This window comes from Nocardioides sp. BE266, assembly GCF_031457855.1.
Lineage (GTDB): Bacteria > Actinomycetota > Actinomycetes > Propionibacteriales > Nocardioidaceae > Nocardioides.
The window spans coordinates 504,575-618,408 of the sequence record NZ_JAURTI010000001.1 but is presented as its reverse complement, the minus strand read 5'-3'; the positions used below and the strand labels follow the sequence as shown (position 1 = coordinate 618,408).

Annotated in this window: 100 protein-coding genes (2 of these 100 running past the window's edge); 44 read left to right on the top strand and 56 right to left on the bottom strand. The window is 71.5% G+C overall.

All coding sequences use genetic code 11. The features are described 5' to 3' along the window. Positions 1 to 877: the 3' portion of a succinate--CoA ligase subunit alpha gene (sucD, locus tag J2X46_RS02995; protein ID WP_310246703.1), read on the top strand. It extends 5 nt beyond the left edge of the window; the window shows 877 of its 882 coding nt (coding positions 6-882); its start codon lies beyond the left edge, outside the window; its stop codon occupies positions 875 to 877. Between the two features lie 4 nt (positions 878 to 881). On the opposite strand, the gene J2X46_RS02990 is transcribed toward sucD, so the two are convergent. Genes J2X46_RS02990 through J2X46_RS02980 form a run of 3 tightly spaced genes read right to left on the bottom strand, consistent with a single transcriptional unit; the run spans position 882 to position 4,366 of the window. Next, the gene (locus J2X46_RS02990) at positions 882 to 1,121 is read right to left on the bottom strand and encodes a hypothetical protein (RefSeq protein ID WP_310246701.1); all 240 of its coding nucleotides are present in this window, start codon (positions 1,119 to 1,121) and stop codon (positions 882 to 884) included. A 2-nt stretch (positions 1,122 to 1,123) separates the two neighbouring features. Next, positions 1,124 to 2,431, bottom strand: coding sequence for a hypothetical protein (locus J2X46_RS02985; protein ID WP_310246700.1), 1,308 nt, complete (start codon positions 2,429 to 2,431; stop codon positions 1,124 to 1,126). A gap of 36 nt (positions 2,432 to 2,467) precedes the next feature. Continuing rightward, entirely contained in the window at positions 2,468 to 4,366 is a 1,899-nt protein-coding gene (locus J2X46_RS02980; RefSeq protein ID WP_310246699.1) for a hypothetical protein, read from the bottom strand. 113 nt (positions 4,367 to 4,479) lie between these two features. Here J2X46_RS02980 and J2X46_RS02975 point away from each other — a divergent pair, with 113 nt between their 5' ends. The 7 genes from J2X46_RS02975 to J2X46_RS02945 all read left to right on the top strand — a co-directional run bounded on the left by J2X46_RS02975 (position 4,480) and on the right by J2X46_RS02945 (position 12,121). Continuing rightward, positions 4,480 to 5,769, top strand: a complete 1,290-nt coding sequence (locus tag J2X46_RS02975; RefSeq protein ID WP_310246698.1) for a DUF6350 family protein — start codon at positions 4,480 to 4,482, stop codon at positions 5,767 to 5,769. A gap of 2 nt (positions 5,770 to 5,771) precedes the next feature. Then, a complete protein-coding gene (locus J2X46_RS02970; protein WP_310246696.1) occupies positions 5,772 to 6,968 on the top strand; it encodes a YibE/F family protein in 1,197 nt (398 codons plus the stop codon). 9 nt (positions 6,969 to 6,977) lie between these two features. Further along, positions 6,978 to 7,604 (top strand): phosphoribosylglycinamide formyltransferase, encoded by a 627-nt coding sequence (gene purN / locus J2X46_RS02965; RefSeq protein ID WP_310246694.1) that lies wholly within the window; start codon positions 6,978 to 6,980, stop codon positions 7,602 to 7,604. 104 nt (positions 7,605 to 7,708) lie between these two features. After that, entirely contained in the window at positions 7,709 to 9,286 is a 1,578-nt protein-coding gene (purH, locus tag J2X46_RS02960; RefSeq protein WP_310246692.1) for a bifunctional phosphoribosylaminoimidazolecarboxamide formyltransferase/IMP cyclohydrolase, read from the top strand. 189 nt (positions 9,287 to 9,475) lie between these two features. Beyond that, positions 9,476 to 10,720: an MFS transporter gene (locus J2X46_RS02955; protein ID WP_310246690.1), complete on the top strand. Its 1,245-nt coding sequence runs from the start codon at positions 9,476 to 9,478 to the stop codon at positions 10,718 to 10,720. A gap of 172 nt (positions 10,721 to 10,892) precedes the next feature. Further along, positions 10,893 to 11,741 carry a bifunctional methylenetetrahydrofolate dehydrogenase/methenyltetrahydrofolate cyclohydrolase gene (locus tag J2X46_RS02950; protein WP_310246689.1) on the top strand — a complete coding sequence of 283 codons (849 nt, stop codon included), beginning with the start codon at positions 10,893 to 10,895 and terminating at the stop codon, positions 11,739 to 11,741. Then, the gene (locus J2X46_RS02945) at positions 11,741 to 12,121 is read left to right on the top strand and encodes a DUF3017 domain-containing protein (RefSeq protein WP_310246688.1); all 381 of its coding nucleotides are present in this window, start codon (positions 11,741 to 11,743) and stop codon (positions 12,119 to 12,121) included. Before J2X46_RS02950 ends, J2X46_RS02945 begins: the two co-directional genes overlap by 1 nt. 175 nt (positions 12,122 to 12,296) lie before the next feature. On the opposite strand, the gene J2X46_RS02940 is transcribed toward J2X46_RS02945, so the two are convergent. Beyond that, positions 12,297 to 13,298: a malate dehydrogenase gene (locus tag J2X46_RS02940; RefSeq protein ID WP_310246684.1), complete on the bottom strand. Its 1,002-nt coding sequence runs from the start codon at positions 13,296 to 13,298 to the stop codon at positions 12,297 to 12,299. Positions 13,299 to 13,384: 86 nt separating this feature from the next. Between J2X46_RS02940 and J2X46_RS02935 the strand changes: the two genes are divergently transcribed. After that, positions 13,385 to 14,047, top strand: a complete 663-nt coding sequence (locus tag J2X46_RS02935; protein ID WP_310246681.1) for a hypothetical protein — start codon at positions 13,385 to 13,387, stop codon at positions 14,045 to 14,047. An 8-nt stretch (positions 14,048 to 14,055) separates the two neighbouring features. Here the strand turns inward: J2X46_RS02935 and J2X46_RS02930 are convergent, their stop codons facing one another. Then, on the bottom strand, positions 14,056 to 15,177 hold the full coding sequence (locus tag J2X46_RS02930; protein WP_310246679.1) for an aquaporin: 1,122 nt from the start codon (positions 15,175 to 15,177) through the stop codon (positions 14,056 to 14,058). A gap of 171 nt (positions 15,178 to 15,348) precedes the next feature. Between J2X46_RS02930 and J2X46_RS02925 the strand changes: the two genes are divergently transcribed. The 3 genes from J2X46_RS02925 to J2X46_RS02915 all read left to right on the top strand — a co-directional run bounded on the left by J2X46_RS02925 (position 15,349) and on the right by J2X46_RS02915 (position 19,177). Then, positions 15,349 to 17,559 carry an NADP-dependent isocitrate dehydrogenase gene (locus J2X46_RS02925; RefSeq protein WP_310246677.1) on the top strand — a complete coding sequence of 737 codons (2,211 nt, stop codon included), beginning with the start codon at positions 15,349 to 15,351 and terminating at the stop codon, positions 17,557 to 17,559. A 75-nt stretch (positions 17,560 to 17,634) separates the two neighbouring features. Then, the gene (locus tag J2X46_RS02920; protein ID WP_310246675.1) at positions 17,635 to 18,867 is read left to right on the top strand and encodes an MFS transporter; all 1,233 of its coding nucleotides are present in this window, start codon (positions 17,635 to 17,637) and stop codon (positions 18,865 to 18,867) included. A 151-nt stretch (positions 18,868 to 19,018) separates the two neighbouring features. Beyond that, complete coding sequence (locus tag J2X46_RS02915; protein WP_310246672.1) at positions 19,019 to 19,177, top strand: hypothetical protein; 159 nt, start codon at positions 19,019 to 19,021, stop codon at positions 19,175 to 19,177. A 4-nt stretch (positions 19,178 to 19,181) separates the two neighbouring features. On the opposite strand, the gene J2X46_RS02910 is transcribed toward J2X46_RS02915, so the two are convergent. The 3 genes from J2X46_RS02910 to J2X46_RS02900 form a co-directional block, all read right to left on the bottom strand. Further along, positions 19,182 to 20,381 (bottom strand): hypothetical protein, encoded by a 1,200-nt coding sequence (locus J2X46_RS02910; protein WP_310246670.1) that lies wholly within the window; start codon positions 20,379 to 20,381, stop codon positions 19,182 to 19,184. Continuing rightward, positions 20,378 to 20,920, bottom strand: coding sequence for a sigma-70 family RNA polymerase sigma factor (locus J2X46_RS02905; RefSeq protein WP_310246668.1), 543 nt, complete (start codon positions 20,918 to 20,920; stop codon positions 20,378 to 20,380). Before J2X46_RS02905 ends, J2X46_RS02910 begins: the two co-directional genes overlap by 4 nt. Positions 20,921 to 20,996: 76 nt before the next feature. Further along, positions 20,997 to 23,054: a glycogen debranching N-terminal domain-containing protein gene (locus J2X46_RS02900; RefSeq protein ID WP_310246667.1), complete on the bottom strand. Its 2,058-nt coding sequence runs from the start codon at positions 23,052 to 23,054 to the stop codon at positions 20,997 to 20,999. A 190-nt stretch (positions 23,055 to 23,244) separates the two neighbouring features. Here J2X46_RS02900 and J2X46_RS02895 point away from each other — a divergent pair, with 190 nt between their 5' ends. The 4 genes from J2X46_RS02895 to J2X46_RS02880 are packed head-to-tail and all read left to right on the top strand — an operon-like array spanning position 23,245 to position 27,519. Further along, positions 23,245 to 24,255 (top strand): LacI family DNA-binding transcriptional regulator, encoded by a 1,011-nt coding sequence (locus tag J2X46_RS02895; RefSeq protein ID WP_310246664.1) that lies wholly within the window; start codon positions 23,245 to 23,247, stop codon positions 24,253 to 24,255. A gap of 59 nt (positions 24,256 to 24,314) precedes the next feature. After that, the gene (locus J2X46_RS02890; protein ID WP_310246662.1) at positions 24,315 to 25,571 is read left to right on the top strand and encodes an extracellular solute-binding protein; all 1,257 of its coding nucleotides are present in this window, start codon (positions 24,315 to 24,317) and stop codon (positions 25,569 to 25,571) included. Further along, positions 25,568 to 26,671, top strand: a complete 1,104-nt coding sequence (locus tag J2X46_RS02885; RefSeq protein ID WP_310246659.1) for a sugar ABC transporter permease — start codon at positions 25,568 to 25,570, stop codon at positions 26,669 to 26,671. The genes J2X46_RS02890 and J2X46_RS02885 overlap by 4 nt, the downstream gene beginning before the upstream one ends. After that, positions 26,668 to 27,519, top strand: coding sequence for a carbohydrate ABC transporter permease (locus J2X46_RS02880; RefSeq protein ID WP_310246656.1), 852 nt, complete (start codon positions 26,668 to 26,670; stop codon positions 27,517 to 27,519). Before J2X46_RS02885 ends, J2X46_RS02880 begins: the two co-directional genes overlap by 4 nt. Positions 27,520 to 27,585: 66 nt before the next feature. Here J2X46_RS02880 and J2X46_RS02875 read toward each other — a convergent pair whose 3' ends face one another. Further along, positions 27,586 to 28,815, bottom strand: a complete 1,230-nt coding sequence (locus J2X46_RS02875; RefSeq protein WP_310246653.1) for a lipase family protein — start codon at positions 28,813 to 28,815, stop codon at positions 27,586 to 27,588. 171 nt (positions 28,816 to 28,986) lie between these two features. Next, positions 28,987 to 30,045 (bottom strand): tryptophan--tRNA ligase, encoded by a 1,059-nt coding sequence (gene trpS / locus J2X46_RS02870; RefSeq protein ID WP_397212856.1) that lies wholly within the window; start codon positions 30,043 to 30,045, stop codon positions 28,987 to 28,989. Between the two features lie 51 nt (positions 30,046 to 30,096). On the opposite strand from trpS, the gene J2X46_RS02865 reads away from it, so the two are divergent. The 3 genes from J2X46_RS02865 (at position 30,097) to J2X46_RS02855 (ending at position 32,878) form a co-directional block, all read left to right on the top strand. Beyond that, complete coding sequence (locus tag J2X46_RS02865; protein ID WP_310246648.1) at positions 30,097 to 30,606, top strand: 2'-5' RNA ligase family protein; 510 nt, start codon at positions 30,097 to 30,099, stop codon at positions 30,604 to 30,606. Next, positions 30,606 to 31,652 (top strand): YhjD/YihY/BrkB family envelope integrity protein, encoded by a 1,047-nt coding sequence (locus tag J2X46_RS02860; protein WP_310246646.1) that lies wholly within the window; start codon positions 30,606 to 30,608, stop codon positions 31,650 to 31,652. Before J2X46_RS02865 ends, J2X46_RS02860 begins: the two co-directional genes overlap by 1 nt. 422 nt (positions 31,653 to 32,074) lie before the next feature. Further along, the gene (locus tag J2X46_RS02855) at positions 32,075 to 32,878 is read left to right on the top strand and encodes a hypothetical protein (protein ID WP_310246643.1); all 804 of its coding nucleotides are present in this window, start codon (positions 32,075 to 32,077) and stop codon (positions 32,876 to 32,878) included. Between the two features lie 201 nt (positions 32,879 to 33,079). Here the strand turns inward: J2X46_RS02855 and J2X46_RS02850 are convergent, their stop codons facing one another. Genes J2X46_RS02850 through J2X46_RS02840 form a run of 3 tightly spaced genes read right to left on the bottom strand, consistent with a single transcriptional unit; the run spans position 33,080 to position 36,592 of the window. Next, positions 33,080 to 33,823, bottom strand: a complete 744-nt coding sequence (locus J2X46_RS02850) for a succinate dehydrogenase/fumarate reductase iron-sulfur subunit (RefSeq protein ID WP_310246641.1) — start codon at positions 33,821 to 33,823, stop codon at positions 33,080 to 33,082. Between the two features lie 2 nt (positions 33,824 to 33,825). Next, the gene (locus tag J2X46_RS02845; RefSeq protein ID WP_310247325.1) at positions 33,826 to 35,847 is read right to left on the bottom strand and encodes a fumarate reductase/succinate dehydrogenase flavoprotein subunit; all 2,022 of its coding nucleotides are present in this window, start codon (positions 35,845 to 35,847) and stop codon (positions 33,826 to 33,828) included. A gap of 31 nt (positions 35,848 to 35,878) precedes the next feature. Next, a complete protein-coding gene (locus tag J2X46_RS02840) occupies positions 35,879 to 36,592 on the bottom strand; it encodes a succinate dehydrogenase cytochrome b subunit (protein WP_310246639.1) in 714 nt (237 codons plus the stop codon). Between the two features lie 145 nt (positions 36,593 to 36,737). Between J2X46_RS02840 and J2X46_RS02835 the strand changes: the two genes are divergently transcribed. The 3 genes from J2X46_RS02835 to J2X46_RS02825 all read left to right on the top strand — a co-directional run bounded on the left by J2X46_RS02835 (position 36,738) and on the right by J2X46_RS02825 (position 40,286). Then, entirely contained in the window at positions 36,738 to 37,559 is an 822-nt protein-coding gene (locus J2X46_RS02835; RefSeq protein WP_310246637.1) for a hypothetical protein, read from the top strand. A gap of 100 nt (positions 37,560 to 37,659) precedes the next feature. Then, complete coding sequence (locus J2X46_RS02830) at positions 37,660 to 39,510, top strand: fumarate reductase/succinate dehydrogenase flavoprotein subunit (protein WP_310246634.1); 1,851 nt, start codon at positions 37,660 to 37,662, stop codon at positions 39,508 to 39,510. Beyond that, positions 39,510 to 40,286, top strand: coding sequence for a succinate dehydrogenase/fumarate reductase iron-sulfur subunit (locus tag J2X46_RS02825; protein WP_310246632.1), 777 nt, complete (start codon positions 39,510 to 39,512; stop codon positions 40,284 to 40,286). The genes J2X46_RS02830 and J2X46_RS02825 overlap by 1 nt, the downstream gene beginning before the upstream one ends. 39 nt (positions 40,287 to 40,325) lie before the next feature. On the opposite strand, the gene J2X46_RS02820 is transcribed toward J2X46_RS02825, so the two are convergent. Beyond that, a complete protein-coding gene (locus tag J2X46_RS02820) occupies positions 40,326 to 41,537 on the bottom strand; it encodes a hypothetical protein (RefSeq protein WP_310246629.1) in 1,212 nt (403 codons plus the stop codon). A gap of 144 nt (positions 41,538 to 41,681) precedes the next feature. Between J2X46_RS02820 and J2X46_RS02815 the strand changes: the two genes are divergently transcribed. The 5 genes from J2X46_RS02815 to J2X46_RS02795 are packed head-to-tail and all read left to right on the top strand — an operon-like array spanning position 41,682 to position 48,487. Then, positions 41,682 to 43,481, top strand: a complete 1,800-nt coding sequence (locus J2X46_RS02815; RefSeq protein WP_310246627.1) for a methylmalonyl-CoA mutase family protein — start codon at positions 41,682 to 41,684, stop codon at positions 43,479 to 43,481. After that, complete coding sequence (gene scpA / locus J2X46_RS02810; RefSeq protein ID WP_310246624.1) at positions 43,478 to 45,688, top strand: methylmalonyl-CoA mutase; 2,211 nt, start codon at positions 43,478 to 43,480, stop codon at positions 45,686 to 45,688. Before J2X46_RS02815 ends, scpA begins: the two co-directional genes overlap by 4 nt. Continuing rightward, complete coding sequence (meaB, locus tag J2X46_RS02805; protein ID WP_310246621.1) at positions 45,681 to 46,703, top strand: methylmalonyl Co-A mutase-associated GTPase MeaB; 1,023 nt, start codon at positions 45,681 to 45,683, stop codon at positions 46,701 to 46,703. The genes scpA and meaB overlap by 8 nt, the downstream gene beginning before the upstream one ends. A 12-nt stretch (positions 46,704 to 46,715) precedes the next feature. Next, entirely contained in the window at positions 46,716 to 47,906 is a 1,191-nt protein-coding gene (locus J2X46_RS02800; RefSeq protein WP_310246618.1) for an amidohydrolase, read from the top strand. Between the two features lie 14 nt (positions 47,907 to 47,920). Continuing rightward, positions 47,921 to 48,487, top strand: coding sequence for a TerD family protein (locus J2X46_RS02795; protein ID WP_310246615.1), 567 nt, complete (start codon positions 47,921 to 47,923; stop codon positions 48,485 to 48,487). Positions 48,488 to 48,508: 21 nt separating this feature from the next. On the opposite strand, the gene J2X46_RS02790 is transcribed toward J2X46_RS02795, so the two are convergent. The 7 genes from J2X46_RS02790 to J2X46_RS02760 form a co-directional block, all read right to left on the bottom strand. Beyond that, positions 48,509 to 49,432: a hypothetical protein gene (locus J2X46_RS02790; protein ID WP_310246614.1), complete on the bottom strand. Its 924-nt coding sequence runs from the start codon at positions 49,430 to 49,432 to the stop codon at positions 48,509 to 48,511. 83 nt (positions 49,433 to 49,515) lie between these two features. Further along, entirely contained in the window at positions 49,516 to 50,631 is a 1,116-nt protein-coding gene (locus tag J2X46_RS02785; RefSeq protein WP_310246613.1) for an ATP-binding protein, read from the bottom strand. Positions 50,632 to 50,720: 89 nt separating this feature from the next. Further along, positions 50,721 to 51,212, bottom strand: coding sequence for a nucleoside deaminase (locus tag J2X46_RS02780; RefSeq protein ID WP_310246611.1), 492 nt, complete (start codon positions 51,210 to 51,212; stop codon positions 50,721 to 50,723). A 10-nt stretch (positions 51,213 to 51,222) separates the two neighbouring features. Beyond that, positions 51,223 to 52,524: an ABC transporter permease gene (locus J2X46_RS02775; protein WP_310246609.1), complete on the bottom strand. Its 1,302-nt coding sequence runs from the start codon at positions 52,522 to 52,524 to the stop codon at positions 51,223 to 51,225. Continuing rightward, the gene (locus J2X46_RS02770; RefSeq protein ID WP_310246608.1) at positions 52,521 to 53,804 is read right to left on the bottom strand and encodes an ABC transporter permease; all 1,284 of its coding nucleotides are present in this window, start codon (positions 53,802 to 53,804) and stop codon (positions 52,521 to 52,523) included. Before J2X46_RS02770 ends, J2X46_RS02775 begins: the two co-directional genes overlap by 4 nt. Next, a complete protein-coding gene (locus J2X46_RS02765; RefSeq protein ID WP_310246606.1) occupies positions 53,801 to 55,324 on the bottom strand; it encodes an ABC transporter ATP-binding protein in 1,524 nt (507 codons plus the stop codon). Before J2X46_RS02765 ends, J2X46_RS02770 begins: the two co-directional genes overlap by 4 nt. Before the next feature lie 223 nt (positions 55,325 to 55,547). Next, the gene (locus J2X46_RS02760) at positions 55,548 to 56,657 is read right to left on the bottom strand and encodes a BMP family ABC transporter substrate-binding protein (RefSeq protein WP_310246604.1); all 1,110 of its coding nucleotides are present in this window, start codon (positions 56,655 to 56,657) and stop codon (positions 55,548 to 55,550) included. 185 nt (positions 56,658 to 56,842) lie between these two features. Here J2X46_RS02760 and J2X46_RS02755 point away from each other — a divergent pair, with 185 nt between their 5' ends. The 3 genes from J2X46_RS02755 (at position 56,843) to J2X46_RS02745 (ending at position 60,287) form a co-directional block, all read left to right on the top strand. Then, on the top strand, positions 56,843 to 57,283 hold the full coding sequence (locus tag J2X46_RS02755; protein WP_310246601.1) for a cytidine deaminase: 441 nt from the start codon (positions 56,843 to 56,845) through the stop codon (positions 57,281 to 57,283). Next, positions 57,283 to 58,566 (top strand): thymidine phosphorylase, encoded by a 1,284-nt coding sequence (locus tag J2X46_RS02750; RefSeq protein ID WP_310246599.1) that lies wholly within the window; start codon positions 57,283 to 57,285, stop codon positions 58,564 to 58,566. The genes J2X46_RS02755 and J2X46_RS02750 overlap by 1 nt, the downstream gene beginning before the upstream one ends. Before the next feature lie 113 nt (positions 58,567 to 58,679). Next, entirely contained in the window at positions 58,680 to 60,287 is a 1,608-nt protein-coding gene (locus tag J2X46_RS02745) for a substrate-binding domain-containing protein (RefSeq protein ID WP_310246597.1), read from the top strand. Positions 60,288 to 60,303: 16 nt separating this feature from the next. Here the strand turns inward: J2X46_RS02745 and J2X46_RS02740 are convergent, their stop codons facing one another. After that, on the bottom strand, positions 60,304 to 60,756 hold the full coding sequence (locus J2X46_RS02740; RefSeq protein ID WP_310246596.1) for a MaoC family dehydratase: 453 nt from the start codon (positions 60,754 to 60,756) through the stop codon (positions 60,304 to 60,306). Between the two features lie 35 nt (positions 60,757 to 60,791). On the opposite strand from J2X46_RS02740, the gene J2X46_RS02735 reads away from it, so the two are divergent. Continuing rightward, complete coding sequence (locus tag J2X46_RS02735; protein ID WP_310246595.1) at positions 60,792 to 61,868, top strand: adenosine deaminase; 1,077 nt, start codon at positions 60,792 to 60,794, stop codon at positions 61,866 to 61,868. Here the strand turns inward: J2X46_RS02735 and J2X46_RS02730 are convergent. Next, on the bottom strand, positions 61,834 to 62,370 hold the full coding sequence (locus J2X46_RS02730; protein WP_310246593.1) for a hypothetical protein: 537 nt from the start codon (positions 62,368 to 62,370) through the stop codon (positions 61,834 to 61,836). The two genes, J2X46_RS02735 and J2X46_RS02730, sit on opposite strands and share 35 nt — an antisense overlap. A 10-nt stretch (positions 62,371 to 62,380) precedes the next feature. Next, on the bottom strand, positions 62,381 to 62,974 hold the full coding sequence (locus J2X46_RS02725) for an ATP-binding protein (protein WP_310246591.1): 594 nt from the start codon (positions 62,972 to 62,974) through the stop codon (positions 62,381 to 62,383). Between the two features lie 97 nt (positions 62,975 to 63,071). On the opposite strand from J2X46_RS02725, the gene J2X46_RS02720 reads away from it, so the two are divergent. Beyond that, positions 63,072 to 64,748, top strand: a complete 1,677-nt coding sequence (locus tag J2X46_RS02720) for a substrate-binding domain-containing protein (RefSeq protein ID WP_310246589.1) — start codon at positions 63,072 to 63,074, stop codon at positions 64,746 to 64,748. Between the two features lie 155 nt (positions 64,749 to 64,903). On the opposite strand, the gene J2X46_RS02715 is transcribed toward J2X46_RS02720, so the two are convergent. The 3 genes from J2X46_RS02715 to deoC all read right to left on the bottom strand — a co-directional run bounded on the left by J2X46_RS02715 (position 64,904) and on the right by deoC (position 68,258). Further along, entirely contained in the window at positions 64,904 to 65,764 is an 861-nt protein-coding gene (locus J2X46_RS02715; RefSeq protein ID WP_310246587.1) for an aldehyde dehydrogenase family protein, read from the bottom strand. Next, complete coding sequence (locus J2X46_RS02710) at positions 65,761 to 67,194, bottom strand: aldehyde dehydrogenase family protein (RefSeq protein ID WP_310246584.1); 1,434 nt, start codon at positions 67,192 to 67,194, stop codon at positions 65,761 to 65,763. The genes J2X46_RS02715 and J2X46_RS02710 overlap by 4 nt, the downstream gene beginning before the upstream one ends. 86 nt (positions 67,195 to 67,280) lie before the next feature. Then, entirely contained in the window at positions 67,281 to 68,258 is a 978-nt protein-coding gene (deoC, locus tag J2X46_RS02705) for a deoxyribose-phosphate aldolase (protein ID WP_310246580.1), read from the bottom strand. Positions 68,259 to 68,336: 78 nt separating this feature from the next. On the opposite strand from deoC, the gene J2X46_RS02700 reads away from it, so the two are divergent. Next, positions 68,337 to 68,945, top strand: a complete 609-nt coding sequence (locus J2X46_RS02700) for a hypothetical protein (RefSeq protein WP_310246577.1) — start codon at positions 68,337 to 68,339, stop codon at positions 68,943 to 68,945. A gap of 22 nt (positions 68,946 to 68,967) precedes the next feature. On the opposite strand, the gene J2X46_RS02695 is transcribed toward J2X46_RS02700, so the two are convergent. Next, positions 68,968 to 69,615, bottom strand: coding sequence for a TetR/AcrR family transcriptional regulator (locus tag J2X46_RS02695; protein WP_310246575.1), 648 nt, complete (start codon positions 69,613 to 69,615; stop codon positions 68,968 to 68,970). Positions 69,616 to 69,695: 80 nt separating this feature from the next. Between J2X46_RS02695 and J2X46_RS02690 the strand changes: the two genes are divergently transcribed. After that, entirely contained in the window at positions 69,696 to 70,637 is a 942-nt protein-coding gene (locus J2X46_RS02690; RefSeq protein WP_310246573.1) for an NAD(P)-dependent alcohol dehydrogenase, read from the top strand. On the opposite strand, the gene yidC is transcribed toward J2X46_RS02690, so the two are convergent. From yidC to J2X46_RS02645, 9 genes are all read right to left on the bottom strand, one after another. Further along, positions 70,627 to 71,427, bottom strand: a complete 801-nt coding sequence (gene yidC, locus J2X46_RS02685; RefSeq protein ID WP_310246572.1) for a membrane protein insertase YidC — start codon at positions 71,425 to 71,427, stop codon at positions 70,627 to 70,629. The genes J2X46_RS02690 and yidC overlap by 11 nt on opposite strands. A 68-nt stretch (positions 71,428 to 71,495) precedes the next feature. Beyond that, positions 71,496 to 71,786: a hypothetical protein gene (locus J2X46_RS02680; RefSeq protein ID WP_310246571.1), complete on the bottom strand. Its 291-nt coding sequence runs from the start codon at positions 71,784 to 71,786 to the stop codon at positions 71,496 to 71,498. A 31-nt stretch (positions 71,787 to 71,817) separates the two neighbouring features. Further along, a complete protein-coding gene (locus J2X46_RS02675; RefSeq protein WP_310246569.1) occupies positions 71,818 to 72,951 on the bottom strand; it encodes a right-handed parallel beta-helix repeat-containing protein in 1,134 nt (377 codons plus the stop codon). A 1-nt stretch (position 72,952) separates the two neighbouring features. After that, positions 72,953 to 74,602, bottom strand: a complete 1,650-nt coding sequence (locus J2X46_RS02670; RefSeq protein WP_310246567.1) for a phospho-sugar mutase — start codon at positions 74,600 to 74,602, stop codon at positions 72,953 to 72,955. Further along, complete coding sequence (gene glpK, locus J2X46_RS02665; protein ID WP_310246564.1) at positions 74,599 to 76,107, bottom strand: glycerol kinase GlpK; 1,509 nt, start codon at positions 76,105 to 76,107, stop codon at positions 74,599 to 74,601. Before glpK (J2X46_RS02665) ends, J2X46_RS02670 begins: the two co-directional genes overlap by 4 nt. After that, on the bottom strand, positions 76,104 to 76,856 hold the full coding sequence (locus J2X46_RS02660) for an IclR family transcriptional regulator (protein ID WP_310246562.1): 753 nt from the start codon (positions 76,854 to 76,856) through the stop codon (positions 76,104 to 76,106). The genes glpK (J2X46_RS02665) and J2X46_RS02660 overlap by 4 nt, the downstream gene beginning before the upstream one ends. A gap of 38 nt (positions 76,857 to 76,894) precedes the next feature. Beyond that, complete coding sequence (locus J2X46_RS02655) at positions 76,895 to 78,613, bottom strand: glycerol-3-phosphate dehydrogenase/oxidase (RefSeq protein WP_310246560.1); 1,719 nt, start codon at positions 78,611 to 78,613, stop codon at positions 76,895 to 76,897. A gap of 45 nt (positions 78,614 to 78,658) precedes the next feature. Next, on the bottom strand, positions 78,659 to 80,179 hold the full coding sequence (gene glpK, locus J2X46_RS02650) for a glycerol kinase GlpK (RefSeq protein ID WP_310246559.1): 1,521 nt from the start codon (positions 80,177 to 80,179) through the stop codon (positions 78,659 to 78,661). A gap of 51 nt (positions 80,180 to 80,230) precedes the next feature. After that, positions 80,231 to 80,944 (bottom strand): MIP/aquaporin family protein, encoded by a 714-nt coding sequence (locus tag J2X46_RS02645; protein WP_310246557.1) that lies wholly within the window; start codon positions 80,942 to 80,944, stop codon positions 80,231 to 80,233. Positions 80,945 to 81,101: 157 nt separating this feature from the next. On the opposite strand from J2X46_RS02645, the gene J2X46_RS02640 reads away from it, so the two are divergent. Continuing rightward, positions 81,102 to 81,473 (top strand): VOC family protein, encoded by a 372-nt coding sequence (locus J2X46_RS02640; RefSeq protein ID WP_310246556.1) that lies wholly within the window; start codon positions 81,102 to 81,104, stop codon positions 81,471 to 81,473. A 16-nt stretch (positions 81,474 to 81,489) separates the two neighbouring features. On the opposite strand, the gene J2X46_RS02635 is transcribed toward J2X46_RS02640, so the two are convergent. Then, complete coding sequence (locus J2X46_RS02635) at positions 81,490 to 82,395, bottom strand: NYN domain-containing protein (protein ID WP_310246555.1); 906 nt, start codon at positions 82,393 to 82,395, stop codon at positions 81,490 to 81,492. A gap of 144 nt (positions 82,396 to 82,539) precedes the next feature. On the opposite strand from J2X46_RS02635, the gene J2X46_RS02630 reads away from it, so the two are divergent. Both J2X46_RS02630 and J2X46_RS02625 read left to right on the top strand, forming a co-directional pair. Continuing rightward, positions 82,540 to 83,184, top strand: coding sequence for an MOSC domain-containing protein (locus J2X46_RS02630; protein ID WP_310246553.1), 645 nt, complete (start codon positions 82,540 to 82,542; stop codon positions 83,182 to 83,184). Then, positions 83,181 to 83,609, top strand: a complete 429-nt coding sequence (locus J2X46_RS02625; protein WP_310246551.1) for a polyketide cyclase — start codon at positions 83,181 to 83,183, stop codon at positions 83,607 to 83,609. Before J2X46_RS02630 ends, J2X46_RS02625 begins: the two co-directional genes overlap by 4 nt. 4 nt (positions 83,610 to 83,613) lie before the next feature. Here the strand turns inward: J2X46_RS02625 and tpx are convergent, their stop codons facing one another. Next, on the bottom strand, positions 83,614 to 84,111 hold the full coding sequence (tpx, locus tag J2X46_RS02620) for a thiol peroxidase (protein WP_310246550.1): 498 nt from the start codon (positions 84,109 to 84,111) through the stop codon (positions 83,614 to 83,616). A gap of 40 nt (positions 84,112 to 84,151) precedes the next feature. On the opposite strand from tpx, the gene J2X46_RS02615 reads away from it, so the two are divergent. Further along, positions 84,152 to 85,456 (top strand): DUF2252 domain-containing protein, encoded by a 1,305-nt coding sequence (locus J2X46_RS02615; RefSeq protein ID WP_310246548.1) that lies wholly within the window; start codon positions 84,152 to 84,154, stop codon positions 85,454 to 85,456. A 33-nt stretch (positions 85,457 to 85,489) separates the two neighbouring features. On the opposite strand, the gene J2X46_RS02610 is transcribed toward J2X46_RS02615, so the two are convergent. The 5 genes from J2X46_RS02610 to J2X46_RS02590 form a co-directional block, all read right to left on the bottom strand. Further along, on the bottom strand, positions 85,490 to 86,491 hold the full coding sequence (locus J2X46_RS02610) for an aldo/keto reductase (RefSeq protein ID WP_310246546.1): 1,002 nt from the start codon (positions 86,489 to 86,491) through the stop codon (positions 85,490 to 85,492). Positions 86,492 to 86,535: 44 nt separating this feature from the next. Further along, positions 86,536 to 86,910, bottom strand: a complete 375-nt coding sequence (locus tag J2X46_RS02605) for a MerR family transcriptional regulator (RefSeq protein WP_310246544.1) — start codon at positions 86,908 to 86,910, stop codon at positions 86,536 to 86,538. 47 nt (positions 86,911 to 86,957) lie between these two features. Further along, the gene (locus J2X46_RS02600; RefSeq protein WP_310246541.1) at positions 86,958 to 87,767 is read right to left on the bottom strand and encodes an NAD(P)-dependent oxidoreductase; all 810 of its coding nucleotides are present in this window, start codon (positions 87,765 to 87,767) and stop codon (positions 86,958 to 86,960) included. Between the two features lie 16 nt (positions 87,768 to 87,783). Continuing rightward, on the bottom strand, positions 87,784 to 88,587 hold the full coding sequence (locus tag J2X46_RS02595; RefSeq protein WP_310246539.1) for a purine-nucleoside phosphorylase: 804 nt from the start codon (positions 88,585 to 88,587) through the stop codon (positions 87,784 to 87,786). 164 nt (positions 88,588 to 88,751) lie between these two features. Beyond that, entirely contained in the window at positions 88,752 to 89,204 is a 453-nt protein-coding gene (locus J2X46_RS02590) for a gamma-glutamylcyclotransferase (RefSeq protein WP_310246538.1), read from the bottom strand. A 67-nt stretch (positions 89,205 to 89,271) separates the two neighbouring features. Between J2X46_RS02590 and lpdA the strand changes: the two genes are divergently transcribed. After that, entirely contained in the window at positions 89,272 to 90,687 is a 1,416-nt protein-coding gene (lpdA, locus tag J2X46_RS02585; RefSeq protein WP_310246535.1) for a dihydrolipoyl dehydrogenase, read from the top strand. Between the two features lie 104 nt (positions 90,688 to 90,791). Continuing rightward, positions 90,792 to 92,180: an NAD(P)H-quinone dehydrogenase gene (locus tag J2X46_RS02580; protein ID WP_310246533.1), complete on the top strand. Its 1,389-nt coding sequence runs from the start codon at positions 90,792 to 90,794 to the stop codon at positions 92,178 to 92,180. 9 nt (positions 92,181 to 92,189) lie between these two features. Here J2X46_RS02580 and J2X46_RS02575 read toward each other — a convergent pair whose 3' ends face one another. Further along, the gene (locus J2X46_RS02575; protein WP_310246531.1) at positions 92,190 to 92,840 is read right to left on the bottom strand and encodes a hypothetical protein; all 651 of its coding nucleotides are present in this window, start codon (positions 92,838 to 92,840) and stop codon (positions 92,190 to 92,192) included. Positions 92,841 to 92,962: 122 nt separating this feature from the next. Here J2X46_RS02575 and J2X46_RS02570 point away from each other — a divergent pair, with 122 nt between their 5' ends. The 3 genes from J2X46_RS02570 to J2X46_RS02560 are packed head-to-tail and all read left to right on the top strand — an operon-like array spanning position 92,963 to position 95,994. Further along, positions 92,963 to 94,183, top strand: a complete 1,221-nt coding sequence (locus tag J2X46_RS02570; protein WP_310246529.1) for a SpoIID/LytB domain-containing protein — start codon at positions 92,963 to 92,965, stop codon at positions 94,181 to 94,183. Further along, entirely contained in the window at positions 94,180 to 95,106 is a 927-nt protein-coding gene (locus tag J2X46_RS02565; RefSeq protein WP_310246527.1) for an SGNH/GDSL hydrolase family protein, read from the top strand. The genes J2X46_RS02570 and J2X46_RS02565 overlap by 4 nt, the downstream gene beginning before the upstream one ends. A gap of 18 nt (positions 95,107 to 95,124) precedes the next feature. Continuing rightward, a complete protein-coding gene (locus J2X46_RS02560; protein WP_310246524.1) occupies positions 95,125 to 95,994 on the top strand; it encodes an alpha/beta hydrolase in 870 nt (289 codons plus the stop codon). 4 nt (positions 95,995 to 95,998) lie between these two features. Here J2X46_RS02560 and J2X46_RS02555 read toward each other — a convergent pair whose 3' ends face one another. Next, positions 95,999 to 99,403, bottom strand: a complete 3,405-nt coding sequence (locus J2X46_RS02555; protein WP_310246520.1) for a pyruvate carboxylase — start codon at positions 99,401 to 99,403, stop codon at positions 95,999 to 96,001. A 55-nt stretch (positions 99,404 to 99,458) separates the two neighbouring features. Next, the gene (locus J2X46_RS02550) at positions 99,459 to 100,400 is read right to left on the bottom strand and encodes an NAD-dependent epimerase/dehydratase family protein (protein WP_310246517.1); all 942 of its coding nucleotides are present in this window, start codon (positions 100,398 to 100,400) and stop codon (positions 99,459 to 99,461) included. A 125-nt stretch (positions 100,401 to 100,525) separates the two neighbouring features. On the opposite strand from J2X46_RS02550, the gene J2X46_RS02545 reads away from it, so the two are divergent. Beyond that, a complete protein-coding gene (locus tag J2X46_RS02545; protein ID WP_310246515.1) occupies positions 100,526 to 101,227 on the top strand; it encodes a TetR-like C-terminal domain-containing protein in 702 nt (233 codons plus the stop codon). On the opposite strand, the gene J2X46_RS02540 is transcribed toward J2X46_RS02545, so the two are convergent. The 9 genes from J2X46_RS02540 to J2X46_RS02500 all read right to left on the bottom strand — a co-directional run. Next, positions 101,224 to 102,918 (bottom strand): FAD-binding dehydrogenase, encoded by a 1,695-nt coding sequence (locus J2X46_RS02540; protein WP_310246512.1) that lies wholly within the window; start codon positions 102,916 to 102,918, stop codon positions 101,224 to 101,226. The genes J2X46_RS02545 and J2X46_RS02540 overlap by 4 nt on opposite strands. Further along, positions 102,915 to 103,541: a helix-turn-helix domain-containing protein gene (locus tag J2X46_RS02535; protein ID WP_310246509.1), complete on the bottom strand. Its 627-nt coding sequence runs from the start codon at positions 103,539 to 103,541 to the stop codon at positions 102,915 to 102,917. Before J2X46_RS02535 ends, J2X46_RS02540 begins: the two co-directional genes overlap by 4 nt. Positions 103,542 to 103,735: 194 nt before the next feature. Beyond that, entirely contained in the window at positions 103,736 to 105,508 is a 1,773-nt protein-coding gene (locus J2X46_RS02530) for an acetyl/propionyl/methylcrotonyl-CoA carboxylase subunit alpha (RefSeq protein ID WP_397212853.1), read from the bottom strand. Positions 105,509 to 105,581: 73 nt separating this feature from the next. Beyond that, a complete protein-coding gene (locus J2X46_RS02525; protein WP_310246504.1) occupies positions 105,582 to 108,128 on the bottom strand; it encodes an AMP-binding protein in 2,547 nt (848 codons plus the stop codon). Further along, positions 108,125 to 109,177, bottom strand: a complete 1,053-nt coding sequence (locus J2X46_RS02520; RefSeq protein WP_310246502.1) for an ABC transporter ATP-binding protein — start codon at positions 109,175 to 109,177, stop codon at positions 108,125 to 108,127. The genes J2X46_RS02525 and J2X46_RS02520 overlap by 4 nt, the downstream gene beginning before the upstream one ends. A 64-nt stretch (positions 109,178 to 109,241) precedes the next feature. Further along, entirely contained in the window at positions 109,242 to 110,789 is a 1,548-nt protein-coding gene (locus J2X46_RS02515; RefSeq protein ID WP_310246500.1) for an iron ABC transporter permease, read from the bottom strand. 31 nt (positions 110,790 to 110,820) lie between these two features. Further along, positions 110,821 to 111,846: an iron ABC transporter substrate-binding protein gene (locus J2X46_RS02510; RefSeq protein ID WP_310246498.1), complete on the bottom strand. Its 1,026-nt coding sequence runs from the start codon at positions 111,844 to 111,846 to the stop codon at positions 110,821 to 110,823. A gap of 154 nt (positions 111,847 to 112,000) precedes the next feature. Next, the gene (locus J2X46_RS02505; RefSeq protein WP_310246496.1) at positions 112,001 to 113,713 is read right to left on the bottom strand and encodes an alkaline phosphatase; all 1,713 of its coding nucleotides are present in this window, start codon (positions 113,711 to 113,713) and stop codon (positions 112,001 to 112,003) included. Positions 113,714 to 113,830: 117 nt separating this feature from the next. Next, a protein-coding gene (locus J2X46_RS02500) for an LLM class flavin-dependent oxidoreductase (RefSeq protein WP_310246495.1) crosses the window boundary here: on the bottom strand, positions 113,831 to 113,834 show its 3' end. It continues 920 nt past the right edge of the window; the window shows 4 of its 924 coding nt (coding positions 921-924); the start codon falls outside the window, past its right edge — the gene reads right to left on this strand; it ends in the stop codon at positions 113,831 to 113,833.

Genomic DNA, 113,834 nt, shown 5'->3' with positions numbered 1-113,834 from the left:
TATCTACCTGAACTCCGACTCCAAGATCATCGTCCAGGGCATGACGGGCGGGATGGGTGCCAAGCACACCACCCTCATGGTCGAGTCCGGCGCCAACATCGTCGGCGGCGTCAACGCCCGCAAGGCCGGTACGACGGTCGAGCTCGGCGGCAAGGAGCTGCCGGTCTTCGGCACCGTCGAGGAGGCCATGAAGGAGACCGGCGCCAACGTGTCCGTCGCCTTCGTCCCGCCGGCCTTCACCAAGGACGCCTGCCTCGAGGCGATCGACGCCGAGATCCCGCTCCTCGTGGTGATCACCGAGGGCGTCCCGGTCCTCGACACCGCCGAGGTCGTGCAGTACCTCGAGGGCAAGTCCACCCGGATGATCGGCCCCAACTGCCCGGGCATCATCACGCCCGAGGAGTCGCTGGCCGGCATCACGCCGCACACCATCGCCGGCAAGGGCCCGGTCGGCCTCGTGTCGAAGTCGGGCACGCTGACCTACCAGATGATGTACGAGCTCAAGGACTACGGCTTCACCACCGCCATCGGCATCGGCGGTGACCCGATCATCGGCACCACCCACATCGACGCCCTCGAGGCCTTCGAGAACGACCCGGAGACCAAGGCGATCGTGATGATCGGCGAGATCGGCGGCGACGCCGAGGAGCGCGCCGCGGCCTACATCAAGGAGCACGTGACCAAGCCGGTCGTCGGCTACGTCGCGGGATTCACCGCCCCCGAGGGCAAGACCATGGGCCACGCCGGCGCTATCGTGTCGGGCTCCTCGGGCACCGCGCAGGCCAAGAAGGAGGCCCTTGAGGCCGCCGGGGTCAAGGTCGGCAAGACGCCGTCGGAGACCGCTGCGCTGATGCGGGAGATCCTGCAGAACCTCTGAGTGATCAGTCGCGGTCGAGCTCGAGGCTCGACACCGGCTCCGAACGGCCTCGCAGGTCCACCTGCGGGGCCGTTCTGGCTCTCGGCACCGCGACCGGGTGCTTCACCGGGTTGCGGGCCGTCCACAACACCTGCCACACCACCTGGGCGCCGAGGAGGCGCACCGGCGCGGTGACCGACAGGCGGCGGCGCGGTGAGGGCAGCGTGGGACAGGCTGCGCTGGACAGCGTGGCTGGAATGGACATCTCTAACACCCCGTTTTCGTGAACACACACATCGCCGGAAGGATCTGCTCGGTGGTCTGGGTGACCCCGTCGGCCTGCTCGTCCAGCGATGCGAGCGAACCTTCACCATAAGTTCCGACCAGCAGCCGCGCCGAACCGACCCGCGTGACCTGGAAGACCGAGCTCCCCAGCCCGTCGTCGTACGTCAGGCCGACGGTCACCGTGTCGTAGCCGGTGTCGCGCTCGAGCACCGTCCAGACCTGGTTGCCCTGGCCGTGGCACTCGGCGGCCGACTGCCGGAGCACGTCCATCGGTGCGACGGCCTTGTCGGCGTCGTCGTGGACGAACAGCTCGCGCCACTCGTGGTACTCCGGGCCGGACGCGGCCGTGACGAGCCGCCGCAGCCCGGCGGTTGTCTCGCGCTGCGGCCACACGACCCGCCCGCACATCTCGAGCTCGCCGAGGCCGTCGCCGTCGGCAGAGGGCTCGGACACCTTCGTCTCGCCGTCCTCCTCGGGCAGGCCGACCGCCAGCGGGAAGTCGTCCGGGATCGCCGCACCCTGCGGCTCGGCGGTGGCCGACCCGGTGGGCTCGGGGGACGACGTGTCCGTCTCCGTGTCCGTCTCGGTGTCGTCGAACATCTGGAGCGCCTCGACGGTCGCGCGCAGCGGTTTCACGGTCTGGTCGACGGCCCGCTGGGCGTCGATCGTCGCCGCGTCGCCGTCGGGCGCCCACTGGCTGTACGTCGACGTGACCAGCAGTGCGGCGCCGACCGGTACGACATGGATGACGGTCGCACCGGAGCCGGCCTTGCCGTCGAAGGTGTAGGTCTGCACGAGCGTGGTGGCGGGTGTCGGGCCGAACGGCGAGTCGCGGACCTCGGTGAGGGTCTCCTGGTCGCCATCGGCCGTCACGGTCGGGCAGGTCCGGGGGAGGTCGGCGAACGACTGGGACAGCTGCGCCGCGTCGTCGGCGTCGCCGAGCAGCACCAGCTCCCGGGTGTTGGCGGACTCGCCGCCGCTGTTGTCGGCGACGAGGCGGTCGCGGATGCCGAGGCCGCGCAGGGGAGCGGTGCCGCAGAGCGTCAGGTCCCGCAGGCCGGTGCCGGTGCGCGAGGTCGGGATGGTGTCCTGCGGCCCGCCCATCCCGGCGGACAGCGGGAAGTCGTCGGGGATCGCGGTGCCCGCGGGCTCCGGGGTCGCGCCCGTGCTGTCGGACGCCCCAGTCGCCTCACCCGCGGACGGGGCGTCGGCCGACGGCTCCTCGCCACAGCCGGCCAGCGCCAGCGTGGTGGCGAGGGCAGCGGTCAGGAGCGCGGAGCGGAACCTCATGCCCCGTGAGACTCCACAGGTGGCGAAAAGGTTGCGTCAACCTCGCGAGCTGAGCGTGCCGAGCCTCTCGAGCACGCGGCGCGACAGGGCGACGAAGTCGTCGCGCGCCATCGTCATGTTGCGCTGGGGGGTGAAACCGAGCTGCGAGACGGCGGTGCCGTCGCGCACGATCGCCATCAGGAACGGGAACGACTGCTTGTCGTTGAGCTCGGTCGAGAGGGCCCAGACCTGGAGCTCGCGGCCCTTCGACGACGAGGACGCCAGCGGGGTCACGGACGTGCCGAGGTTGGCCTGGCCGCACTGCCGGATGCGGGTGCGGACCTGCTCGACGAACTTCTTCGCCGCGGTCTCGCTCATCGAGCCGACCACCTGGGTGAGGCCCAGCTGGTCGACGTTGCGCGTCTCGGGGAACAGGAACGTGCGGGTCTTCGCCATGCTGATGCCCTTGCCCGTGAAGGTGGTGCGGTCGCACCGGGTCGAGGCGAAGTTGGTGTTGCTGGCCCGCTCGGGGTCGGTGCCCACCCAGGGCCCGCGCACCGCGGAGACGGGTGGCAGGTCGACGACCGACAGCAGGCCCGGCGGGGCGCCGATGTCGAGGGGAGCCGTCGTGGTGCTGCGGGCGCGGCCGGCGCAGGCGGCGGCGCCCGGGGAGCCACAGAGGGCGTTGACGGCCGCGGAGAGCCCGCCGAGCGAGGCCTTGTCGCCGACCGCGGCACCGATCGAGCGGACCGCGGTGGTCACCACGAGGCTGCCCGTGCGGGCTATGCCGATCGTGAGCGTGGCGGGTGTCCTGCCCCAGGTGCGCAGCCGGAACTGGCGGGCGTCGTCGCCCACGCGCTTCACGTCGCTGGTGGTCAGGAGCTGGGTGCGGGGGTCGGCGCAACCGGCGTACCAGAGCGAGGCCGCCTCGAACGTCGCCGCCGCCTTGTCCTCGTCGCGGGAGCGCTCGACCACCTGGACGGCGGTGGACTCGACCGCGGTGACGCGCTCCTTCCGAGTGCGGCGCGCGTCGCCCTTGCCAGTGGTCCTCTTGACGACCTTGGTGGCCGAGCCCTCCCAGGTGCGGGTGAGGGCGGCGAGGCCGTCGGGGTCGGCGAAGCGCTCGCGCTGGCAGGGCACGACGAGGCCGTCACCGTCGAGGTTGTCGCCGGTGCCGGTCTCCTCCCACGCGAGCTTCGTGCCGAAGCGCTCGACCTGCGAGGACGCGAGCAGCGTCTGCTCGTCGATCACCGCGGAGCCGACGGTGGAGTCGGGGTCGTGGACGTCGAGCCCGTGGCCGGCCTTCTCCTCGCTGAGGCTGGTCGGCTGGGCGCCGGAGCCGGTGGCCACGAGCGAGCCCGAGACGAGCAGCGCCGCGGTCGCCACGGCGGCGCCGATCACGGTGTGCGTACGACGTCGCGCGGCGCCCGCGCGGCGGATGACGCTCGCCCGGGGCCAGCGGGTCGACGCGACGGGCTCGGCGAGCTCCTGCAGGAGACGTCGTACGTCCGTCGTGGGCACGTCGCGGTGCAGCGAGAACTGCGAGCCCGCGGTCTGGAGCTCGCGCTCGGCGTCGGCGCGCGGCAGCCCGACCTCGCGGGCGAGCTCGGACAGGGTGAGCGCGGACAGCCCGTTGAGCACGAGCAGCTCGCGCTGGCGCGTGGAGAGCTTCGACAGGGCCTCGAGCGTGGCACGCGCCTCGGGGGCGAGGGTCTTGTCGCGGTGCCAGATGCGAGCGGTGTGGCGCCGCTTCGCGCGGCGGAGCGTGAGCGGGCGGACGTAGGAGTCGCGGTCCTCGAGCGCGTTGACCTTGCGCCAGTGGTGCCAGGCGACGACGAAGGCGTCCCGCACGGCAGCGCGCGCCGCCGGTGCGTCACCGGTCAGGGCGTAGGCCTCGTGCAGGAGTCGCGTGCGGGTCTCGACGTAGTAGGCGTCGAAGGTCTCGGGGCTCCTCATGACCGCTCCACGGTACGGGAGAGCCACACACGGCGCACAACTTCCCCCGAGCCCGCCGCGCGGCGGCGTGGGAGCGCGATCCCGGCACGGGGCCGGGTGATGATGGCTCGGCCATGACGTCGCTCCTGACCCGACCGGACGCTGCCCGGGCCGATGCTGCCCGGCCGCGCCCGCTGGTGCTGATCGCGACCCTCGGCGGCGTCCTCGCCGCGCTCGGCCCCCTGGTCGTGCTGATGGCCGTCGGGATCATCGGCTGGTTCGCCACCGACGCAGGCGTGCACGGCGCACCCCGCGACGGGATGCGGGTCGGTGCCCTGGTCTGGCTGGCCGGCCACGGCTCCGGCGTCACCGTGATGGGCGCGCGGGTCACGATCGTGCCGCTCGCGATCACCGGGATCGCCGCGTGGTCGATGTGGCGGCTCGGCCACCGCGTCGGCGACTCCGTCTCCGGGCACGGGCCCGACGCGGACCGGATCTCCGACGGCGAGCGTGACTTCACCGTGCCGACGTCGATCCTCCTCTTCTTCGCCGGCTACGCCGTCGTGGCCGTGGTCGTGGCGACCCTGGCTGCCGGCTCGACCGCCGACCCGTCCGTGCCCCACGTGATGGGCTGGACGATCCTGATGACCGCGCTCGTCGCGGCGCCCGCGATCGCGGTGGGCTCGGGGCGCGCCGCCATCTGGGCGGCCTTCACCCCGCCGACCGTGCGGGCGGGTGCTGCTGTCGCCGGGGCGGTCCTGCGGGCCTTCGTCGTGGTCTCGGCCCTGGTGTTCCTGGTCGCGCTGGCTGTCTCCTTCGGCGATGCCGCGACGATGACCTCGCGCCTGCACCCGAGCCCCGCCGAGGCCGGCCTCTACGCCCTGGTCAACGCCGCCTTCGTGCCCAACGCCTCGCTCTTCACCGGGTCGTGGCTGCTCGGTCCCGGGTTCGCCGTCGGCGGCGCCACCCTCGTCTCGCCGGGTGCCGTCGTGCTCGGCCCGCTGCCTGTCTTCCCGCTGCTCGCTGCGCTCCCCGCCGTCGGCACTCCGGCCGGCTGGGTGGGCGCCCTGATGGCGCTGCCGCCGCTGGTGGCCGCGGTCTCCGCCTTCCGGGCGCTGCGCGGCCGGGCGCTCCCGTGGGACCAGCTCGCCCTGGCCGGGTGCGGTGGCGGCCTCGTCGCCGGCTTCGCCTTCGCGGTGCTGGCCGGGCTGTCCGGCGGTGCCGCCGGGCCGGGGCGGATGCGCTTCATCGGGCCGTTCGTCCCCGACGTGTACTTCCACGCGATGACCGCGTGCGGCGTCGGCGCCCTGCTCGGCGCCGTCGGCGTGGTGCTCCTCAACCGGCGCGCGAACAAGGTCTGGGGTCTCCCCGACGAGGACGACGCAGCCGCCACCGAGCCCGCTCGCGACCCCGCCGGGGACTGAGCGTGGGCGCAGGTCATGCGCACGGCTCCGAGCCCGCCTCGCTCGGACCGGCGCCCGCTCCGCTGCGGCTCCTGGTCGCGCTGCTCGTCGGCCCGCTCGTCCTGGCCACGGTCGTCGGGCTCGCGGTGCTCTGGCCCGACGGCGACCTCGAGATCACCACGCCCGGGGCCGACGTGCAGCGTGGGACGGCGACGGTGCAGGAGATCGGCCCCTGCCGTCGTGATGTCGGCGGCTGCCGGTCCGCGACGGTCGAGCTGCACAGCGGACCCGGCGCACCCGGACAGGCCGAGGCGCTGCTGCCCTACGGCGATGCCGCACCCGACGTCGAGGTCGGCGACCGGATCGTGGTGACCTACGTCGCCGACGGCGAGGAGGGCGAGCAGTACGCCTTCCAGGACTTCGACCGCGGCCCACCGCTGCTCACCCTCACCGTCCTCTTCGTGCTCGGGGTGCTGGCCCTCTCGCGCTGGCGGGGGATCGGCTCGCTGGTCAGCCTGGCCTTCTCGCTCGTGCTGATCGCGGTCTTCACGCTGCCGGCGATCATGGAAGGGTCCGCACCGCTCGCCGTCGCCGTCGTCACCGCGGCGGCCATCATGGTCGTCACGCTCTACCTCTCCCACGGGTTCACGGTCCGCTCCACCGTCGCGATGCTCGGCACGCTGGCGTCGCTGGTGCTGATCGCGGTGCTCGGCTGGGTGTTCACCACGGTCGGCCACTTCACCGGCGTGGTCGACGAGGGCAGCCAGTACATCTCCACCGTCGCCGCCCAGGTCGACCTGCACGGCCTGCTGCTCGCCGGCCTGGTCATCGGAGCGCTCGGCGTGCTCGACGACGTCACCGTGACCCAGACCTGGGCAGTGTGGGAGCTCGCCGACCTCGACCCCGAGGCCAGCACCCGCTCGCTGTTCGTGCGGGCGATGCGGATCGGCCGTTCGCACGTCGCCTCGACCGTCAACACTCTCGTGCTGGCCTACGTCGGCGCCACGCTGCCACTGATGCTGGTCTTCTCCGCGCTCGAGCTGCCGTTCGGGATCGCGGTGAGCCAGGAGGTCGTGGCGCAGGAGGTGGTGCGCGGGCTGGTCGGCGGGCTGGGCATCATCGCCGCCGTCCCGGTCACGACCGCGATCGCGTCCCTCGTCGCCGCGCGGCTGGTGCGCGAACGCCGGACAGCGAACGCCGCGCCCTCCCACCGCGCCTAGAATCCAGCCGTGCCCGAGCTGTCCTCGCCTGCCCGCATCGTCGTCCTCGTGTCGGGGTCCGGCACCAACCTGCAGGCCCTGCTCGACGCCTGTGCCGAGTCGTCGTACGGAGCTCGGGTGGTGGCGGTCGGCGCCGACCGTGACGGCATCGAGGGCCTGGCACGTGCCGACCGTGCCGGCATCCCGACGTTCGTGGCCCGGGTCGAGGACTACTCCTCGCGCGACCACTGGAACCGCGCGCTCTCTGACAAGGTCGCGGCGTTCGAGCCTGACCTCGTCGTGTCCGCGGGCTTCATGAAGCTGGTCTCGGCCGACTTCCTCGAGCAGTTCCTGACCCTCAACACGCACCCGGCGCTCTGCCCGTCGTTCCCCGGCATGCACGGCCCGCGCGACGCGCTCGAGCACGGCGTCAAGGTCACCGGCGCGACGCTCTTCGTCGTCGACGCCGGTGTCGACACCGGCCCGATCGTGGCGCAGGTGCCGGTCGAGGTGCGCGAGGACGACGACGTCGAGGCGCTGCACGAGCGGATCAAGACCGCCGAGCGCGCGATGCTCGTCGACGCCGTCGGCCGGATCGCGCGAGGCGGGATCTCGGTCGAGGGTCGCCGGGTTCGCATCGGGGCCGGCGCCCGGTAGATTGCGGGCACACGACTGGCGCAGGTGGGCCACCACCAGGGAGTGACGCGCGAGGTGCATCGAACGCCTGGGTGCCCTCGACTCGAGAGCAACCGAGGAGTCCCGTGTCCGACCCCACCCCTGACCGCATCGCCATCAAGCGCGCGCTCGTCTCCGTCTACGACAAGGCCGGTCTCGACGACCTGGTCCGCGGCCTGCATGACGCCGGCGTCGAGCTCGTCTCCACCGGCGGCTCGGCCGCGCTCATCGAGTCCCTCGGGCTGCCGGTCACCAAGGTCGAGGACCTCACCGGCTTCCCCGAGTGCCTCGACGGCCGCGTGAAGACGCTGCACCCGCGCGTGCACGCCGGCATCCTCGCCGACCGCCGCCTCGACTCCCACGTGCAGCAGCTCGCCGACCTCGGCGTCGAGCCGTTCGACCTCGTCGTCAGCAACCTCTACCCCTTCACGCAGACCGTCGCCTCCGGCGCGAGCCACGACGAGTGCGTCGAGCAGATCGACATCGGCGGCCCGTCGATGGTGCGCGCCGCCGCCAAGAACCACCCGAGCGTCGCCATCGTGACCTCGCCCGCGGCGTACGGCGCCGTGCTGGCCGCCGTGGCCGCCGGCGGCTTCACGCTGGCCGAGCGGCAGCGCCTCGCCGCGGAGGCCTTCGTGCACACCGCGACGTACGACGTCCACGTGGCGTCGTGGATGGGCAACGTGCTCACCGACACCAGCGAGGGCAGCGGCTTCCCCGCGTGGATGGGCGCGACGTGGGACAAGTCGGCGGTGCTGCGCTACGGCGAGAACCCGCACCAGAGCGCCGCGCTCTACACCAACGGCTTCCTGCCGGGCGGCCCCGGGCTCGCCCAGGCGACGCAGCACCACGGCAAGGAGATGTCCTACAACAACTACGTCGATGCCGACGCGGCCCGCCGGGCGGCGTACGACTTCGACGAGCCCGCCGTGGCGATCATCAAGCACGCCAACCCGTGCGGCATCGCCGTCGCGTCCGACGTCGCCGAGGCCCACCGCAAGGCGCACGAGTGCGACCCGGTCAGCGCCTTCGGCGGCGTGATCGCGACCAACGTGCCGATCTCGGTCGCGATGGCCGAGCAGGTGGCGGAGATCTTCACGGAGGTCATCGTCGCGCCCGCTTACGAGGACGGCGCGATCGAGGCGCTCCAGGCCAAGAAGAACATCCGGATCCTCGAGTGCCCGCCGCTCGCGCGCGGTGGCGGCGAGACCCGGGCGATCTCCGGCGGCCTGCTGCTGCAGGACCGCGACGTGATCTCGGCCGAGGGCGACGACCCGTCGACGTGGACCCTGGCCACCGGCTCGGCAGCGTCGCCGGAGGTGCTCGCCGACCTCGCCTTCGCCTGGCGCGCCTGCCGTGCGGTGAAGTCCAACGCCATCCTGCTCGCCGCCGACGGCGCCTCGGTCGGCGTGGGCATGGGCCAGGTCAACCGCGTCGACTCGTGCCGCCTCGCGGTCGAGCGCGCGGGGGAGCGGGTGACGTCCGCTGTCGCCGCCTCTGACGCGTTCTTCCCCTTCGCCGACGGCCCGCAGATCCTCATCGACGCGGGCGTGAAGGCGATCGTCCAGCCCGGCGGTTCGGTCCGCGACGCCGAGGTCATCGCCGCCTGCGAGGCCGCCGGCGTGACGATGTACCTCACCGGGACGCGTCACTTCTTCCACTGATCCGTCGAGCGGGCGGTGCGTGAGGGGGATTCGCCCACCTCGGAATGCCCCTCACGCACCGCTCGCCCGCGCGTCGGCGTACGCCACGTGCATGGGCGGTGTCCCACGAGGATTCGGGCGGCCGAAAATCCCCCGCACGCACCGCCCATCGGTGATATCTTGACGTCAAGATAACTCTCGGAGGTGCATGTGCGCTGGTGGCAGCGGATCCTCCCGCCGACCAAGCTCGAGCGGGACCTGGTGTGGCAGTGCGTGCTGTCGGCCTTCGCGACGGGGACGTTCCTCACCGGGACGGCCGTCTACTTCACCAAGGTCGTCGGGCTGTCCGGCGCCGAGGTCGGCCTCGGCATGTCGATCGCGGCGGGGGTCACGCTGGTGCTCCAGCTGCCGATGGGCCGCCTCGCGGACCGGGTGGGCGCCAAGCCGCTGTGGGCACTGGCGAGCGCGGTCGAGGCGGCGCTCTACTTCGCCTGGCCGCTGATCGGCGGCATGGTCACCTTCGTCCTGATGCTCAGCGTGCTGGCGATCGCCGAGACTGCCGGCCGCAACGCGCGCAATGTCTACCGGATCGCGGTCTTCCCGCGTGAGGTCCGGGTGCGGGCGCTGGCCTACATGCGTGCCGCCCGCAACGTCGGCTACACGCTCGGCGCCGGCGCGAGCGGTGTCGCGCTGGGCCTCGGCCTCGACGCCGTACGTCTCATCCCGCTCGTCACGGGCGGACTGCTCGTGCTCAACGCACTGCTGATCGCGTCCGTGCTGCCGGTGATCGCCCGCCAGGTGCCGACCGCGGACGGCGACGACCCGACGACCGCCGCGCCGCCGGCCTGGCGCAACCCGGGCTACGTGGTGCTGAGCATCTGCAACGGCGTGCTGTCGTCCAACCAGGTGCTGCTGAACGTCGTCGTACCTCTGTGGCTCGTGGAGCGCACCGACGCGCCGCCGGCGCTGCTGGCCTGGCTGTTCGGCACCAACACCGTGCTGGCCGTGCTGCTGCAGGTGCGGGCCAGCCGGGTCGCCGACTCCGTCGACGGGTCGCTGCGCGCGGTGCGGTGGTCGGGGTGGGCGTTCATCGTCTCGTGCGGCCTCATCGCCTGGACCCACGAGACCGTCGGCTGGGTCTCGATCGTGCTGATCTGGATCGGCCACGTGACGATCACCGGCGCCGAGCTGTGGCAGTCGGCGGCCGACTGGTCCTTCACCAGCGAGCTGTCCGACCACCGGCGCCTCGGCGACTACCAGGGCGTGTGGGGCCTCGGCTACCAGATCGAGCCGATCATCTTCCCCGCGCTCTACACCTGGCTGGCCCTCCAGGTGGGCACGCCGGGCTGGATCGTGATCGCCCTGATCGGCGTCACGGCCGCCGCTGTTGCGCATCCCGCAGCGCGCGCCGCCGAGCGTCACCTCGTGCGGATCGGCGCCCCGATCGGTGTGTAGGGGGCGGCTCTCAGCTCCATGGCCTGCTGCGCGCCGTCCTGCGGGCGCCTCGCTGCGTTGTCGTCAGTCATCGATGCTGGCGCATCGCCTCCCTCCTCTGCCTTGCGATGCATCCCGCAGTACGACGCTCGCGACGGCCGAGAGCTGAGAGACACCCCCTAGACTCGCCCGCGTGACGGCACAGACCCTGGACGGCGCAGCCACCCTCAAGACGATCAAGGCCGAGCTCGCCCAGCGCGTGTCGGTCCTCAAGGAGCAGGGCGTGACGCCCGGCCTCGGCACGGTGCTCGTCGGCGACGACCCCGGCTCGCACTGGTACGTCGGTGCCAAGCACAAGGACTGCGCGGAGATCGGCATCACCTCGATCCGCCGCGACCTCCCGGCGACGGCCACCCAGGCCGAGGTGGAGGCCGTCATCGACGAGCTGAACGCCGACGACGCCTGCACCGGCTTCATCGTCCAGCAGCCGACCGGGCTCGACGAGTTCGCCCTGCTGTCGCGCGTCGACCCCGACAAGGACGTCGACGGACTGCACCCGACCAACCTCGGCAAGCTGGTCCTCGGCGAGGCCGGCCCGCTGCCGTGCACGCCGGTCGGCTCGATCGAGCTGCTGCGCCGCCACGGCGTCGAGATCGCCGGTGCGGAGGTCGTGGTCGTCGGTCGCGGCATCACCGTCGGCCGCCCGCTCGGCCTGCTGCTGACCCGCCGCTCGGAGAACGCGACCGTCACGCTCTGCCACACCGGCACCCGCGACCTGGCCGCCCACGTGCGCAACGCCGACATCGTCGTCGCCGCCGCGGGCGTGCCGGCGATCATCACCGCCGACATGGTCAAGCCCGGTGCCGCCGTGCTCGACGTGGGTGTCTCGCGCGTCGACGGCAAGGTCACCGGCGACGTGGCCGACGACGTGTGGGACGTCGCCGGCTGGGTGTCGCCCAACCCCAAGGGCGTCGGCCCGATGACCCGCGCGATGCTGCTCACCAACATCGTCGAGATCGCCGAGAAGGCCGCCCGGTCCTGATGACCGAACCCGAGCGCAGCGACCTCCCCGAGCCCCGGGAGATCGAGCCACCCGAGTCGGTCGAGCCGGTCTCGGCGGAGCCCGTCGACCCCGACGAGCCGCGCCGCTACCCCTCCACCATCGGGGGAGCGTTCTACCTGCTCGTGCTCGGCGTCGTCGCGGTCGCGATGGTGATCGTGTTCCTCGGCGAGTGGCGCACCGGCATCCGGGTGATGGGCGGGTCGCTGATCTTCGCCGCCCTCGTGCGGCTCGTCCTGCGGACCCGCGACGCCGGCATGCTCGCCGTACGCCACAAGGTGCTGGACGCCGTCATCCTCATCGCGCTCGGCGGGGCGCTGATCTTCCTGGCGACCTCGATCCCGGACCAGCCCGGCTTCTAGGCAGGACGCGCCAGCGGACTGCCTGATGGTGGTTGAGCGAGGCGCACGGCTGAGGAACGAAGCCGTGACCGCCGTGTCGAAACCTGCTCGAAAATGCGCGTGAGCGGTGCGTGAAGCAGGTTCTCTGAGGTCAGAGCCTGTCTCACGCACCGCTCGGTGCGTCATTTCTGCCGGCTCAGATGAGGCCGAGCTCCGTCACCGCGGCGCGCTCGTCGGCGAGCTCCGCGGTGGAGGCGTCGATGCGGGCACGGGAGAAGCCGTCGATCTCGAGGCCCTCGACGATCGACCAGTCGCCACCGGAGGTGGTGACCGGGAACGAGGAGATCAGGCCCTCGGGCACGCCGTACTCACCCTGCGAGGCGACGGCCATGGAGACCCAGTCGCCCTCGGCCGAGCCGAAGAGCCAGTCGCGGGCGGCGTCGATCGTGGCGGACGCGGCCGACGCGGCCGAGGAGGAGCCCCGGGCGTCGATGATCGCGGCGCCGCGCTTGGCGACGGTCGGGATGAAGTCGTTCTCCAGCCAGGCCTGGTCGCCCACGAGCTCGGCGGCGTTCTGGCCCTTGACCTCGGCGTGGAAGAGGTCGGGGTACTGGGTGGCGGAGTGGTTGCCCCAGATCGTCATCTTCTTGATGTCGGTCACGGCCGCACCGGTCTTGGTGGCGAGCTGCGAGATCGCGCGGTTGTGGTCGAGGCGGGTCAGCGCGGAGAAGCGCTCGCGCGGGATGTCGGGCGCGTTGCTCATCGCGATGAGGGCGTTGGTGTTGGCCGGGTTGCCGGTCACGCCGATGCGTACGTCGCCGGCGGCCACCGCGTTGAGGGCCTTGCCCTGCGCGGTGAAGATGGCGCCGTTGGCGGAGAGCAGGTCGCCGCGCTCCATGCCGGGGCCGCGCGGGCGGGCGCCGACGAGCAGGGCAAGGTTCACGCCGTCGAAGATCTTCTCGGCGTCGGCGCCGATCTCGACGCCGGCGAGGTTCGGGAACGCGCAGTCGTCGAGCTCCATGACGACGCCCTCGAGCGCCTTCAGGGCGGGCTCGATCTCGAGCAGGCGGAGCTCGATGGGCCGGTCGGCGGCGAGGGCGCCGCTGGCGAGGCGGAAGAGCAGGCTGTAGCCGATCTGGCCGGCGGCGCCGGTGACTGCCACCTTCAAGGGCGCAGTCGTGAGGGGTTCGGAGGTCACGGTGGGTCTTCTCCTCGTGAGGGTGGTCTGTCCCGCTGACGCTAGCAGCGCCGAAATGTTGGTCGGCGGCTGGCATGCTGGCGCCCATGCTGCGAGACGCGACGACGGCCCTCGTGCTGGTCCTCGCCCTCTCCGGCTGTGCCGGGATCGGCCAGCCAAAGCCCTACGACTCCACCGGCATCAACGGCCTCGTCGTCCCCACCCCGACACCCGACCCGGGCGACTTCGTCGCGGTCGTGGACAACCCGTGGCTCGCGCTGGAGCCCGGTGAGCGGAGGACCTACGACGTCGTCGACACCGGCATCACGGTCGGCTCCCTCGTGGTGGACGTGCTCGAGGACCCGGTCCCGGTCGCTGGCCTCGAGGCCACGGCCGTGCAGACCACGACCGACCTCGGCGGCGCCACCACCAGCACGGTGACCGACCTCTACGCCCAGGACGACCACGGCAACGTCTGGCTCGTGGGCGGTGACGCGGACGGCGAGGGCTGGCGGGCCGGGACCGACGGCGCCGAGGCGGGGCTGGCGATGCCGGCCGACCCGCGGCTCGGCGACGGCTGGAAGGCGTACGTCGTCGCCGGCCTCCCCGAGTCGATCGTGCGCATCGAGGACCAGTCGGCCCAGATGGTGCAGATACGCAGCGAGGCCGGCACCGCCACTCGCACGGTGTACGAGAAGGGTGCCGGCCTCGTCAGCATCGAGGACCTCGATGCGGGCTGGGTGGCGACGCTGGAGCAGCCAGGCTCCTAGGGGACCAGCTAGTCGGGACGGCGTACCTGGGTGCGGCCGTCGTCGTCGCCGTCGGGGTTGCCCCAGTGGCCGGGCGCGCTCTGCTGGCCGGGCTGGCCGGGCTGACCGGGCTGCTGGGCCGGGGGAGCGCCCCACTGACCGGGCTGGCCCGGCTGCTGCTGCGGCTGCTGGGCGGGGGGAGCGCCCCACTGGCCGGGCTGCTGCTGCGGCTGCTGGGGAGCGCCGTAGGGGTCGGGCTGGGGCTGGGACTGCTGCGGGTAGGGCTCGGGCTGGCCCCACTGCTGCTGCGGGGGAGCGCCCCAGGCGGAGCCGGGCTGGCCCCAGCCGCCCTGCTGGCCCTGGTTCCACTGCGCCTCGTAGTTGCCGGGGACGAACTCGTTCTTGCGACCACCGCCGAACGACAGGCCCGAGCCGGCGACCGCCGCAGCGCCCTGGCCGAACAGGACGGGGTAGGTGAGACCGGCGATGGCGGCACCCAGCAGCGGGGCTACCACGAACAGCCAGAGCTGGACGATGGAGTCGGTGCCGGCGAAGACGCCGACGCCGATCGAGCGGGCCGGGTTGACCGAGGTGCCGGTGGCGCTCATCGACGCGAAGTGGATCATCGCCAGGGCGAGGCCGATGGCGAGCGGGCCCATGGCCACGTTGACCTCGTTGCGCTCGTCGGTCACCGCGAGGATGACCCAGAGGAAGACGGCGGTCATCACCGTCTCGAGGAGCAGCGCCGCCCACCAGGCGAAGCCGGTGCCCTGGTCGCCGAAGAAGTTCTGCGCCATGTTGCCCTCGGCGCTGAAGCCCTCGAAGCCGTGGTTGAGGCCGAAGAGCAGGCCGCCGGCGAGCAGGCCACCGACGAGCTGGGCGGCCATGTAGATGCCGACCTGGCTCCACGGCAGGCGCCCGCCGAGGACGGCGCCGAGCGTGACCGCGGGGTTGAAGTGGCCGCCGGAGATGCGGCCGACGGCGTACGCCATCACGACGACCGTGAGGCCGAACGTCAGGCCGGTGGCGACGTAGTCACCGCCGCTGCGCATCGCGGCGCCGCACCCGAAGAAGACGAGCACGAAGGTGCCCAGCAGCTCGGCGGTGAACTTCTGACCGGTGGTCGGTGTGTCTACGACGGTGTCGCTCATGGCGCGTCCCCTCAAGAGTCAGATGGCCGCCCCCCGGCGGCCACGGCGACTCTAGCGGCGCCGTTGTCGGGGTGCGAGGGTAGGCGAGTCGCAACCCTCCCCCCGCGTCAGGTATCTTGACGTCAAGAGTTATGCCGGATCAGATCGCGATCTACAGGAGCTGTCGTACCCATGGCTAAGATCATCTACACCCACACCGACGAGGCGCCCCTGCTGGCGACGTACTCGTTCCTCCCGATCATCGCCGCCTACGCGAAGACCGCGGGTGTCGACGTCGAGACCCGTGACATCTCCCTCGCCGGTCGCGTGATCTCGCAGTTCCCCGACCGCCTCACCGACGAGCAGCGCCTCGACGACGCCCTCGCCGAGCTCGGCGAGCTGGCCACCAAGCCCGAGGCCAACATCATCAAGCTGCCCAACATCTCGGCCTCGATCCCGCAGCTCAAGGCGACGATCGCCGAGCTCCAGTCGCAGGGCTACGACCTGCCGGCCTACCCGGAGAACCCGCAGACCGACGAGGAGCGCGACACCCGCGCCCGCTACGACAAGGTCAAGGGCTCCGCGGTCAACCCGGTGCTGCGCGAGGGCAACTCCGACCGCCGCGCGCCCGCGTCGGTGAAGAACTACGCCAAGTCGCACCCGCACTCGATGGGTGCCTGGAGCAGCGACTCGAAGACCAACGTCGCCACCATGGGCCACGACGACTTCCGCAGCAACGAGAAGTCGGTCGTCATCCCCGCCGACGACACCCTCTCGATCGTGCACGTCGGCAGCGACGGCACCGAGACCGTGCTGAAGGACGGCCTCAAGGTCCTCCAGGGCGAGGTCGTCGACGGCACCTTCATGAGCGCCGCCAAGCTCGACGAGTTCCTCGAGGCGCAGGTCGCGCAGGCCAAGGCCGACGGCGTCCTGTTCTCCGCCCACCTCAAGGCCACGATGATGAAGGTCTCCGACCCGATCATCTTCGGCCACGTCGTGCGCGCCTACTTCGCCGACGTCTTCAGCCAGTACGGCGAGCAGATCGCCGCTGCCGGCCTGTCGGCCAACGACGGCCTGGGCGCCGTGCTCGCCGGTCTCGACCAGGTCGAGAACGGTGCGGAGATCAAGGCGGCCTTCGAGAAGGGCCTGGCCGACGGCCCGGCGCTCGCGATGGTCGACTCCGACCGCGGCATCACCAACCTGCACGTCCCCTCCGACGTCATCATCGACGCCTCGATGCCGGCGATGATCCGCACCTCGGGCCAGATGTGGAACGCCGAGGGCAAGCAGCAGGACACCCTCGCCGTCATCCCCGACTCCTCCTACGCCGGCGTCTACCAGGCCGCGATCGACGACTGCCGTGCCCACGGCGCGCTCGACCCCTCCACGATGGGCTCGGTGCCCAACGTCGGCCTGATGGCCAAGGCCGCCGAGGAGTACGGCTCGCACGACAAGACCTTCGAGATCCCCGCCGCCGGCGCGGTCGAGGTCCGCAACGGCGCCGGCGAGGTGCTGATGTCGCACACGGTCGAGGCCGGCGACATCTGGCGCGCCTGCCAGACCAAGGACGCCTCGATCCGCGACTGGGTGAAGCTCGCCGTCACCCGCGCCCGTGCCAGCGCGACCCCGGCGGTCTTCTGGCTCGACGAGACCCGCGCGCACGACGCCAACCTGATCGCGCTCGTGACCGAGTACCTCAAGGAGCACGACACCGACGGCCTCGACCTCCAGGTGATGGCGCCGGCGGCCGCGACGACGTACTCCCTCGAGCGGATCCGCAAGGGCGAGGACACCATCTCGGTGACCGGCAACGTGCTGCGCGACTACAACACCGACCTGTTCCCGATCCTCGAGCTCGGCACCAGCGCCAAGATGCTCTCGATCGTCCCGCTGATGAACGGCGGCGGCCTGTTCGAGACCGGCGCCGGCGGATCGGCGCCCAAGCACGTGCAGCAGCTGGTCAAGGAGGACTACCTCCGCTGGGACAGCCTCGGTGAGTTCTTCGCCCTGGCGGCCTCGCTCGAGCACCTCGCGGGGTACGCCGACAACGCCCGCGCCAAGATCCTCGGCGACACCCTCGACAAGGCCACCGAGACGTTCCTCAACGAGGACCGCTCGCCCGGCCGCAAGCTCGGCACGATCGACAACCGCGGCTCGCACTTCTACCTCGCGCTCTACTGGGCCGAGGAGCTCGCGAAGCAGACCGACGACGCCGAGCTCGCGAGCGCGTTCGCCTCCCTCGCCGGCTCGCTGCGCGAGAACGAGCAGACGATCGTCGACGAGCTGCTCGCGGTGCAGGGCAAGCCGGCCGACATCGGCGGCTACTTCCGCCCCGACGCCGAGAAGGCCGCCGCGGTGATGCGCCCGTCGACCACCTTCAACGAGGCGCTCGCCGCGCTCTGACTGCACCGCTGAGGGGCGCATCACAGGCAGGGCCTCCGGGAATACCGTACCCGGGGCCCTGTCTTGCATCCTGTGATGACCATGACGACTGCCACCGACCGGACCCCCGACGAGCTCGACGCCCCGTCGGTGACCGCCCGCCACTTCGGCCTGGCGGTCCTGGCGCTCGCCATGGGCGGCTTCGCGATCGGCACCACCGAGTTCGTGACGATGGGCCTGCTGCCGCAGATCTCCGACGGCGTCGGCGTCTCCATCCCCACCGGCGGCCACGTCATCTCGGCGTACGCCGTCGGGGTCGTGGTGGGTGCCCCGGTGCTCGCCTTCCTCGGCGCCCGCCTGCCGCGCCGCGCGCTGCTCGTCGCCCTGATGGCCGCCTTCGCGCTGGGCAACGGCGTGAGCGCGCTCGCCACGTCCTACGAGCAGCTGATGGTCGCGCGCTTCGCCGCGGGCCTGCCGCACGGCGCGTACTTCGGCGTCGCCTCCCTCGTCGCCGCCAGCATGGCCCGGCCCTCCCGCAAGGGCCGCGCGGTCTCGCTGGTGATGCTCGGCCTGTCCGTCGCCAACGTGATCGGCGTACCTGCTGCAACGGTGCTGGGGCAGGAGCTCGGCTGGCGCGCGGCCTTCTGGGCCGTCTCCGGGCTGGGCCTGGTCACGTTGGCGCTGGTCACCTGGTTCGTGCCGTCGTGCCCGGGTGACGCGGAGGCCAGCGGTCGCCGCGAGCTCTCCGCGTTCAAGGTCCCGCAGGTGTGGCTGACCCTGCTGGCCGGTGCCGTCGGCTTCGGCGGCATGTTCGCCGTCTACTCCTACATCGCGCCGGTCGTCACCGACGTTGCCGGGCTGGGGGAGCGGTCGGTCTCGGTCTACCTGCTGTCCTTCGGGCTCGGCATGGTCGCCGGCACGTGGCTCGCCGGCATCATGGCCGACTGGTCGATCTTCCGCTCACTGATCATCGGCGGCAGCGGCATGGCCGTCTCCCTGCTCGGCTTCTGGGTCGCCGCGCCCCACGGCTGGGCGGCGCTGCCGTTCGCCTTCCTCATCACCGTGCTCGGCTCGGTGCTGGTGATCAACCTCCAGCTGCGCCTGATGGACGTCGCCGGCGACGCCCAGACCCTCGGCGCGGCGATGAACCACGCGTCGCTCAACATCGCCAACGCCCTCGGCGCGTGGCTCGGCGGGCTCGTCATCGCGGCCGGCTGGGGCCTGCGCGCCCCGGCGCTCGTCGGCGTGGTGCTCTCGCTCGCCGGCGTGGCGATCCTGCTGGTGTCCGCGGCCCTCCACGTGCGCGGTCGCGACGCCGTACGCGCCTGAGTGGCCCGTCCGCACGGTGATTCCGTGCATCGCATTTCCGATCATGTTGCGTGGAGTTAACACGGGCGGAACTGTTGTGTAGCGCGGGCTTGTAACGATCCAATCCATGGGGGGTGGTCCAACCACCCGAAATCTTGTCGGAGGTGGAGTCATGGATGAGAAGAAGATCGACAACGAGATGAGCCGGCGCCGTCAGCTGCACGACCGCAACGTGCACGACGTGGTGGAGCTGCTGGAGCGCCGCCAGGAGCTGCGCGGGATCTACCCGATGGCGGACCTCGTGGCCGACAACGTCGGCTGGGTGGTCTGAGGCGTCACTGCAGTCCGGGGAGTGCCTGGGTCACCCACGTGGTGCCGTCGTCGTCCGAGCAGGACAGGACGTCGTAGCGGCCCCGCTCGGTGACCAGGCACACCCGGTCGGCCACCGCGAACACACCGCGGTCGTGGGACGACAGCTGCGTCGCCATCACGTTGGCACGGGAGTCGACCCGCACCAGCCCGGCTGAGCCCGTCGTCAGCCAGGTCGTGCCGTCGGCGCCGACGGCGAGTCCGTTCAGGTCGGCCAGGCCGCCCGGCCCGCCGGCCAGCCGACCCTCGCTGGCGTACGCCCAGGTCTCTCCGGCGTCGTCCGAGACGCTGACCTGGAGCACGGGGATGGAGCCGTCGGGGGAGTCGCCGAGCAGCGCGACGGCGACGTCGTCGCCCTGACCTGCGATCACCGCCCCGACGATCCGGTCCGCCGCCGTGGTCATGTGGGTGTAGCTCCAGGTGCTGCCGTCGCCGCTCGAGGCGACGACGATGCCGCTGCCGCGCCGGACCGCCACCACGATCCGTCCGGCGGGCGTGACGTAGGCCGCCTGCACGGTGTCGCCCTCGGGAGCGGGCACGGTGATCAGCTTGTCGCCGCGCAGCAGCCGCCATCCTCGTCTGGTCGACACGGCGGTGTCGCCGGGCTCGGGGTGGGTCAGGCTGCCGCCCGTGTCGTAGACCGGCTGGTCCTCGCCCTCCGGCGTCACGCGGGTGAACCCGTCCGCGGTCTCCAGGAGCCATCCGCCCGGGACGCCCTGGAGCGAGGGGAAGGCCGTCTCGGGAAGCACCCGCGACGACACCTGGTCCCCGAGGCGGGAGACGAGCGCGATCCGGCAGCCGTTCGCACCACCGCAGTCGGCCCAGAGGGCCGCGATCCCGCCGTCGGAGGGGCTGACCACCCACGGGTCGACCATGTCTCCCGAGAGGATCCGGTGCACGCCCGCCGGGAGGTCCGGGTCGACCGAGCCGGTGATCTCGGTGGGTGCCTGCGACCGGGACGATCCGGCCGGGTCCGGTCCTCCGTCGCTGCCCGGCCCGGTGCCCCAGGCGATGCCGCCGACGACAGCCGCGGCGGCCATCCCCGACGCGATCGTCGTACGACGACGGCGGCGCCGTGCGCTCCGGGCCTGGTCCAGGACGGTGTCGAAGCCGGGCTGCACGGCCCGCTCGGCGACCTCGCGGGGCAGGTCGGTGGGCAGGATCATCGGGTGCTCCTCTCGCTGTCGGGCCGCGGGTCGGGCTCCGGGTCGGGCTCCGGGTCGGGCTCCGAGAGCAGCTCGGCCAGCGCTGCGCGGCCGCGCGCGAGTCGTGCCTTCACCGTGCCGACAGGGGCGCCGACGGCCTCGGCGACCTCGTGGACGGGCAGGTCGGCCAGGTGGTGCAGCGCGATCGCCTCACGCTGCGGCGCCGGGAGCCGGCGCAGCGCGGCCAGCAGGGCGAGGCGGTCCTCCGGCAGGTCGTCGTACGACTCCGCGTCGGCCAGGCGGTGGCTGACGTCGCGGAAGAAGCGGTTGCGCCGCCAGCGGGTGCGGGTGACGTTGACCGCGACGGTGCGCAGCCAGGCCTCGGGGTTCTCGGCGGCCAGGAACGACCGGCTGGAGTTCACCGCACGCGCGAAGGCCTCCATCACCGCGTCCTCCGCCTCGACCGGGTCGCCGGTGACGCCGGTCAGCTGGCCGACGAGACGGCGGTAGGAGGTGCCGTATACGTCCTGCACACGGTCGATCGCGTTCGCCCGGGGCATGGTCCCTCCTCCCCGCTCGCCGTCAGGTCAGTCTGCTCTCACCTGTGACGACTCGCGGGAGGCGCGGACGGTTGCACTAGCCCTTCGCGGCCTCGCCGTCGGCCGACACCTCGATGGCTGCGTCACGACCGCGGGCACCGAGTCCCCGGATGCTGGTGGCGCCGAACGACCACGGGCGGACGGGCGCGAGGGCGATGCCGTCGTCCGCGGTCGGGTCGGGGCGCAGGCCCAGGAGCGAGGTCACGAGCGACACCGCGGCTGCGGCCGACCACGCCTGCGGCCGGCACGCCGCGGGGTAGGGGAGTGGCACGGGCTGGGCGGAGGCAGCGTCGCCGGCGAAGAGCTCGGGCGGTCGGCCGTCGAAGGCCGACAGGGCCGAGAGGAGCGCCTCGCCCACCTCGGCGGTCTCGGGCCTCTGCTCGGCCGCCAGGCCGGCGAGGCAGATCGCGGTGTCGTGGGGCCACACCGACCCGACGTGGTAGCCGGTCGGCGAGTAGCCGGCCGCGTGCGACGACAGTGTCCGGATCCCGAAGCCCGACAGCATGTCGCCCGACACGAGCCGTCGCGCGACCAGGTCGACTCCCTCCGGGTCGAGGATCCCGGTCCCGAGGAGGTGCCCGATGTTGCTCGTCAACGACACGACCGGGCGCTTGTCGCGGTCGAGCGCGATGGCGGGGAACGCCCCGACCGCGTCCTCCACCCAGAACCGTCGGCCGAACTCCGCGCGGAGCCGGTCGGCCCACGTGCGCCAGCGGTCGGTGCCCGGGCGCCCGTAGGACTCCAGGAGGTCTGCTCCACGGATCGCGGCGGCGTAGGCGTAGCCCTGCACCTCCGCCAGCGCCAGGGGTGAGGAAGCGCGCGAGCCGTCGTTGCGGCGTACGGCATCCCCCGAGTCCTTCCACCCCTGGTTGGACAGCCCGTGGCCGGAGCGATCGACGTACTCCAGCAGGCAGTCCCCGTCCGCGTCGCCGTGCTCGACCTGCCACGCCAGGGCGCGCTCGAGGGCAGGCAGGAGCTGCTCCACCTCCTCCTCCGGCGCAGCCCAGCGCCAGGCGTCGTGGAGGGTGAGCGCCCACAGGGGAGTGGCGTCGATGGTGCCGTAGTAGACCGGCGGGAGGTGGCGATCTGCCCCGTCGTCCTCGCCGAGGCTGAAGGCCGTCGAGCGCACCTCGTGCAGGATCTTGCCCGGCTCCTCGGCGGTCTGGTCGTCGGTGCGACGGCCCTGGTGGTGCGCCAGGAGCCGCAGGGTCGACATCGCGAGGTCGGTGGTGACCGGCATCAGCATCCGGGCCGTCCAGAGGCTGTCGCGACCGAAGAGCGTGAGGAACCAGGGCGCCCCGGCGCCGATGAACTCCTCCTCGGCGCCACCGGGGCCGGGTGCGGCGAGCCGGAGGAGGCGGAGGTCGTCGAGGCTGCGCCGGACGACCGGCCCCAGCCGGCGGTCGGCGCTGTCGACGGTGACTGAGGGCCACCCGGCCTCGCGGCGCGGTGCGAACACCGCGGCGTCGGTGGCCTCGAGCGTCAGCAGCAGCTCGTGGCTCACCTGCTCGCCGGGGGGTACGACGACGTCCCAGGTGGCGAGCACCTGGTCGTCCTGCTGGACCGTCCGCGCGCCCGGCAGGCGCAGCACGGCGCGCAGGTCGTCGGACTGCCAGGTCAGCACGGAGCCGCCGACCCCGTCGGCAGGGACCGCGGGATACGCCGCGCCGGACTTCACGCCGTCCATCGGAGCGAGGTCGGCGGCGACCAGCAGGCTCACCTGGCAGGACACGGGGGCGGCCGCCGTGCTGGCGACCGTGTAGCTCTCGCGCACCAGGCCCGGCTCGACGTCGCGCCGGCGGACGAGACGCACCGTCGGGTCGGGGCCGGGGTCGCCGAGGTGGCGTGGCACCGAGACGAAGGTGTGGCTGTCGCCCGTGACCTCGTACGACGCCACTGCCGTGGGCTGCTGACCGTCCACCTCGAGGTGGAGCAGGCACAGCACGCGGCGGTCGCCGTGGTGCACGCCGGACAGGCCACCGGGCGCGACCTGGCCGTCGGCCGCCGACCACACCTGGGTCGGCGCCGCGAGCGTCAGGGAGAGGTCGTGGAGCCAGGGTTGACGGGCCTGTTCGGGAGCTGCGTCCGCGTCCATCGGCGAGCCCTTTCCTGTCGGGGCGGGAGTGGGGGGTTCCCAACGAGTGTGACGTGCGTTACGGTTTGAGCGCTCAAAGTTTGAGCGCTCAAACACTGTAGTGGCCCAGCCGGGGCACCGCCACCCGCACCGGCTCACCATCCGAGAAGCATCCGAGAAGCATCCGAGAACCGGCCGAGAGGAGGACGGCATGGCCGTTTCCGGCCCCGCCACGCTCGACTCCGTCGCGGCCCGCGCGGGAGTCTCGCGCCAGACCGTCTCCAACGTGCTGCGGCACCCCGACCGCGTCGCGGAGGCCACCCGGCAGCGGGTGCTCGACGCGATCCGGGAGAGCGGCTACCGGCCCTCGCTGCCGGCGCGCCAGCTGGCCACCCGTCGCGCCCACGCGATCGCCGTACGTGCCGAGCGGCAGCAGGACGGCATCTCCGGCCTGGTGCTCGACGCCTTCTACCACGGTCTCGCCGAGGCCGGGCAGGACAACGGCTTGCGCGTGCTGCTCTACCCGCAGCCCGTGGACGAGGCCGCGGAGGTCGCCACGATCGACGAGCTGGTCCACACCGGCGCCGCCGACGCCGTCGTGCTGACCGCCACCAGCGCTGACGACGAGCGACCGGCCCACCTGCGCGAGAGGGGGACGACGTTCTGCGCGTTCGGTCGGCCCTGGGGGCACGAGGACGAGCCGCACGACTGGGTGGACGTCGACGGGTCCGTGGGCACCGGCCTGGCCGTGGACCACCTGCTGGCCCTGGGACACCGGCGGATCGCCTACCTCGGCTGGCCCGGGGACGGCGACCAGCCCAGCACCGGGACGGACCGCCGCGGTGGGTGGCTGCGGGCGCTGGAGGCAGCCGGCCTCGGCGGCGCGGTGATCGACGTGCGCAGCACCAACGACTCCGCCGCCGCCCAGGCCGTGGTGGCAGGCCTCCTGACCGGCCCGGATGCTCCGGACGCGATCGTCTGCGCGAGCGACACGCTGGCCCTCGGCGCCCACCGGGCCGCGCTGGCGACGCCGGGTGATCCGCCCACCATCGTCGGCTTCGACGCCACGCCCGTCGCCGCCGCGCTGGGCCTGGCCAGCGTCGCGCAACCCATCGACGAGGTCGCCCACCTGTGCATCGACCTGCTCACCAGCCGGTTCGAGACGCCCGACCGGCCCGCGCGCGGACTGCTGGTGCGGCCCGTGCTCCACCTCCCCACCTGACCCGACCCACCTGACCCCGATCCACCCCGTCCGCATCCCCCCACCACGAGGAGTCACCCATGTCGACCACGTCCCCGCACCGCTTGGCCTCACTGGCAGCCCTGGCGCTCGTCACCTCCGTCGCCCTGGCCGCCTGCGGTGGCGGCGGGTTCGACGACGGGAACTCCGACGAGCCCGCCTCGTCCGGTGACGGCCCCGCCCAGCTGAAGGTGCTCATCGCCTCGAGCGGTGACGCCGAGACCAAGGCGGTGGAGGACGCCGTCGCGGCCTGGGCCGACGACAGCGGCAACGAGGCCGAGGTCATCGTGGCCAACGACATCGCCCAGCAGCTCTCGCAGGGCTTCGCCGGCGGCAACCCGCCGGACCTCTTCTACGTCGACGCCGGTGTCTTCGGCGACTACGCCGAGGCCGGCAACCTCTACCCGTACCTCGACCAGATGGACGGCGCCGACGACTTCTACCCGAACCTCGTCGACTCCTTCACCCTCGACGACGAGGCCTACTGCGCCCCCAAGGACTTCTCGACCCTCGCGCTCGAGATCAACACCGCGGCCTGGAAGAAGGCCGGCCTCGGCGACGACGACATCCCCACGACGTGGGACGAGCTGCAGTCGGTGGCCGAGAAGCTGACCACCCCCGAGCAGGCGGGCCTGGTCATCGGCGTGGGTCGCGACCGTGTCGGCGCCTTCCTCGTCCAGAACGGCGGCTTCTGGGTCGACGGGGAGACCGGTGAGGCGACCGCCACCGAGCCTTCCAACGTCGAGGCGCTCGACTACGTGCAGGGCCTGCTCAAGAGCGGTGCCGCCGTGCTGCCCCCCGACATCGACGCCGGCTGGGGAGGCGAGGGCTTCGGCACCCAGAAGGCCGCGATGACGATCGAGGGCAACTGGATCCGCGGCGCGATGAGCAACGACTACCCCGACGTCGACTACACCGTCGCCGAGCTCCCGGAAGGCCCGGCCGGCAAGGGCACGCTGCTGTTCACCCAGTGCTGGGGCATCGCCGCCGACTCGCCCAACCAGGAGGCCGCCGTGTCCCTGGTCGAGGCGCTCACCACGGCGGACCAGCAGCTCGCCAACGCGAAGGCCTTCGGCGTGATGCCGAGCCGCGAGTCCGCGCAGGCCGACTACGTCGAGCAGTTCCCGGAGGACGCGCCGTTCATCGCCGGTGGTGACTACGGCCAGGGTCCGGTGAACCTGCCGGGGCTCGGCCCGGTCGTCGCCGACCTGGACTCCCAGCTCGAGCAGCTCAAGACCGCCGACGTCGACCAGATCCTCGAGTCCTTCCAGAAGAACGCCGAGGCGGAGCTTCAGTGAGTCGCACCTCGAGCATCCGTGCAGGACAGGCCAGGGCGGGGTGGCTGTTCGTCTCCCCGACCCTGGTCGTCCTCGGGCTGTTCCTGGCGGTGCCGGTGCTGATGGCCCTGTGGGTGTCGTTCACCGACTGGAACGGGCGGGGGAGCCCGTTCGCCTCCGGTGTCGGCTTCGTCGGCGCCGACAACTACCGCGAGCTCGTCGGCGAGCAGGGCGGGTTGACCCGCGCAGACTTCATGACCTCGCTGCGCAACAACTTCTACTACGTCCTGCTGGTCGTGCCGCTGCAGACCGCGTTGGCGCTGTTCCTCGCCCTGGTGCTCAACCAGAAGATGCTCAAGGCGGTCGGCTTCTTCCGCACCGCCTTCTACTTCCCGTCGGTGGTCAGCTCGGTCGCGATCAGCCTGGTGTTCCTCTTCCTGTTCACCGGCGGCGGCGTGGTCAACACGATGCTCGGGTGGGTCGGGCTCGACGGGCCGACGTGGTTCAACGACTCGCGCGGCCTGCTCCACCTGCTCGGCGACGGGCTCGGCCTGTGGAGCATCTCGGACCCGCCGTCCGGGCTGGTCGATGGCGGCGTGCTCGGCCTGACGTGGTGGCAGTGGCTCTCGGGTCCGAGCGTGGCGCTGTCGGTGATCATCTTCCTCGTCGTGTGGACCACGACCGGCACCTTCATGCTGATGTTCCTCGCCGCGCTGCAGGACCTGCCGGTCGAGGTCGAGGAGGCCGCCATGATCGACGGCGCCGGCCGGTGGGGCGTGTTCCGCAACGTCACGCTCCCGCACCTGCGCCCGACGATGCTGCTGGTGACCACGCTCGGCCTGATCGGCACGTGGCAGGTCTTCGACCAGGTGTACGTCATGACGCAGGGCGGACCCGGCAAGACGACCCTGACCCCCGCGTTCCTGTCGTACTTCTACGCCTTCGAGAACCAGAAGTGGGGCGTCGCGGCGGCGATGGCCTTCGTGCTCTTCCTCATCATCTTCGCCATGGCCAGCTTCCAGCGCTGGCTCTTCCGCGACAAGGACCAGCCCTCTGCCCGTCGTGCGCGGGACTTCTTCGCCCGGCAGCAGGGCTCCCACTCGGGCACGGAGGCGGTATGAGCGCCAAGCCCATGGTCCGCAACCGCACCGCGGCCCTCCTCTTCGCCGGCTACGCGGTTCTGGTCGTCTTCTCCTTCATCTACCTGTTCCCCTTCGTCGTCCAGGTCACGACGTCGTTCAAGACCAACTCCGACGCCGTCGCCCACCCGCTGTCGCCGATCGCCGACCCGTTCACGCTCGACGCGTTCCGGCGACTCTTCGACACCGACTTCTCGTTGTGGTTCCTCAACTCCGTGGTCGTCACGCTGCTGGTGACGGCGGGGCGGGTGTTGCTCGACTCGCTGGCCGGCTACGCGCTGGCGCGGATCAGGTTCCGCGGCCGCGGTGCGGTGTTCACCGCGATCCTCGCGGTGATGGCGGTCCCGGGCGTGATCCTGCTGATCCCGAAGTTCCTGGTACTCAACTACCTCGGGATCTACGACACCTACCCGGCCCTCGTGCTGCCGCTGCTCGTCGACGCCGCCGGCGTCTTCATCATGAAGCAGTTCTTCGAGACCATCCCGGAGTCGGTCGAGGAGGCGGCCCGCATCGACGGGGCCAGCACCTTCCGGATCTTCTGGTCGGTGGTGCTGCCGATGTCGCGTCCGGCGGTCATCACGATCACGATCCTGTCCTTCCAGGGGTCGTGGAACGAGCTGCCGCACTACATCGTGGCGAGCCAGAGCCCGGAGCTGTTCACCCTCACCAAGGGTGTCGCGACGCTGACCAGCGGGCAGCTCGGCTCGGGTCAGCAGTACCCCATCACCATGGCGGCCGCGCTGCTGATGACCATCCCGGTCGCCCTCGTCTTCTTCGTCTTCCAGAAGTACCTCGTGCGTGGAGGTACGGCGGGGGCGGTGAAGGGCTGAGCCTCCGGTGCCGGGACGATTTCCGCCTCCTAGCGTCGTCCCGGCACCGGATCACCCGTCAGGTCCTCAGAGCAGCCAGCAGTTGCTGAGCTGCGGGAGCCCGGCGAACCGCGCCTCGAAGAACGGCAGCGCCTCGGCGACGTGCGGCACGAGGCCGCCGACGTGGAGCGGGGCGACGTTGGTGGAGAAGTAGACGTTGGCACCCTTGCCGCACCACGACTTCGCCATCGTCTTGCCCACGCCGTAGGGGATCACGTCGTCGAGCGCGGAGTGCGTGACCAGCACCGGGAACGCCGGCTTGATCGTGCCGATCCGCTGCGACTCCACGATCGACTTGAACGGCTCCTGTGCCATCAGCGTCGACATCGGCTGGCCGTTGGCGCTCAGCGTCGAGGACTTCACGAACGCGTGGTTGAGCAGGTCGAAGACGCACTCCTGCTCGACCTGGTCGCTGGTCGCCCGGCCCTTGGAGTTGAGGTAGGGCGAGAGGTCCACGTCGTAGCTCGCCGACAGCCCGCGCAGCGCGAAGAACGCGAAGGCCGAGTAGAGGCCGCCGTCGAGGGACGTCGCCACCCTGGCCAGGTCGGCCGGCACGGCGCCGACGACGGCGCCCTTGACCTTGAGGTCGGGTGCGTAGCTGGCGGCCAGCTCGGCCGCGGACGCCGCGGCGCCGCCGCCCTGCGAGTAGCCCATGATGCCGACCGGGCTGCTGGGGCTCAGCCCGGTGCCGGACAGGCGCTGTGCGGCCCGGATCGCGTCGAGCGTGGCGCGACCCTGGGAGACCCGGTCCATGTACGTGTGGATGCCGGCGGTGCCGAGGCCCTCGTAGTCGGGCATCGCCACGGCGTACCCGCGCAGGAGCAGGCCCTCGATGCCGATGCCTTCGTACTCGATGCCCTCGGAGAACAGGCGCGACGGGGCACAGCGGTCGGCCATGCCCTGGGTGCCGGGCGCGTAGCCGATGACCGGGCGCGACCCCACGCCGATCCACGGCGTCTTCGGGACGAGCACCGTGCCGGAGGCCGCGATGGCCTTCCCGGAGCGGTTGGTGGTCCGGTAGAGCACGCGGTTGGCGTTGCGCACCAGGCTGGTGGCGTCGAGCGGGTCGAGCAGGAAGTCGACCTTCTCGCTGCGGATGACGGCGCCGTTCGTGCTGGGGAGCACGGCGGGGGCCTCGTAGAACGCGGGGCGCGGCGGCTCGGGGACGACGGCCTGGGCCGCCGGCGTACCGAGTGCGACGCTCGCGAGCGTGGCGGTGAGCAGGGTGAAGAGTGACGCGATCGCGCGTGCCGACAAACCCCGAGCGTGAGTCCGACGACGTGATGTAGCGGCTGCCATGTGTGGCTTCCCTCCCCGGCCGGACCGCCCGGCCGTTCTGGGGAAACTACTGGTGAGTCACATCACACGGACAGAGGGTTACGCAGTCGTTTACACCGATCGGGGTGTGACGTCCGTCACACGTCACGCTCAGGCGTACGACATCCCCATCGCGATGCGGACCTCGTCGAGCGTCGCGTCGGCGACCTCGTTGGCGCGGGCGTTGCCGCGGCGCAGCACCTCGTCGAGGTAGCCGGGGTCGGCCTCCAGCTCGGCGCGACGGGCGCGGAGCGGGGCGAGCTCGGTGTTGATCGCCTCGGTGAGCCGGCTCTTGAGCGCGCCACCCCCACCGTCGCCGATCTCCTCGGCGACCGTGGCCGGGTCGACTCCCTCGCACAGCCCGATCAGGGTGAGCAGGTTGGCGACCTCGGGGCGGTTGTCGGGGTCGTAGGTGATGACCCGGTCGCTGTCGGTCTTGGCGCCCTTGAGCTTCTTGGCGGTCTCGTCGGTGGTCATCCGCAGCTCGATCACGTTGCCCTTGGACTTGCTCATCTTGGTGCCGTCGAGGCCCAGGATCAGCGGCGCCTCGGACAGCAGGGCGCCCGGCTCGGGAAAGACAGGGGCATAGCGGTCGTTGAAGCGGCGCGCGATGACGCGGGTCTGCTCGAGGTGGGGAAGCTGGTCGCGTCCGACCGGCACGACGTTGGCCTTGCAGAACAGGATGTCGGCGGCCTGGTGCACCGGGTAGGTGAGCAGCAGCCCGCCGATGGAGGTGATGCCGGCCGACTTCGCCTCGTCCTTGACCGTGGGGTTGCGCTGCAGCTCGGCGACGCTGACCAGGCTCAGGAAGGGGAGCATCAGCTGGTTGAGAGCGGGTACGGACGAGTGCGTGAAGATCGTCGCCTTCTCGGGGTCGAGCCCGGCGGCGATGTTGTCGACCAGGAGGTTGCGCACGTTGCCGGCGATGTCCCCCGCGATCTCACGGTCGGTGATGACTTGGTAGTCAGCGATCAGCTGCCAGATCTCCGCACCGCTGTCCTGGAGCCGGACGCGGTTGCGGATCGAGCCGAAGTAGTGGCCGATGTGCAGCGCGCCGGTCGGGCGGTCGCCGGTCAGCATCCGCAGGGAGCCCGGATCGGTCGCCATCTGCTGCTCGATGGCGTCGCTGCGCGCCTGGGCGGCGCGGAAGGTGTCACTCACGCCACCGATCCTTTCACGGGGCCGATCGGCGCTGCGAACGGGTTCTGTAGGGTCTTGTGGGTGCCGACCATCGGAGTAGCCATCGCGATCCCGGAGCCCTGGGCGAGCGAGCTCCAGGACTACCGGACGTCGGTCGGCGACACCACGGCGACGCAGATCCCGACGCACATCACGCTGATCCCGCCGGCCGACATCGACGACGCCGACGTCGACGCGGTGACCTCCCACCTGGCCGGTGCGGCGACGACCGTCGACCCCTTCGAGATCCACCTCCGCGGCACCGGGACCTTCCGCCCGATCTCCCCGGTCGTGTTCGTGACGGTGGCCGAGGGGATCTCGCAGTGCGAGCTGCTCGCGGGCGCCGTACGCCAGGGGCCGCTCGAGGTCGACCTGTCGTTCCCGTACCACCCCCACGTGACCATCGCGCACCACCTCGACGACCCCACCCTCGACCGCGCCTTCGACGAGCTCGCCACCTTCGAGTGCCGCTTCGCCGTCGATGCCTTCAGCCTCTACGTCCACGACGTGCACACCGGCTGGAAGCCCACCCACGAGTACGCCCTCGGCTGATGTCGCTCGTCTCGGGAGTCAAGGACCGCGTCGCCGCGGTGCGTGAGCGGCGACCCTTCGTCGACCACGTCGTGCGGATGGTCGAGCACTACGGATCGGTCAACGGCAACGGGCTCGCCGCCGCCGTCACCTACTTCGCGTTCCTGTCCTTCTTCCCGATCCTGGCGCTGTCCTTCGCGGTCTTCGGCCAGGTGGCGAAGATCTACCCCGACGCCGAGGACACCCTCGTCGACGCGGCGAACTCGGTGCTGCCGGGCCTGGTCGGCGGTGACAACGGCGTCAGCCTCGACACGCTCCAGTCCGCGGCTCCCGGCATCTTCAGCATCGGCATCCTGCTGACCCTCTACTCCGGCCTCGGCTGGCTCTCGGGCATGCGCGAGGCGCTGATGACCGTCTTCGAGGAGCCACCGCGCGAGCAGCCGAGCTTCGTGAAGGGCAAGCTGCGCGACGTCCTCGCGCTGCTGGCGCTCGGCTCGGTGCTGGTCGTCAGCGTCGCCGTCTCCGGGGTCGCGACCAAGCTGCTGACCCCGATCCTCGACGCCCTCCAGCTGGGCTCGGTCGCCGGGGTGTTCCTCACGATCCTGGCGGTGGTGCTCGGTCTCGCGGCCAACGCCCTCCTCTTCTTCGCGTTCTTCCGCCTCCTGGCCGCTCCCGACGTGCCCTCGCGCTCGCTCTGGTCCGGTGCGCTGCTCGGCGCGGTCGCCTTCGAGCTCCTCAAGCAGCTGTCGACCTTCCTGCTGAAGGCCACCGCGAACTCCGAGGCCTTCCAGGCGTTCGGCATCGCGCTGATCCTCGTGGTCTGGATCAACTACTTCTCCCGCGTGGTGGTGTACGCCGCCGCCTGGGCGCACACCTCGCCCGAGGCCCGCGCCGCCCGCGAGGCCCGGATGGTCGCCGAGCAGACCGTCGAGGGCCCGCAGATCGACCTCGCCGCGGCAGCGGCCGTCGTACAGCCTGCGGGCTCGGGTTCCTCTCCCAAGGCCGCCTTCGCCGCCGGCGCCGCCTCGATGCTCGGCCTCGTCGCCCTCCTCCGCCGCCGCCGCTGACCCGAAGCCTCGTCTGGGCGGTGAGTGAGGCGGATTCGAGCCCGCCGGAATCCCGCTCACGCACCGCTGCCGCGCGTGTCGCACGGCGCCGTGCTCTGGGCGGTGTGTGAGGAGGATTCTGGGCTCTGAAAATCCTCCTCATACACCGCTGAGCTTGAACTGCTTCGGGCGCCTCCGGCGAGCAGCCTCGCCAGTGGTCATCCACAGCAGGCGCTCCCGCGACGCTGTCCACAACCTGCGCCCGCTCCACTCGCCGGGCGGGGGGCCGATGGCGGAATGGCTCGATGCGATCAGTCCCGGACAAGCTACGGCGAGGCCCTATTCACCGACGTGATGCTCTTGCCCGCGGTGTGAGCAGGGACGTCCTCGAAGGTGTCCAGTTCCAACGGCTGCACGAGTCGGTCTACGTGCACCGTGATCACGTGATGACGTGGGACGACCACGTGCGCGCTGCCCAGCTGGCGTTGCCCGGTGCTGCTCGCACCACGGGGGTGACCCGTCTGCGCCAGCTCGGCTTCGACGTGGGTACACCGTTTCCGCTCCACTTCGTGGTCGAGGGTGACCTACACCTGAGGTTGGACGATGTCTTCCTGCACCGGACGGTGAAGATGCCACCCCACGACGATGACGGCGTCACCCCCGAAGCGGCGTTCGTTGCCTTCTGCGCCCAGGGTCGGCTGCTCGACGCGATCAAGCTCGGCTCTGCCCTGCTCGGCAAGGAGAAGTTGGACGGGCACCTCCTCGAGACGATCCTCACGGACGAGAGGTGGCGTCACGGCGCGGCCGAGACGTCGTACGTCCTGCCGTTCCTCGACGACCGCTGTAGGTCGATGCCCGAGGCCGAGCTGCTGGCGTACGTCGTCTTCGCCGGGCTGCCAATACCCGAGGTCAACGAGACCGTCATCCTCGCTGATGGCACGGAGCTTGCTCCAGATGAGTGGTTCGAGGACTACGAGTTCGCGGTCGAGTACGAGGGCAGCCAGCACCAGGAGGATCGCGGGCAGTACACCGCCGACATCGATCGGTACGCCGCCTACCGCCGCAACCACGTCGATTACGAACTGGTGACCAAAGAGCTGATGCGCTCGCCCAAGACGACCGTACGAAGAGTCCATGCCGGGCTGGTGGCGCGCGGATACGAGGGCGCGGAGCCGGACTTCGATGGAGCCTGGCTCACGCTGTTCATGCGGCTCGTGGACCTCGTGCGCCGCCTACGAGCCGCGTGACGGGACCAGCGGTGCGTGAAGAGGATTCCGGTACGTCGGAATCCCCCTCACGCACCGCCCGCGAGCGAGTCGTCGCCGGACACGCCGGTCGGCGGTGCGGGAGGGGGTTTCGAGGGGTCCGGAATCCCCCTCACACACCGCTCGAAGGACGCAGCGAGGGCCGGGGGAGACCCCCCGGCCCTCGTGCAGACGTACGACGGATCAGTGGCCGTGCTTGATCGCGGTGCGGAGGTCCTTGTTGAGCTGGGAGATCACGTCGAGGGGGATCTCCTTGGGGCAGGCGGCGGTGCACTCGCCGATGTTCGTGCAGCCGCCGAAGCCCTCGTGGTCGTGCTGGGCGACCATGTTGACGACGCGGGAGTCGCGCTCGGGCTGGCCCTGGGGGAGCTCGCCGAGGTGGGTGATCTTGGCGCCCATGAAGAGCGAGGCCGAGCCGTTGGGGCACGCCGCGACGCAGGCGCCGCAGCCGATGCAGGTGGCCACGTTGAAGGCACGCATCGCGTCGTCACGGGGCACGGGCACCGAGTGGGCCTCGGGGGCCGAGCCGGTGTTGACCGAGATGTAGCCACCCTGCTGGATGATCCGGTCGAAGGCGCTGCGGTCGACGACCAGGTCCTTGACGACCGGGAAGGCGTCGGAGCGCCACGGCTCGATGGTGATCGTCTCGCCGTCGCTGAACGAGCGCATGTGCAGCTGGCAGGTCGTGGTGACCTCCGGGCCGTGCGCGTCGCCGTTGATCATCAGGCCGCACATGCCGCAGATGCCCTCGCGACAGTCGGAGTCGAAGGCGATCGGCTCCTCGCCCTGCTCGTTGAGCTGCTCGTTGAGCACGTCGAGCATCTCCAGGAACGACATGTCGGGGGACACGTCGGCGAGCTGGTAGGTGTGCATCGCGCCCGGGCTGGTCGCGTCCGGCTGGCGCCAGATCTTCAGGGTCAGGTTCATGCTCACTTGTAGCTCCGCTGCTTCATCTCGATGGCGGTGTAGACCAGGTCTTCCTTGTGCAGGACGGGGATGCTGTCGTCGCCGGCCCACTCCCACGCGGCGACGTAGGCGTACTCCTCGTCGTGGCGCAGCGCCTCGCCGTCCTCGGTCTGCGACTCGCCACGGAAGTGGCCGCCGCACGACTCGCGCCGGTTGAGGGCGTCGATGCACATGAGCTCGCCCAGCTCGAAGAAGTCGGCCACGCGGCCGGCCTTCTCCAGCGACTGGTTGAGGGTCTCGGCGCTGCCGAGGACCTTCACGTTGCGGTAGAAGTCGTCCTTGAGCCCGCGGATCAGGTCGATGGCCTTCTTCAGGCCGGTCTCGGTCCGCTCCATGCCGCAGTACTCCCACATGATGTTGCCGAGCTCGCGGTGGTACGAGTCGACGCTGCGGGTGCCGTTGACCGACAGGAAGTGGTCGATGCGACCCTTCACCGAGTCGCGGGCCTCGACGACCGCCGGGTGGTCCTCGGCGATCTCCTCGAACGGCCCGTCCGCGAGGTAGTCGCGGATGGTGTGGGGGAGGACGAAGTAGCCGTCGGCCAGGCCCTGCATCAGCGCCGAGGCGCCGAGGCGGTTGGCGCCGTGGTCGGAGAAGTTCGCCTCGCCGGTCACGAACAGGCCCGGGATCGTGGACTGGAGGTCGTAGTCGACCCAGAGCCCGCCCATGACGTAGTGGACGGCGGGGTAGATGCGCATCGGCACCTCGTAGGGGTTCTCACCCGTGATCCGCTCGTACATGTCGAGGAGGTTGTCGTACTTCTCCTCCACGCCGTCGCGGCCGAGGCGCTCGATCGCGGCGGCGAAGTCGAGGTAGACGCCACGTCGTACGCCGTCGACCATGGGCCCGACACCGCGGCCCTCGTCGCACATGTACTTCGCCGCACGCGACGCGATGTCGCGCGGGACCAGGTTGCCGAAGGAGGGGTAGATCCGCTCGAGGAAGTAGTCGCGGTCCTCCTCGGGGATCTCGCGCGGGTCCTTCTCGCAGTCGGCCTGGTTCTTCGGCACCCAGATCCGGCCGTCGTTGCGCAGCGACTCCGACATCAGCGTCAGCTTCGACTGGTGCTCACCGGAGACCGGGATGCACGTCGGGTGGATCTGCGTGAAGCACGGGTTGGCCATGTAGGCGCCCTTGCGGTGCGCGCGCCACGCGGCGGTGACGTTGCAGCCCATCGCGTTGGTGGAGAGGTAGAAGACGTTGCCGTAGCCGCCGGAGGCCAGCACGACGACGTCGGCGAGGTGGGTCTCGATCTCGCCGGTGACCATGTCGCGGGCGATGATGCCGCGCGCCTTGCCGTCGACCACGATCAGCTCGAGCATCTCGTGACGCGTGTACGTCGTCACGGTGCCGGCGGCGACCTGGCGCTCGAGCGCCTGGTAGGCACCGATCAGCAGCTGCTGGCCGGTCTGGCCGCGGGCGTAGAAGGTGCGCGAGACCTGCACGCCACCGAACGAGCGGTTGTCGAGCAGGCCGCCGTACTCGCGGGCGAAGGGCACGCCCTGCGCGACGCACTGGTCGATGATGTTCGCGCTGACCTCGGCCAGGCGGTAGACGTTGGACTCGCGCGAGCGGTAGTCGCCGCCCTTGACGGTGTCGTAGAAGAGGCGGTGGACGGAGTCGCCGTCCTCCTTGTAGTTCTTCGCCGCGTTGATGCCGCCCTGAGCGGCGATCGAGTGGGCGCGACGCGGGGAGTCCTGGTAGCAGAAGGACTTCACGCGGTAGCCGGCCTCGCCGAGCGTGGCGGCGGCGGAGGCACCGGCCAGGCCGGTGCCGACGATGATGATCGAGAGCTTGCGGCGGTTGGCCGGGTTGACCAGGCGGGCCTCGAACTTGCGGTTCTGCCAGCGGTCGGCGACCGGGCCGTCGGGCGCCTTGGTGTCGACGAGCGGCGTGCCGGGCGTGTAGTAGCCGGCCGCGTCGTCGTAGTCGCCGTCGAGCGTGCCGGAGCGCGAGGCCTCCGTCGAGGTGACGGTGTCGGGCATGTCCATGTCGTGGCTCACGAGTGAGGACCCCTTACTTGGTGATGATGCCGGCGAGGACGGCGAGCGGGACGAGGGAGAAGCCGACCGAGACGATCAGCGCGATGACGAAGGCGACCGTCTTGGCGCGCGCCCGCTTGGCGGCGGTGCCGGTCCAGCCGAGCGTCTGCGCGGCACTCCAGACGCCGTGGTGCAGGTGGGCGCCCAGCGCGAGCATCGCGACGAGGTAGATCAGGGTCAGCCACCACACGTCGAAGGTGTCGACGAGCAGGTTGTAGGGGTCGTTGGTCGCCCCGCCCTGCACGTTGACCTTGCCGATCGTGAAGTTGAGCAGGTGCCAGATGATGAAGAGCAGGATGGTCACGCCGCCCCAGCGCATCAGCCGGCTGGCGAAGATCGCGCCGGTGTGCTTCTTCATGACGTACTTCGTGGTGCGGGCGTTGGCCGCACGACGCCAGAGCACGGCGGCGCAGTAGACGTGGACCACGAGCGCCAGCAGGAGGCCGGCCCGGATGATCCAGAGCGCGCCCTCGTGGGGGAGCATCGGCTCGCCGAGCTCGCGGAGGTGGTGGGCGTACTCGTTGAACGTGTCGTGGCCACCGAAGGCCTTGAGGTTGCCGTACATGTGCGCGAGCACGAAGCCGAGGAAGACGACGCCGCTGATCGCCATGCCCATCTTGAGGGCGATGGTGGTCCGAGAGGCCCGTGCGCCCTTCACCAGGGTCGGGGGAGTGAGTTGGGTTGCCACAAGGGCACGTTATCCCCTCGCTCGCGCACGCGACGCGCCGCATCCGTGTGACGTTTTCCTTGGCGCGTTGTCTTCCGCTCGGGTGTGACACAGGACATAGTCGGGGGCGTTGCCCCGACCCCTTTCCGGGCCTCATGGAGGACGCATGGCATCGACCGACCAGGGCGTGACCAGTCCGGGACGTGCGCGCATCGATGCGCGCACGTTGCGCGAGGACAGGTGGTGGCTCCAGCCACTGGCCACCTTCGTCGTCTTCTCGGGCTTCGTCGTCTTCGCCACGATCCGCGCCTTCATGGGCCGTGACTACTACGCCGAGCCCTACCTCTCGCCCTTCTACTCACCCTGCCTGGGCGACTGCGTGGAGGGCGCGTCCGACTTCGGCCAGCCGTTCGGGTGGTGGCCGCTGTCGGCGGCGCTGATCATCCTGATCTTCCCGCTGGGCTTCCGGATGACCTGCTACTACTACCGCAAGGCCTACTACCGCGCCTTCTGGCTGAGCCCGCCCGCGTGCGGCGTCGCCGAGCCGCACCAGGCCTACTCCGGCGAGACCCGCTTCCCGCTGATCCTGCAGAACGTGCACCGCTGGTTCTGGTACGCCGCCGTGCTGGTGGGCCTCGTGCTGTCGTACGACGTGATCCTGGCCTTCCGGCCGATGCCCGCGGAGTACGCCGTCGGCGACGGGGAGACCAGCGGGGTCCACATGGGCCTCGGCACGCTGCTGATGATCGCCAACGTCGTCTTCATCTGGCTCTACACGCTCTCGTGCCACTCGTGCCGCCACATCGTCGGCGGCCGGCTGCGGCACTTCTCCAAGCACCCGGTGCGCTACAAGCTCTGGACGTGGGTCTCGCGGCTCAACGAGAGCCACGGCCGGTGGGCGTGGTACTCGCTCTTCTCGGTCGCGATCGTCGACTTCTACGTCTTCCTGCTCGCCACCGGCACCATCCAGGACGTGAGGTTCTTTTGAACCACCCCACGAAGTTCTCATCTCCCCCGCTTCGCTCCTCCGCTGACAACTCCGCGGGGACCCCGGAAGGCTCCAGATGATCGACGAGACAAGACACCCGATGACCGGCAACGCCATGTCGGGGGACGCCCCCGCCGGCATGGAGCGCCACGCGTACGACGTCGTGGTGATCGGCGCCGGCGGCGCCGGGCTGCGGGCCGCGATCGCCGCCCACGACGCGGGCGCGAAGGTGGCCGTGGTCTGCAAGTCGCTGCTCGGCAAGGCGCACACCGTGATGGCCGAGGGCGGCATCGCGGCAGCCATGGGCAACCGCTGGCCCGAGGACAACTGGGAGGTGCACTTCCGCGACACGATGCGTGGCGGGAAGATGCTCAACCACTGGCGGATGGCGCAGCTGCACGCGCAGGAGGCGCCCGAGCGGGTGATGGAGCTCGAGGACTGGGGCGCCCTCTTCGACCGCACCGACGACGGCCTCATCTCCCAGCGCGACTTCGGCGGCCACAAGTACGCCCGGCTCGCGCACGTCGGTGACCGCACCGGGCTGGAGATGATCCGCACCCTCCAACAGCGCACCGTGCAGCTCGGCATCGACGTCTTCATGGAGCTGACCGTCACCGACCTGTTCAAGGACGGCGACAGGATCTCCGGAGCCTTCGGCTACTGGCGCGAGACCGGCCGCTTCGTGCTCTTCGAGGCACCCTCGGTGATCCTCGCGACCGGCGGCATCGGCAAGTCGTTCAAGGTGACGTCCAACTCGTGGGAGTACACCGGCGACGGCCACGCCCTCGCCCTGCGGGCGGGCGCCAGCCTGATCAACATGGAGTTCGTGCAGTTCCACCCGACCGGCATGGTGTGGCCGCCGTCGGTGAAGGGGCTGCTGGTCACGGAGTCGGTGCGCGGCGACGGCGGCATCCTGAAGAACTCCGAGGGCAAGCGGTTCATGTTCGACTACATCCCCGACTTCTTCAAGGCCGAGACGGCCGACACGGAGGAGGAGGCCGACCGGTGGTACGACGACAAGTTGAACAACCGCCGACCACCCGAGCTGCTGCCGCGTGACGAGGTCGCGCGGGCCATCAACTCCGAGATCAAGGCCGGCCGCGGCACGCCCCACGGCGGCATCTACCTCGACATCGCCTCGCGGCGCACGCCCGAGTTCATCCGCAAGCGGCTGCCCTCGATGTACCACCAGTTCAAGGAGCTCGCCGACGTCGACATCACCGCCGAGCCGATGGAGATCGGCCCGACCTGCCACTACGTGATGGGCGGCGTCGAGGTCGACCCCGACACCCAGGAGAGCGCGGTCACCGGCCTCTACGCCGTGGGCGAGTGCTCGGGCGGCATGCACGGCTCCAACCGGCTCGGCGGCAACTCGCTCGGTGACCTGCTGGTGTTCGGCAAGCTCGCCGGCGAGGCCGCGACTGTCCACGCGATGAAGCACGGGGCCAACGGGCTGGGCGACGGGCGCCCGACGGTCGCCGAGGCCGACGTCAAGGCCGCGCAGGCCAGTGCCGTCGCGCCGTTCGAGGTCGAGGGCGGGGAGAACCCGTACTCGATCCAGGCCGACCTCCAGCAGTCGATGAACGACCTCGTCGGCATCATCCGCACCGCCAGCGAGCTCGAGCAGTCGCTGGTCGAGATCGAGGGCTTCAAGGAGCGGGCGAGGTCGATGACGGTGGAGGGCCACCGCCAGTACAACCCCGGCTGGCACCTCTCGATCGACCTGCGCAACATGCTGGTGGTCTCGGAGTCGATCGCGAAGGCCGCGCTGGCCCGCGAGGAGTCCCGCGGCGGTCACACCCGCGACGACTTCCCCCAGACCGACCACGAGGTCTGGGGCAAGAAGAACCTCATCGTCAGCCTCGACGCCGCCGGCACCGGCGTGGAGCTGACCGAGAAGCCACTGCCGGAGATGCCCGACGAGCTCAAGAAGTACTTCGAGGAGTCCTGATGGCCTACGACCTGAAGATGCGCGTCTGGCGCGGCGACGCCGAGGGCGGCGAGCTCACCGACTACACCGTCGAGGTGTCCGAGGGCGAGGTCGTGCTCGACGCACTCCACCGCCTCCAGGCCACTCAGACCGGCGACCTGGCGATCCGCTGGAACTGCAAGGCCGGCAAGTGCGGCTCGTGCAGTGCCGAGATCAACGGCCGCCCGCGCCTGATGTGCATGACCCGGCTCTCCGACTTCGACCAGGCCGAGACGATCACCGTCACGCCGATGCGCACCTTCCCGGTGATCCGCGACCTCGTCACGGACGTGTCGTTCAACTACGCGAAGGCCAAGCAGCTCCCTTACGCCGAGCTCGGCCCGCGCGATGCCGACGGCAAGCGCCGGATGATGCAGGTCGACGTCGAGCGGGGCCAGGAGTTCCGCAAGTGCATCGAGTGCTACCTGTGCCAGGACGTGTGCCACGTGGTGCGCGACCACGAGGACAACAAGCAGCACTTCGCCGGCCCGCGGTTCTTCATCCGCTACGCCGAGCTCGACATGCACCCGCTCGACACCCACGACCGGCGCCAGCTCGCCCAGGGGGCGGCGGGCCTCGGGATGTGCAACATCACCAAGTGCTGCACCGAGGTCTGCCCCGAGGGCATCCACATCACCGACAACGGGATCATCCCGATGAAGGAGCGGGTGGTGGATCGCAAGTACGACCCGCTGGTGTGGCTGGGCAGCAAGATCGGCATCCGCAACAAGGACAACGACGGCCGCACCGAGGTCTGAGGCGCAGCGGGTGACGCGGGGGCGTGGGCTGCCCGGCGGTCACGGTCGTGAGGACGGCGAGGTGCGCTCGAGGTAGATCCGCGAGGCCCGGGCCAGCAGCGGGTGCCGGTCGGCGTGGTGCACCGCGCGCTTGCGCAGCCAGAAGCCGCCGGCGCGGGCCTGGCTGCCGAGCACCTCCAGCGGGTCGGGCAGCCGTCCCTCCCGCTCGACGAACGCGCGTCGGTATCTCCGGAAGAGGCGGCCGTGGTCGAGGGCGAGGGACACGAGCGCCGCCTGCGTGGCCACGAGCAGCTCGTCCTCCGACACCTCGTCGAGCGCCGGGCCGGTCGGCGTGGTCCACGCGGGGACGAGGTCGGCGAGGTCGCCGTGCACCGTCAGGCCGCGCCGCTCGAGCTCGCCGACCAGCCTCTCGCCGTACGCACGGGCCCACGGCAGGTGCTCCGCCGGCAGCTCGAGCGGGCGTGCGGTCGCACCGGCGAGCCGGGCCCGGATCCCGGCCTCGACGACGAACCGGTGCTGGGCGGTGTTGAGGGTCGGGCCGACGGCCTCGTTGAGGCGGCGTACGACCTCGAGCTCGGCTGCGCCGAGCGAGACGTTGCGCACCGCCTGCCGGCCACCTGGCCACCCGTCGGGCAGGGCGGCGGCGTCGGCGAAGCGGGTCAGCAGGGTCGCTCCCGACGCGCCGCGCGGTGGCACGGTGACCAGCCGGATGCGCTCGACCGGGACCGCCGTCGACCAGGTGTCGACCACGCGGAGCAGGTCGTGGCGCCAGTGGAAGGACACGCCCTCGCTCGGAGGTGCGCCGTCGTCGCCGCGAACCGACGCCACGAAGTCCTGCCAGCCGGTGCAGCCGCCGTTGACGACCGTCTGCTGCCAGGCCGAGAGCAGCGTGCGCGCCATGTCGCGTGCCCCGACCACCACGAACACCCGGTGCGCTCCGAGCAGACGTACGAGCCGGCGGGCCTGGCGCGGCCGGGCGAGCGAGAGCTCCTCCTCGGACACCACCACGCTCGCGCCGTCGTGCCCGTCGACGAGCTCCACCAGCCGGCCGAGCGCGCCGGCGGCCTCCCCGCGCTCCTCGCCACCCACGCGCTGGCCGAGCAGGTCGTACGCCGCGAGCCGCTGGGCGCGGAGGTCGCCAGGGAAGAGCACACCTCGCGAGGCGAGCTGCGGCGCCGTGGCGGTGAGCGCGCCCTGGATGGTGGTCGTACCGGTCTTGTAGAGCCCCACGTGGAGGTAGACGTCAGCCATGGCGGCGACGCTAGGAATCGGACGGGTCCCGGATCATGGGGCTGCAGACCCGGGAGACCGGGATCGTGCAGATCGTTGCCACGGTGACCTATCCCATAGCCCGCACGGTGTCGGGGCGCGTGACGCTCGTCCTATCCTGCGCTCATGACCGACCTCGAAGGTGGGCTCGACGAGCCCGAGGACCTGCAGCCGGCCGCGGGCTCGCTGAAGCTGGTGGGTGACGACGACACCTACGACGCCTCGGCGTGGGAGACCGCGACCGCGGCGGTGCTGCGCAAGGCGCGCCGGCTCGGCGAGGACGCCCCCGACTCCGACGTCTGGGCGGCCCTCGCCCGCACCACGCTCGACGGCATCGAGGTCGCACCGATCGGCCAGCCGTCGGACCTCGACGGGCTCACGTCGTCCGGCCGACCGACGCGCACCGGGGCGTGGGACGTCCGCACGCCGCTCGTCGGCGACGACGCCGCCGCGGTCAACGAGGCGGCCCTCGTGGACCTCGACAACGGAGCGACCTCGCTCCACCTCGAGATCGAGCCCGGCACGGACCTCGCGGTCGCGCTGCGCGGCGTCCTGCTGGACCTCGCGCCGGTGTCGCTCGAGCGTCCGGGCGCCGCGCAGTCCGAGGCGCTGGCCCGCCTGCTCGAGGACACCCCCAACGACCCGCACCCGGGCAACAACCTCTCCGCCGACCCGGCCACCGCGCTGACGTTCGGCGAGGGCATCCCGGACGGGGGCCGGTCGGTCGCCGACTCCTTCGTCGAGACCGTACGTCGCGCGCAGTCCCTCGGCGTGCTGGGTGCGGTCGTCGACGGCACCGCGCTGCACGACCGCGGCGCGAGCGACGCGCAGGAGCTCGGCTGGACGATGGCTGTCGGCGTGCACTACCTCCGCCTGCTCACCGACGCCGGCTTCTCGGTCGACGAGGCGGCGGCGCTCATCGAGTTCCGCTACGCCGCCACCGACGAGCAGTTCCCCACGATCGCCAAGCTCCGCGCCGCCCGCCGGCTCTGGGGCCGGGTGCTCGAGGCATCCGGCGCGAGCGAGGTCCCGCAGCGCCAGCACGTGGTCACCAGCCGCGCCATGATGAGCAAGTACGACCCCTGGGTGAACATGCTCCGCGGCACCATCGCGGCCTTCGCCGCCGGTGTCGGTGGCGCCGACGCGGTCACGGTCGTGCCCTTCGACGAGCGGCTCGGACAGCCTGACGCCTTCGGCCGGCGGATCGCCCGCAACACCTCCTCGCTCCTGATCGAGGAGTCCCACGTCGCGGCCGTCACCGACCCGGCCGGCGGCTCCTACGCCGTGGAGAAGCTCACCGACGACCTCGCGGTCGCCGGGTGGGCCGAGCTGGGCCGGATCGAGGCCGATGGCGGCTTCGGCGAGCAGGCCGCAGCCGGGGTGAAGGAACGGGTCGCCGCGGTCCGCGCCCAGCGCGACGAGGGTGTCGCCGACCGCTCCCGTCCGCTGACCGGCATCTCCGAGTTCCCGCACCTCGGCGAGACGCTGCCCGAGCGGGAGCCCTGGGGGCGGGCCGGGATCCACTACGGCTCGGCCTACGAGGACATGCGCGCGCAGCCCACGTCGCAGCCGGTCTTCCTCGCCACGATGGGCCCGATCGCGGCCCACACCGCGCGCGCCACCTTCGCCACCAACCTGTTCGCCGCCGGTGGTGTCGCCGTCGAGGCGGCGGGTGCGACCTCCGACACGGCCTCCGTGCTGGAGGCCTACGCCGGCCAGCCCGTCGTCTGCCTCGCCGGCACCGACGCGGCCTACGCCGACTGGGGCGCCGACCTCGTCGCCGCGCTGCGTGCGGCAGGGGCGTCGTACGTCGTGCTGGCGGGCAAGCCGGGGGATCGGACCGTCACCGATGTCGACGACTCGTGTGCCATGGGGGTCGACGCGCTCGGCTTCCTCGGCCGGATCCGAGAGGAGCTCACGCGATGAGCATCCCGAAGAACTTCGCTGACATCGACCTCGTCGGTGATCGAGCGCAGTCGAGGTCCGGGCTCTCGACTTCGCTCGACCAGCATGGTGGGGCGCTCGACCAGCAGCAGCCGTGGGCGAGCCCGGAGGGGATCGACATCCTCCCGGTCTACGGCCCCGAGCACCTCGAGGGCCTCGACGGCCTGGACACGTGGCCTGGCCTCGCACCGTTCCTGCGCGGGCCCTATCCGACGATGTACACGACCCAGCCGTGGACGATCCGGCAGTACGCCGGCTTCTCCACCGCCGAGGAGTCCAACGCGTTCTACCGCCGCAACCTCGCGGCGGGGCAGAAGGGCCTGAGCGTCGCCTTCGACCTCGCGACCCACCGCGGCTACGACTCCGACCACCCGCGCGTGCGCGGCGACGTCGGCATGGCGGGCGTGGCGATCGACTCGATCTACGACACCCGCACCCTCTTCGACGGCATCCCGCTCGACGAGATGTCGGTGTCGATGACGATGAACGGCGCCGTGCTGCCGGTGCTCGCGCTCTACATCGCCGCGGCCGAGGAGCAGGGGGTGAAGCCGGAGCAGCTCGCGGGGACGATCCAGAACGACATCCTCAAGGAGTTCATGGTCCGCAACACCTACATCTACCCGCCGGCGCCGAGCATGCGGATCATCAGCGACATCTTCGCCTTCACGTCGCAGAAGATGCCGCGCTTCAACTCCATCTCGATCTCCGGCTACCACATCCAGGAGGCCGGTGCGACGGCCGACCTCGAGCTGGCGTACACGCTCGCCGACGGCGTGGAGTACATCCGTGCGGGCCTCGGGACCGGCATGACGATCGACCAGTTCGCGCCGCGGCTGTCGTTCTTCTGGGCCATCGGGATGAACTTCTTCATGGAGGTCGCCAAGATGCGCGCGGCCCGCGCGCTGTGGGCGCGGCTGGTCGACGACTTCGACCCGCAGAACCCCAAGTCGCGCTCGCTGCGCACGCACAGCCAGACCTCGGGCTGGTCGCTGACCGCGCAGGACGTCTTCAACAACGTCGGGCGCACCTGCATCGAGGCGATGGCGTCGACGCAGGGCCACACGCAGTCGCTGCACACCAACGCGCTCGACGAGGCGATCGCGCTGCCGACCGACTTCTCCGCGCGGATCGCCCGCAACACCCAGCTGCTGCTGCAGCAGGAGAGCGGCACGACGCAGGTGATCGACCCGTGGGCCGGCTCCTACTACGTCGAGAAGCTCACCCACGACCTCGCCGAGCGGGCCTGGGCCCACATCCAGGAGGCCGAGCGCGCCGGCGGCATGGCGAAGGCGATCGAGCAGGGCATCCCGAAGATGCGCATCGAGGAGGCGGCCGCCCGCACCCAGGCGCGCATCGACTCCGGCGCCCAGAAGGTCATCGGCGTCAACACCTACCGCCTCGCCGCCGAGGACAAGCTCGACGTGCTGCGCGTGGACAACGACGACGTCTACCGCCAGCAGGTCGCCAAGCTCGAGCGGCTGCGTGCCGAGCGCGACGACGACGACGTACGCCGTGCGCTGGAGGCGCTGACCAACAGCGCCGAGCGCGGACCGGTCGGCGGCGGCTCGCTGGACGGCAACCTGCTCGCGCTCGCGGTCGACGCGGCCCGCGCCAAGGCCACCGTCGGTGAGATCTCCGACGCGCTCGAGAAGGTCTACGGCCGCCACCAGGCCGTGATCCGTACGATCAGCGGCGTGTACCGCGACGAGGCAGGCACCGCCGGCGACTCGAAGGTCGCCCAGGTGCTGGAGGCCACCGAGGAGTTCGAGGCCGAGGAGGGCCGTCGCCCGCGCATCCTGGTCGCCAAGATGGGCCAGGACGGCCACGACCGCGGCCAGAAGGTCGTCGTCACCGCCTTCGCCGACCTCGGCTTCGACGTCGACGTGGGTCCGCTCTTCTCCACGCCCGAGGAGGTCGCCCAGCAGGCGATCGACGCCGACGTGCACATCGTCGGCGTCTCCTCGCTCGCGGCCGGGCATCTCACCCTGCTGCCCGCGCTGAAGCAGGCGCTGGCCGACCAGGGGCGCCCGGACATCATGATCGTGATCGGTGGCGTGATCCCGCCCGACGACGTGCCGACGCTCAAGGAGATGGGCGCTGCCGCGGTGTTCCTGCCCGGCACGGTCATCGCCGAGTCCGCGCTCGACCTGCTGGCGCGGCTGCGGGAGGACCCCGCCGTCGGTGGCTGAGGTGCGAGCGCAGCGAGCGTCGAAGCCCGACGTCCCTGCGCTGGTGGCGGGGATCCGGGCCGGGCAGCGGGCGTCGGTGGCCCGCGCCATCACGCTGGTCGAGTCGTCGCGCGCCGAGCACCGCGCGCTCGCCCGCGAGCTGCTGACCGAGCTGGCCACCACCAACCTCCCGCAGGCGACCCGGGTGGGCATCTCGGGCGTCCCCGGCGTCGGCAAGTCGACCTTCATCGAGAGCCTCGGCACCCGGCTGACCGCGGCCGGCCACCGGGTCGGCGTGCTGGCGGTCGACCCGTCGTCGGTGCGCACCGGTGGCTCCGTGCTGGGTGACAAGACCCGGATGGCCACGCTGTCCGTCGACCCGGACGCCTTCATCCGGCCCTCGCCGTCGGCGGGCACGCTCGGTGGCGTTGCGCGTGCCACCACGCAGGCGATGCTGGTGCTCGAGGCGGCGGGGTACGACGTCGTGCTGGTCGAGACGGTCGGCGTGGGACAGTCGGAGGTGACCGTCGCCGGGATGGTCGACACGTTCCTCTTCCTCACCCTCGCCCGCACGGGCGACCAGCTCCAGGGCATCAAGAAGGGCATCCTCGAGATCGCCGACGTCGTCGCTGTCAACAAGGCCGACGCCCAGGGCGGTGAGGACCACGAGGCGGAGGCCCGGGTCGCGGCCCGCGAGCTCGCCGGGGCGCTGCGCCTGGTCCGCGGGCACGACGAGTGGGCGCCGCCGGTCGTGACCTGCTCGGGCCTGACCGGGGCCGGGGTCGACGAGGTCTGGGCGCGCATCGGCGCCCACCGCGAGCACCTCGGGGTCGACGGTCTGGCCCACAAGCGGGCGGCCCAGCAGCTGGAGTTCACCTGGGCGCTGGTGCGCGACGAGCTCGCCCAGCGGCTGCGCTCGTCACCGGGCGTGGCGGCCGTGCGCGACGACGTACGACGTGCGGTGCTGGCGGGCGAGCTGCCCGCACCACTGGCCGCAGATCGGCTTCTCGCCGCCTACGACGGGGACACCAACTAGGCTGGGTCGGTCATGCCGAACCCCGCACACCCCGCCACCCCCGTCATCGCCGAGGCCGTCGACAAGTACGCCGACGACCTCGTCGCGCTCCGCCGCGACCTGCACGCCCACCCCGAGCTGAGCTGGAAGGAGTCGCGGACGTCCGACGCCGTGACGACCGCGCTCGAGGACGCGGGCTGGTCCGTTACCCGTCCCGACGGTGGGGGAGTGCTGGCCGAGCTCGGCTCCGACGGGGCCCTGGTGGCGCTGCGCGCCGACCTCGACGCCCTCCCGGTCGACGACCTGACGCCCGACCCGTGGAAGAGCACCGTCCCCGGCGTCGCGCACGCCTGCGGCCACGACGTGCACACCGCCGGCCTGATCGGCGCCGGCCTCGCGCTGTCCGAGGTGGCGGCGCGCGGGATGCTGCCCGGCCGGGTGCGCCTGCTCTTCCAGCCCGCCGAGGAGGTCATGCCCGGCGGCGCGCTCCACCTGATCAGCGCCGGTGCGCTGGAGGGCGTGAGCCACATCTTCGGCCTGCACTGCGACCCCAGCCTCGACGTCGGCCGCATCGGGCTGCGCGAGGGCCCGCTCACCGGCGCGGCCGACGCGATGACCGTCAAGCTCACCGGCAAGGGCGGCCACACGTCGCGCCCGCACCTCACCGAGGACCTTACCTTCGCCCTCGGCAAGGTGATCACCGAGCTGCCCGCGATCCTCAGCCGCCGCCTCGACCCGCGCGCGGGCGTCAGCGTCGTGTGGGGCACCGTGCGTGCCGGATCGGCCCACAACGTCATCCCGCACACCGGCCTGGTCGCCGGAACGGTCCGGATGCTCGACGCGGTCGCCTGGTCCGAGGCCGAGCACCTCATCCGCCAGCTGATCACCACGATCATCGCGCCCTACGGCGTCGCGGCCGAGGTGACCTACCAGCGCGGTGTCCCGCCGGTGGTCAACCACCCCGTGTCCACCGCGCTGCTCGGCACCGCCCTCGACACGGTGCTCGGCCCGCACGGCCACGTGACGACGGCGCAGAGCCTCGGCGGCGAGGACTTCGGCTGGTACCTCGACTCCGTCCCCGGCGCCATGGCCCGCCTCGGCACCCGCACGCCCGGCGGACCGACGTACGACCTCCACCAGGGCAACCTGCGCATCGACGAGGCGGCCACCGGCATCGGTGCCCGCGTCCTCGCCGAGGCCGCGGTCACCGCCCTCAGCGTCTGACCGAGGAGCGAACCGTGATCGAGCTGACCGAGGGCCAGGAGCTCACCCTCACCGGGGTGGACGGGACGCCCCTGACCCGGGTGCGGATGGCCCTCGGCTGGGACCACAACCCGACGGCGGGCTTCATCGCCAGTGGAGCACCGCCCATCGACCTCGACGCGTCGGCCGTGCAGTTCGCCGGCGGCCAGTTCTTCGACCTCGCCTTCTTCAACCACCTCGCGACGCGGGACGGCTCGGTGGTCCACCTGGGCGACAACATCACCGGCAAGGGCGAGGGTGACGACGAGGTCATCACGGTGGACCTGAGCCGGGTCTACGCCAAGGTCGAGACGATCCTGTTCCTCGTCAGCAGCTATCAGGGGCACTCCCTGGAGTACATCCACAATGCCTACTGCCGCCTCGTCGACGACGACGACACCGAGCTGGCGCGCGTCACGATCACGCTCGGGGTGCGCGAGACCGGGCTCGTCATGGCGAAGCTGTCGCGCGACGGGTCGGGCTGGAAGCTGGGCGCGATCGGGACGGGCATCGCCTTGAAGACACCGACGGACTCGCTCGAGGCGCTCCTGCCCTTCGTCTGAGGCGACTTCCCCGATGTGGCCCTAGTACGTCGGGGCGCGGTCCTTGCGCCGCTCGATGGTCTGGAAGATCCAGAAGACCGCGATGAAGGCGATCAGGATGGCCTCCACCACGAAGGTGGCGTGGGAGTCGAGCCAGCCGGAGAAGAGGCCGACCTTGTCGCCGCCCTTGAAGACGACGGCCGTCACGACCATGGCCACGCCGAGCGAGCCGTAGAGCCAGAACCAGCGGTGACGCTGCGGGTCGTTCCTGTTCTCCTTCGCGGCGAGGAAGACCGCGACGATGACGAGGCCGACGGCGATGTTCGCGGACCAGCCGTGGACGTCCTGGTTGAACGCGCTGTCCGGGTCGTCGGCGTCGAGGTAGAGCACGTAGAGCAGGGCGACCACGACCGCTGCCGCCAGCCAGGTCGCGATGTAGGCCACCCTCATCGCCGGGCTCGGCGTCCTGCCGTCGGCCCATGCCTTCAGCGTCAGGACCGCGACGAGCACCAGGATCACCACGAGTGCGAAGAGCAGCGCGGTGAAGCTGCGCGCGACCGTGTCGGCGTTGGCCTTGATGAGGTCGTTGTCGGAGATCTGCGCTGCCCCTGACGTCGCCTCGCCGCCACCCGCCGCCGCGGGCACGCTGCAGTAGTTGGCGTCGAGCGTCGGGACCAGCGCCACCACCGACAGCAGGAGGCCGGCGATGTTCAGCACCGCGTCCTCGAGGGCCGTCTTGCCCCACATCACGATGAAGGCGAAGCCGATGAGCAGCAGCGCGCCGACGAAGACCGGACGGACCGGTGTGTAGAAGTACGCGCTGAGCGAGCGCTGGACGCAGGCGTTCGGCGAGCTGGCGATCTCTCGCCACACCGCGAAGCCCAGGGCGAGGATGACCATCACCACCCCGAGGCGGATGCCGGAGTAGGTGCGACGGGCGATCTCTGGTGCGGTCGGATCGGACATGGTTCCCCCCAAGAGATGCGGCGGGGCCCCCGCCCGGCCGCGCATCTCTCAGCGTGCACCCCGGCGGGCGGCGGGCGAATCGCTCACATGGGGGATGTCGTCGCTCCGACGGGCGCCAGGGGTACGGCCGCGGTGAAGGTGCTGCCCTCGCCAGGGGTGGACGTCGCGCCCAGCCGGCCGCCCATCAGGTCGACGAGCTCGCGGCTGATCGCCAGGCCCAGGCCCATGCCCCTGCGGTCGCCGGCACCGTGCGGGTCGACCTGCCGGAAGGGGGAGAACAGGCCGGGGAGCTGGTCCTCGGCGATCCCGACGCCGGTGTCGCGGACGGTGAACTCGACCCACGGCCCCGACGGCGTACCTTCAGCGGTCACCGAGACCTCGACGCCGCCGTCCTCGGTGAAGGTGATCGCGTTGTGGACCAGGTTGGTGACGACCTGGCTGATCCGCCGGCAGTCGCCGACCAGCTGGGCGGGGACGGACGGGTCCACGACGAAGGACGCCGTCAGCCCACGGCTCTCGGCCAGGGGCACGGCCCAGCCCTCGACGTCGGCGACAGTGGCGCGGATCCCGAAGGGCCGCGGGTGCAGCACTGTCTGGTGGGCCTCGAGGCCGGAGAACTCCAGGATGTCGTGGACCAGGCGCATCAGCCGCTCGCTCGAGCGGTGCACGATCTTCGCGTAGTGCGCCGACTCGGGCGCCAGGTCGGTGTCCATCAGGAGCTCGGTGGCGCCCACCAGCGCCGCGAGCGGCGTACGCACCTCGTGGCTCACGGTGGCGAGGAACAGCGTCTTGGCGGCGTTGGCCTCCTCGAGCTCGCGGAGGACCCGCTTGGCCTCGGTCACGTCCTCGCTGATGCCGTGCACCCCGACGACCTGGTCGTGGACGACGACCGGGATGGCGGTGCAGCGGATGTCGGTCACCTCGCCGTCGGCGTCGATCACGCGTCCTTCGAGCAGCTGCGGCTCACCTGCCATCACCCTGTGGAAGGCCTCCTGGAAGAGGTCCAGGTCGTCGGGATGGATGACCTCGCCGAAGTGTGCCTGCCTCAGCTGGTCCAGGCTCAGGCCGGTCATGTCCACCGTGTGCGAGTTCGCGTCGGTGAAGTAGCCGCGCCCGTCGAGCGACCACGCCGCCTGGGGGTGGTGGGTGAAGAGCGAGGCATAGCGCGCCGCCGCCTCGGCCAGGTGGTCTTCCGTCATCAGAACCTCCGAGTGTCCGACCCCCGCAGGGTCGCACGGGGCCGGCACCACCGTGGTACCCACCCCCGCGCCGTCGACGCGTCCGATCCCTAACGCGTCGCCTGCCGGCGGTGGAGCTCGCGGAGCTCGTCCTCCAGCTCGCCCGCGGGCCCGGCGACCGGGATGCCGGGCGCGACCGCGGTGATCGGCAGCGGGACGACGGGCCCGGCGGGGAGTCCCCAGCCCACGCGCCAGCCGGTCAGCTGCTCGGTCGAGGCGGCGTACACGATCCGGCCCAGTCCCACCCACGCGTGGCCGGCCGAGCACATCGGGCAGTGCTCGCCCGAGGTGTAGACCGTGCAGCGCGGGCGCAGGTCCGCGTCGACGTGGGACGCCGCCCACCGGGCGAGCTCGAGCTCGGGGTGAAGCGTCTCGTCGCCGCCGGACGTGCGGTTGCGGTCCTCGCGGAGCACGACGCCGTCGGGGTCCACGAGCAGCGAGCCGAACGGTTCGTCACCCGCGTCGAACGCCTCACGGGCGAGCTCGACGCACCGTCGCAGGTGCGCGAGGTCCGCGGTCGTGAGGTCGTTCGAGGGGTCCATGCAGGGGCTGCTACTGCTGCTTGTAGGGGACGCCGTCCGCCGCCGGCGGCCGCGAGCGACCGACCAGGCCGGCCACCGCGAAGATCGTCACCAGGTAGGGGAGCATCAGCATGAACTGGCTCGGCACCGGGGAGCCGATCGCGGAGAGCACGCCCTGGAGGTTCGAGGCGAAGCCGAAGAGCAGCGCGGCGAGCGTGGCCCGGATCGGGTCCCACTTGCCGAAGATGACCGCCGCCAGCGCGATGTAGCCCGCGCCGCCGGTCATCTCGCGGTTGAAGCCCGCGACCGAGACGAGGCTGAAGTAGGCGCCACCCATGCCGGCGATCGCACCGGCGAGCAGGATGGTGCGGTAGCGCGTGCGGTTGACCTTGATGCCGACCGTGTCGGCGGCCTTGGGGTGCTCGCCGACCGCGCGGACCCGGAGGCCCCAGCGGGTGCGGTAGAGGGCGTAGGCCACCAGCGCGACGACGATGTAGAGCACGTAGACGAGCGCGGTCTGGCGGAAGAAGATCGGGCCCACGAGCGGGATGTCGCCCAGCACCGGGATCGGCATCCGCGAGAACCGGTCGGGGGAGTTGAGCGACTCCGCGTTGGGGGTCAGCACCTGCCGGAACAGGAAGTTGGTCAGGCCGACCACGAGCACGTTGAGGACGACGCCGACGATGACCTGGTCCACGAAGTAGGTGATCGCGAACAGGCCGAGGATCAGCGCGACCAGGGCGCCGGCGACCATCGCGGCGAGCAGCCCGACCCACGGGGAGCCGGTCAGCGAGGCGGTGATCGCCGCCGCGAAGGCGCCGAACAGCAGCTGGCCCTCGATCGCGATGTTGACCACGCCGGCGCGCTCACCGAGCACGCCGCCGAGCGCTCCGAAGACGAGCGGGATCGCCAGGGCGACCGCGCCGCCGAGCAGGCTGACCACGCGGATCCGGTCGTCGGCCGCGGCCCAGCTCAGGAAGCCGGTCATCCACGCGATGGCGAAGACGATCGGGACCCAGCGGGGCTGGCCGTCGCGAGCGAGCATGCGGCGTACGGACTCGACGGTGAGCGCGAGGCAGACCACCACCATCACCCACGCCGTGGCCATGGACGGGACCACGATGTCGGGCAGCTTGACGAAATCGGTGTCGACGGCGAGCTGGAACGTCGTGTCACCGGCGTGCGACGAGCGGAGCAGCACGACGGCCAGCAGTGCCGTGAGCACCCCGAGGATGATGGGGAGCTTCTTCGCCCCGGAGCCAGGGGTCGGCGTGATCGCCGTGTCGGGCGCCAGGCCTCCCTGGTCGGTGGGCGGCTGGGTCACGGTGCTCACTTGGCCTCCTTGTTGGGGAGCCGGAAGATGGCGCGCACCAGGGGCGGCGCGGCGAGGAAGAGGACGATCAGCGACTGCACGACCAGGACCAGGTCGACGGAGATGTTCTCCGAGGCCTGCATGGTGAAGCCGCCGGCCTTGAGAGCACCGAACAGCAGGCCGGCCGCGAGGATCCCGAGGGGCCGGGAGCGGCCGAGCAGGGCCACCGTGATCGCGTCGAAGCCGATGGACGCGTCGAGGTCGAGCGACACACCGCTGGTCACGGTGCCGAGGACCTGGTTGATGCCGGCGAGGCCGAGCAGCGAGCCGGCGATCATCATCACGACCGTGTAGGTCTTGCCGACGTTGATGCCGGAGGCACGGGCGGCGTGCGGGTTCTCGCCGACCGCGCGGATCCGGTAGCCGAGGGTGGACCGGTTGAGCAGCCACCACACGGCCGCGACGGCGACCAGCGCCAGGACGAACCCGAGGTGCAGGTTGAACCGGTCGCCCAGCACCTTCGGCAGGATCGCCGTCTCCTTCATGGGCGGCGACTTGGGGTTGGCCGAGCCGGGCGTCGCCAGCAGCCACTCCTTGGTCAGCGCCCAGAAGAGCAGGTAGTAGCCGACGTAGTTGAGCATGATCGTGAGGATCACCTCGTGGGCGCCGGTGCGGGCCTTCAGGAGGCCGGCGATGCCGGCCCACAGGGCGCCGGCGGCCATGCCGACCAGGATGGCCAGTGGCAGGTGGATGATCGTCGGCAGGTCGAGCTTGAAGCCGATGTAGCCGGCGGCACCGCCGGCGATCAGCATCTGGCCGCGGCCACCGATGTTGAACAGCGCCGCCCGGAAGGCGATGCCGACGCCGAGGCCGCCGAGGATGAGCGGGCCCGCGAACTTCAGGCTCTCCGTCAGCGGGCGCCACTGCTGCGCCGGGTCGTCGACGAGGTTGTTGTAGACCGCACCGCGGAACATCGCGGTGTAGGCGCCGGAGATGGCGTCCCACAGCGCGCTGAAGAAGTCGGAGGGGCGCGCGGTGATGTAGCTCGCCGTCTCGCGGACGTCGGCGTCGGTGGCGGCGATCATCACCGAGCCGACGAAGACCGCGAGGAACACCGCGAGCACGCCGGCCAGCGCGTCGCCCGAGGCGATCTCACGCAGGACCGAACGGGACCGCTCGGTGCGGACGTCGTGCGGGTCGACCTCGGGAGCCTCGGGGGTCTCGGGGGTCTCGGGGGTCTCGGTCGCGGTGTCCTTGCCCGCGTCGGGGTGCTCGGGCTGGGGCTTGTCGGTGTCGGTCACGCGACCACGTCCTTCAGGTCCTTCGGGCGTTCGCCGGTCATCATCAGTCCGAGGGTCTCGCGGGGGGTGTCGGCCGGCACGATGCCGACGATCTGGCCGCGGTAGAGCACCATGATCCGGTCGGCGAGGGCGACGACCTCGTCGAGCTCGGTGGACACCACGAGGACCGGGATGCCGCTGTCGCGGGTCGCCACGACCTGCTTGTGGATGAACTCGATCGAGCCGACGTCGACGCCACGCGTGGGCTGGGCCGCGACGAGCAGCCGCAGGTCGCGGGAGAGCTCGCGGGCCACGACGACCTTCTGCTGGTTGCCGCCCGAGAGGTTCGCGGCCAGCGAGTCGATGTCGCGGGCGCGGACGTCGTACTCCTTCAGCTTCTTCTCCGCGAAGGCGCGCAGCGCGCCGATCCTGAGGGCGCCGTTCTTCACGAACGGCGACTTGAAGCTGCGGTTGAGCATGAGGTTCTCGGCGATGGTGAAGCCGGGCACCAGGCCGTCGACCTGGCGGTCCTCGGGGATGAAGCCGACGCCCGCGTCGAGGATCTTGCGCGTGGACTTGCCGACCAGCTCGATCCCGTCGAGGGTGATCGACCCGCTGACGTTGTCCTGGAGGCCGAGGAGGGCCTCGGTGAGCTCGGTCTGGCCGTTGCCCTGCACGCCGGCGACGGCGAGGACCTCGCCGCCCTTGATCGTGAAGCTGATGCCGTCGCACTGCTTGTGGCCGGCGGCGTCGATCACGCGGAGGTCCTTCACGACCAGCGCGTCGTCGCCCAGCTTCGGGGCGTCCTTGTGCACGACGAGCTCGACCGGGCGGCCGACCATCATCGAGGCGAGCTCGGCGTTGCTCGCCTTGGGGTCGGCCTCGCCGACGACCTTGCCGAGGCGGATGACGGTGATCCGGTCGGCGACCTCGCGGACCTCGCGGAGCTTGTGGGTGATGAAGACGATGGCCTTCCCGGCCTCCCGGAGCTGGCGCATGATGTCCATCAGCTCGTCGGTCTCCTGGGGCGTGAGCACCGCGGTCGGCTCGTCGAAGACGAGCAGCTCGGCGTCGCGGGAGAGCGCCTTGATGATCTCCACGCGCTGCTGCACGCCGACCGGGAGGTCCTCGACGACCGCGTCGGGGTCGACGTGGAAGCCGAAGCGCTCGGAGATCTCGGTGACCCGCTTGCTGGCCTCGTCGAGGTCGAGCGTGCCGGCGAATCCGGTGGTCTCGTTGCCGAGCATGACGTTCTCGGCGACGGTGAACACCGGGATGAGCATGAAGTGCTGGTGGACCATGCCGATGCCGGCCGCCATGGCGTCGCCGGGACCCGTGAAGTGCTGGACCTTGCCGTCGAGCTCGATCTCGCCCTCGTCGGCCTTGTAGAGGCCGTAGAGCACGTTCATCAGCGTGGACTTGCCGGCGCCGTTCTCACCGAGCAGGCAGTGGATCTCGCCGGGCTCGACGGTGAGGGAGATCGATTCGTTGGCCACCACGCTGCCGAAGCGTTTGGTGATGCCTCGCAGGACGAGTCTCATGGCATCGCATCCTAGGGGTCGGAATGGTCGGGGGGTCAGCCCCGGGGGATGGTACGAGCGGGCGCGCGGGAGGTGGCCGCGGGGAAGGTTAACCGCCACCGGACCAGTGGTCTGGCCAAAGATGTGCCAAACCTCGGGGCCGCACTCTGGCAAGTGGCGGGGCAAGAGAAGAGGGAGGCCGACGAACCCGTCGGCCTCCCCCTCAGGTGGAGCGTGGTGGTGATCAGCCCAGGTAGGAGTTCACCTTGATCGAGCCGTCGATGATGCCGGCCTTGACCGTCTCGAGCTCGTCAGCCAGCTCGGGGCTGACCTTGGACTCGAAGTTGTGGAACGGCGCGATGCCGACTCCGTCGTTCTCGAGCGTGCCGACGTAGGGCGCGAAGTCGAACGTGTCGTCACCCGCGGCCATGATCGCCTCGTAGGTCGAGACCTTCATGTTCTTCAGGATCGACGTCATGACGTAGTCCTGGGTGGTGGGGTCGGTCTCGTAGAGGTCGGCGTCCACGCCCAGCATGGCGATGTCCTTGCCGGAGTCCTCGATCGCGGTGATCGCGCCCTGGTAGATCGGGCCACCGACGGGAAGGATCACGTCGACGTCCTGGTCGAGGATCTGCTTGGCGGTGCTGGTCGCGGCCTCGTTGGCCTCGAAGCCACCGGTGAAGGAACCGTTCTTGCCGTCCCAGCCGACGACCTCGACGTCCTTCTTCTTCTCCTTGGCGTAGTACTCGGCGCCCTGCTTGAAGCCGTCCATGAAGATGGTGACGGTCGGGAAGGGCATGCCGCCGTAGGTGCCGACCTTGCCGGTCTTGGTGTAGTCGGCAGCCGCGTAGCCGGCCAGGAAGGCGGCCTGGGCGGTGTTGTAGAGGAGCGGCTTGATGTTCTCGACGTCAGCCTTGCCGTCGAAGGTCGCGCCGTCGTCGCCGCCGTCGGCGGAGTCGTCGATCAGGACGTACTCGATGTCGGGGTTGGCCTTGGCCGACTCCTTGGTCGCGGAGGCGAGGGCGAAGCCGACGGTCACGATGACGTCGCAGCCCTGGCCGACCAGGCTCTCCAGGTTGGGGGCGAAGTCGTTCTCGCTGTTGGACTCGACCTTGATCAGGTCGACCTTGAGCTCGTCGGCGGCCTGCTGGGCACCTTCGTAGCCGAGCTGGTTGAACGACTTGTCGTCGAAACCGCCCGCGTCGGAGACGATGCAGGGCTGGAAGTCGCTCTTGGCCTCGCTCCCGCTGCCGCCGGTGTTGTCATCCTCGGGCGCGTCACCACACGCAGCAAGGGTCGCGGCCGCCAGGAGCGCCACGAGGCCGCTCGAGACGACCTTCCTCGTCTTCAACACAAATGCCTCCAAATTCGTGCACCCCGGGGTGGGGTCAGCTTTCGGGCGTCATGATGCCTGCACCTACGCCACGCGTCACGCAGATACGGCGTACTGAAATGCGTTTGAGACCTAAAAGTCGCAGGACATCTTTCGGCGGAAACTGCCGAAGACCATCTCTTCCGCATGTGCGAGATAGTTGCCGCGTGGAAGACAGGGTGGAGCAGAAGGACTGGGACGCGCTGAGGGCCGCCGCTGTCGAGGTGATGGGGCGTGCCTACGCGCCGTACTCGAAGTACGCCGTCGGTGCCGCCGCGCGGGTCGACGACGGCCGCGTGGTCGTGGGCTGCAACGTCGAGAACGCGGCCTACGGCGTCGTGCTGTGCGCCGAGTGCGGGGTGGTGTCGCAGCTGTACGCCACCGGCGGGGGCAGGCTGACCCACTTCGTGTGCGTGAACGGCGACGGCGAGATCATCATGCCGTGCGGCCGCTGCCGCCAGCTGCTCTTCGAGCACGGGGGCCGTGACCTGCTGGTCTGGACCGTCTCGGGGATCAAGCCCATGTCCGAGGTGCTGCCCGACGCCTTCGGACCCGACGACCTCGCCCACGTAGCGGACCACGCAGCAGAGAAGGAAGAGAGCACCTGATGCCCGCCCACGACGCCGTCGAGGTCATCCTCGCCAAGCGCGACAAGCACGAGCTCAGCGACAGCCAGATCGACTGGGTCATCGACGCCTACACCCGCGGCGAGGTCGCCGACGAGCAGATGTCGGCGCTCGCGATGGCGATCCTGCTCAACGGCATGAACCGCACCGAGATCGCGCGCTGGACCGCCGCGATGATCGCCTCGGGCGAGCGGATGGACTTCTCCACCCTCTCGCGCCCGACCGCCGACAAGCACTCCACCGGCGGCGTCGGCGACAAGATCACCCTGCCCCTGGCCCCGCTGGTCGCCGCGTGCGGCGTCGCGGTGCCGCAGCTCTCCGGTCGCGGCCTCGGCCACACCGGCGGCACGCTCGACAAGCTCGAGTCGATCCCCGGCTGGCGCGCGCTGCTGAGCAACGAGGAGATGTTCTCCATCCTCGAGGACGTCGGCGCGGTGATCTGCGCGGCGGGCGACGGCCTCGCCCCGGCCGACAAGAAGCTCTACGCCCTGCGCGACGTCACCGGCACGGTCGAGGCGATCCCGCTGATCGCCAGCTCGATCATGAGCAAGAAGATCGCCGAGGGCACGGGCGCGCTGGTGCTCGACGTCAAGGTCGGCAGCGGCGCCTTCATGAAGGACCTCGACACCGCCCGCGAGCTCGCCGAGACGATGGTGGCGCTCGGCACCGACGCCGGCGTGCACACGGTCGCCCTGCTCACCGACATGGCCACCCCGCTCGGCCTGACCGCCGGCAACGCGATCGAGGTCGCCGAGTCGGTCGAGGTGCTGGCCGGCGGCGGCCCCGCCGACGTGGTCGAGCTGACCCTCGCCCTGGCTCGCGAGATGCTCGCCGGCGCGGGCCGCGACGACGTAGACCCGGCCGACAAGCTGGCCGACGGCTCCGCGATGGACGCGTGGAAGGCGATGATCCGCGCGCAGGGAGGTGACCCGGACGCCGCCCTGCCCGAGGCGAAGGAGTCGCACGTCGTCGCGGCGCCCGCCAGCGGCACGCTGACCCGGCTCGACGCGATGGCGGTCGGCCTCGCGGCGTGGCGCCTCGGCGCGGGTCGCGCCCGCAAGGAGGACCCGGTCCAGGCCGGCGCCGGCGTGGTCTGGCACGCCCGCCCGGGCGACGAGGTCACCGAGGGCGAGCCCCTGTTCACGCTGCTCACCGACGAGCCCGAGCGCTTCGACCGCGCGCTGGCATCCCTCGACGGCGGGTACGACATCGGGGACGGCGCGTCCTTCACGCCGAGCGACCTCGTCCTCGGCCGGATTTCTTGACGATTTCCTGACCGATCGGTCGTCACCAACTCTGGCGAAGACCCGGCGGTAACCCCCCGCGCCTTTACCTTCGCGCCCTAGCGTCGCGATGTCTCGAGGGCTGGGGGGTCCCAATGACGAATGTCGACGAGCGCGACGGGGGCCGCGCGAGCATGAGGACACCTGTCCTCGTAGTCCTCCTGCTGGTGACCGGGGTCGTCGTCGGTGGCGGCGCGGCCTACCTGCTGATGTCGCGCGGCGGCACGTCCGCAGCCGACGCCGACACGTGCGGCGCCTACGACACGGTCGAGGTGACCGTCGGGCCGGAGCTCTACGGCACCGTGCTCATGGCGCTCGAGAAGTCCGCGCCGGAGTGCACGCGCGTCGAGCCCGACATGCGGCCCGGGGTCGACGTCGCCAAGGGCGTCTCACTGGGCGGCGCGCTGCCCGACATCTGGATCCCGGAGTCGCGCTACCTGACCACCCAGGCCTACATCGGCCGGGTGAGACCGCGCGTGGTCGCGCGGTCACTGGCGCACACCCCCGTGCTCCTCGTCGGCGGCTCGGCCGCGAAGCAGTTCGACTCCTGGGGCGACGCCGAGGGCTCCGGGCTGGTGTCGGTGCCCGACCCCGAGTCGTCCGTCGCCGGCACGCTCGCCGTCGTCGCACCGCAGGCGGAGGCCCGGGCCGTGGGCCGCAGCGCCGCCGACGCCCGCCAGGTCGTCGTACCTTTTGCGCAGACGTACGGCGCCCGCCGCTCGCGCGGGGACGACGACGAGGTCACGCCGGTGATGTTCCCCCGCAGCTCGCCGCGGCTCGTGGTGACCACGGAGCAGGAGCTGGCCGCCGCGCAGGGCCGCACCGACCTGCGCGACCTGACCCCGGCCGTCGGCGCACCGGTCCTCGACTTCCCGCTGGCGGTCAGCGAGGACGCGCCGCCGGCCGCCCGCGAGGTCGCCCGCAGCCTGGCCGACTGGCTGGGCAGCCCGGAGGGCCGCGCCGAGCTCAACGCCCAGGGGCTGCGCGCCACCGGTGACCGCAGCTCGCCCACCTCCGGGGTGACGACGATCCTGCACACCCCGTCGGGCGGCGCGATCTCCAGCACCGTGCAGTCGTGGCGCACGCTCGCAGTGCCCTCCTCGATCCTCGCGGTCGTCGACGCCTCGGGGTCGATGGACTTCAGCGCCGGGCAGGGCACCCGGATGGACCTGCTCGCCGACGCCGCGGGCATCGGGCTGTCGTTCCTGCCCGACCACGCCCGGGTCGGCCTGTGGATCTTCTCCATCGACAAGGGCGGCCCCTCGCAGGACTGGCGCGAACTCGAGCCGATCCGGAGGCTCGACGACCTGCGGTTCGGTCGCACCCAACGCTACGCCCTGCGGCAGCGGGTGGACGAGCTGTCCAGCCTCACCGGTGGCGGCACCGGGCTCTACGACACCGCGCTGGCGGCGTACGAGGAGGCGGTGCGCAGCTACCGGCCGCACTACTCCAACGCCGTGGTGCTGCTGACCGACGGCCAGAACGACGACCCCGGGTCGATCGGCCTGCCGGCCCTGCTGGCCCAGCTGAAGGCGCTGCGCGACCCGGAACGTCCGGTGCGGCTGGTCGGCATCGCGATCAGCGGCGACGCCGACCTGGCCGCGCTGAAGCAGATGTCGCACGCGACCGGCGGCGAGGCCTACCTCGCCGCGCAGCCGCAGGACGTGCTCGAGGTGTTCGCCAAGGCGGTGCTGTCGCGCTGAGTTCTGGCCGGAGTGATCAGGCGAGCAGCAGCACGACGTGCTGGGCGACGCAGGCGGGCTTGTCGTGGCCCTCGATCTCGACGGTGTGCTCGACGATGAGCTGCTTGCCGGCGGGGAGGTCGCGGACCTCGCCGAACCGGACGTGGGAGCGCAGCTTGCTGTCGACAGGCACCGGGCTCGGGAACCGCACCTTCTCCAGGCCGTAGTTGAGCCGGGCTCCCGGGGTCTCGAGGCGGAACACCTCCGAGGCGAAGTGGGGGAGCAGGCTCAGGGTGAGGAAGCCGTGGGCGATGGTCGTGCCGAACGGCCCCGCGGCGGCCGCGTCGACGTCGACGTGGATCCACTGGTGGTCCAGCGTCGCGTCGGCGAACGCCTCGATCCGGGCCTGGTCGACCACCAGCCACTCGCTGGTGCCGATCTCGGTCCCGGCGGCCGCGGCGACGTCGTCGAGCGAGGTGAAGGTGCGCATGGCAACGAAGATAGTGCTCCTGCTTGGATGGTCCGATGACCACTCCCACCCGCGACCAGGTGCACGCGGCACCCAAGGTGCTGCTGCACGACCACCTCGACGGCGGGCTCCGCCCCCAGACGATCGTCGAGCTGGCCGCGGAGATCGGCCACGCGCTCCCGGCCGACGACGCCGAGTCGCTGGGACGCTGGTTCACCGAGGCGGCCGACTCCGGCTCGCTGGTGCGCTACCTCGAGACCTTCGACCACACCGTCGCGGTGATGCAGACCGGCGCCTCGATCTCGCGGGTCGCCCGTGAGTGCGTCGAGGACCTCGCCGCCGACGGCGTCGTCTACGCGGAGATCCGCTACGCCCCCGAGCAGCACGTCACCGGCGGGCTGACGCTCGACGAGGTCGTCGCCGCGGTGCAGGAGGGCTTCGACGCCGGCATGGCCGCCAGCGGCGGCAGGATCGTCGTACGCCAGCTGCTGACCGCGATGCGCCACCAGGCCCGCTCGATGGAGATCGCCGAGCTCGCGATCGCCTGGCGCGACCGCGGGGTCGCGGGCTTCGACATCGCCGGCGCGGAGGCGGGCTTCCCGCCCACCCGCCACCTCGACGCCTTCGAGTACCTCCAGCGAGAGAACGCCCACTTCACCATCCACGCCGGCGAGGCCTTCGGCCTGCCGTCGATCTGGCAGGCGATCCAGTGGTGCGGCGCCGACCGGCTCGGCCACGGCGTGCGGATCATCGATGACATCACCGTCGGCGACGACGGGTCGGTCGAGCTGGGCCGCCTCGCGGCCTACGTCCGCGACAAGCGGATCCCGCTCGAGATGTGCCCGAGCTCCAACATCCAGACCGGGGCGGCGGAGTCGTTCGCCGAGCACCCGATCGGGCTGCTGACCGAGCTGCGATTCCGCGTCACGGTCAACACCGACAACCGGCTGATGAGCGGCACCTCGATGACCCAGGAGATGTACGGCCTGGTCGAGGCGTTCGGCTACACGCTGGCCGACCTGCGCTGGTTCACCATCAACGCGATGAAGTCGGCCTTCCTGCCCTTCGACGAGCGGCTCGCGATCATCGACGAGGTCGTCAAGCCGGGCTACGCCGCGCTGATCGAGGGCTGATCACCCACCACGGCAGGGCCCACCCGGCCAGCCCGAGCGGCTCCGACTCCCAGCGCTCCCGCGCGACGGTGAGGAGCCGGCCAGACGACGGTTCGTAGGTCGTCGCTGCCGTGTCGGACACGGCGGTCACGAGCACGACGTGGCGGGGGAGGAACCGGCTGCCGACGTAGGCGACGGCCGGCCGGTCGGGGGCCACGGTGGCCAGGTGCGGCCAGACCTGGCGGCCCAGGCGCACCGGGTGGACGTCGTACGGCACCCGGGTGAGGAGGCGGAGGTCGCGAGCCGCCGCCCACGGCGGGGTGCCGATCGCGCGGAGCCAGGGCACCTGCCAGCCGCCGCCGGCGTCCGCGAGGGACGTCAGGCGTCGGTGGAGGGTGGCGGCCTCGTGCGCGAAGGTCGCCTGGTCGTCGACGAGCGCGGCGTAGTGCGGGTCGACGAGGCGGCGCGCCATCACCAGCGAGGCGGCTCCGCAGGAGCGGCGGTCGGGCTGCTGGAGCCTCACGCCGGCCACCTCACGACCCGGTCAGCTCGGCGTAGGCCTGGTCGCCGGTCGCCTTGCGGCAGCCCTGCCGGAGCGCGTGGGCGACGACGCGCTGCTGGTCGCGCATCAGCGCCACCCCGCGGCGTACGAGCACGAGCGGGGGCTTGCGGTGCTCGCGCAGGTCGCGGGTCAGCCGGCGCCAGAAGGTGACGAGCGGGTGCTGCGTAATGCAGTACGCCGCCGCGAGCAGGCCCTCCTCGCGACACGTGGCGACCACCTCGGGGGCGAAGATGCCCTCCGCGACGAAGCGCGTGCTGCCGCCGAGGTCGACCGTGCGGGACCCGCAGCGGCCGTTCTGGGCGATCTCGTAGACCGGCACCTCGCTGCGGCCGATGGCGCAGAGCTCGCGCAGCGAGGCGAGCGCGTCGTCCTGGTGCCAGGAGTCGGGATGGTCCCAGTCGACCAGCCCGGCGTTGGCCCCGGAGGCGATCCGGGGGAGCGAGGGGTCGTCGCCGTCCTTGTAGAAGTCGTCGAGGCGGAGGACCGGCAGTCCGAGGCGTTCGGCGAGGCGTGACTTGCCGGCGCCGCTCGGACCCGCCAGGACGACCACCTGGGCGTGTGTCATTTGTTACTGACTCGTTTCGTTGTTCGGCCACGGAGGGACAGGCTGCAGATTAGTCTCGCCCAGACCCCCGATTGACAGTTCCTGTGGGAGGACTCCAATGAGTCTTGACGACTCGACTCCCGCGCCCGAAAGCGCGGACAACCCCGGCCACGCGAGGAAGCGTTCCGGGCTGCCCGGCAACCCGCTCGTCCTCGTCGGCCTCGCGCTGCTCCTGGTGATCGGCCTCGTCGGCTTCTTCGCCCTGCGCGGCGGCGACGACAGCGAGGCCGCCGACTGCGTGTCGGAGACGGTCACGCTCACCACGGCCCCCGTGATGGAGGACCTGGTGAAGGCGGCCGTGAAGGACGTCAACGCCGACGAGCCGTGCATCGACATCAAGGTGACCTCGGGCACCGTCAAGGACGTCGTCGCGCTGCTGGCCGACCCCAACGCCGAGCTGCCGGAGATCTGGATCCCGGACAGCCCGACCTGGAAGGGCCAGCTCACCTCCGCGGGCTGGACCGGCACGCCGGTCGCCGACGTCCTCGCCGAGACCCCTGTCGGCCTGGTCGGCGGCCCCGCCGCCAAGGCACCGGCCTCGTGGGTCGCCGCGCTCGACGGTGGCACGCTGGCGATGGCCGACCCGAGCGCCCAGGGCGCCTCGGCGCTGGCGCTGCTCGCGCCGTACGCCGAGATGAAGGCCACCGGCGAGAACGCGCAGTCGATCGAGGAGAAGACGGTCCCCGTCGCCCAGACCTACGGCGAGCGTGCCGTGGCCGGTGGCAGCAGCGAGACCGACCTGACCACGCTCTCCGCGACCAGCACCCAGCTGGTGCCCGCGACCGAGCAGGCCTACCTCGCGGCCCGCCGCAGCAACGACCAGCTCACCCTCGTCGCCCCGGCGACCGGCGTGCCGATGCTGCAGTACCCGCTGATCGACGTGAACCGCGGCAGCAAGGACATCCTCGCCTCGGGCGGCGACCTGTCCGCCCGCGTCGGCCGCGCCATCTCGCGCTGGTTCACCTCCAGCGCCGGCGTCGACGCGATCGCCGAGGCCGAGCTCCGCGGTCCCGACGGCGCCCCGCTGCCCGAGGGCATCGGCATGGGTGACTCCAAGATCCTGTCCAAGGTGGCCCAGAAGACCACCGACGACACCCTGCGCCAGTGGCGCGTGCTGTCGGTCCCGTCGAGCATCCTGGCAGTCGTCGACCTGTCCGGCTCGATGAAGATCGCCATCGGCGACACCACCCGCATCGGCCTAGCCGTCCAGGCCTCGCAGGTGGCGCTCGACGCCTTCCCGGCGCAGGCCCGCATCGGCATCTGGGGCTTCTCCAAGAACCGCGGCGCCAACGGTGCCTCGTGGGAGGAGTACGCCACCCTCGACCGCCTCGACGCACCTGCCGCCAACGGCCAGACCCACGGCGACGTGGTCCGGGCCGAGGCCGACAAGCTCATAAGCCGGGTCAAGGGCGGCACCGGCGTCATGGACACCACCCTCGCGGCGTACAAGTACGCGCAGGAGAAGTGGGACCCGGCCTGGTTCAACTCCGTGGTGATCTTCACCGACGGCGCAAGTGACGACTCGTCCTCGCTGTCGCTGGAGTCGCTGGTCAACCAGCTGAAGTCGATCCGCGACCCCGCCAAGCCGGTCAAGGTGATCATCATCGGCATCTCGCAGGACGCCGACACCGGTGAGCTCGACCAGATCGCCGCGGCGACCGGTGGCCAGAACTACCTGGTGAACAACCCCAACGAGATCCTCGGGGTGCTCGCCTCGGCGTTGCTCAACCGCTGATCCACCCACACGCAGAAGGCCCCCGGAGGATCTCCGGGGGCCTTCTGCGTCGCTCGTGGTCGTACTTGTCAGGCTCTCGCTGAACATGTCGGCCCGTGCACGGCCTGACAACTTCAGTGATCCCCGGTCAGCCGGGGATCACTGAGCGAGGTCGTTCAGACGCCGATCGGGTGCCAGACCGTCTTGGTCTCGAGGAACTGCGTCATCCGGTCGAGGCCGGGCTCGGCGGTCCAGTCGGTGTCGGGAGCCGGGCGTCGTACGCGCTTCAGGTTGTCGGCAGCAGCGGCCTCGAGCTCGGTCGCGAGCTCGTCGTCGGTGATGCCGGTGAGGTCGATGCCGTTGACGTCCATGTGCGACGCCAGCCACGGGGCGATCTCGGCCCGCGAGCCGGTGAGCACGTTGACCACGCCGCCGGGCAGGTCGCTGGTGGCCATCACCTCGCCGAGCGTGATCGCGGGGAGCGGGTGCTCCTCGCTGGCGATCACGACGACGGTGTTGCCGGTGATGATGAGCGGCGCGACCACGCTGACCAGGCCCAGGAGCGGACCGGCGGGGGCCACGACGGCGATGACGCCGCTGGGCTCCGGGGTGGACAGGTTGAAGTACGGGCCGGCGACCGGGTTGGCGTTGCCGACGACCTGGGTGATCTTGTCGGCCCAGCCGGCGTACCAGACGAGGCGGTCGATCGCGGCGTCGACGGCGGCGCGGGCCTTGGCCGGCGTGACGCCCTCGGAAGCCCGGATCTCGGCCTCGAACTGCTCGCGGCGGCCCTCCAGCACCTCGGCGATGCGGTAGACGACCTGCGCGCGGTTGTAGGCCGTCTTCCCCGACCAGCCACCGAAGGCCGCGCGGGCGGCCACGACGGCGTCACGGGCGTCCTTGCGCGACGCCTGCGCGGCGTTGGCCAGCAGGCGGCCCTTGCTGTCGTTCACGACGTAGGAGCGGCCCGACTCGGATCGGGGGAACTGCCCGCCGATGTAGAGCTTGTAGGTCTTGCGGACGTCGATGCGGCTCACTGGTCAGCTCCCTTGAGGTAGGCCTCGAGGCCGTGGCGGCCGCCCTCGCGGCCGTATCCGGACTCCTTGTAGCCGCCGAACGGCGAGGTGGGGTCGAACTTGTTGAACGTGTTGGCCCAGACCACGCCCGCGCGGAGGCGGTTGGCCATGGACAGGATGCGCGAGCCCTTGTCGGTCCACACGCCGGCGGAGAGGCCGAACGGCGTGTTGTTGGCCTTCTCGACCGCCTCGGACGGCGTGCGGAAGGTCAGCACCGACAGGACCGGGCCGAAGATCTCCTCGCGGGCGATCCGGTGGGCCTGGGAGACGCCGGTGAAGAGCGTCGGCGGGAACCAGAAGCCCTTGGTGGGCAGGTCGCAGGCGACCTCCCAGCGCTCGGCCCCCTCGGCGTCGCCGATCTCGGAGAGCTCGCGGATCCGCATCAGCTGCTCACCGGAGTTGATGGCGCCGATGTCGGTGTTCTTGTCGAGCGGGTCGCCCATCCGCAGGGTCGACATGCGGCGCTTGAGGCGCTCGAGCACCTCGTCGGCGACCGACTCCTGCACCAGCAGGCGCGAGCCCGCGCAGCAGACGTGGCCCTGGTTGAAGAAGATGCCGTTGACGATGCCCTCGACGGCCTGGTCGAGCGGGGCGTCGTCGAAGACGATGTTGGCCGCCTTGCCGCCGAGCTCGAGGGTGACCTTCTTGTCGCTGCCGGCGACCGCGCGGGCGATCGCCTTGCCGACCTCGGTCGAGCCGGTGAAGGCGACCTTGTCGACGTCGGGGTGCGACACGATCGCGCGGCCGGTCTCGCCGGCGCCGGTGACGATGTTGACGACGCCGGGCGGGAGGTCGGCCTGCTGGCAGATCTCGGCGAAGAGGAGCGCGGTCAGCGGAGTGGTCTCCGCCGGCTTCAGTACGACGGTGTTGCCGCACGCGAGGGCCGGGGCGATCTTCCACGCCAGCATCAGCAGCGGGAAGTTCCACGGGATGACCTGGCCGGCGACGCCGAGCGGGGTCTCGCCGTAGCCGGAGTACTTCAGCTTGTCGGCCCAGCCGGCGTAGTAGAAGAAGTGCGCCGCGACGATCGGCACGTCGACGTCGCGCGACTCCTTGATCGGCTTGCCGTTGTCGATCGACTCCAGGACGGCGAGCTCGCGGCCGCGCTCCTGGATGATCCGGGCGATCCGGTAGAGGTACTTGGCGCGCTCGGCGCCGGACATCCGCGACCAGACGCGGGTGTAGGCGCGGCGGGCGGCCTTGACGGCCTCGTCGACGTCCGCGTCGCTGGCCTCGGCGACCTCGGCGAGGACCTCCTCGGTCGCGGGGTTGATCGTCTTGAAGGACGTGCCGTTGCCGTCGACGAACTCGCCGTTGATGAAGAGGCCGTAGGACGGCTTGATGTCGACGATCGCGCGCGACTCGGGTGCGGGGGCGTACTCAAATCCCATTCGTGTCCTCACTTCGTTCCGGGCACGAACGGGGCCCGAAGATTCTGTGCTTGATGGTTCACTCGCTGACGCTCGCTCACGAAGCCTCAGTCCAGCGTGAAGTAGTCGGGACCGGAGTAGCGGCCGGTCGTCATCTTGGTGCGCTGCATCAGCAGGTCGTTGAGCAGCGTGGACGCACCGAAGCGGAACCAGTCGGGGTCGAGCCAGTCCTCGCCGCAGATCTCGTTGACCATCACGAGGTACTTGATGGCGTCCTTGGTGGTCTTGATGCCGCCGGCGGGCTTCACGCCGATCATCTGGCCGGTCTGCTCGCGGAAGTCGCGCACCGCCTCGAGCATGATCAGCGTGACGGGCAGCGTCGCGGCCGGCTGCACCTTGCCGGTGGAGGTCTTGATGAAGTGGCCGCCGGCCATCATCGCGAGCCAGCTGGCACGGCGGACGTTGTCGTAGGTCTGCAGCTCGCCGGTCTCGAAGATCACCTTGAGGTGCGCGTCGCCACAGGCCTCGCGGACCTGGGCGATCTCCTCGAAGACCTGGAGGTAGCGACCGGAGAGGAAGGCGCCACGGTCGATGACCATGTCGATCTCGTCGGCACCGGCCTCGACGGCGTCACGGGTGTCGGCGAGCTTGATGTCCATCGCCGCACGGCCGCTCGGGAACGCCGTGGCCACGGCCGCGACGTGCACGCCGCTGTCGCCGAGGGTCTCCTTGGCGGTCGCGACCATGTCGGGGTAGACGCAGACGGCGGCGGTGGCGGGGCAGCTCGGGTCGGCCGGGTCGGGGCGCATCGCCTTGGAGGCGAGCGCGCGGACCTTGCCGGGGGTGTCCTGGCCCTCGAGCGTGGTCAGGTCGACCATGCGGATGGCCAGGTCGATGGCGTAGGCCTTCGACGTGGTCTTGATGGACCGGGTGCCGAGACCGGCGGCGCGGGCCTCGCACCCGACCTGGTCGACCCCGGGGAGTCCGTGGAGGAATCGGCGGAGCGAGGAGTCCGAGCGCACGACGTCGTCGAAGACCCCGTGCGTGGAGGTGCTGCTCGCCGTTGAGCTGGCAGTGGGCGTCACCGACCCAGCATAGAGTTGGCGGGAAGGCCCCCGACAATCCGCGGAGGGCCAAACTCTGCCCAAATCGATGAGGAGAACATGGCACCCGTGCAGGACGACCCGGACGCCGCCGTGGAGCGTTTCCACGCGACCAGTGGCCGGGTGACGGGGTGGCTGACCGTGGTCCTGGCCCTCGTCGTGGTGGTCGCCGGAGTCGCCTACCGCGACGACGGCTTCCCCCTCTGGGTCGCCGGCGGAGCCCTTCTCGTGGGCGTGCTGGCGTGGGCCGCGATGCTCCGCCCCGCCCTCTGGGTGGCCGGCGACCACCTGGTCATGCGCAACCTCGTCGAGACCGTCCACATCCGCCTCGCCGCGATCGAGGAGATGGCCGTGCGGCAGGTCCTGGCCGTGCGCGCCGACGACCGCCGCTGGGTGTCCACCGTGGTCGGCCGCACCTGGCGCAAGGCGATCGTGTCGCGCCACGGCTCCAAGGACGACGAGGGGCCGACGGACGGCATGCCCTACGCCGACTTCGTCGAGCAGCGCCTCTACGCGCTCGTCGACGACGCGCGCACGGCGGCCGGGGTGCGGGCCGGCTCGAAGGAGCAGCTGGCGCTGCCCGACGCCGTACGACGTGAGCGCGCGTGGCTGCCGATCGGCCTGATCGCGGGTGCCGTCGTCGTGCTGCTGGTGTCGTTCTTCCTCTAGGCGGGGATTCGAGGCTCGCTCCTCAACCGCCGGGGGATCTGAAGCGCGCCTCGAGGCCGTCGAGGACGAGCGCGAGGCCGTAGTCGAACTCGTCGCCGTAGGCGTAGTCGCGCCCGACGATCTGCTCGGCGACCATCTCGGCGAGGTGCGGGTGCTCGGCCATGACCAGGCCCAGCCCCTCGACGAAGTCCTCCGCCGGCTCGCCGGGCTGGAAGGGCAGGTTCACCTCGGTCAGCACGAAGCCGTAGACGTAGGCGTCCAGGACGGAGAAGGCGTGCGCGGCGAGGGCCACGGAGAAGCCCGCGGTGCGCAGGCAGCCGAGCACCGCGTCGTGGTGGTGGAGGTTCGCCGGGCCGGGGGAGCGACGCGACTCGATCAGGCCGAGGCCCCACGGATGCGCGGCCAGCACCGCGCGCGCCGAGCGGGCCCGCGCCTCCATCTGCTCGCGCCACGCGCCGCCGACCGTCGGGGTCTCGATGCGGGCGAAGATCCAGTCGGCCAGCCCGTCGAGGAGGGCGTCCTTGCTCGCGACGTGGTGGTAGAGCGACATCGCCTCCACGCCGAGCTCGCGGCCCACCGTACGCATGCTCACCCCGGCCAGGCCGCCGGCGTCGGCGACCCGGCTGGCGGCGTCGATCACGCGCTCGCTGGAGAGCGGTGGTCTGGACATGGCGGCTCCTCATTTGGCTGGCTTACAGGCGTAAGGCTACTCTGCTCGAGAACAGGCTTACAGGTGTAAGGGGAGAGGTCATGAAGGCTGCCGTCGTGGAGCGCTACGGACCGCCCGAGGTGGTCGACGTGCGCGAGGTGGCCGACCCGGTCGCCGGCACGGGACGCCTCCTGGTGAGGGTGCGCGCCACCGCCCTCAACTCCGGCGACGCGCGGATCCGGGGCTGCCGGTTCCCGCGCGGGTTCGCCCTGCCCGGTCGCCTGGCGCTGGGCATCCGCGGGCCGCGCCGGCAGGTCCTGGGCGTGGTCTACTCCGGCGTCGTCGAGGCGGTCGGAGCCGGCGTCGAGGGCTTCGCCGTCGGCGACGAGGTCTGCGGCATGACGGGAGTCGCGATGGGGGCCCACGCCGAGCTCGTCGCGGCACGGGCCGACCGGGCGTGCCACAAGCCGGAGGGTGTCGACCACGTGCAGGCGGCGGCCATCCTCTTCGGCGGCAGCACCGCGCGGCACTTCCTGCACGACCTCGTCGGGCCCGGCCGGCGGGTGCTCGTCAACGGGGCGTCCGGCGCCGTCGGGACCGCGGCCGTCCAGCTCGCGCGCCTCGCCGGCGCCCACGTGACGGCCGTGACGAGCGGCCGCAACGAGGACCTCGTCCGCTCGCTCGGGGCTGTCGAGGTCGTCGACCACGCGGTGACCTCCGTGACCGACCTCCCGGCGTCGTACGACGTCGTGCTGGACGCGGTGGGCAACCTCGGCCCGACCTCCGGCCGTCGGCTGCTCGCCGAGGGCGGCACGCTCGTCCTGGTCGTCGCCGGGCTCCTCGACACGGTGCTCCCGCGCAGGCAGGTCCGGACGGGTACCTCCTCGGAGGACCCGGTCGTGTTCACCTGGCTGCTCGACCGGCTGGCCGCCGGGGAGCTGCGAGCCGTGGTCGACCGCACCCTGCCCCTCGACGACGTCGCCGAGGCGCACCGGGTCGTCGACTCGGGCCGCAAGGTCGGCAACCTCGTCCTCATGCCCTGAGCTCGGCGCGGCGGGCGGCCTCAGTTCCCGGCGTGGGGAACCACCGCATCACGATCGCCGACTGGCAGAGGGTCCAGGCCGAGCTGAAGGTCCAGTAGGCGAGGAGCGCGACGGGGACGACTCCCGCCGAGACGAGGATGCCGGCGGCCGACAGGCCGGGCATCAGCCGCTGGACCGTCACCATCGTCTCGGGCATCCCCTCGGTGGTGGTGTTGGGGGCGACGAAGTAGTGCTGGGTGACGAACGAGAGGGTCGCCGCGACGGCGGCCAGGCCGGCGACGACGGCCAGGTGGGCGCCCCCGGAGCCGACGTAGCCGTGGTCGGCCAGCGAGACGCCGAAAACCGTGGCGTCGCCGAACGAGGAGACCAGGTCCTGGCCCATGGCGCCGACCGGCTCCCCGGACGCGACCTCGGAGAGCAGGTGGTAGAGCCCGATCCACACGGGCAGCTGGAGGAGCAGCGGCAGGCAGCCGAGCCGGCTGACACCGTGCTCCTCGGACAGCTGCCGACGCTCCTCGAGCATCTTGCGCACGCTGTCGGCGTCGGTCTTGCCCTTGTAGCGCTCGGAGAGCTCGCGCATGTGGGGCCGGGCGCGGGCACCGGCGTGCGCCTGGCGGACGCCGTGGATCACGAACGGCAGCAGCGCGGTGCGGACGAGGACGACGACCGCGGCGACGCAGAGCAGCCAGGTGACGGCTGCGCCGGGCGCGGCGCCGAGCGAGGTGAGGGCGTCGTGGGCTGACGCGAGGACGGCGGCGAGGGCGTGCTTGACGGGGGCGAGCGGGGACATGCGGGCTCCTGGACGGCTGAAGGACGAGGAAGGGACGGGTCGGGTCGGACGTCGCCGGGGGCGACGGGTCAGACCAGTCCGGGAGCACGCGGTCGCGCGGGGTGGTGCACCACGTCGGTGGTGCGCCCGGCGAGCACGAGGGGCACATCGGCCGCGCGACGGCGCGGCAGGAGGGAGAGCGGACCGGCGTCCGGGACCGCGAGGAGGGCGCGCGAGGCCGCCGGCGCGGTGGCCGCCACGAGCGCGGCGAGGGCCACGACCGCCTGGGCCGTCAGGTCGGGCATGGTGGACGCCAGGGACACCCCGGCGACGACCGACAGCACGAACGCCGCCGTCACCTCGCACCACGTCCGGACCATGGCAGCGAGACTAGCCGGTGGCCGGGCGCCGTCAGGGCCGTTCGAGGGCACCGAGGTCGACCCTCCCGACGACCGGGCGGCGGGCCAGCCCGGCGCGGTCGACGTACTCCCAGCGGGGGCGCCAGCGGGCCGGCACCCGGACGCCGCGGTCGACGGCGGGCGACGACGCGGTGAGCCGGAAGTCCTCGCCGGTCGCGTCGACGAACGACGACGTGCGGACGCGGCGGTTGGCGCGCGCCTTCGCCGGGCCGCTGGTCAGGTCGCCGGGTCCGACGAGGAGGTTGTTGCGCAGGCGGGCACGACTGCCGTCGGCGAGCGCGACGAAGGTGCCGGACGTGCGCCGGTTGACGAACGTGTTGTTGACGACCCACAGGGTGCGGGAGGGGTTGCTCAGGCCCTCGGCACCGTAGGAGACGAGCGCCGGGTTCTCGGAGCGCGGCCCCTGCACGACGACGTTGCCGGCGACCAGTGACAGCCCGCCGTTGGGCAGGTCGATGGAGTAGCTCGCGGTCGAGTCGCCGTCGGTGATGTGGTTGGCGACGATCGTGGTGCGCGCGGCGCGCGACTTGATCTCGTGGCCGGTCGCGGCGCCGCCGAACCAGCTGCCCTTCACGGTCAGGGACCGCACCGCGCCGACGTAGAGGTTGTGCGAGTAGCCGTCGCCGAAGCCGTTGTCGACGAACCGCGACCGGGTGATGACGATGTCGCTCGCGGGGTCGGCGCCGGTGAGGATGCCGTCCTCGTTGTCGTGGAACCAGCTGCGGGTGACGGTGAGGTCGGTGCCCTCCTGCCGGATGCCCGCACCGTTCTGGTCGGGCACCGTGGCCCCGCTGAACTCGATCCGGTCGACCGTCGTGCGGTCGCCGGCGATCACCCAGATCGCCTTGCCCTGGGCGTCGTTGCCGTCGGCGCGCAGGTGGGCCCGTCCGCCGACCCCGCGCAGGGTGAGGTCGTCCTGGGTCCAGGTCGCCACGTCGCCGGAGTAGGTGCCGGCGTCGATGAGCACGGTGTCGCCGTCACGGGCGACAGCCGCCGCCGCGCTCGGCGTGGCGAGCGCACGCCCCGGCCCGACCAGCAACGTGCGCGGCGCGCTCTCGGCGTACGACGATGCCGCCGGGGCGGCCGTCAGCAGCCCGGCAGCCAGGATGAGCGCGAGCGCTCGCACCTCAACCGCCGAAGGCGGTGGTCCGCAGGTCGGCGGTGATCGCGTCGAGCCGGCCGGCCGCGGAGATCCGGGCCGCGTCGACGTCCTCGTCGACAGGGATGACGACCTCGAGGTAGCACTTCACCTTCGGCTCGGTGCCGCTCGGTCGGACGATCACCCGGGCGCCCTCGGCGAGGGAGTAGCGCAGGCCGTCGGTGGGCGGCAGCGTCTCGGTGCCCTCGGAGAGGTCCTCGACCTTCTCCACGGCGAGGCCGCCGAGGCTGGTCGGGGGAGTGCTGCGCAGCCGGTCCATGGTCGCCGGGATGTCGGACAGGTCGTCGAAGCGCACCGAGAGCTGGTCGGTGGCGTGCAGCCCGTGCTGGTGGGCGATGTCGTCGAGGATGTCGGTGAGGCCGCGGCCGTCGGCCTTGGCCTGCGCGGCGAGCTCGCACACCAGCAGCAGCGCGGACACGCCGTCCTTGTCCTTCACGTGCTCGGGGTCGCAGCAGTAGCCGAGCGCCTCCTCGTAGCCGAAGGCGAGGCCCTCGACGCGACCGATCCACTTGAAGCCGGTCAGCGTCTCCTCGTGCGGCTGGCCGGCGGCGGCGGCCATCTTGCCGAGCAGGCTCGAGGACACGATCGAGTTGGCGTAGGTGCCCGTCCGGCCGCGCGCGATCAGGTGGTGGGCCAGCAGCGCGCCCACCTCGTCGCCGCGCAGCATCCGCCAGCCGTGCGCGTCGGGCACGGCGACGGCGCACCGGTCGGCGTCGGGGTCGTTGGCGACCACGAAGTCGGCCTTCTTCTCCGCCGCCAACGCCATCGCGAGGTCCATCGCGCCCGGCTCCTCCGGGTTGGGGAAGGCGACGGTCGGGAAGTCGGGGTCGGGGTGCTCCTGCTGCTCGACGACGTGGGGTGCGTCGAACCCGGCGGTCTCCAGCACCTGCGCGACCGTCGTACCCCCGACGCCGTGCAGCGGGGTGTAGACGACGCGGAGGTCGCGGGGGCCGTCCTCGGCGAGCTCGGCGACGGTGTCGAGGTAGCGGTCGACGATCTCCTCGCCGACGACCTTCCCGGCGTCGCCACGGGGCAGGCCGGCGAGCGGGCCGACGGCGGCGATCCGGTCGGCGATCTCGCTGTCGGCCGGCGGCACGATCTGGCTGCCGTCGCCGAGGTAGACCTTGTAGCCGTTGTCCTGCGGCGGGTTGTGGCTGGCGGTGACCATCACGCCCGCCGCGCAGCCGAGCTCGCGGATCGCGAAGGCCAGCAGGGGAGTGGGCAGCGTCCGCGGCATCACGAGCGCCTTGAAGCCCGCGCCGGTCATGATCTCGGCGGTGTCGCGCGCGAAGACGTCGGAGTTGTAGCGGGCGTCGAAGCCGATCACGACGGACCCGCCGCTGTGGCCGGTGTCCTTCAGGTACGCCGCCAGGCCGGCCGCCGCGCGGGTGACCACGACCCGGTTCATCCGGTTGGGCCCGGCGCCCAGCGCGCCGCGCAGGCCCGCGGTGCCGAACTCGAGCGTGCCGGCGAAGCGGTCGGCGAGGTCGGTCTCCTCACCGCGCTCGGCGGCGGCGACGACGGCATCGAGCTCGGCCCGGGTCTGCTCGTCGGGGTCCTCGGCGGCCCAGGCGCGGGCCTGCTCGATCAGCTCGGTGTCGGTGTGGGGCGAGGTCATGCACGGACGGTATCGCTGCTGTCCATCCAGCCCTGCGCCCGCTCCACGGCGTGCGTCCAGCGCGCGCGTTCACGCTCGCGGGTCTCGGAGTCCATCTGCGGCTCCCAGCTGCACGCCCGGCGCCACAGCCTGCGCAGCGAGTCCAGGTCGGACCACACGCCGACGCTCAACCCGGCGGCGTAGGCCGCGCCGACCGACACCGTCTCGGCATAGAGCGGTCGCTCGACGCGGAGGTCGAGCACGTCGGCCACGGTCTGCATGAGCAGGTGGTTGGTGGTCATCCCGCCGTCGGCACGCAGCGACAGCAGCGGCTGGTCCAGCACTCCTTGGATGGCGGCCACGACGTCCGCGGTCTGCCACGCAGTCGCCTCCAGGACGCCGCGGGCGAGGTGGCCACGGTTGACGAACGACGTCAGCCCCACGATCACGCCGCGGGCCGCGGGATCCCAGTGCGGCGCGTAGAGCCCGGAGAACGCGGGCACGACGTAGCACCCGCCGTTGTCGTCCACGGTCCTCGCCAGCGTCTCGATCCCAGGGGCCGTCGTCACCAGCCCGAGGCTGTCGCGACACCACTGCACGAGGGAACCCGTCACCGCGACCGATCCCTCGAGCGCGAAGACCGGCTCCTCGCCCGGGAGCACGTAGGCCACGGTGGAGAGGAGGCCGGCCTGCGACCTGCGGGGGACGTGCCCGGTGTTGACGAGCAGGAAGGCACCGGTGCCGAAGGTGCACTTGCTCTCCCCGACGTCGAAGCACGTCTGCCCGAAGAGCGCGGCCTGCTGGTCGCCCATCGCTGCGGTGATCGGCACGCCGGGAAGGACGTCCTGGCACTTGCCGTAGGTCTCCGCGGTGGTGCGGATCTCCGGCAGCACCTCCTCGGGGATCCCGAAGACACCCAGCATGTCGGGGTCCCACGCCAGCGCCTCGATGTTCATCAGGTTGGTGCGGCTGGCGTTGGTGACGTCGGTGACGTGGACGCCCGCGAGGTTCCAGATCAGCCAGGACTCCATCGTGCCGAAGGCCACCTCGCCCCGCACGGATCGCTGCTCGAGGTCGGGCACGGTGTCGAGCAGCCACCGCACGCGGGAGGCCGCGAAGTAGGTGCTCGGAGGGATGCCGGTCGCGGCCAGCACGGCGTCGTGGTGGCCGTCGGCGATGACCCGGTCGACCACCACGGAGGCGCGGGTGTCCTCCCACGTGATGACGGGCGAGAGGGGCTGCCCCGTGGACCGGTCCCACAGCAGGCAGGACTCCCGCTGGTTGGCGATCCCGAGCGCGACGACGTCGGCCGGGGTGGCCCCGGCGTCGGCCAGCGCCTCCGGCACCACGCGCCGGACGTTGGACCAGATCTCGGCGGCGTCGTGCTCGGACCACCCCGGCTGCGGGTGGTGCTGGGTGTGCTCGCGCTGGGCCATGCTGACCAGCTGCCCCGACTCGTCGAAGAGCAGGCACCGGGTGGAGCCGGTGCCCTGGTCGATCGCCGCGATCAGCCGACGGGTCGTCATGCCGACACCCACAGCGCGCGGGAGATCGACCCGGCGGCCCGGATCAGCGGGGTGACGACGTCCGGCCGTCCGGTGCCCAGGGTGAGCTCCGCCCGCGGCCCGAGCACCGCCAGCGCGGCGACCGGGTCGCCGAGCGCGTCACGCACCGGCACCGCGACCGAGGAGACGTCGGGGTAGTACTCGCCGACCTCGACGGCGTAGCCGTCGGTGCGCGCCTGCTCGAGCTCGGTGCCGACCTCGTCCTCGTCGACCAGGGTGTGCCGGGTGAAGCGTTCGGGGCGCGCCTCCAGGTCCAGCAGGCCGGGTCGGGCGTGCGCCAGCAGCACCTTGCCGCTCGCGGTCGCGTGGAGCGGGAGCCGCTCGCCGACCCTGAGCCGCTGGGGGCTGTTGTCGGGACGGTAGACGTGCTGCACGACCATGCCCTCGATGCCCTCCAGGCGGCTGAGGTGCACCTCGAGCCCGGTCTGGGCGGCCAGGCTGTCCATCCAGGGCGTGGCCGCGCTGCGGAGGTCGGCGACGTCGAGGCCCTGCGCGAGGCCGGCCATCGACCGCGCGGCGCGGTAGGCGCCGGTGGGTCGGTCCTGCTCGATCCACCCGATGGAGCGCAACGTCGTGAGGAGGCCGTGGACCGTCGACTTGGGGAGGTCGACGGCGGCCGCGATGTCGGCGAGGCCGAGGGGCCTGCTCGCGGACGCGACCAGGGAGAGGACGGCGGCGGCGCGCTCGACCGCCTGCACGTTGCCCGGCACGGCTCAGGCCTCCCGGGAGGACGGGACGTCGAGGACGCTCACGACAGGGCACGTCCCACGGACCGCCTGCGGATGTCGGGCGCGACCAGCCGTTCGGCGTTGGCGTCGAGGTCGTGCTCGGCACGCTGCGACTCCCGCTCGGCCGCCACGCGGGCGGCGTACGCATCGACCTCGTCGTCGGTGCGCTCGGCGTCCCAGCCCAGCGCGGCGCCCATCAGCGCGGCAGCCTCCGCCGCGCACGCGACGCCGCGGTCGGGCGTCTCGATCGAGATGCGCGTGCGCCGGGCCAGTACGTCGTCGAGGTGCAGGGCGCCCTCGTGCGTGGCGGCGTAGCGGATCTCCACGCGGAGGTACTCCGGGGCGTCGGCCACGGGCTCCCACAGGTCGGGCTCGGCGTCGGCGAGGGCGAAGAGCTCGTGGACGAGCGACCCGTAGCGGTCGAGCAGGTGGCGCACCCGCCACTCGGGCAGCCCGCTGCGCGCGGCGAGCTGGGGGAGCTGGTGGACCAGGGCCGCGTAGCCCTCGGCGCCCAGCAGCGGGATGTCCTCGGTGACGCTGTCGGGCACGACGCCCGGCAGGTCCTCGCGGGCGAGGTCGACGGCGTCGGCGGCCATCACGCGGTAGGTGGTGTACTTCCCGCCCGCCACCGAGACCAGGCCCGGCTGCGACCGGGCGACGGCGTGCTCCCGCGAGAGCTGCGAGGTCGAGTCGCTCTCACCCGACAGGAGCGGTCGCAGGCCGGCGTACACCCCCTCGATGTCGTCGTGCGTCAGCGGCGAGGCCAGCACGGTGTTGACGTGGTCGAGGATGTAGTCGATGTCGGAGCGGCTCGCCGCAGGGTGCGCGAGGTCGAGGTTCCAGTCGGTGTCGGTGGTGCCGACGATCCAGTGGGTGCCCCACGGGATCACGAAGAGCACGGACTTCTCGGTGCGCAGGATGAGGCCCGTCTCCGAGGGGATGCGGTGTCGCGGCACGACGAGGTGCACCCCCTTGGAGGCCCGGACGCGGAAGCGGCCCCCGGCGCCGGACAGCGCCTGCACGGAGTCGGTCCAGACCCCCGACGCGTTGACCACCACCGAGGAGCGCACCGAGCAGGTCGCGCCCGTCTCGACGTCCCTGAGCTGCACCCCGACGACCCGTTCGCCGACCTGGTCGAAGTCGGTGACCTGCACGGACGTCGCCACCGTCGCACCATAGGCCGCCGCGGTGCGGGCGAGCATCATGGTGTGGCGGGCGTCGTCGGCCTGCGCGTCGTAGTAGCGCAGGGCACCGACCAGCGCGTCCGGGCGCAGCGCGGGGGCCAGGCGCAGGGCGCCCCGACGCGACAGCTGGGCATGGCCGGGCACCGATCGTGCGCCGCCCATCCGGTCGTAGAGGGTCAGCCCGGCCGTGACGTAGGGGCGCTCCCACACCCGGTGGCTCAGCGGATAGAGGAACGACACGGGCTTGACGAGGTGCGGCGCGAGCCGGGTGAGCATCAGCTCGCGCTCGCGCAGCGCCTCGCGGACGAGGCCGAAGTTCAGCTGCTCGAGGTAGCGCAGGCCGCCGTGGAAGAGCTTCGAGGACCGCGACGAGGTGCCGCTGGCCAGGTCGGCCTGCTCGACCAGCGCCACCTTCAGCCCACGCGTCGCGGCGTCCAGGGCGATGCCCGCACCCGTCACTCCGGCGCCGACGACCACCAGGTCGAAGTGGCCGCCGTCGAGTGCCTGCCAGGCCTGCTCGCGGAAGCCGGGGTCCAGGGGTCGGGTCGTGATCACGTCGTCTCCTTCACTGTCTTCTCGCTGCGTCCGTGCCCCGTGGATTCACTCGACGTCGTCGTCGACCCAGTCGAGGGTCTTGCTGACAGCCTTCTTCCAGTTGCGGTAGAGCCGCTCGCGCTCACCCTCGTCCATCTGCGGCGTCCACCGCTTGTCCTCTCCCCAGTTGGCCGTGATGTCGTCGGTGCTGTCCCAGTAGCCCACGGCGAGCCCGGCGGCGTACGCCGCTCCGAGCGCGGTCGTCTCGGCCACCTTGGGGCGTACGACGTCCACGCCGAGGATGTCGGCCTGGAACTGCATGAGCGTCTCGTTGACCACCATGCCCCCGTCGACCTTGAGCTCGGTGAGCGGGACCCCCGAGTCGGCGTTCATCGCGTCGAGCACCTCGCGCGTCTGGAAGGCGGTCGCCTCCAGCACGGCGCGCGCGATGTGGCCCTTGTTGACGTAGCGGGTCAGGCCGACGAGGCCGCCGCGGGCGTCGGGGCGCCAGTGCGGCGCGAAGAGGCCCGAGAACGCGGGCACGAAGTAGGCGCCGCCGTTGTCCTCGACGGTCGTGGCGAGCTGCTCGATCTCCGGGGCGCTGGTGATCATGCCGAGGTTGTCGCGGATCCACTGCACGAGCGAGCCGGTCACCGCGATCGAGCCCTCGAGCGCGTACACGGGATCCTGGTCGCCGACCTTGTAGCAGACGGTCGTCAGCAGGCCGTTCTCGCTGGGCACCTGTTCCGTTCCGGTGTTCAGCAGCATGAAGTTGCCGGTGCCGTAGGTGTTCTTGGCCATGCCCTTCTCCAGGCACGCCTGGCCGAAGGTCGCCGCCTGCTGGTCGCCGAGGATGCCGGAGACGGGGGTCCCCTTCAGCACGCCCGGACGGCACTCGCCGTAGACCTCCGAGGAGGAGCGGATCTCGGGCAGCATCGACATCGGGATGCCCATGTCGTCAGCGATCGACTCGTCCCACGACAGGGTCGAGAGGTCCATCAGCATCGTGCGGCTGGCGTTGGTGACGTCGGTGACGTGGACGCCCTCGTTGTCGGCGCCGCCGGTGAGGTTCCACAGGACCCACGTGTCGGTGTTGCCGAAGAGCAGGTCTCCGGCCTCGGCCTTCTCACGCGCGCCCTCGACGTTGTCGAGGATCCAGCGCACCTTGGGCCCGGAGAAGTACGTCGCCAGCGGCAGGCCGCAGACCTTCTTGTAGCGCTCCACGCCGCCGTCCTTGGCGAGCTCGTCGACGATCTTCTGGGTGCGCGTGTCCTGCCAGACGATGGCGTTGTAGACCGGCTTCCCCGTCTTCTTGTCCCAGACGATGGCGGTCTCGCGCTGGTTGGTGATGCCGACCGCGGCGATGTTGCCGCTGTTGAGGTTGGCCTTCGCCAGGGCGCCGCCGATGACCTTGCGGGTGTTGTCCCAGATCTCGATGCCGTCGTGCTCGACCCACCCGGCGCGCGGGAAGATCTGCTCGTGCTCGACCTGGTCGACGGCGACCACGGTGGCCTGCGCGTCGAAGATCATCGCGCGGGTGGACGTGGTGCCCTGGTCGATCGCGAGGATGTAGGTGCTGTCTGCCATGAGGTGCTCCTTCGGTGGGTCGTGGTGTGTGGAGGTGTGCGGGGCTGGGGCTCAGACGTAGCCGACGGCGCCGGCGACCAGGCCGCCGAGGACTCCGCCGACGACGGGGCCGGCGACGGGGACCCACGCGTACCACCAGCCGCTCGACCCCTTGTTCGGGATCGGCAGGACGGCGTGCGCGATGCGGGGGCCGAGGTCGCGCGCGGGGTTGATGGCGTAGCCGGTCGGACCGCCGAGGCTGGCGCCGATGCCGACGACGAGCAGCGCAACGGCCAGCGGGCCGAGCTCGCTGGGGGTGTTGCCGAACGAGATGATGACGAAGACGAGCACGAAGGTGCCCACGACCTCGGTCACCAGGTTCCACGCCGAGCTGCGGATCGCGGGCATGGTGCTGAAGACCGCCAGCTTGTCCTCGGCAGCGGCGTCCTCGTCGGTGAAGTGCTCCTTGTAGGCCATCCACGCCAGCACGGCGCCGAGGAAGGCACCGACCATCTGGCCGGCGATGTAGGTCACGACGTCGGCGAGCGACAGGTCGGCGCCGGACGCAAGCAGCCCGAGCGTGACGGCGGGGTTCAGGTGGGCGCCGGACTTGTAGGCCACGAAGACGCCGGCGAAGACGGCGATCCCCCAGCCGAAGTTGATCATCAAGAAGCCTCCGCCGTTGCCGTTCGTGCGTGGCAGTACGGCGTTGGCCACGACGCCGCAACCGAGCAGCAGCAGCGTGGCCGTCCCGAGTACCTCGGGCAGAAAGATGTCGGTGAGCACGCGTTCTTCTCCCTTCCGGTAGAGGGTCGCGGCCAGGGCCGCGACGAGATCTCCCGAGGATGCGAGTGACGACCGCCACACCACCACCGCGACCGTTCGACATCGTCGAACGCCCGATCAGGGCCGCCTTGTCGGCGGGTGGTGGCACGATCCCGTCATGATCGATCACCTGGGCATCAACTGCACCGACCTGGGCCGCGCGGCGGCGTTCTACGACCGGGTCCTCGGGGTCCTCGGCCACCGGCCGATCATGGACGTCGAGGTCGCCATCGGCTACGGCACCGAGGGTCCGGACTTCTGGATCAGCACCTTCGAGGGCGTCGGCGACAACCGCGAGGTCCACGTCGCCTTCAGCGCGCCCGACGCCGCGACCGTCCGCGCCTTCCACGCCGAGGCCGTCGCCGCCGGAGCCGAGTCGCTCCACGAGCCGCGCCTGTGGCCGGAGTACCACGCCGGCTACTACGGCGCCTTCGTCCGCGACACCGAGGGCAACAACATCGAGGCGGTCTGCCACACCGGCGACTCCTGATGTCCGGGCAGCACGGCTAGCGAAGACGCAGGAGCTGATGGGTGTCGCGGAGCTTGGTCTCCACGACGGTCGAGCAGGACTCAGCAAAACCCTTGAACGAGGCAAAGCCCAGTGTCTTCTCGTCGAACGCTGGGTCGATCCGTCTCATCTGGCTCTTCAGCGCGGCGGCGTAGACCCAACCGTCGTCGTCCTTCTTGGCTACGCCCATGGTGCGGACGAGGAGGGCGGACGCCGCGATGCGCTCGGGAGTGTCGCTGCCAGGCGATGAGGCGCCCGCCTTGGCCGGGTTGACCTGCTTCGCCGTGGCCTTGGTGGTGGTCTTTTCCGCAGTCGTCGTCTGGGAGGCCGCGACCCCACCTGCGACTGGTTTGACCCCGGGCAGCTCCTCGTACTTGGCGAACTCGTCGCAGGCGCTCACCAGCACCGGGCTGGTCGACCCCGCAACTCCGATGCCGACCACACTCCGACCCAGACGCTTGCAGCGCTGGGCCAGCGGCACGTAGTCCGAGTCACCTGCCACGAGTACGACGTGCGTGATGTCGGTGTGGCGCGCCAGGTCGTCCACGGCGTCGACCGCGAGCCTGATGTCGGCACCGTTCTTGGTTCCCGACACCGGGAAGAGCTGGACGAGGTCGACGGTCCTGTTGATCAGGTCTCGTCGGTATGCCGCGTTGGCCGGCACCGACCAGTCGGCGTAGGCGCGAGTCATCGCGACAACACCGAACGAGGTCGCGAAGTCGATGATGGCGGCGAGGTCGACCTTCGCGGCCGTGAGCTTCTGGTCGACGGGGTCCTCCGAGCCGGATCGCATCGCGTGGGCTCGGGCGTCGTCCTCGCGCCACGCTCCCTCGCCGTGCACGTGGTCGTAGCGCGAGATCACCACGTTGTCGAAGTCGATGTAGACCGCTACCCGTTCCCCCATGGCGCCGACACTAGGGCGGGCGGGGTTCGCACGTCGGGGGATCGTGGAATCCCTGAGCCGTCTGGCGGCTCGCGGGCTCCTCGAACGTGCCGATCACCCTGTATCGGGAGGCGTGGCCTCGCCGGCCCCGGCTAGCGTGGCGCCGTGACCGCGACCATCCGCTCCGTCAACGCCGGCTCCCTCGAGTCGGTGCCCGGGGTGCGCCACCCCTCGGGCATCCGCAAGCGCCCCGTCGACCGGATCGAGGTCCGCGACCCCGGGCCCAAGCACGGGGGTCTCGGCAGCGGAGTGGTCGACGACGCGATCGGCAGCCGCAAGCACCACGGCGGTGAGACCCAGGCGGTCTACGCCGTCGCGCGCGAGGAGCTCGACCTCTGGGGCAAGGAGCTCGGCCGTGACCTGCCCGACGGGATGTTCGGCGAGAACCTCACGACGTCCGGCCTCGACGTCGACGACGCCGAGGTGGGCGAGCGGTGGCGGGTCGGGCTGACCCTGCTGGAGGTGTGCGGTCCGCGCGTCCCGTGCGCCACGTTCGCGGCCCACATGGGCGAGCCGAAGTGGGTACGACGCTTCGCCGAGCACGGCCGCACCGGCGCCTACCTCGCGGTCCGCGAGGCGGGGGTGATCGAGCGCGACGACCCGATCGAGGTCGTGCACCGACCCGGGCACGGGCTCACCGTGCCGATGTTCTTCCGCGCCGCGATGGGCGACAAGGAGCTCGCCGAGGTCTTCCTCGACGCGCGGGTGCTGCCCCAGGTCGAGCACGACTGGCTCGCGTCGCGGCGATGACGACCTTCCGGTTCGAGCGCGCGTGGGACGTGGCGGCTGCGCCCGACGCCGTACGCCAGGTGCTGCTCGACCTCGAGTTCTACCCCGAGTGGTGGCCCCAGGTGCTGGCGGTCGCCAAGATCGACGACGACACGGCCCGGGTGCTGTGCCGGTCGGTGCTGCCCTACACGCTCGACCTCGTGCTGCACGCGGAGGAGCGGGGCCCCGACGTGCTGCGGAGCGCGATCAGCGGCGACCTCGAGGGGTGGTCGGCGTTCCACGTGCGCGCGGCGGGTGCGGACACGCACCTGGTCTACGAGCAGACCGTGGTCGTGGCCCACCGCGCACTGGCCAGCGTGTCGCGCGTGCTGGGGCCGGTGCTGCGGTGGAACCACGAGCAGATGATGCGGGGCTGCGAGCGCGGGCTCGCAGGTCGCACCGGTTGATCCGTCAGGACAGCGCGGCGACCGCGGCGTCGTAGTCGGGCTCCTGGCCGATCGCGTCGGTCAGCTGGGTGTGGAGCACGGTGCGGTCGGTGTCGAGCACCACAACCGCGCGGGCGAGCATGCCCTGCCAGCCGCCGTCGGCCATCGCCACGCCGTAGTCCTGCCCGAAGGAGGAGCGGAAGGCCGAGCCGACCTCGACGCTGTCGATGCCCTCGGCGCCGCAGAAGCGGGCCTGGGCCAGCGGCAGGTCGACCGAGACGTTGACGACGGCCGTGTTCTCGAGGCCGGAGGCGAGCTCGTTGAACGTGCGCACGCTCGCCTGGCACACGCCGGTGTCGATGCTCGGGAAGATGTTGAGCACGACGCGCTTGCCGGCGACGTCGGCATCGGTGAGGGGCTGGAACGTGAGCCCGACCAGGTCGAACCCGGGGGCCTGCGAGCCGACCGCGGGCAGCTCGCCGACGGTGTTGACGGTGTTGTCACCCAGTTGTGTGGTTGCCATGGGCCCAACCTAGAGGCAGGGCCCCAGCTAGGTTGGCGGGGTGCCCACGAACCGGACCGACACCATCGTCGACGTGCTGCGCGACGCCTTCGCCCCGCTGATGCGCGCCGACCCGGCCGCGTTCCGCGCGAAGTACCGCAAGATGGCCCGCGACCCGCACGCCTTCTACCGCGGCACCGCGTGCCTCTTCTACAACGACGTCACGCCCGAGCAGGACGACTGGGCCGACCACGGCGCCGAGCGGATCTGGATCCACGGCGACCTTCACGTGGAGAACTTCGGCACCTACCTCAATTCCGACGGCCGGCTGATCTTCGACGTCAACGACTTCGACGAGGCCTACCTCGGCCACTTCACGTGGGACCTCCAGCGCTTCGCCGCGAGCCTCGCCCTCGTCGCCTGGCAGAAGGCGCTGCCCGAGGAGGCGATCCGCAAGCTCATCGGCCGCTACGTCCGGTCCTACCTCGCCCAGGTGTCGCACTACGTGCAGTCCGACGAGGACGACTTCGCGATCCGGCTCGACAATGCGGACGGTCCGGTGCTGACGGCGCTCGTCGAGGCCCGCTCGATGCGCCGCGCCGACCTGCTCGACCAGATGACCGCGATGCAGGACGGCCGCCGGCGCTTCGTCGAGGACGGCTCCACGCGCCGGCTCAAGCGCTCCGAGCGGGCCGAGGTCGTCGCCGCCTTCCGCGGCTACCTCGACACGATCCCCGAGTCCAAGCGCTTCGACCGCGAGCTCTTCTACGAGCTGCGCGACGTCGTCGGGAAGTCCGGCTTCGGCATCGGCAGCGCCGGGCTGCCGGCGTACAACGTGCTGGTGGAGGGCTACAGCCAGGCCCTCGACAACGACGTCGTGCTGAGCATGAAGCAGGCCAACGTGCCGGCGCTGAGCCGGTTCGTCGACACCGAGGAGGTGGACGCCTACTTCGAGCACGAGGGCCACCGCACGGTCGTCAGCCAGCGCGCGCTCCAGGTGCACACCGACCCGCTGCTCGGCCACACCTCGATCGGCGGCACCGGCTATGTCGTCTCCGAGGTCTCGCCCTACGAGGTCGACCTGGACTGGACCGAGATCAACGAGCCCGAGGACATGCGGGCCGTCGTCGACCTGCTCGGTCGCGCCACCGCGAAGATCCACTGCGCCTCCGACGAGGACAGCAAGCAGGACCTCGTCGACTTCCAGGTCGAGTCGGCGATCGCCGACTCGTTGCAGGGCCGACGCAACGACTTCGTCGCCTGGCTGTGCGACTGGGGCATCGAGTACGCCGTCCGCGTCCGCGAGGACCACGCGCTCTTCGTCGACGCCTTCCGCGAGGGCCGGGTGGGCATCGCCGCCACCTAGGCGGATCCCGGGCCGACCCCCGCGGTGATCGACTCAGGAGTCGATCGAGGCCATGCTGCCGTAGCGGTCGCCCTGGACCGCGTCGCGCGGGACGGCCTGCTCGAGGGCGGTCAGGTCGTCGGCCGAGAGCTCGACGTCGACGGCGCCGACGTTCTCGTCGAGGTACTTCACGCGCTTGGTGCCGGGGATCGGGGCGACGTCCTGGCCCTGGGCGAGCACCCAGGCGAGCGCGAGCTGGCCGGGCGTGCAGCCCTTGGCCGCGGCGAGCTCGCGCACCTTGCCGACCAGCACGAGGTTGGCGTCGAGGGCCTCGCCCTGGAAGCGCGGGAAGTACTCCGAGCGGCGGCGGTCGGCCTCGCCGTCGGCGCCGGTGTCGGCGCTGATCGCACCGGTCAGCAGGCCGCGGCCGAGCGGGGAGTACGGCACCAGGCCGATCCCGAGCTCGCGGATCGTGGGCAGGATCTCGTCCTCGAGGTCGCGGGTGAAGAGCGAGTACTCCGTCTGGAGCGCGGTGATCGGGTGCACGGCGTGGGCCTTGCGGATCGTCGCGGCCGAGGCCTCGGACAGGCCGAGGTGGCGGACCTTGCCGGCCTCGACGAGCTCCTTCATCGCCCCGACGGTCTCCTCGATCGGGACGGTCTTGTCGACGCGGTGCTGGTAGTAGAGGTCGATGTGGTCGACGCCGAGGCGCTGGAGCGAGTCGTCGCAGGCCTTGCGGACGTAGTCGGGCGACCCGTTGATGCCGACCATGGTGCCGTCGGGCAGGCGCTCGTTCCCGAACTTGGTGGCGAGCTGGACCTCGTCGCGGCGACCCGCGATGGCCTTGCCGACGAGCTTTTCGTTCGTGAACGGGCCGTACATGTCGGCGGTGTCGAGGAACGTCACGCCGAGGTCGAGCGCGCGGTGGATGGTGTCGGTGCCGCCCTGCTCGTCGGGCGTCCCGTAGAACTCCGACATCCCCATGCAGCCGAGGCCGAGGGCGCTGACCGTGAGGGAGGAGGTGGTGCCGAGCGTGCGGTGCTGGATCTGTGTCATGCCCTCCACCATTCGCCTTGGAGTGCGCTCGAAGTCAAGCCCCGTCACTCCGCCGGGGTGAGCTTCCCCTCGTAGAGCGCGATCTTGTAGTCGATGGCGCGCAGGTGGGAGGTGACCTCGGCCAGCTGGCGCTCGACGACCTCGCGGTGGGCCAGCAGCAGCGCCAGCCGCTCCGCCTCGTTGCCGTCGCCTTCGCGCACCAGGGCGGCATAGCGTCGTACGTCGCGGATGGGCATGCCGGTGGACCGCAGCCGGGTCACCATCTCGATCCAGCGGAGGTCGTCGTCGGTGTAGCGGCGGTGTCCGGAGGACGCGCGCTCGACCGAGTGGAGCAGCAGCCCGTCGCGCTCGTAGTAGCGCAGCGTGTGGGCGGTGAGCCCGGTCTGCTCGGCGGCCTCGGCGATGCTCAGGCTGGTCATCCGACCAGTGTCCGACTTGGAGTGCGCTCCAAGTCAAGCGTGGGCGGTCAGTCGCCGAGCGCCGGCCGATGGAACTCCGCCGTCGCGAACGGTCCGCCGACGAACTCCGCCTCGGCCTCGTCCTCGGGGCGCGCCGCGATCCGGTCGGCGAACTCCTCGGCGTCGTCGAGCGGCTCGTAGCCGAGGCGGCGGCCGGGCTCGAGGTCCCACCAGCCGCGGGTGTTGGCGCTGATGCCGTAGAGGACGGCGAAGCCCGGGGCCGGGGTGGTCAGCGCGGCCTCGACCATGCGCACCCCGTCGTCGTACGACAACCAGGTGGCGAGCGCACGCACGGTGGTCGGCTCCTCCAGGAAGGAGCCGATGCGGCAGGAGACCGCGTCGATGCCGTGGCGGTCGGCGAAGAGCTGCATCAGCGCCTCGGCCGCGACCTTGGCGACGCCGTAGTAGGTGTCGGGGCGCGGCCGGGCGTGCTCGGTGAGCTCGCCGGCGGACCGGGGCGTGCGACCTACCGCGTGGTTGGAGGAGGCGTAGACCAGGCGCGGCACCCGGTGGGCGACCATCGCGTCGAGCAGTGCGGCCGTGGTGATGACGTGGGAGGTGAGCTCGCCCGGCAGCGAGACCTCCTCGGGGAGGCCGGCGAGGTGGACCACCGCGTCGAGCCTGCCCCCGGTGGACAGAGCCTCGAAGACCGCTGCGACGGCGTCGGCGTCGGCGCAGTCGGCCTCGTGCCACGGGAAGCTCGTCCCCTCGGGCGCGGGCACCAGGTCGAGGCCGACCACGTCGTGCCCGCGGTCGGCGAGGCCGACGGTGATCACGCGGCCGAGGCTGCCGGCGGCGCCGGAGACGAGGACCCGCATCAGACCCGTGCTCCGCTCAGATCTTGGCGACGACCTGGCTGAGCAGGCCGCCCATCCGGCTGGCAGCGGCCTTGCCGGCCTCGAGGACCTCCGCGTGGTTGAGCGGTTCGCCGCTCAGTCCGGCGGCGAGGTTGGTGACCAGGCTGATGCCGAGGATCTCCATGCCCGCCTCGCGCGCGGCGATCGCCTCGAGCGTGGTGCTCATCCCGACGAGGTGGCCGCCGAGGATGCCGGCCATCCGGACCTCGGCGGGGGTCTCGTAGTGGGGACCGGGGAACTGGACGTAGACGCCCTCGTCGAGGGTCTCGTCGACCTCCTTGCACAGCGCGCGCAGGCGGGGGCTGTAGAGGTCGGTCAGGTCGACGAAGTTGGCGCCGACGATCGGGCTCGTGCCGGTGAGGTTGATGTGGTCGGAGATCAGCACCGGCTGGCCGGGCTGCCAGCCCTGCTTGAGCCCGCCGCAGCCGTTGGTCAGCACGATCGCCGAGCAGCCGGCGGCGGCCGCGGTGCGGATCGGGTGGACCACCGTGGCGACGCCCTTCCCCTCGTAGAAGTGGGTGCGCGAGAGGAAGACGAGGAGGTTCTTGTCACCGCTGCGGATCGAGCGGATCTTGCCGCTGTGCCCGGCGACCGCGGCGGCGCTGAAGCCCGGCAGGTCTGTGGTGTCGATCTCGGCGGTCGCCTCGCCCAGCGCGTCGACGGCCGGCAGCCAGCCGGAGCCGAGCACCAGGGCGATGTCGTGGCGCTCCACGCCGGTCAGCTCGGCGAGCTTCGCGGCGGCGGAGGTGGCGGCTTCGTACGGCGTCTGGGTCTCGGTCACGGGCGAACTCTAGACCCGGGCGCGCCCGACCACGACGTCCGCCGCCGACCCCTGCCCGACGGCGAACGCCGTGTACAGGTTCAACGCGCGAGTGCGACTTAGGTCACACCGTGCCCCCGCAGGGGTGGAGCGGGTCGCCCTGTCAGAGGCCCGTCAGAGGCCCGTCAGAGGCCCGTCGAGCGGCACGCCCGGCGGCGCAGCGCGGCGACGTAGTCCTCGGGCGCGCCGGCCGCGTCGGCGGCGTCGGCGAGGACACCGAGGTAGGACGCGGAGGGCAGGCCGCCCTCGTAGGCGTCGAGGACATAGGTCCACACGACCATCTCGCCGGTCATCGTTTGCACCCGCACCTTGGTCTTGCGGTAGAGCCCGCTGTCGGCGGCCTCCCAGCCGTCGAGGGCGCGCTCGTCCTCGGGCGTGACGTCGTACACCGCCACGAAGACCTGCTCGAAGGGGTCCTGGACGAGCGTCGACAGAGCGCCGTCCCAGCCGTGCTCCTCGCCACCGAAGGTGAGCCGCCAGCCGGTGAGCCAGCCGGTGGACTGGAGGATCGAGTGGGGGCAGCGCTCACTCATCCGGGCGGGATCGAGGTTCGTCCCGTAGGCGGCGTAGAGCGTCACGGGCCACACGATATCGAGCCTCGACCTCGGGTGTCGGCGCCGTGGCCCGGACAACTAGGCTGGGCCCGTGACCGACACGCACTTCGACACCCTCGTCCTCGGCGCCGGCCCCGGTGGCTACGTCGCCGCCATCCGCGCAGCACAGCTCGGCCAGAAGGTGGCCGTGGTGGAGGAGAAGTACTGGGGAGGTGTCTGCCTCAACGTCGGCTGCATCCCCTCCAAGGCCCTGCTGAAGAACGCCGAGCTGGCGCACACGCTCCAGCACGAGAAGGCGAAGTTCGGCATCGAGGGCGACGCCACCATGGCCTTCGGCCCGACGCACAAGCGCAGCCGCGACGTGAGCGCCGGCATCGTCAAGGGCGTCCACTTCCTGATGAAGAAGAACAAGATCACCGAGATCGACGGCTGGGGCACCCTCGTGAGCCGCAACGACGTCGACGTGAAGGACAAGGACGGGCAGACGACCCGCTACACCTTCGACAACCTGATCATCGCCGCCGGCGCGAAGGTGCGCCTGGTGCCCGGCGTCGAGCTGAGCGAGAACGTCGTCACCTACGAGGAGCAGATCCTCACCGACCAGCTCCCGAGCTCGATCGTCATCGGCGGCTCCGGCGCGATCGGCGTCGAGTTCGCCTACGTGATGGCCAACTTCGGCGTCGACGTCACGATCGTGGAGTTCCTCGACCGGATGGTCCCGACCGAGGACGCCGACATCTCCAAGGAGCTCGCCAAGCACTACAAGAAGCTCGGCGTGAAGGTGCTGACCTCCACCGCCGTGAAGGGCGTCGAGGACACCGGCTCGGGCGTCAAGGTCACCGTCGCCCCGGCCGGCGGTGCCAGTGATGGGCAGAGCGAGCAGGTGCTCGAGGCCGACAAGTTCCTGGCCGCCTTCGGCTTCGCCCCGCGCATCGACGGCTACGGCCTCGAGGCCGTCGGCGTGGCGGTCTCCGAGCGTGGTGCGATCGAGATCGACGACTACATGCGCACCAACGTGCCGGGCGTCTACGCCATCGGCGACTGCACCGGCAAGATGATGCTCGCCCACGTCGCCGAGGCGATGGGCATCGTCGCCGCGGAGACCATCAACGGCGCCGAGACCATGCCGATCGACTACGACATGATCCCGCGCGCCACCTACTGCATGCCGCAGATCGGCTCCTTCGGCTACAGCGAGGCGCAGGCCAAGGAGAAGGGGTACGACGTCAAGACCGCGTCGTTCCCGTTCACCGCCAACGGCAAGGCGATGGGTCTCGGCGAGGCCGTCGGCTTCGTGAAGGTCGTCGCCGACGCCGAGCACAACGAGATCATCGGCGCCCACATGATCGGCCCCGACGTGACCGAGCTGCTCCCGGTGCTCACGCTGGCCCAGAAGTGGGACCTCACCGCCGACGAGGTCGGCCGCAACGTGTTCGCGCACCCGACGCTGACCGAGGCGGTCAAGGAGGCCATCCACGGCATCTCCGGCCACATGATCAACCTGTGACGGGCAGCCGAGCGCGAGGCACGAGCGCTCGGCGTGGGCCCGGCCAGGTCGAGTAGGCGGTTCGCCGTATCGAGACCCACATCTCCATCAAGAAGCAGAGGCTCATGGATCACATCGTCATCGTCGGCGGCGGACCGGGCGGCTACGAGGCGGCGCACGTCGCCGCGCAGCTCGGCGCCGAGGTCACGATCGTCGACACCGACGGTGTCGGCGGCTCCGCGGTCCTCACCGACTGCGTGCCCAGCAAGACGCTGATCGCGACGTCGGAGCTGATGACCGACATGGCGGCGGCGCAGGAGCTCGGGGTCAACTTCCGCGACCACGAGGGCGACGCCGCCACCTCGATCGTGGTCGACCTGGCCCGCGTCAACGCCCGCGTCAAGCAGCTCGCGACCGACCAGTCGACCGACATCGCCGCCCGCCTCGACCGCGACGGCGTACGCGTCCTCAAGGGGCGTGGCCGGCTCGGGCCCGACCTCACGGTCGTAGCCGCCACCGACGCCGGCGAGGAGACGCTGCAGGCCGACGCGATCATCGTCGCGACCGGCGCCGCGCCGCGCACGCTGCCCAGCGCGCAGCCGGACGGCGAGCGGATCCTCACCTGGGAGCAGGTCTACGACCTGACCGAGGTGCCCGAGAAGCTGATCGTGGTCGGCTCGGGCGTGACGGGCGCGGAGTTCGCCAGCGCCTACCTCTCGCTCGGCATCGACGTCACGCTCGTGAGCAGCCGCGACCGGGTGCTTCCCGGCGAGGACGCCGACGCGTCGGCGGTGCTCGAGGAGGTGCTCACCCGGCGCGGGATGAACGTGCTCGGCAAGTCGCGGATGCAGTCGGTGACCCGCGAGGGCGACGAGGTGACGGTGACGCTGACCGACGGCCGTACGGTCACCGGCAGCCACTGCATCCTCGCGCTCGGCTCGATCCCCAACACCGCCGACCTCGGCCTCGAGGACGCCGGGGTGGCCACCGACGACGGCGGCTTCATCACTGTCGACCGGGTCTCGCGCACCACCGCACGCGGGGTGTACGCCGCCGGCGACTGCACGGGCGTGCTCATGCTCGCCTCGGTCGCGGCGATGCAGGGACGCATCGCGATGTGGCACTTCCTCGGCGACGCGGTCGCGCCGCTCGACCTCAAGAAGGTCTCCTCCAACGTCTTCACCTCACCCGAGATCGCCACGGTCGGCTGGTCGCAGCAGGCCGTCGACGCCGGCGAGATCACCGCCGAGGTCGTCATGCTCCCGCTGGCCGGCAACGCCCGGGCCAAGATGCAGGGCGTGCGTGACGGCTTCGTGAAGCTCTTCTGCCGCCCCGGCACCGGCATCGTGGTCGGGGGAGTGGTCGTCGGGCCGCGCGCCTCCGAGCTGATCCACCCGGTCTCGATCGCGGTGGCAGAGTCGCTCACGGCCGACCAGCTGGCCCACGCGTTCACCGTCTACCCGTCGATGAGCGGGTCGGTCGCCGAGGCCGCCCGCCGCCTGCACCGCGTCTGAGGCGCCGGCTCAGATGTAGCCGGCACCGCCCGCGTTGCGGGCGCTGATCTCGGCGGCCGCCTGGTCGACCACCCGACGCGCGCCGTCGCCGTGCTGGCCCTGCGTGACCGCGGCGCGGGCCCGCTTCGTCACGGCGGCAACGCCGCCGGTCTCGTGCCAGGGCGCCCAGCGGTCGCCGACCCGGACCATCCGGACCAGCGGCTCCTCGCCGGCTGCCAGCCGACGCGCGTCGGCCGCGCACACGGGGATGGAGCGTGCCGTGCCGCCCGGCGGCGCCCACTCGACGTCCTGCCTCGACGGACCGTGCTGGGGGTTGAAGAAGCAGGGCTCGCGGCGCTCGGGGAGCGGCTCGCCGTCGCGGACCGCGAGCACGGCGGCGCGGTGGTAGCGGGCGTCGGCGACGACCTGCTCGATCGCGAGGACGTCGGCGGCGGTCTCGCTGTCGGCCAGCGCGCGCGTGGCCCGGTCGTAGTGCTCGAGGGCGCGTCGGTAGTGGTCGCGGGCGACCGGGTCGAGGTCGTCGGCGAGGGTGTCGACGTGCAGCTCGGCGACCTGCTCGCCGAGGACCGTGACGTCCTCGTCCATGATCCGGCGCGCGACGCGCCACGCGTCCTTTGCGGCGAGCTCTTCCTCGCGGCGCCGTGCTCGTCCCCCGAACATGCCCGCAGTCTCGCACGCTCGCACGCCCTTCTCCCGGGATCGCCGGTCCGGGTCCGGACGTCATCGACCGCCTGTACGCTCGGTGGTTCTGCTCGTTCGATCCTCGGGGGAGAGCCACCGACATGACCCGTTCCCGCATCCTGCTCGCGCTCGTCCTGAGCGCGCTGCTGCTGCCGGTGCTGCCCGCGGACGCCGCTGCGCCGCGCAAGAAGGTCGAGACGTGGGCCACGCCCGGCTCCACCGCGATCACGGTGACCGGCCACGGCTTCGGCCACGGCCACGGCCTCTCCCAGTACGGCGCCCAGGGCGCCGCGCTCCAGGGGCTGACGTGGCAGCAGATCGACGAGTTCTACTACCCCGGCACGACGTGGGGCGCGATCACCGGCAAGATCCGGGTGCTGATCACCGCCGACACCGGCCGAGACGTCCAGGTGGTCACCCAGCGCGGCATCAAGGTCACCAGCCTCGAGCGGCACCGCACGTGGCGGGTGCCGCCGATCGCGGCCCGCAAGTGGCGGCTGGTCGCGCAAGGCCCGGACACCCTCGTGCAGTACACCAAGGGCCCGCGCTGGCGGACGTGGAAGAAGGTCCCCGGCGAGGCCGAGTTCTCCTCCGTCACCGGCCTGCTGACCCTCGTGGCACCGGGCGGGCGCCACGACTACCGCGGCACCCTCCAGTCGGTCGCCCCTCGCGCCGGGGCGAAGCGCCAGACGGTCAACCGGCTCTCGATGGAGGCCTACCTGCGCGGCGTCGTGCCCCAGGAGGTGCCGGCGGTGTGGGAGCCCGCCGCGGTGAGCGCCCAGTCGGTCGCCGCCCGCACCTACGCGGCCTTCGAGCGCTCACACCCCTCCGCGCCCCACTACGACCTCTGTGACACCAGCCTGTGCCAGGTCTACGGCGGTGCCGACGTCGAGCACCCCGCCGCCGACGCCGCGATCAAGGCGACGGCCAAGCAGGGCCTGCACTACGACGGCCGTCCCGCGTTCACCCAGTTCTCCGCCAGCAACGGCGGCTTCTCCTCGGCCGGCTCGGTGCCCTACCTCGTGGCGCAGGCCGACCCCTACGACGGCGTCGCCAACCCCAAGTACTCCACCTGGACCGCGACCATCGACGACACGCAGGTCGAGAAGCACTGGCCGGCCATCGGCGACCTGACCAGCATCGAGGTCACCACGCGCGACGGCAACGGCGACTGGGGCGGCCGGGTCACCGACATGGCCTTCATCGGCACCACCGGCACGGCGCGCGTCGACGGCGCCACCGTCCGCTCCACCTTCGGGCTCTACTCCGACTGGTTCACCTTCGCCGTCACGCCGCGGCAGAAGGGGCCGGCGCGCCAGTGAGGGGTGCTGTGCTGCTGGCCGCGCTGGCCCTGCCCCTTGTCATGACCGGCTGCGAGGGCGGGCAGGCCGCCGACGGCGGCTCCAGCCTGCCCGACCCGGTCATCGAGACCGAGGTGACCACCGACATCGACTACGTCGCACTCGGTGACTCGTTCTCCGCGGGCCCGTTCATCGGCACGATGCGCACCGACCCCACCGGTTGCGCCCGCTCCAAGGACAACTACCCGGCGTTCCTGGCCGACTGGCTCGACGTCGCGAGCTACACCGACGTCTCCTGCTCCGCCGCTACCACCGCCGACCTCTATGCCCGGATGCGGATGTTCGACGGCAACACCACGCGCCCGCAGCTCGACGCCGTCTCGGCCGACACCGACCTGGTCACCCTCGGCATCGGCGGCAACGACTTCGCCATCTACGACTCGCTGATCCGCTGCCAGGACGGCGCCGCGTGCCCGGTCGACGACCTGGAGGCCGACGCCCGCAAGGTCGCGGGGCGCGTCGAGAAGGCGGTGCGCAACATCCTGGAGATCGCGCCGGACGCCAAGGTGCTGGTCGTCGGCTACCCCGACATCCTCCCGACCGAGGGCACCTGCGCGGCCGTCGGCGCCTCGCCCGACCTGCTCGGCCCCGTCACCGACGTGGCGGGCGTGCTCAACGACTCGCTCGAGAAGGGCGCGACGGCGGCAGGGGCGTCGTACGTCGACATGGAGGCCGTGTCGGAGGGGCACGACGTGTGCGCCAAGGGCAGGGCCTGGGTCAACGGACCGCGGTTCCGGGCTGGGATCGCCGCGCCGTTCCACCCGAAGATCAACGGCATGCGGGCCGTGGCCGCCGAGGTCTTCCGGCAGATCACCGGCCAGGAGCCGGAGGTCACGGACTACGCCGAGCCCGATCCCGACGCCCTGGTGCTCAACCAGCCCTGAGCGGAGCACACTGGGGCCATGAGGGCCTGGGCGTGCGCAGTGGCGGTCGTGCTGCTGGCGAGCGGGTGCACCTCGGCGGGGTCGGACAGCGCCGACCCGCCGGCCTCCGAGAGCCCGGCGCCGACCTCGGAGCCCGCCACGTCCGAGACTGCGGCCGACCCGGCCGGCCTGCACCTCGACTGCGCGGGGGAGGGTGGTCCCGCGATCGTGCTCGTCGCCGGGCTGAACACGTCGGGTGGCACGTTCGCCGACCTCCGCGACCGGCTGGCGGAGGGCACCACGGCGTGCTTCTACGACCGCGCGGGCATCGGGCTGAGCCCGCCGCTCGCGAAGAACGACCCGGACCCGTCACCCGGCTCGGCGGCGGCCGACCTGCGCAAGACGCTGTCGGCGGCGGGCGTCGAGCCGCCCTACGTCGTGCTCGGCTGGTCCTACGGCGGGCTGGTCGCCCAGGCCTACGCGAAGGACTTCCCCGACGACCTCGCCGGACTGGTGCTCGAGGACCCGTCGGTGCGCGAGCAGTTCGTCGCCGGGCCGCTCAACGACCGGGGATTCATGTGGCGGGAGGGCGGCCGCACGATCCACAAGGAGGTCGTCGCCGAGGAGCTCGCCGGGCTCGACCTCGGCGACCTGCCGGTCGCGGTGATCAGCCAGGACTCGAAGGAGTCGTGGATCGGCCCCTGGTACCGCGCCCACGACCGGCTGGCGCGCGCCACCACCGACGGCATCCACGCGATCGGGCTCGGCTCCGGTCACGCCATGCACGACGACGTGCCGGGTTTCGTGGCCCGCGCCGTGCAGACCGTCTGGTCGGCCGCCTCCGCGGGCACGCCCCTGCCCGCCTGCCGCGCGGTCTTCGCGACCGCAGGGGGCAGGTGCAGGGTCTAGCCGGTCAGCCGATCACCAGCACCAGGTCGCCACCCTCGGCGGCCTTGGTGGACGGGATCACGAGCCGCTGGACCGTGCCGGAGACGGGGGCGGTGATCGAGGCCTCCATCTTCATCGCCTCGATCGTCGCCACGGTCTGGCCGGCCTCGACCGCGTCGCCCTCGGCGACGGTCACGGTCACCGCGCCGTCGTACGGCGCCGCGACGTGGCCCGGCGTCTTCGGGTCGGCCCTCTCGGCGGAGGCGGCGTCGGCGGAGATGCCGCGGTCGCGGACCTGCACGGGGCGCAGCTGTCCGTCGACGGTCGCCAGCACGTTGCGGAAGCCGCGCTCGTCGGGGTCGCTGATCGCCTCGAGGCCGAAGAGCATCTCGCGTCCCTCGCGGACCCGGACGCGGTGCTCCTCGCCGCGGCGCAGGCCGTAGAGGTAGTCGATCGTCGAGACGCCGGACAGGTCGCCGTACTTCTCGCGGGACTCGTGGAAGGCCGCCGTCGGGCCGGGGAAGAGCAGCTCGTTGAGGGTGGCGCGGCGGTCGTTGCCGAGGCTGGCCTGCTGCTCCTCGGTGAGGGTCTCGACCGGCTGCTTCCAGGTCTTGCCGGCGAGCGCCTTGCTGCGGAACGGCTCGGGCCAGCCGCCGGGCGGGTCGCCCAGCTCGCCGTTGAGGAACCCGATCACCGAGTCCGGGACGTCGTACGACGCCGGGTCGGCCTCGAACGCCGTCGGGTCGGCGTTGGCCGCAACCAGGGCGAGCGCGAGGTCGCCGACGACCTTGGACGACGGGGTCACCTTCACCACGTTGCCGAGGATGTCGTTGGCGGCGGCGTACATGTCCTCGACCTGCTCGAACCGCTCGCCGAGGCCGAGCGCGATCGCCTGCTGGCGCAGGTTGGAGAGCTGGCCGCCGGGGATCTCGTGACGGTAGACGCGGCCCGTGGGCGCGGGCAGCCCCGACTCGAACGGCGCGTAGACGCGGCGCACGGCCTCCCAGTAGGGCTCGATCGCGTTGACCGCGGCGAGCGAGAGACCCGTCTCGCGCTCGGAGTGGTCGGTCGCGGAGACGAGCGCGGAGAGCGCGGGCTGCGACGTGCCGCCGGCCATCGAGGCGGAGGCGGCGTCGACGGCGTCGACCCCGGCGTCGATGGCCGCGAGCAGCGTGGCGAGCTGGCCACCAGGGGTGTCGTGGGTGTGGAGGTGTACGGGCAGCTCGAACCGCTCGCGCAGCGCCGTCACGAGGGTGCGGGCGGCGGGCGCGCGGAGCAGCCCGGCCATGTCCTTGATCGCCAGCACGTGGGCGCCGGCCTCGACGATCTGGTCGGCGAGGCGGAGGTAGTAGTCGAGCGTGTAGAGCTTCTCATCGGGCGAGGAGAGGTCGCCGGTGTAGCAGAGCGCGACCTCGGCGACCGACGTGCCGGTAGAGCGGACCGCGTCGATGGCCGGACGCATCTGGGAGACGTCGTTGAGGGCGTCGAAGATGCGGAAGACGTCGATGCCGGTCTCGGCCGCCTCCTGGACGAAGGCCTCGGTTACCTCGGTCGGGTAGGGCGTGTAGCCGACGGTGTTGCGTCCGCGGAGCAGCATCTGGAGGCCGATGTTGGGGATCGCCTCGCGCAGGGCGGCCAGCCGCTCCCACGGGTCCTCGTTGAGGAAGCGCAGCGCGACGTCGTACGTCGCCCCGCCCCAGCACTCCACGGACCACAGCTGCGGCGTCGTGCGGGCGACGTGGTCGGCGACCGCGAGCAGGTCGCGGGTGCGGACCCGGGTGGCGAGCAGCGACTGGTGGGCGTCGCGGAAGGTGGTCTCGGTGACCGCGACGTTCTTCTGCGCGCGCAGGCGGCGGGCGAACTCCTCGGGGCCGATCTCGCGCAGCAGCTGGCGGGTGCCGTCGGGCACCGGCTGCGAGCGGTCGAGCTCCGCGAGCTTGCTGACCGGGGTCACCGTGACCGGCGCGGCGCCGTGCGGCTGGTTGACGGTGACGTCGGCGAGGAACTCCAGCAGGCGGGTCGCCCGGTCGCCACCGACCTGGGCCTTGAGCAGCTGCGGGTGGTCCTCGATGAACGAGGTGGTGACGCCGCCGGCCGCGAAGTCGGGGTCGGCGAGCACGGCCTGCAGGAAGCCGACGTTGGTGGAGACGCCGCGGATGCGGAACTCCAGCAGGGCGCGGCGCGCCTTCTGCACGGCGGCCTCGAACGTGCGACCGCGACAGGTGAGCTTGGCGAGCATCGAGTCGAAGTGGGGGCTGATCTCCGCGCCGGTGTAGGTCGTGCCGCCGTCGAGGCGCACGCCGGGACCGCCGGGGGAGCGGTACATCGTGATCTTGCCGGTGTCGGGCCGGAAGCCGTTGGCGGGGTCCTCGGTGGTGATGCGGCACTGGAGCGCGAAGCCGCGCGGGGCGACGGAGTCCTGGGTGAGCTCGAGGTCGGCGAGCGTGGCGCCGGCGGCGATGCGCATCTGCGACTGCACGAGGTCGACGCCGGTGACCTCCTCGGTCACGGTGTGCTCGACCTGGATGCGGGGGTTCATCTCGATGAAGACGTACTTGCCGGACGGGTCGAGGAGGAACTCGACGGTGCCGGCGTTCTTGTAGCTGATCTCGCGGGCGAAGCGCACCGCGTCGGCGCAGATGCGGTCTCGGAGCTCGGGGTCGAGGTTCGGTGCCGGGGCGATCTCGACGACCTTCTGGTGGCGGCGCTGCACCGAGCAGTCGCGCTCGTAGAGGTGGATCACGCCGTCGTCGGTGCCGGTCCCGTCGGACAGGATCTGCACCTCGATGTGGCGCGGGTCGACGACGGCCTGCTCGATGAAGACGGTCGGGTCGCCGAAGGCGCCCTCGGCCTCGCGCATGCAAGCCTCGATGGCCTCGCGCAGGGCGGCGCCCCCGTCTTCTGTCAGCGGAGTGTCGACGCGACGCATGCCGCGCCCGCCGCCACCGGCGACGGCCTTCACGAAGAGCGGTGCCTCGATGGCCTCAGCGGCCTTCAGCAGCTCCTCGACGTCGGTCGACGGCGGCACCGATTCCAGCACCGGTACGCCGGCGGCCTTGGCCGCCGCGATCGCCCGCGCCTTGTTGCCCGTCAGGGTGAGCACCTCGGCGCTGGGGCCGATGAAGGTGATGCCGGCGGCAGCGCACGCCTCGGCGAGCGCGGGGTTCTCCGAGAGGAAGCCGTAGCCGGGGTAGACGGCGTCAGCACCGCACTCGACGGCGACCTTCACGATCGCCTCGGGGTCGAGGTAGGCCCGGACCGGGTGGCCGACCTCACCGATCTGGTAGGCCTCCTCGGCCTTCATCCGGTGCTCGGACCCTCGGTCCTCGTGGGGGAAGACGGCCACCGTGCGCGCGCCGATCTCGCGCGCGGCACGGAAGGCCCGGACTGCGATCTCGCCGCGGTTGGCGACGAGCACCTTGGAGAACATGGGCCGCAACCTATCGAGTGACGCGTGTGACCTGGGTTACTCGTCCGTACGCCGGTCACGCGGCGGCGGCGTGCTGCTGCTCCCGCCACCAGGCGACGGTCGCGCCGAGACCGTCGGAGATCGGTGTGGGGGCGAGGCCGAGGCGCTGCTCGCTGGCGCTCGAGTCGAGCACGAAGGGCGCCGTGAACATGTACGACGTCTCCGCCAGCTCGCGCATCTCCCGCGAGACCACGCCCGAGGCGCGCAGGACCCACGGCGGGATCGACGACACCTTCGGCACCGAGACGCCGGCCGTCTGCGCCGTCAGCTCCACCAGTCGACGCTGGGTGACGGCAGGCGCGGTCGGGGCGTGGAGGAACGAGTTCCAGAGGTCCCCGCGGGCCGCCGCGGTGATCATCGCCTTCGCCAGGTCGGGGACGTAGGTGAACGCGTGCGGCTGGTCGGGGCTTCCGAGCACCCGCATGGTCTTCCCGGCGAGCACCGTCGGCACCATCCGCTCACCGGCGTGGGCGTTGCGGACCAGCGGCCCGTAGAAGTCGGACGCCGCGACGCTCACGGTCGGGGTCGCCGAGGCCTCGCGCTGGGCGAGCAGCTCCGTTCGGACCCCGAGCTTGCCGGCGCTGGCGTTGCGGGGCGTGGCCTCGGTCATCGGACCGTCGACCGGGCCGTAGGAGTAGAGGCTCTCGGGGAAGACGACCACCGCGCCGACCGGGCCGGCGGCCTCGAGGACGGCGAGCTCGGCCTTCGGGAGCTCCGCGCGCCAGACCCTGGCGGCGTACGCCGACCCGTGGATGCAGTGGTGCACGGCAACCGCTCCGTCGAAGGCCTCGGTGAGGGCCCCGGGCTGGGAGACGTCGACCTTGCGACGCTCGATGAGCGGGTGGACCGGGCCGCTGCCCGAGCGGGTCAGCAGGCGGACCTGCTCGCCCGCCTCGGCGAGCTGGAGGGCGACGGTCGAGCCGACGGGACCGGCTCCGGTGACGACGTGGACAGACATGTGATCTCCTGAGGTGAAGTGAGAGCAGTGCTCTCGTTTCGACCAGCATGCACCCCGTGTCGGCCAAATGCAAGAGCAGTGCTCACATTCGTCAGCAGTGCTTCCTGATGTGGCACACTCGTCCCATGAGCGACGCCTCCACACCCCGCAGCAGGGCTCGCGAGCAGACGATGCGCGACATCGTCCGCATCGGCCGGACACACCTCGCGACCGACGGCGCGGCCGCCCTGTCACTGCGCGCGGTCGCGCGCGACCTCGGCGTCGTGTCGTCCGCGGTCTACCGCTACGTCGAGAGCCGCGACGAGCTGCTGACCCTCCTCGTCGTCGACGGGTACGACGAGCTCGGCGACGCGGTCGACGCCGCCGTCGCGTCGGTCGAGCGGTCCGACCACGCGCGCCGGATGGTCGCCATCGGCCGGGCGGTCCGGGAGTGGGCGCTCGCCGAGCCGGCGACGTACGCCCTGCTGTTCGGCAGCCCCGTGCCCGGCTACGAAGCGCCGGCCGAGCGCACGACCGAGCCGGGCACGCGCGTGATCCGTCGGCTCGTCGAGGTGTGGGAGGACGCCTGGGTCGCCGGAGTGCTGACGGTCTCCGAGGACGCCGTCGGGGCGCGGCGGCTGGCGCGCGACCTGGCCCGGATCCGGCGCGAGCTCGGCATCACGGCCCCCGACGCCCTGGTCGCCCGCGGCATGCTCGCGTGGGCCGCGCTCTTCGGCTGCGTCAGCTTCGAGGTGTTCGGCCAGTACGGCGCCGACACCTTCTCCGACCCGAAGGACATCTTCGAGCACCACCTGGCCGCGCTGGTCGCGACCGTCGGGTTGGGCTAGCGAGCCAGCGCCCGACCCACCGCGCGGCCGGAGAAGATGCAGCCGCCGAGGAAGGTGCCCTCCAGCGCGTTGTAGCCGTGGACGCCGCCACCGCCGAAGCCGGCGACCTCGCCGGCGGCGTACAGGCCCGGGATCGGGGATCCGTCGGCTGCCACGCACTGACCGTCGAGGTTGGTCTCGAGCCCGCCGAGCGTCTTGCGGGACAGGATGTTGAGGCGTACGGCGATGAGCGGGCCGTGTGCCGGGTCGAGGACCTTGTGCGGCTTGGCGACGCGGATCAGCTTGTCGGTGCGGCTGCGGCGGGCGTTGTGGATCGCCATCACCTGGGCGTCCTTGGAGAAGGAGTTGTCCATCTCACGGTCGCGCGCAGTGATCTGCGTGCGCAGGTGGTCGACGTCGAGCTTCGGGCCGCGGGCGAGCTCGTTCATCCCCTCGACCAGCGTGTCGAGGTCGTCGGCGACGACGAAGTCGACGCCGTGCTCCTTGAACGCCTCGACCGGGCCGGGAGCACCCTTGGCGAGGCGGCTCTGGGCGAGGAACTTGAGGTCCTTGCCGGTGATGTCGGGGTTCTGCTCCGAGCCCGAGAGGGCGAACTCCTTCTCGATGATCGACTGCGTGAGCACGAACCACGAGTAGTCGTGGCCGGTGGCGAGGATCTGCTTCATGGCGCCGATCGAGTCGGCGCCCGGGACGCCGGACATGCCCTCCAAGCGCTTGCCGGTTGCGTCGAACCACATCGACGACGGGCCGGGCAGGATCCGGATGGCGTGGTCGGGCCAGACCGGGTCCCAGTTGTGGATGCCCTCGACGTAGGCCCACATCCGGTCCTTGTTGACCATCGTCGCGCCGGCGTCCTCGGCGATGCCCTGCATCCGCCCGTCGACGTGCGCGGGGACGCCGGAGATCATGTGGTCGGGCGCGGCACCGACCCGCTCGGTGGGCCAGTTGCGGCGCATGAGCTCGTGGTTGTGGCCGATGCCGCCGCTCGTCACGACGACCGCGGCGGCGCGGTGCTCGAAGGTGCCGGCCGCCTCGCGGGACGACTTCACGCCCCGCTCGGCGTCGTCGTCGGCGAGCACCGTGCCGCGTACGCCGACCACGGCGCCGTCCTCCACGACGACCTCGTCGACCTGGTGGCGGAAGGCGAACCGGACCAGTCCCTGGGTCTCGGCGCGCAGCACCGGCTCGGCGAAGATCCGGACGACCTCGGGGCCGGTGCCCCAGGTGAGGTGGAAGCGGGGGACCGAGTTGCCGTGCCCGGTCGCGCGGCCGTCGCCGCGCTCGGCCCATCCGACGAACGGCAGCGACTTGAGGCCGAGGTCGTGGAGGTAGGCGCGCTTGTCGCGGTGGGCGAAGTCGACGTACGCCTTCGCCCACTGCTGCGGCCAGTAGTCCTCGCCGCGACCGGGGCCGTCGGTGCCGTCGCCGAGGCGGTCGAACTGGGCCGAGCCCTGCCAGTCCTGCCACGCCAGCTCGGGGGAGTCCTTGATGCCCATCCGGCGCTGCTCGGGGCTGTCCACGAACAGCAGCCCGCCGAGGGACCACCAGGCCTGGCCGCCGAGGTTGTTGCGGTTCTCCTGGTCGAGCACCAGCACCTTCTTGCCGGCCAGCGCCAGCTCGTGGGTGGCGACCAGGCCGGCGAGTCCGGCGCCGACGACGATCGCGTCGGGGGTGAAGTCGGTCGTGGTCATCGGTGCTCCTGGGAGGGGTAGTGGCGGACGATCATCTCGGCGAGCAGGCGCAGCGCCCGCTCGACGGTGCGGCCGGGTGCGGCCGTGGGATCGGGGTCGAGGGCGGAGAAGGCCAGCCCGTCGAGCATGTTGACGACGATGCTCAGCACCGCGGCCAGGTCGTCGGCGGGCAGGCGGTCTCCCCAGAGGTCGGCGGCGGCGCCCAGCATCTGGGCCTGCAGCGACTCGCGGGCCGGGTGGAGCGCCGCGCGCAGCGAGTCGTCGGCCCGCGCCGCGACCAGCAGCTCGCGCCAGGTCTGGTTGACGGGGGAGAGGACCAGGCCGCGCAGGTGGCCCAGCACCGCGGCCACCTCGTCGGCGGAGTCGACGCCGGGGGAGCCGAGAGACCGGAACGCCTCGACCTGTCGGGTCGCGACGTGGTCGGCGGTCGCCACCAGCAGCGCCTGCCGGGTCGGGAAGTGCCGGAACAGCGCCCCCTGGCTCACGCCCGCCTCTGCGCAGACCGCGGCGGTCGAGGTGGCGGCGTACCCGCGCGTGGCGAGGCACGTCACCGTCGCGTCGAGGAGCGCGCCGATCGTGCCCTCGCGACGCTGCGCCTGCGTACGTCGCTCAGCCGTGGTCACACGGTGAAGTGTGACATAAAAAGTGAGTGCTCGCTATCTAAGTCGTGATGGGGCGGTGGTCCACCTACATTCCTGGACCGGCGAATGTGGGTCAGCCACCGTTCGCCGGGCGACACGCACGAGGCCTGAAATGAGCTGTGGCCCACCTACGTTCCGAGGGGTCGGAATGTAGGTGGGCCACCGCCCGGAAGAGGTCAGTCCTTGATCTCGCAGATGACGGCGCCGTTGGTGACGGTGGCGCCGACCTCGGCCTGGAGGCCGGTGACGGTGCCGGCCTTGTGGGCCTTGAGGGGCTGCTCCATCTTCATGGCTTCCATGACGACCACGACGTCGCCCTCGGCGACCGTCTGGCCCTCCTCGACGGAGACCTTCACGATGGTGCCCTGCATGGGCGAGGTGACCGCGTCGCCGGAGGCGGCCGCGCCAGCCTTCTTGGCGGACCGCTTGGCCTTCTTGGCACCGCTGCCGGCGCCGCCACCGACGGACAGCCCGCCGAGCCCGGCGGGGAGGACGACCTCGAGGCGACGGCCGCCGACCTCGACGGTGACCTTCTGCCGCTCACCGGCCTCCTCGGCCTCGGCCGAGTCGCCGGCGTAGGGCTCGAGCTGGTTGTCGAACTCCGTCTCGATCCACTGGGTGTAGACGGTGAACTCGCCCTCACCGGAGGGCGTGGACGGGCCGACGTAGGCCGGGTCGGACACGACGGCGCGGTGGAACGGGATGACGGTCGGCATGCCGTCGACGACGAACTCGTCGAGGGCGCGGCGCGAGCGCTCGAGGGCCTGGGTGCGGGTGGTGCCGGTGACAATGAGCTTGGCGATGAGGGAGTCGAACGAGCCGGGGATGGTCTCGCCGTTCTCGTAGCCGCCGTCGAGGCGTACGCCGGGACCGCTCGGCGGTGCCCACGCGGAGAGGGTGCCGGGTGCGGGCATGAAGTTGCGGCCGCCGTCCTCGGCGTTGATGCGGTACTCGATGGAGTGGCCGCGGATCTCGGGGTCGTCGTAGCCGAGCTCCTCGCCGGCGGCGATGCGGAACATCTCGCGCACGAGGTCGATGCCGGTGACCTCCTCGGAGACGCAGTGCTCGACCTGGAGGCGGGTGTTGACCTCGAGGAAGGAGATGGTGCCGTCCTGGGCGACGAGGAACTCGCAGGTGCCGGCGCCGTAGTAGCCGGCCTCCTTGAGGATCCGCTTGGACGACTCGTAGAGCTCGCTGAGCTGCTCGTCGGTCAGGAACGGGGCGGGGGCCTCCTCGACGAGCTTCTGGTTGCGGCGCTGGAGCGAGCAGTCGCGGGTGGAGACGACCACGACGTTGCCGTGCTGGTCGGCCAGGCACTGGGTCTCGACGTGGCGGGGCTTGTCGAGGAACTTCTCGACCAGGCACTCGCCGCGACCGAACGCGGTGACGGCCTCGCGGACGGCGGACTCGTAGGCGTCGGGGATCTCCTCGAGCGTGCGGGCGACCTTGAGGCCGCGACCGCCGCCGCCGAACACGGCCTTGATCGCGACCGGCAGGCCGTTGGCCTCGGCGAAGGCCACGACCTCGTCGGCGTCGGCGACCGGGTCCTTGGTGCCCGGCGCGAGCGGGGCGTTGGCGCGGTCGGCGATGTGCTTGGCCTTGGCCTTGTCGCCCAGCGCCTCGATCGCGGCCGGCGGCGGGCCGATCCAGATCAGCCCGGCGTCGATGACGGCCTGGGCGAAGTCGGCGTTCTCGGCGAGGAACCCGTAGCCCGGGTGGATCGAGTCGGCACCCGACTTCTCGGCGACCGCGATGATCTTGGCGATGTCGAGGTAGGAATCGGCCGGCGTCGCGCCGCCGAGGGAGTGCGCCTCGTCGGCGAGACGGACGAACAGCGCGTCGCGGTCGGGGTCGGCGTACACCGCGACGGAGCCGATGCCGGCGTCCTTGCAGGCGCGGATGACACGGACGGCGATCTCGCCACGGTTGGCGATCAGGACCTTCTTCAAGCTCACGCGGGACTCCTGGGCGGTGACACTGGGCGGGGCGGTGCGGTGGCCGGAATGCGTACCGCTGGGCAGGCTACCGCGACCGGAGGATGGCGCGACCGACAGCCTGATGCAGAGGACGTACGACGCGCCCGTAGGCGACGCCGACTGTGATCGACGCCACGAGCGCGAGCCACTGGTGGCCGGAGTCCTCGAGCGCGGGATAGACCTGCCAGTGGGTGAGGTAGATGAACAGGCTGGCCCCGGCGAGGATGCCCGCAGCACGCGCCAGCCATGACGGCAGCGAGACGTGCGGGACCCACAGCATCAGCAGGAAGCCGCCGAGCACGATGACCTCGCGGTGCGGCTGACCGAAGAAGCCGATCGTCAGCGCGGCCGCCAGCGCCGTCACCAGCAGCCGCTGCCGCGTGGTGGACGCTCGGGCGCCGGCCCAGCCGAGGACGAAGAAGAAGGCGACGACGAGGGTGGTGTAGCGCTCGGTCGGCCCGGCCCGGAGGCCGACCTCGGCGAACCGCGCGAGCGCAGCGACCGCGAGGACCGCGAGCGCGAACCGGAACGGCGTACGCCGTTCGAGCCGGTGCAGCGCGGGCACGCACGTGACCGCCAGGGCCGCGGCGGTGATCCAGATGAGCGACTCGAGGAACCATAGCTGCCACTGGTCGTCCCACTCCGAGCCGTTGACCAGCTCGCGGACGAAGAGCGCGGTGGTGAGGTCGTAGCTGCCGAGCAGCAGCGCGACCCCGCCGACCCACAGCACCGACGGCACGACGAGCTGGGCCAGGCCGGACAGGCCGTGCCGGCACCGGGTGCCGGCGTCGCCGGCCGCGGAGAGCTGGAAGCGCGCGAAGTTGAAGCCGGCCAGCGCGAGGAGGAGGTGGGCGCCGCCCTCGAGGGCGACGAGGTCGACGTGGCTGGCGACCACGAAGAGGATCGCCAGCGCGCGCAGCGCGACGGTCGTGTCGAGCCGCACCGTCCGGCGCCGGACCGGGCCGTCGACCACGGTCGCCCGCAGGCGCTCGAGCTCGCCGATGCTGCGCGTGTGCCACCCGGCCGGCAGTCCGCCCGGGAAGTGGTCGACGAGGCGGGTCGCGAGCTCGACGTAGGACAGTGAGTCGCCGCCGAGGTCGACGAACGAGTCGCCGTCGGCGGCGTCCGGGCGGCCGAGCACGCGCACGAAGTCGGCACGCACGGAGTCGGTGGCCGCCCCCTCCGCCGGGGCGGTGTCGGCCAGCTCGGCGAGGTCGCCGAGGGCGACGTAGTCGGGCTTGCCGGTCGCGGTGACCGGCAGCCGGTCGAGCACGGTGAGCCGGACCGCGTGGGCGGGCACGCCGCAGTGGCTGGTGACGAGCCCGCGAGCGGCGGTGCTGCCGCGCCCGCGGGTGAGGAAGACGTGCACCGACTTGTCGGTCGCCACGACGCGCGCGTGGCGGTCGACGGTGGCGCGCAAGGTGTGCTCGACGGCGTCGAGGTCGATGCGCAGGCCGAAGACCTTGCCGTAGCGGTTGCGGCGCCCGACCACCTCGAAGAGGCCGTCGGTGCACCGGGCGAGGTCGCCCGTGCGCAGCTCGGTGGTCTCCCGTCCGAGCGCGAGGTCGGCGGGGTGCTCCGCGTACCCGAGCATCACGTTGGGGCCGGAGTAGACGAGCTCGCCCACGCCGGGCCTGTCGTCCGCGGTCTCGTCGAGGCGCAGGTGGCCGCCGGGGACCGCGACGCCGATCGCAGCGGGGTGCTCCTCGGCAAGATCGGGCGGCAACCAGGCCATCCGCGCGGTCGCCTCGGTGGCGCCGTACATCACCACGAGGTCCCAGCCGCGGCCGCGGCCGAACCCGCTCCAGTGGCGTACGGCGTCGGGGTCGAGGCGGCCGCCGGCTTGGGTCACCTGACGCAGGGTCGGCAGCTCGCGGTCCTCGAAGCCGCTGGCCGCCAGCAGGTCGAAGGTGTGCGGGACGCCGGCGAAGCTGGTGGCGCCGGTGCGCCCGAACAGCTCCCAGAAGCACTCGTCGACCACGCTCAGCCCAGTCAGCACGACGCTCGCGCCGGCCAGGAGGTGCGAGTGGAGGACGGACAGGCCGTAGCAGTAGTGCAGCGGCAGCGTGGTGATCGCGCGGTCGGCCGGCGTGAGGGCGAGGTAGTCGGCGATGGCCGCGGCATTGCTGGCGACGTTGTCGCGCGAGAGCCGCACCAGCTTGGGCGACCCGGTGGTGCCGGAGGTGCTGAGCAGCAGCGCGAGGTCGGGGTGGAGGTCGTGGGCGCTCGCCGGGCGTCGTACGTCGTCGGGGGTGTCGGTCGTGCACACGATGTCGGGGTCGTAGGCCGCGACCATCGCCTCGAGCTGCGACGCGCGGGCGTCGGGCACGACGAGCGCGACGTGACCGTGCTGGAGCGCGGCGAGGTAGGCCACGAGCGAATCGAGCTGGTTGGCGCCCTCGACGAGCACCAGCCTGCGGGCGGGACCCCAGGTCGCGGCGCGGTCGGCGACGCGCGCGGCGAGGTCGGCGTGCGAGATCGCGACGCCGTCGGCGACGACCGCCGGGGCGTCGCCGAACGCGGCGTGCGGGAGGACCGGGCTCGGCGCGAGGGCCGGCCGGGTGGGAGCCGGCTGTGTGGGAGTGAGCGTCACGCGGAGCCCGCCGGTCGGTAGGCGCGGACCAGTCCGGTGACGCGCAGGTGCACGACGTCGCCGGGCGCGGGGTGGCGCACGCCGGACATGCGGGACAGCACGGACGTGCCGTCGGCCAGCCGGACCTGCACGGCGCAGTCGTGGCCGTAGTAGCTGACCTCCTCGACCTCGCCGCGCACGCCCTCGTCGTGCGCGAGGTCGACGTAGACCTGCTCGGGCCGGATCATCAGCGACACCGCGCCGGTGGCGGGCTCGGTGAGCACGACCTCGCCGAGGGCGCAGGTCGCGTGGGCCTCGTGGGCGGTGCCGGGCAGCACGACGGCGCGACCGACGAACTCGGCGACCTGCGGGTCGCTGGGGGAGAGGTAGACCTCGCTGGGGGCGGCCGACTGGACGAGCTGCCCGGCGCGCATCACCGCGACCTGGTCGGCCAGCGAGAGCGCCTCGTTCTGGTCGTGGGTGACGAGCAGGGCGGAGGTGTTGGTGGCCTCGAGCGCGCGTCGTACGGCACGCGAGGTGCTGCCGCGCAGGCTGGCGTCGAGGGACGAGAACGGCTCGTCGAGGAGTACGACGGCAGGCTGGGGCGCGAGCGACCGGGCCAGCGCCACGCGCTGCTGCTGGCCGCCGGACAGCTCGTCGGGGCGGCGGTCACGGAAGTCCGCCGGCAGCTCGACGAGGTCGAGCATCTCGGCGACCCGGTCGCGGCCGCTCGCGGTGCCACGGGCCTCCTTGGGCAGGCCGAAGGCGATGTTGGCGGCGACGTCGAGGTGCGGGAAGAGCGCGCCCTCCTGGGCGACGTAGCCCACTCGGCGGGCCTGCGGCGGCGCCGACCGGACGCCGTCGCCCGCGACCACGGTGTCGCCGAAGGCGATGCTGCCGGACTCGGGCACGAGGAAGCCGGCGATCAGGCGCAGCAGCGTGGTCTTGCCGCAGCCCGACGGGCCGAGCACGGTCGTGAACGAGCCGTGGGGGACGACGAGCGTGACGCCGTCGACCGCGCGGGTCGTGCCGAACGACTTGGTCACGCCGGTGATGGTCAGCGAGCTCATTCGGGGTCCCCGCGGTGTTGTTCGGAGGAGCGCAGCGGGGGAGAAGAACGCCGTGGGGTGAAGATCATGCGGGCACCCTTTCCGGGTCGTCGGAGCGCATCAGCAGCACCGTGGCGGGGATCGAGACCAGCACGAGCAGCAGCGCGTAGGGCGCGGCGGCGCCGTAGCGGAGCTCGGAGGAGGCCGACCAGAACTCGGTGGCCAGCGTGCGGGTGCCGATCGGGGAGAGCATCAGCGTGGCGGTGAGCTCGGTGGAGATGGCGAGGAACACCAGCGCCGCGCCGGCGCCGAGGCTCGGCGCGATCAGCGGCAGCGTCACCCGGCGGGCGGTCGCGAGCGGGCCGACCCCCAGGCTGTGCGCGACGTCGTCGAGCACTGCCGGCGCTTGCTCCAGCCCGGCACGCACGGTCACCACCGCACGCGGCAGGAAGAGGATGGCGTACGCCGCGACGAGGAGGCCGGCCGTCTGGTAGACGACCGGCACCAGGCGCAGCGACGCCACGACGAGGGCAAGGCCGACCACGATGCCGGGCAGGGCGTTGGCGACGTAGGTGCTGCGCTCGATCAGGGTGCTCGCCCAGCCGCGGTGGCGCACGGCGAGCCAGACGACCGGCACCGCGGCGAAGGTGGTGACCACGGCTCCGGCCAGTGCGAGCACGATCGTGGCGACGAGCGCCTCGGTCAGGTCGGCCAGCGGGAACTCCGTCGACGTGCCCACCGCGAGCCACCGCACCAGCGAGAACGCGGGTACGCCGATGGCGAGCAGGACGACGACGCCGAGGCCGGCCAGGGCGGGCAGGCGCCACGGCCCGAGCTCGACCGGGACCGACGCGCGCGCGGCACCGCGCCCGACGCGGGCGTAGCGCCGGTCGCCGCGCAGGCGGAGCTCGGCGAGGAGGAGGAACAGGCAGAGCAGCACGAGCACGCCGGCCATCGCGGTGGCCGCGGCGCCGTTGAAGGTCGAGCCGTACTGGTCGTAGATGGCGGTGGTGAAGGTCGGGAAGCGGAGCAGCGACAGCGCGCCGAACTCCGCGAGCAGGTGCAGGCCGACGAGCAGCGCACCGCCGAGCAGGGCGGGGCGGAGCTGGGGAAGGACGACCGTGCGGAACGTGCGGGCCCGCGAGTGGCCGAGCGACCAGGCCGACTCCTCGAGCGCGGGGTCGAGCCGGCGGAGCATCGCGACCACAGGGAGGTAGACGAGCGGGTAGTACGACAGCGTGACGACGCCGAACGCGCCGCCGAAGCCGTGGACGCTGCGGTCGAGCGAGACCCAGGCGTAGCCGTTGACGAAGGCGGGCACGGCGAGGGGCGCGACGAGCAGGCCGTGCCAGAGCCGGCGGCCGGGGAGGTCGGTGCGCTCGACCAGCACCGCCAGCACGACGCCGAGCGCCGCGGTGGCCGCCATGCACGCGGCAGCGAGGGTGATCGTGTTGCGGAGCAGCTCGCCGATGCGCGGGCGGGCCAGCAGGTGCCAGAGGTCGGCCGAGCCGATGATCACGACGTAGGTGGCCACGTAGCCCAGCGGCACCAGCGCCAGGAGTGCGACGACCGCCCCCGCCGCGAGCAGCAGGGGCGGCGTACGACGCCCGGTGGTGGTCGATGTCGTGGTCATGGTCGTGCCCAGGGTCAGGCGGTCCCGTCGCTCAGAGCAGGCCGGCGGCCGTCATCAGGTCGGTGACCTGCGGGCCGTTCAGGCTGGAGACGTCGACCGTCGGGGGCTCGAGCTCGTCGAACGGCTTGACCTCGGGGTTGAGGCTCGCGTCGGGGTTGAGCGGGTACTCCAGGGCGTACGACTCCGCCATCGCCTGCTGGGCCTCGGTGCCGGTCAGCCAGGTGACGAACTCCTCGGCGGCGTCCTGGTGCTCGCTGCTGGCGAGGATGCCGGCGCCGGAGATGCTCAGGAAGGCGCCCGGGTCCTGGTTGCCGAAGAAGTGCAGGTCGGAGCTGTCGGAGTCCGAGCCGTTCTCGGCGCGGTCGCGGTACCAGTAGTACGAGTACGCGATGCCGGCGTCGACCTCGCCGGAGTTCACGGACTGCATGACGACGAGGTTGTTCTGCACGATCACGCCGTTGTCCTTGAGCCCGGCCAGCCAGTCGGCGGTCGCCTGCTCGCCCTCGAGCGCGAGGACGGCGGACACGATCGCCTGGAAGTCGGCGCCGGTGGGCGAGAAGGCCACGCGGCCCTTCCACTCGGGCTTCGCGAAGTCGAGGATCGAGGCCGGCATGTCGGCGTCGGTCATCGAGTCGGTGTTGTACATCGCGACGGTCGAGCGGCCGAGGAAGCCGGTCCACATGCGGTCGGAGGGGACGTACTCGTCCGGGATGGTCGCGGTCGCCGACTCGGGCAGCTCGGTGAACAGGCCCGCGTTGTCGACGATGCTCATCGCCGGGGAGTTCTCGGTGAGGAACACGTCGGCGGGGGAGTCCTTGCCCTCCTCGACGATCTGGTTGGCCATCTCGAGGTCCTTGCCGTTGCGGAGCTCGACGTCGAGGCCGGACTCCTCCTCGAAGAGCGGCACCAGCTCGTCGAGCAGCTGCTCGTGCTGGGCGTTGTAGATCACCAGGTCGGGCGACCCGAAGACGCCGCACCCCGACAGGGTCGAGGCGGCGAGCAGGGTGCTGGCGAGGGCGACGCCGGCGCGGGAGGCGCGGCGGGGGGAGGTCGTCATGGGGGTGCCTCACGTGTCAGGACTTTGCTTAGGCTGGCCTAACAGTAGACCTGCGGCGTCGGGGGCGAGGAATCGCGTCCGGCCTGTGACGTGCCACGACCGCGGACCCCGAGAAGGGCCGCGGTCGCGGGTGTGGTGCGGGTGGTGCTGTGGGTCAGCGCACGGTGAGGGTGCGGGTCAGCGTGCTGCGGCCGCCGGGGCCGGTGGCGGTGACCTTGACCTGCACGGCGCCCTTGCGCAGCTGCGGCAGCTTGAACGAGCCGCCGGTGGCCGACAGCTCCTTCTTGGTCGTGTCCTTGCCCTGCTTGATCCGGACCGTGACCTCGGTCGCGTCACCGACGGTGACCGCGAGCCAGGTCTCGGCGCCCCGGGAGACCTTCTTCGGCGCGGCCAGCCAGATCGCCGGCTTGTCCGCCGGGGCCGTGGTCGGGGCCGGGGTGGTGGGCTGGGTGGTCGGCGACGCGGTGACGGTGACCGTCGGTCCCGAGGTCGGCAGGGTGCTGGGCGTGCGGCCGAGCATGGTGCCGAACAGGTCGGTCTGGTCGATCACGCCGGTCACGTTGGCGGCCTGCGGGCCGATCGCGGCGACGCGGATCTGGGCACCGGTGTGGGTGGCCTGCTGCGGCGGCGTACCGGCGTACGACGACGAGTACGCCACCGTCATCGGGTCGCCGTCGACGGTGGTGACCGTCGCGGTGGCGCTGCCGCCGTAGTTGTCCATCACGATCTGGGTCGAGTGGGCATGGTCGCCGGTGACGATGACCAGCGTGTCGGGGTGCGCATTCTGGTAGTCCAGCGCGGTCTTCACGGCCTGGTCGAGCTCCTCGAGCTCACCGATGGCGCCGCAGATGTCGCGCTCGTGCTCGGCCTTGTCGACGCTCGCGCCCTCGACCTGCAGGAAGAAGCCGTTCGGGTTGTCGAGCAGGTCGATCGCCTTGTCGGTCATCGAGGCGAGTGTGGGCTGGGTGCCTCGGCTCTGCTCGACGCAGGCGCCCGTGTCGGCGGTGCCGCCGTTGACGGCGACGCGCGGGGCGTACTTGCGGGTCATGTGGCTCGGGCTGAACAGGCCGAGCACCGGGCCGCCGGAGAGGCTGGTGATCGCGTCGAGCTCGGAGGCCGTGGCGACCGAGCGGTAGCCCTTCTTGGTCTGCGCGTAGCTCAGGACCGTCTCCGAGCCGTCCTCGAGCAGCTTGGCGTAGCGGTTGCTGCCGCCACCGAGGAGGACGTCGACCTTGTTGTCGACGAGCTGCTCGGCGATCGAGCCGAGTCCGCCGGCGGACTTCTTGGCCGAGGGGCACGCGGTCATCACGGTCGGGTCCTGGCAGGCGCGCGCGTTGATGTGCGACGCGGCGGCGGCCGGGGTGGCGTCGGTGATCTCGGCGGTGGAGACGTCGCCGGTCAGCTTGCCCATCAACTTGTACTTCTCCAGCACCGTCTCGTAGTCGGTGCCCGCCACGTTGTCGGCGGCCGAGGGGCCCTGGGAGATGCGGCCGTCGACGGTCTTCTTGCCGGTGGACCAGCCGCTGGCGGTCGGGGCGGAGTCGGACACGTAGGCGATCGGGTAGTCGGGGCCCGCGCCGACCTTGAGGCCGTACGTCGTCATGGCGCCGGTGAACGGCAGCTCGTCGAGCGCCAGCCGGCCGGCGGCGCCGACGGAGTAGTTGCGCGCGGCGGTGATCATCGAGTCGTCCATGCCGTCGCCGATGAGCAGGATGACGCTCTTGGGCTTGGCAGGGTTGATCTGCTTGGCCAGGTCGGCCGAGCGGTCCTGGGTGAACCCCATGGGCACCGCGGTGGCGGCGACGACGCCGACCGCCAGTGCGGCTGCGGCACCGGCGGCCAGGGTGGGGATGGAGAGACGCTTCACGTCCGAAAGTCCTTTCAGTCGGGCAAACGCCCTGACTCTCGGACCACTGGACGACCGCGGGCGCTTGGTCAGGCGGACGGTCGATGGCGGCTGGGTGACGAAGAGGTGTCGGAGTGGTCAG

Excerpts from the sequence above, each read along its gene's own strand:
- J2X46_RS02990 (WP_310246701.1), bottom strand. The coding sequence starts at position 1,121 with ATGTCCATTCCAGCCACGCTGTCCAGCGCAGCCTGTCCCACGCTGCCC.
- J2X46_RS02985 (WP_310246700.1), bottom strand. The coding sequence starts at position 2,431 with ATGAGGTTCCGCTCCGCGCTCCTGACCGCTGCCCTCGCCACCACGCTG.
- J2X46_RS02980 (WP_310246699.1), bottom strand. The coding sequence starts at position 4,366 with ATGAGGAGCCCCGAGACCTTCGACGCCTACTACGTCGAGACCCGCACG.
- J2X46_RS02975 (WP_310246698.1), top strand. The coding sequence starts at position 4,480 with ATGACGTCGCTCCTGACCCGACCGGACGCTGCCCGGGCCGATGCTGCC.
- J2X46_RS02945 (WP_310246688.1), top strand. The coding sequence starts at position 11,741 with ATGACCGAACCCGAGCGCAGCGACCTCCCCGAGCCCCGGGAGATCGAG.
- J2X46_RS02935 (WP_310246681.1), top strand. The coding sequence starts at position 13,385 with ATGCTGCGAGACGCGACGACGGCCCTCGTGCTGGTCCTCGCCCTCTCC.
- J2X46_RS02930 (WP_310246679.1), bottom strand. The coding sequence starts at position 15,177 with ATGAGCGACACCGTCGTAGACACACCGACCACCGGTCAGAAGTTCACC.
- J2X46_RS02925 (WP_310246677.1), top strand. The coding sequence starts at position 15,349 with ATGGCTAAGATCATCTACACCCACACCGACGAGGCGCCCCTGCTGGCG.
- J2X46_RS02920 (WP_310246675.1), top strand. The coding sequence starts at position 17,635 with ATGACCATGACGACTGCCACCGACCGGACCCCCGACGAGCTCGACGCC.
- J2X46_RS02915 (WP_310246672.1), top strand. The coding sequence starts at position 19,019 with ATGGATGAGAAGAAGATCGACAACGAGATGAGCCGGCGCCGTCAGCTG.
- J2X46_RS02910 (WP_310246670.1), bottom strand. The coding sequence starts at position 20,381 with ATGATCCTGCCCACCGACCTGCCCCGCGAGGTCGCCGAGCGGGCCGTG.
- J2X46_RS02905 (WP_310246668.1), bottom strand. The coding sequence starts at position 20,920 with ATGCCCCGGGCGAACGCGATCGACCGTGTGCAGGACGTATACGGCACC.
- J2X46_RS02900 (WP_310246667.1), bottom strand. The coding sequence starts at position 23,054 with ATGGACGCGGACGCAGCTCCCGAACAGGCCCGTCAACCCTGGCTCCAC.
- J2X46_RS02895 (WP_310246664.1), top strand. The coding sequence starts at position 23,245 with ATGGCCGTTTCCGGCCCCGCCACGCTCGACTCCGTCGCGGCCCGCGCG.
- J2X46_RS02890 (WP_310246662.1), top strand. The coding sequence starts at position 24,315 with ATGTCGACCACGTCCCCGCACCGCTTGGCCTCACTGGCAGCCCTGGCG.
- J2X46_RS02880 (WP_310246656.1), top strand. The coding sequence starts at position 26,668 with ATGAGCGCCAAGCCCATGGTCCGCAACCGCACCGCGGCCCTCCTCTTC.
- J2X46_RS02860 (WP_310246646.1), top strand. The coding sequence starts at position 30,606 with ATGTCGCTCGTCTCGGGAGTCAAGGACCGCGTCGCCGCGGTGCGTGAG.
- J2X46_RS02850 (WP_310246641.1), bottom strand. The coding sequence starts at position 33,823 with ATGAACCTGACCCTGAAGATCTGGCGCCAGCCGGACGCGACCAGCCCG.
- J2X46_RS02845 (WP_310247325.1), bottom strand. The coding sequence starts at position 35,847 with ATGCCCGACACCGTCACCTCGACGGAGGCCTCGCGCTCCGGCACGCTC.
- J2X46_RS02835 (WP_310246637.1), top strand. The coding sequence starts at position 36,738 with ATGGCATCGACCGACCAGGGCGTGACCAGTCCGGGACGTGCGCGCATC.
- J2X46_RS02830 (WP_310246634.1), top strand. The coding sequence starts at position 37,660 with ATGACCGGCAACGCCATGTCGGGGGACGCCCCCGCCGGCATGGAGCGC.
- J2X46_RS02825 (WP_310246632.1), top strand. The coding sequence starts at position 39,510 with ATGGCCTACGACCTGAAGATGCGCGTCTGGCGCGGCGACGCCGAGGGC.
- J2X46_RS02820 (WP_310246629.1), bottom strand. The coding sequence starts at position 41,537 with ATGGCTGACGTCTACCTCCACGTGGGGCTCTACAAGACCGGTACGACC.
- J2X46_RS02815 (WP_310246627.1), top strand. The coding sequence starts at position 41,682 with ATGACCGACCTCGAAGGTGGGCTCGACGAGCCCGAGGACCTGCAGCCG.
- scpA (WP_310246624.1), top strand. The coding sequence starts at position 43,478 with ATGAGCATCCCGAAGAACTTCGCTGACATCGACCTCGTCGGTGATCGA.
- J2X46_RS02800 (WP_310246618.1), top strand. The coding sequence starts at position 46,716 with ATGCCGAACCCCGCACACCCCGCCACCCCCGTCATCGCCGAGGCCGTC.
- J2X46_RS02790 (WP_310246614.1), bottom strand. The coding sequence starts at position 49,432 with ATGTCCGATCCGACCGCACCAGAGATCGCCCGTCGCACCTACTCCGGC.
- J2X46_RS02785 (WP_310246613.1), bottom strand. The coding sequence starts at position 50,631 with ATGACGGAAGACCACCTGGCCGAGGCGGCGGCGCGCTATGCCTCGCTC.
- J2X46_RS02780 (WP_310246611.1), bottom strand. The coding sequence starts at position 51,212 with ATGGACCCCTCGAACGACCTCACGACCGCGGACCTCGCGCACCTGCGA.
- J2X46_RS02765 (WP_310246606.1), bottom strand. The coding sequence starts at position 55,324 with ATGAGACTCGTCCTGCGAGGCATCACCAAACGCTTCGGCAGCGTGGTG.
- J2X46_RS02750 (WP_310246599.1), top strand. The coding sequence starts at position 57,283 with ATGCCCGCCCACGACGCCGTCGAGGTCATCCTCGCCAAGCGCGACAAG.
- J2X46_RS02745 (WP_310246597.1), top strand. The coding sequence starts at position 58,680 with ATGACGAATGTCGACGAGCGCGACGGGGGCCGCGCGAGCATGAGGACA.
- J2X46_RS02740 (WP_310246596.1), bottom strand. The coding sequence starts at position 60,756 with ATGCGCACCTTCACCTCGCTCGACGACGTCGCCGCGGCCGCCGGGACC.
- J2X46_RS02735 (WP_310246595.1), top strand. The coding sequence starts at position 60,792 with ATGACCACTCCCACCCGCGACCAGGTGCACGCGGCACCCAAGGTGCTG.
- J2X46_RS02725 (WP_310246591.1), bottom strand. The coding sequence starts at position 62,974 with ATGACACACGCCCAGGTGGTCGTCCTGGCGGGTCCGAGCGGCGCCGGC.
- J2X46_RS02720 (WP_310246589.1), top strand. The coding sequence starts at position 63,072 with ATGAGTCTTGACGACTCGACTCCCGCGCCCGAAAGCGCGGACAACCCC.
- J2X46_RS02710 (WP_310246584.1), bottom strand. The coding sequence starts at position 67,194 with ATGGGATTTGAGTACGCCCCCGCACCCGAGTCGCGCGCGATCGTCGAC.
- J2X46_RS02700 (WP_310246577.1), top strand. The coding sequence starts at position 68,337 with ATGGCACCCGTGCAGGACGACCCGGACGCCGCCGTGGAGCGTTTCCAC.
- J2X46_RS02695 (WP_310246575.1), bottom strand. The coding sequence starts at position 69,615 with ATGTCCAGACCACCGCTCTCCAGCGAGCGCGTGATCGACGCCGCCAGC.
- J2X46_RS02690 (WP_310246573.1), top strand. The coding sequence starts at position 69,696 with ATGAAGGCTGCCGTCGTGGAGCGCTACGGACCGCCCGAGGTGGTCGAC.
- yidC (WP_310246572.1), bottom strand. The coding sequence starts at position 71,427 with ATGTCCCCGCTCGCCCCCGTCAAGCACGCCCTCGCCGCCGTCCTCGCG.
- J2X46_RS02680 (WP_310246571.1), bottom strand. The coding sequence starts at position 71,786 with ATGGTCCGGACGTGGTGCGAGGTGACGGCGGCGTTCGTGCTGTCGGTC.
- J2X46_RS02670 (WP_310246567.1), bottom strand. The coding sequence starts at position 74,602 with ATGACCTCGCCCCACACCGACACCGAGCTGATCGAGCAGGCCCGCGCC.
- glpK (WP_310246564.1), bottom strand. The coding sequence starts at position 76,107 with ATGACGACCCGTCGGCTGATCGCGGCGATCGACCAGGGCACCGGCTCC.
- glpK (WP_310246559.1), bottom strand. The coding sequence starts at position 80,179 with ATGGCAGACAGCACCTACATCCTCGCGATCGACCAGGGCACCACGTCC.
- J2X46_RS02640 (WP_310246556.1), top strand. The coding sequence starts at position 81,102 with ATGATCGATCACCTGGGCATCAACTGCACCGACCTGGGCCGCGCGGCG.
- J2X46_RS02635 (WP_310246555.1), bottom strand. The coding sequence starts at position 82,395 with ATGGGGGAACGGGTAGCGGTCTACATCGACTTCGACAACGTGGTGATC.
- J2X46_RS02625 (WP_310246551.1), top strand. The coding sequence starts at position 83,181 with ATGACGACCTTCCGGTTCGAGCGCGCGTGGGACGTGGCGGCTGCGCCC.
- tpx (WP_310246550.1), bottom strand. The coding sequence starts at position 84,111 with ATGGCAACCACACAACTGGGTGACAACACCGTCAACACCGTCGGCGAG.
- J2X46_RS02610 (WP_310246546.1), bottom strand. The coding sequence starts at position 86,491 with ATGACACAGATCCAGCACCGCACGCTCGGCACCACCTCCTCCCTCACG.
- J2X46_RS02605 (WP_310246544.1), bottom strand. The coding sequence starts at position 86,910 with ATGACCAGCCTGAGCATCGCCGAGGCCGCCGAGCAGACCGGGCTCACC.
- J2X46_RS02600 (WP_310246541.1), bottom strand. The coding sequence starts at position 87,767 with ATGCGGGTCCTCGTCTCCGGCGCCGCCGGCAGCCTCGGCCGCGTGATC.
- J2X46_RS02580 (WP_310246533.1), top strand. The coding sequence starts at position 90,792 with ATGGATCACATCGTCATCGTCGGCGGCGGACCGGGCGGCTACGAGGCG.
- J2X46_RS02575 (WP_310246531.1), bottom strand. The coding sequence starts at position 92,840 with ATGTTCGGGGGACGAGCACGGCGCCGCGAGGAAGAGCTCGCCGCAAAG.
- J2X46_RS02570 (WP_310246529.1), top strand. The coding sequence starts at position 92,963 with ATGACCCGTTCCCGCATCCTGCTCGCGCTCGTCCTGAGCGCGCTGCTG.
- J2X46_RS02560 (WP_310246524.1), top strand. The coding sequence starts at position 95,125 with ATGAGGGCCTGGGCGTGCGCAGTGGCGGTCGTGCTGCTGGCGAGCGGG.
- J2X46_RS02555 (WP_310246520.1), bottom strand. The coding sequence starts at position 99,403 with ATGTTCTCCAAGGTGCTCGTCGCCAACCGCGGCGAGATCGCAGTCCGG.
- J2X46_RS02550 (WP_310246517.1), bottom strand. The coding sequence starts at position 100,400 with ATGTCTGTCCACGTCGTCACCGGAGCCGGTCCCGTCGGCTCGACCGTC.
- J2X46_RS02545 (WP_310246515.1), top strand. The coding sequence starts at position 100,526 with ATGAGCGACGCCTCCACACCCCGCAGCAGGGCTCGCGAGCAGACGATG.
- J2X46_RS02540 (WP_310246512.1), bottom strand. The coding sequence starts at position 102,918 with ATGACCACGACCGACTTCACCCCCGACGCGATCGTCGTCGGCGCCGGA.
- J2X46_RS02520 (WP_310246502.1), bottom strand. The coding sequence starts at position 109,177 with ATGAGCTCGCTGACCATCACCGGCGTGACCAAGTCGTTCGGCACGACC.
- J2X46_RS02515 (WP_310246500.1), bottom strand. The coding sequence starts at position 110,789 with ATGACCACGACATCGACCACCACCGGGCGTCGTACGCCGCCCCTGCTG.
- J2X46_RS02510 (WP_310246498.1), bottom strand. The coding sequence starts at position 111,846 with ATGACGACCTCCCCCCGCCGCGCCTCCCGCGCCGGCGTCGCCCTCGCC.